The organism is Paenibacillus haidiansis (assembly GCF_036553665.1).
In the GTDB taxonomy this organism is placed as follows: domain Bacteria; phylum Bacillota; class Bacilli; order Paenibacillales; family Paenibacillaceae; genus Fontibacillus; species Fontibacillus haidiansis.
This window is the reverse complement of the sequence record NZ_JAZHPZ010000008.1, coordinates 115343-207931: the sequence shown is the minus strand read 5'-3', so window position 1 is coordinate 207931 and position 92589 is coordinate 115343. Positions and strand designations below refer to the sequence as shown.

Here is a 92589-nt window from a genome sequence, read left to right as displayed (position 1 = left end):
AAAGTCCAGCGGTATGATGTCAAGTCCCTGATTCGTGTAAATTGGAAAAAGTTTTGAGGGTAACCTCCTACGAGTCAGGAAAAAAGGCATCACGAAACTAACCCAGTTGAAAATGGCGAGTATTTACCAAAAAATAACTGGGAATTACCGTAGGGATTCAGCTAAAGGAGGCGGTCAATCCTTAGCCGCATTCACCTTCCTTCGAGGCGTGTAAATTTGGTCGTTGCGTAGCAGCACATCGACCAGCCGCACAAGTTTTCTTGCCGTTAAGACGAGGGCGCGTTTGTGTTGGTGCTTAGGTACTTCCTTGTATTTCTTCCGGTAGTAATCGCCGAATTCCGGATCGCGGTTCTTCACCGAGTTGGCAGCTTCAACAAGGTAATAGCGAAGGAATCGGTTGCCGGATTTAATGCGTTTCGTATCCTCTGCGTCGAACGCACCGGATTGATGCTTACGCCAGACGAGACCGGCGTATTTGGCAAGAGCGGCCTGGTCGTCAAATCGTGTAATGTCGCCGATCTCCGAGAGAATGCCGGCGGCGTACACGGGACCGATGCCCGGGATCGTCTGCAATGTATTTGGGATTCCGCTCAGGATGCGCTCAATGGCCTGATCGAGTTCCTTGATCTGCGCCTGGATGCTGCGGATCGACTGGATCGATGTACCGAGAATGAGATCGATAGAATCCTCAACCACCTTAGAGAGGCGGTAAGACGCTCTGGCAGCCTTCTGGATGCATTTGGCGACTCGCTCTGGATCAGGGAAGCGATTCTTCCCGTGGTCCTTGAGGTAATCTGCAAGATCCGCCACGTCCATAGCGACGATCTCGTCAAGGCTATACTTTTCGAGCAGGAGTTCCGTTATTGCATGACCGAAGACAGAGCTGTCGACTTCGGAGGTAAAGGCGCTGCACTTGTAAAACAGGTTCGTCAAGAAGTACTGCTTCTCTCGCGTCAGATTATGAACGAGGTGGAACCTCATTCGGGTTAGACGCTGGAGAGCGATGTACTGCTCCTGCATCACCATGGTCATCGGCAGACGGCCGAAACGAAGACGATCTGCAATGAGCCAAGCGTCAATGTGATCGTTCTTATCGAGGTCGACATACGCTTCTTTAAACTTCGTGATGAGCTTTGGGTTGATCGTAAACACTTTGGCTTTCCGCTTCTGAAGCGCTTCATCTTCGTGAAGAAACATGGCAAGATGCCAACTGTACACGGAAGTCGCTTCAAGGCCGATATGAATCTCTTTGGAGGGCAGCTTGTCCGCAACAGCGACGATTTGATCGCGTAGGTGCGAAGCGCCTTCCAGGTTATTGTCCACGGTGAACGACTGAAGCGTGTCGCCTTCGCCGTTCATCATGCAGACCTTTAAATCTTTGGAGCTCACGTCAATACCGACAAATAGCTTCAATGGAATTCCTCCTTTCGTGTGGGATTCAGGGACTGGACTTTTCGGCATGCCCCTAGCGCGCTCGCAGCTCAATCACCCTCGCATATGAGAACATCCTTCGATCCACGAGCTGCCTCGAAGCTGCTATCTTCGAGCGTGGGTTGCCGAAGGGAACAGCCAGCGGGTAAGAAGTTCAAACGAGACGCCAGGGAAACAGACTTTTTATGTAGACGGTGCTACAGGAGTGAAAAGAGTTTCCCCGAATGATCCCTAAGGAATATTTTCTAGGGGCATCCCGAAAAGTCCAGTCCCAATATTCATTTTTCAAAGAACAACAAGCTGGAAATTTTAAAGGCTCGCTCCAGTCCCCTAAGGGACTGGAAATCCTTTAGAAGTTGGCTACAAAACATATGATACGAGGAGCGATGGATTATGAATAAAGCGGAAACGGAACATCCGGTGCAAAGCGGCGGCACGTTTACGAAAGGGCTGGTGATTGGAGCGCTGCTCGGCGCCGCGGCCGCGCTGCTGTATGCCCCTAAACCGGGCCGGGAGCTGCGCAGCGATCTATCCGATAAACTCAGCGTCGCCACGGACAAATCCAAGGAACTTGCCGCGACCACCTATGAAAAGGGGGCCGAGCTGGCCAAGAATGTGGTGTCCAAAACCACGGATTTGGCCAAAACCGTCGGCGAAAGCGCCGGAAGCATCGTATCCAGCGTAAAGGAGGCTTCGGCCGACGTATCCGGTGAGATCAAGCAAGGAGCCGGGGAGATCGCCAAGGAAACAAGCAAGAAGGCGGATGACGTGAAGGATGAGCTGAAAAAGACATCGGACGAAACAAAGCGGGAAATCGGATCGATGTAACAAATCGAGGAGGAAGCGCTTATGGCTCGCTTGAATCCTTACGATACAAAGGAACATCCTTTTGAATTGAGGCATGAAGTGAAGCGGCTGAACGGCAGACTCGACAGCATTGCCGACATGCTGGAGAAGGCGGATTTCAAAGATATTTTGGAAAACTATACGAATCCGAAAAAACGCGTGGTCACCAACTTCATGGCCGGTCTTTCCCGCGGGCTCGGATTGAGCGTCGGCACCTTCGTGATTCTGGGCTTGCTCGGCTGGGTCCTCAGCCTGTTCGTCGATTTGCCGATGGTGGGCGACTATATTAAAAGTCTGCAGGATTACATTCAATCCCAGCCTTGATGGAAAACTAAGATCACAGCCAACATGAAGGGTGTGGTATAGGATGATTCACAAAGATCCGGAAGAGGAGCAGCAGAAATACGTGGAGAAGCAAATCCGCGAAGCCCGTGAGGGCGAGTATCCGGAACATAAGGAAATCTCCGCCGCGGAGAACGGTTCCATGGTCAATGACATGGAGGACTTGCGTCAGCTCGGTGAGGATATGGAGGACATGGCGACCGGCAGCGAAGACCGCAAGCGCGGACTCCAATCGGACCCGGAGCAATAAACAAGACAAACCCAAAAAACCTGAACGGTTAAATCAAACCGTTCAGGTTTTTTGCTGGAACCCGGCTACAGATTGGAATCCTCCTCATCCACCTCCAGCAGATCTCCAGTCCAGCCCTTCGCTTTAATCCAGAAATAAAACCCGGCTGTCACGAACAAAATCAGCGCGGTGATAAACAGGAAGCCGACGAACCCCTCGTTTACCCAAGGCAGGAAATCGAAATTCATTCCCCATACCGCGCCGATGACGGTCGCGGGGGTAAACACCGCGGTAAGGATCGTCAGGGTCTTCATGATATCATTGCCGCGGAATGCCGAAACGGCGTCGTCGATCGATATTAAGGTGTCGATTTCTTTTTCATAGTGGTCGAAGAGCCCGCTCATCCGTTCCGCCCGGTGCAGAAAGCGCTTGAAGGGCACGCTCTCGTCCATCCCCTCCAGGTAAGCCTCCCTGGCCGCCGTGACCAGCTCCAGAAACGGAATAAACAGATTGGACCAATACAAAAGCTCAAAGCGGGCGTTCAGGATTTGATCCATGAGGTTTTTCCGGTTGCGCTTCTTCATGATCTCTTCCACTCGTCTAAGCTTGCGCTCAAACCGGTCCATACCGGTATGAAAATAATGAAGGATGGCCCGCATAATCACAAACATGCCGTCGATGGGCCGCGGGTAGGATAGCAGCATCTCTTTATGCTCGGGTTGCTCCAGTACTTTAAAGGTGTCGTCGTCCAGATTGATCGTGACCAAAATCTCCTTGCCGACAAAGAAATGCATCAGCACGCAGTCTCCGGCCCCGTTCTTGATCTCTTCCCGGGCAGAATAAAGCAGGGAGCCGAAAAGGATCGGCTCCCTGCCATCCGGAAATCTGACGGATAAATAATTGGTTTCTGCCTCAGGAAGCATGTCCAGCCATTCCTTTACGCAGGGATGATCGCTGTATAAGCGCCGGACTTCGGGACTGTCCCATCGGTCGACTGTAAGATCGATCCAGGACCAGCCTTGGCGGCTTTGCCTGACCGCCGTTGTTCTCCTGTCATCCATGGAACCATGCTCCTTCGAACGAATTAGTTGTGGTTTAGTCTTGTTACATTGAATTGGAATTGGACATGATCTGCTTCAGCTTCTCGGTCGCCCGCTTTTGAATCCGGGATACGCTCATTTGGGACACGCCCAGCTTTTGCGCAATCGCGCGCTGGGATTGGCCCTCCTGGAAGGCGAGCAGAAGCACCTGCTGCTCCTGATCCTTAAGCTGGCTGAGCGCCTTTTGCAAATCCATCCGCTTCTCAACGGTGTCATAATCGTCCGCATCCGAGCTGATCAGCTCGCCCAGCGTTGCGGCACTTTCCTCTTGGGATAAAGGGGAGTCGAGGGAAACATAGTGGTAGCATTCTCTCCCGGCCAGCACTTCGACCGTTTCTTCCACGGACAGCTCGAGGTAATCGGCGATTTCCTTGACATCGGGCGAGCGCTCGAGCTTTACGGTCAAATCGTCGATCGCATGCTGCACCAGGGCCCCCTTCTCCTTGATCCGTCGCGGAACCTGGATATACCAGGACTTGTCCCGCAGGAAGTTTTTCATATGGCCGATCATGCTCTTCATCGCATAGGGCTCGAAGGGGATCCCCATTTCGATATCGTACTGCTGGAGCAAGCGGATCAGAGCCATTTGTCCGACCTGGTACAAATCCTCGTACAGATCGGGCCGGTTGCGGGCGATTTTGCCCGCCGCCATTTTAACCATCGGCTCGTATTTCTGAATCAGGACGGTGGCGATCTCGTTGTCCTTGGTTTGCTGGTATTCCCAGATTAATCTGGTGGATTCATTTAAAGACTCGGGGGGAGTCAATTTATCCGTCATACTTTCTCCTCGCTCTTCACCAAGCGACGTAACATGACCACCTTCGTCCCTTTTCCGGCTTCATTCTCGACGCGAACCTCATCCATCAGCGCCTCCATGAGATAGAAGCCAAGCCCGCCGATCGGGGCATCATTCAAATCCTTATCGTGCAATCCGGCGCGTTCACCGGCCATTCCCCACGCGTCAAAGCTCTCCCCTTCATCTCTGACCGAAATGGACAAGGCGTCGCCGATGATTTCAAAGGTAACCTCCATCGTTCCATCGCTGTCTTTGTACGCATACAAGACCGAATTGTTGCATGCCTCGGAGACGGCCACCTTCATGTCTTCGATCTCTTCATAGGAGAAACCCATCATGGAAGCTATCCCGTATAAATTCAACCTGACTATATCGACGTACTCCGCAGTTGCCGGCAAACTGACTACGACTTTCTGTACTTCCTCAATCATTGTTACTCTATCCTTTCCTATTGGGAGTTCTCCTGTGTGGCAAAAAACTTCGCAATTCCGGTCATGTCGAACAGCTTTTGAATTTGCTCCGGCACTTCCTGCACCAGGAAATCGGCCTTCATGCCGTGCCTTGTTTTCAGGATCGACAGCAAAATGCCGATGCCGGTGCTATCGATATATTTCAGATCTTTCAGATTGATCACCAGGTCCTGCTTGTCGTTGAGAGCCAAAGGCTCCATCACCTGGCGAAAATCAGGAGCGACGGACAAGTCCAACTCACCGCGTAAAAATACTGTGCATGTACCGTCCTCCACTTGCGACGTAGCGGTAAACTTTTCGTTCTTATTTGTATTCATAGACACTCTCTCCTGAAATAATGTTTTCTTTATAAGAAAAACGTCTATCGACGTATTTCTTGCGGCTATAGAATGGTTCAGCTCCGCTGAAAACTAAGAATTCTATAGTCTTAAATAACCCGCCACAGCTGCGTCTGAATCAGCGGATCGAAGTTTTTGCGATAATATGATTGGTATATTTGGATATTAATGACTTGACTGAACTCAATTTCAACGGTTTGCTGATATAACCGTCCATCCCCGCTTCCAGGCATTTCGCCTTGATCCCGTCCATTACATTGGCCGTCATCGCGATAATCTTCGGTCCGCCTTCGTTCTTCCGCTGGAATTCCCGAATTTGCCTCGTCGCCTCCAAACCGTCCATTACAGGCATCTGCAAATCCATGAAAATAAAGTCATAGAACCGCTGGGAGGCAAGCTTCACCGCCTGCATCCCGTCCTCGGCGATTTCGGGCTCGTATCCCAGCTTTCTAAGCATGCTGACCATCAGCCGTTGGTTGACGGGATGATCATCGACGACCAGCATCCGCTCCTTGCTTCCGATCCGCCCGGGAAAGTCCTGTTCCTCCGGACATAAGACCGGCTCTTTGGCCGCGGCCTCTTCACAGGATCTCGCCTTAATCGTAAAGACAAACGTAGCGCCTTTCTCTTCCAGAGGCTCAACGCGGATCGTCCCGCCCATCATATGGACGAGGGTCTGACAGATCGCCAGTCCCAGCCCGGTGCCGCCGTATTTCCGCGTCATAGACGAATCCAGCTGCGAGAACGGCTTGAATAGGCGGTTTACTTTGTCCGGGGCGATCCCGATGCCCGTATCCTTCACCGTAAATTCAAGCATATCCTCTCCGTCTTCCGCTTCCTTTCGGGTCACGATCAGATAGATTCCGCCCTGATCGGTAAATTTCATGGCGTTGGCGATCAGGTTAATAAGCACTTGCCGGAGCCGGGCCATATCCCCGTACAGCACCGCCGGAACCCGTTCATCGATGAACTGGACAAGCTCAAGGCCCTTTCTGCCGGCATCGAGCGAGAACAGATTGATCACATCCTGGATCGCATCTCTCAGCTCGAACGGGCTTTCTTCCAGCTCCATTTTGCCGGATTCCATTTTGGTAAAATCGAGAATGTCGTTGATGATCGCAACTAGGGTATCGGCGCTGCCCCGGATAATTTCGGCATAATCCTTCTGTTCTTCCTTCAGTTCCGTCTCCAACAGCAAATCGATCATCCCGATAACGCCGTTCATCGGCGTGCGAATTTCATGGCTCATCATGGCCAGAAATTCCGTCTTGGCTTTCGCCGCGATTTCGGCAGCCTCTTTGGCTTTAACCAGCTCTTCATTGATGCGTTCGAGTTCCAGCGTTTTTTGCTGGAGCAAAGCGCTCTGAGTCTTAAGCCGCTGATTGGTTAAGTACATGTCCACAAAGCCTTCGATCTTTGATTTCAAAATTTGCGGAATAAACGGTTTTACCATGTAATCGATCGCCCCGGCGGAATATCCCGCGAACAGATGCTCCGCCTCCTTGCTGTTGGCGGATATAAAAATGATCGGAATATCCTTCGTCTTATCCCGGGCCTTGATCAGTTTCGCGGTTTCGATCCCGTCAAGGCCGGGCATTTGAACGTCAAGCACGATCACGGCAAACTCGTCCTTCAGCAAATACCTCAGGGCTTCTTCTCCAGAAGTCGCTTTGACCAGTATATATTGTTCGCTTTCCAGAACCGCTTCCAAGGCCATCAGGTTCTCGGGGCGGTCATCGACCAGCAAGATATGAATCGGTTCCTGGGCCTCCATGGTTTCCTCCCGCTATCCTTCATTTGATCTTACGATAAATCTTTTCCACCCGATCCAGAGGCTCATAACAATCGGAATAATCGGTAAAATGAATGGATTCCTTCGCCCCCAGCACCAGTACGCCGAAATGGCTCAGACTTTCATGGAACAGGGAATGTACCCGGTTCCTTAAAGTCTCGTCGAAATAAATCATGACATTCCGGCAAAAGATCACATTGAATTCGTTAAACGATTGGTCGGTAGCCAGATTATGTTCGGCAAAGATCATGTTTTTGCGCAAAAAGGGCTGAAAAATGACCGAATTATATTTCGCCGTGTAATACTCAGAGAACGAGCGGGTTCCACCCGCCTCCTGATAATTTTTGGTGTACTGCTTCATTTTTTGAATCCCGAAGACCCCTTCCTTGGCTACTTGCAGGGATCTTCCGTTCATATCCGTAGCGTAAATCCTCGCTTTATCGTAAAGCCCTTCCTCATGGAGCAGAATCGCCATCGAATAGACTTCCTCCCCGGTGGAACAACCCGCATGCCAAATACGGATATACGGGTACGTTCTGAGCATCGGGACCACCTTTTCGCGAAATGCCCGGAATAAAGGAGGGTCCCGGAACATCTCCGTTACCGGGATCGACAGGCTGAACACCAGACGCTCGAAGCAGGCGCGGTCATGCAGCACCTTCTCCTGCAGGCCGGAAATCGTTGTCACCTGTTCGGCATGCACCTGATGCCATATTCGTCTCCGTAACGAAGGAAGGGCATAATTGCGGAAATCATATCCGTAGAGCCGGTGAACCCCTTCGAGCAGCAGCTCGATTTCCAGCAGCTCCCGCTCGCTTTCGGGCGGCTGGACAGGGGATTCCTGATCCGCGAAATCCGTTAATTCCGAAAAATCACTGGTTGTCATAGGTTCAACTCCGATTATTTAAACTGGGGCGCTTTATTACTTTTTACCCTTTCCGTCTGTTTACGAATACAGCCATACTCGCATTAACGATAATAATTGATCCGTTTGAATCGGTTTTTTGATATAGTCGGACGCCCCCGCTTCGATGCATTTCGAGCGGTCGTCTTTCATCGCTTTCGCGGTCAGGGCGATAATCGGCAGCTTGGCGTACTGCGGCATTTGCCGGATTTGACGCATCGCCTCGTAACCGTCCATCTCCGGCATCATCATATCCATCAGCACCATGTCGAAGTCGTTTTGCTCTTTCAGATAATCGATCGCCTCTCTGCCGTTTTCGGCGTACACCACGCTCATCCGGTAGCCCTCAAGGACGCTGGATAAGGCGAATACGTTTCTGACATCGTCATCCACCAGCAATATTTTCTTGCCTTCAAATAGCTCTTCTTTATTGTGCAGCTTTTGCAGTATCCGCCGCTTGTCCTCGGGCAGGTCGGCTTCGACCCGATGGAGGAACAGCGTCGTTTCGTCCAACAGCCGTTCGGGGGATTTGACATCCTTAATGATGATCGACTCGGCATATTTTCTCAGCCGCATCTCTTCCTGCTTATCGAGATCCTTGCCCGTATAAATAATGATCGGCAAATCGTTCAAATTCTCGTCGTCGCGGATTTGGTCGAGCAAATCGAAACCGCTGATATCGCTCAAGATCAAATCCAGCACCATGCAATCGTAATGCTTTTCGCTCAAGGCCTCGAGAGCTTCGCGGCCGGTGGAAGCCGCAGTAATCACGACGTCGTCATGGCCGATCAATTCGATGATGGAGTTCCGTTGAACATCGTCGTCCTCCACCACCAGCAGATGCTTAAGGCTCTTCTCGGTAAACGATTCGATATGGGAGAACGCCCGCTCCAGATGCTCTCTTGTCGAAGGCTTGCGCAGATAGGCGATCGCCCCCATCATGAGCCCCTGCTTGGCCTCGTCGACCACCGAAATGACATGCACCGGAATATGTCTCGTCTCGGCGCTGCTCTTCAGTTCGTTCAGGATGGACCAGCCGTCCATCACCGGCAGTTGAATGTCGAGAATAATCGCGTCCGGAAGATATTCCCTCGCCAGTCTGAGGCCGATATCCCCTTGCAGGGCAACCAATGTCTTGAATCCGTGACTCCGTGACATATCCAGCAGTACTTTCGCGAAATGAACGTCATCCTCGATAATCAGCATGACCTTGTCCCCCGATTCAAGCTCGTTGCGGTCGTCTTCGATCGGGCTTTCCTTGGCGGCCGTCTCTTCCGCCGGAAGAGTATAAGCCGCGTTCTTGCCGAAATAAGGGGCGCTTGCCGTGCCTGCGGCAGCGGAAGCAGCGGCCTCCTTATCGGCGAGGAACAACCCGGACGGAGCTTCCTTCGGCAGATACAGGGTAAAGAGGCTGCCTTCGCCAACGATGGACCGGGCGGCAATCGTACCTCCGAGCAACCCGGCCAGCCCCTGGCTGATCGACAGGCCCAACCCTGTACCGCCGTATTTGCGGCTCGTCGTACCGTCGACCTGCTGGAACGCTTCGAAGATGATATCCATCTTGTCTTCGGGAATGCCGATCCCGGTATCCTGCACGTCCAGCTTCAAATATTCGCGGGATTTGTCGAGCGCTTCGGGAAGTTCCTCCTGTGCGGCCGTACCGATGCGAAGCGAAACCTCGCCCCGGCTTGTAAACTTGAACGCATTGGACATCAGGTTGCGCAGGATCTGCTTCACCCGGTAGCCGTCCGTCTGGATCTGCTTCGGCAAATTCTCGTCCAGCTCGATGCGCAGCTTGATATTTCCGCTCTGCGCAACCGGGCCGAAATTTTGCTCGGCAAATCTTTGCAGATCCTTAAGCTCGACCGTTTCCTTGTTGATTTCCATCTTGCCTGCATCGACCTTGGACAAGTCGAGGATTTCGTCGATCATCTTCAACAGATCGGCGCCGGACATATGAATCGTGTGCGCGTATTCGATTTGTTTTTCCGTGAGATTGCTTTCTTTGTTCTCATATAATAACTGGGAAAGTATCAGCAGGCTGTTCAGCGGCGTCCGCAGTTCATGCGACATATTGGCCAAAAACTCCGATTTGTACTTGCTGGTAACCGCCAGTTGCGCCGCATGCCGCTCCAGTTCGGCCTTCGTCTTTTCGATTTCGTTGTTCTTCTCCTCGACCTCCTGGACCTGTTCTTCCAAAGCCCGGGTCTTGGCGATCAGCTCAGTGTTGAAATGCTCCAGCTCCTCCTGCTGCCGCTGCAGCAGCTCTTCGGAGCGCTTCAGCGCCACCGTCTGTTTCTCCATGCTTTCGTTGGATCTGCGCAATTCTTCCTGCTGAGTTTGCAGTTCTTCCGATTGGACCTGGAGTTCCTCGGTCAAAGCCTGCGATTCCCGGAGCAGCTCCTCCACGCGCAGACGGCGGGCTATATTGTTCAGAATGATCCCCAAATTAAGCGATAATTCCGACAGCAGCTTTTCTTCCAGTCCAGTGAAGGGGTCAAAGCCGGCAAACTCCACGACCCCAAGCAGTTCCTCTTCAAAGGTCACCGGGTAAATCAGAATATGGGCCGGTTTCGATTCTCCGAGCGCGGAGCGGACCGTCAAGTAATCTTTAGGCGCTTCCCGCAAGGAGATCGGTTTCTTGTCCAATGCGGATTGTCCGATCAGCCCTTCGCCGAGGCGGAACGACTCCGCCGACTTCATATCGCCGTTGCCGGCGTATGTTCCCGCCAGATAGAGCCGGTCCGGATTCCTGTCCTCATACCGGATATACATTGCCCCATAGTGCGCTCCAAGCACGGGCGTAAACTCGCTGATAAACATTTGCGAGACCTGCTCCAGCGAATTGATTCCGTGCAGCAGCTCTGTAATCCGGGCCAGGTTGGAGGAGACCCAATTCTGGTCGTTCTGCAGTTGCATATATTTTTGTTCGGCCTCCTGCTTCTCCCGCAGATCTTCCGACATCTCCCGGAATACCCTGGCCGCTTCCCCGATTTCATCCTTGGTCGGAACGGGCACTTCTTGAATGGCGGCCAGCTCGTCCTTTCCGAAGTGGCGCATCATCGTATTGACCGCATTCAGCCCGCGGGCGATGCTCGGCAGCACCCACAGCACGACTCCGAGGCCGAGCAGTAATCCGATCGTCATGGTAAGCACCATCAGGCGAATCGATCTTTCGTAAGCTCCCCCCGCTATGGCCACGGCCTCATCGATCTGGGCGTTATAGAACTCGCGCATATCGTTGAGCTTGTCCAGAAGCGCATCCTGCACATTCTGTCCGGTCGATAACCGGTATTCGTTGGCGGTATCGTAATCCCCTTCGTTCAGCAGATTCAGGACCCGATTCTTGTAATCGGCGAAATCGCCGATAGCATTGTCCGTCTCGCTGATAATCCGTTGTTCCTCCGCAGTGGACATTCTGCTCTTGATTAATTCATAGTATTCCAGAGCCGACTCGTTCATCGTTTCCAGCGAGGCTAAATGCGAAGAAGTATAATCGCCGTCTCTGGCTTGCAGCATGTTCGTCAAAGTCCGGGCGAGATCGTTATATTCACCGCGCATCGCGGTCGCATTTTTGATAATTTCGTATTTATTGACGTATATATTGTCCAATTCTTCTTTCATATATTTAAGGCGATCGTAACTCGTAAAAGTCAGCGCCAGCAGGATAACCATCAGCGAGCCGAATCCGATCACCAGTTTGCTTCGGAGCTTCATTCCTTGCTTTCTCCCCCTTTTAATGAGATCCATACGAGGCATTTATCATCCTCCCGTTCCGCGGATAACGCTTCGTCGAGCAGCAGACGCTCCATCTCTTCCTTCTGAAAAAGATGGCCCCCGTGCAGCTTCCGCTTCAGCCAATCCAATTGCTCTTCCTGTGTTCCTTCCACCGCTTCGGTCAAACCGTCGGTATAAAGCACAAGATGGCCCTCCTGTTCGTAGGATATTGTCTGGGTCTGAGCCTCGATTTTGTCGAATAACCCGACAGGCGGGCAAACCGCGTTGAGCTGGGCTACCGGAGCGTCCCCATGGTAAAAGAGCGCCGGAGGATGGCCTGCGTTGACGTAGTCGATCTTTTTGTATTTGGTGTCCACGACCAGATAAATGGCCGTAAAATAATACTGAACCAGTTGGCTGTCGATATACAGCATATTGAATCTCCGGTTTAGCTCCTGGATGACTTTCTCCGGTTCAACATACGTACTCACGGTGTCTTTCAAAACGGAGGCGATAAACATGCAGAATAAAGACGAGGAGATGCCGTGACCCATCATATCCAGCAAAATAATGCCGTATCTTCCGTCGCCGAGCGGATACCAGGAATACAAATCACCCGCAAGTTCGGAAGACGGTCTATACAATGCGTCAATTTCAAAAAGCGCGTCATGAATCGGCGGACTTAACACGGCGTTTTGGATGAGCGCGGCCAGCTTTAATTCTTCCTGGATCCGCTGATCCCGCTCCTTATGCCAATCCTTCTCCTGCTTCAGGCGCAAGGCCAGGCGAATTCTCGCCATCAGTTCCACTTTGTTGATCGGCTTGGTGACGTAATCGACCGCCCCCGCGTCCAGCGCTTCGGCCAGCTTCTTGGAATCGCCCACCGCGGTGACCATAATGATAGGAATATCCTTCAAATTATCGTATTGCTGCAGCAGACGACAGGCTTCAATCCCGTCCATCTCCGGCATCATCATATCCAGCAAGATAAGATCGATATCCGAGGCGGGCGGATCGGCCGGTTCGCCGGGACTTGAGACTCCCAGTCGTTCGAACATTCCCCGGGCTGAGGACGCTTCTACCGTATCGCTATAATCTTCTTTCTTTAAAATTTCCCGGATTATAATGATGTTTGTCGGATTGTCGTCAACGATTAGTATTTTCATAGAACTCTCCTTAAAACCATCTTAAAATTATGGCGAAATCCATAATTCATCCTTGCTAACTAGGATAACATGTTTTCACCCTTCTCGATAAAATTTGGCAATATTCCGCTGCTTTAGGCAGGTTTTCACAACCATCCAAAAACATAGATAAGGAATGGGAGCATATCCCTCCCATTCCTTATCTATAATTTGAATTTACCCGGCTCTTTTGCAACGATCAATCCGGCTTTCTGGCGATGACCAGCACTTTACCGAGATCCAGCTCTTTTTCATAGAAGGCGGCTTCGCTTTCCGTGAAGCCCAGGGAAGCGATTTTGGCCCGCAGCTCATCGCCGCGGGAGCGGAACAAATTGGCGATGGCCGTAAAGACGCCCTCTTCCTGCAGCCCAATCTCATTCGCGTCGGCCGCGTCGGCAATCCGGTCGCTTCGCTCCTGGTCATGGGCAAGCACATAAATATCTTCAGCCGCATATCCGGCGGCATGCAGCTCCTTCACCGTTTCCACGGCATGTACACCGTTTTGAACTACCTTGGCATAAGATTTGCTGTCAATCGTACTCATGACGTCACTCTCCTATCCTAGAATAGTTATTCAACGCGTAATACTAGTGTTTATTACCCGCCCGACCGGCGGGTGAAACACTTTGATATTTTTATTTAATGGGCTTAGGATGCCGCTTCATCAAAGAGATCTGCACCGGTGATTTTACCCGACAACGGGTCCCTGTATATTTTCAAAGCCGCATTACCGCGCATGTAAACATCCCCGTCTTCCGCCACATAATCGGGCTCGCCGAGAAAATGACGCAGCCAGAACTTGTCCAGCGGAATTGAAATGCCGTTAAGGATGATCTTATCGGGAGATGAACCGGTATGCACATAATAAACGACCCCTTCATACAACCCGACCGTCAGCTTGCCGTAACGGCATTCCGTAAAGCCGGTATAAGGGTCCTTCTCGACGGCATCCGGCTTCCCTTTTTTGTTCAGCACACTTTCGAGATTATCGCTCAAGGAGATATCCCCCATGGAGTCGAAGGACCGCAAAGGCGGAGCCTTTTGTTCCTCCGGCGTTTGGGCGGGAGCCGGAATCCGCCACAGGGCCGGCTGCGCCGCCGGTTCCGTCGGCAGGTCGATAGCGGCCTGCATCTCTCCGGCCAAAGGAGAAAGAAGTCCCAACAGCAACAGCAATGCTTTCATCATTAGTCCCACCCTTTCAGATGATTGCGAATGCCCGGCGGCTTATTATCCATTAAGTCCTTATCTCTTCCGTGCTCTATGTACCATTCCGGTTAAGAACGGTATTTCTGCCATACGCTGGCGGCGATGTCCACCCATTTGACCCATCCCGCCGGCTTGTCAGCCGCGTCGGTCTTATATCCCGAAGCGGTCGATTCGGCCTCGTTCGCCGCTTGAACCGCGGCGTTTTGCGGCTGGACACTCGCCGTGCTATGACGCTTTGGCTGGCTTTTGATCCGGTCGATAAAAGCCGTGGACACCTGTTTGGCCGCCAGGGTTACCTCGTTTAGGACATCGCCCACATTTTTTACCGATTCAAGGACCGGGTCGATTTGTTCCATTTTATGCTGCAAGTCCCCGGTGATATCGTTGGCTTGCCGGACTACATTCTTTACCTCGTAACTGAGTTCGTCGATCGTTTTCTGGACTTCCTGCAAAGTTTGCGTCGTTTTGTCCAGTGATTTTTCGGCCGCCTTCAACGTTTTGATCAGGAAGATAACGAGTACGGCAAATGCTACGGCGATTAGTGCAACGCTTAGTTCCCAGATCATATACGCGTCCCTCTCTTTCTGTACGAATCATTCGATATTTCATAGTTACCCTAAGCCATAGGGCCCGAAACAAGGCTCCGCTTACGTGAAGATCGCTGCTGTTTCAAGCCGAAAAGCCCGGGTTAATGAAAGCTACGAGCGAAGGTGGTTCACTCTTGGCTTCCTAGTTACACTATACAATAATTTATTATGAAGGGAAGATGATTCTCATGTTGAAATGGTCGTTGATCTTTCTGGTCATCGCTCTGATCGCCGGGATATTCGGATTCTTCAATATTGTGGCTGCCGCCGCCTCGATCGCCAAAGTGCTGTTCTTCATATTCCTCGTCTTGTTCATCATTTCTCTCTTCACAGGTAGAAGCCGATCATTATAATCCACCTGGGAATGTTGGACTAAACCAAGCCCTGAAGGTACAAAAAAGAGGCCGGTCCCGGTTGTTGCCGGGGCTGGCCTCATTGCCTGTTAAGAACCCCGGTCTTTCACAAAGACCGGGGTTTACTTTCGAACCGGATAAACTGTATTTTGCAGGAATTATAATAGATCCAAATATCTCGCCACTTCCAGCCAATCAAGCGCAAATTCCATCTTGACCGATTTCCCCGGGAAGCTCATATCTTTCACTTCAACGATATCCGGAAGATATGTTCCAAAGTCAATCACAATCGGCTCCAAGCCGAACGCGTCCGGCGTCAGCGACAAGTTGCGCACCGCCAAAGACTCCGGGGTCAGCGTAAGTCCTCCTCCGGTGTATTCCATACGGTAATCCGCCGCCACTCCCGCATCAAGCGCCCCCCAAGCCAGGTTGAGATCCGCCGTGAGATGCTCTCCGTTAAGATGAAACTCGGCCCCCGTGATTTGAACCGGCAATGTGTGCTCGGCGATATATTCGTTCAATTCCCGCTTTGCAAGTTGATTGAGCTCCTGCTCCGAAAGCGTGAGTTCCGCTTTGCGGGTCTCCGCCATATGACGCAGCTTGTCCTTCCAGGAAATATCGGAATATTGCAGATCCAGGTTCTCGGCAGGACGGATATACAGTAAAGCCGCAGCAAGAAACAAAACGACCGCCAGAAGCAAGAAACCGATAACCAGCCTGCGTTTCCCCATAACCGTAACCCTCCTTTCCGGGACTTCATTAAAATTTTTTACTGGAAAATGATTCTTAAGTTGCTTGACTGTTTATTACATGTATACGAACACATTCCAAATCGTTATTAAGGAGGAAACAAATCATGAAAAAGCTTGCAACTCTTTCCGCAGCCGTTATTCTTTCCGCCGCTTTCGCTACGGGAGCATCGGCGGCTCCTGTCGAAGATGTGGTCGCTCCCGAAGTGGAAGAACCGATTGTGGAAGCCGAAGACGTCGTCATTGCCCCGAACCCGATCGAGCTGTTGGAAATCACCTATATTTACGGGGCTCCGCAAGGCGATGCAATCAGTGCGCTGGCGCCTCAAATGGTTCATCCTACCGGCTCCATAGTCGGCGACTGGGTGGAAATTTATACTTGGCTCGGAACGACATGGATCTACCTGCCGGGTTATGTTCCATCTTACCTCTAATTTATAAGAGGATGCCCTAAAAATCATCTTTCACTTATATTAAACAAGATCGCCCCGCAGGAAAAGGAAGACATCCTTATCTCGCGGAGCGATCTTTGTTACATAATAGGGTGAAGCCATTGCCGGGATTAAATTATTTCAGTACGCTGCCTCCATAGAGGAAGCGATATTTCCAAGCGCCGTCAAAATCGTCAACCCGTACTCCTCCCGATTTGACGGAGTAGGTTTGCAGAATCTTGCCATCCCCCATATAAATAGCAACATGGGTAATGCGCTCCGTGTTCGGATTCATCCCTGCATAAGCCGAAGCCGAGGAACCTTTATAGCTGCTGAAAAAGACCAGATCGCCGGCCTTCAGACTGCCGATATCGTAAACGGCCGTACCATTGTTCCGAATCCAGGTGCCTTGCTTGCGCGAGTCGGCCGGCAGAACGATCCCGAGCGCATCTTTGTAAGCCTGACGGACGAAGTCGGAGCAATCGAAGGTGGTGGTCGTATTGCGGTTAGAACCGAATTCGTACGGAGTGCCAAGATATTTCAGCCCCGCTTGGATTACCTTTTGTACCTGCTCGCTGATCGAAGCCGACTGTTCAGGCGCCGGATTCGACGGCGCAGGGCTGGACACGGTACCGCCGATCTGCAAATATTTACTGGACGTACTTACATAACCCGTTTGACCGTCTTCGGTGCGAACTTTATAGAAATAGCTGTTGCTTTGTTCCAGGATCGTAAGCTTTGTTCCCTTGCCGAGCATCTTCACCACTTTACCCGAAGAGACGGAAGGCTGAGTGCGCAAGTTTACGCCGTAAATGACAACGGCGGATGTACCTTGTCCTCCTTGGTTTTGCGAAACTCCGCCGCTCACGGATATATATTTCTCCGAAGCGCTGACATATCCCGTCTTGCCATCCGAAGTTTGGATTTTGTACCAATAATCATTGGTCTTCTCCAGAACGGCTACGGTCGTTCCTTTCTTAACCAAGCCGACCACACCGCCGGATAGCGACGGCTTGCTCCGCAAATTCACGCTATTCTCGATATGTCCTGTAAGTGCGGACTGGGCCGATGCGGCCGCGGCGGACACTTCCCCTTGCACAGTTGTATAAGAAGTAAGCAACATAGCGCTCATAATCATAACAGCCATACTTCGTTTCATTAATGTACCTCCTTGAGTAGCTCTAGATGTCAATTTAGGCGATTCCTGTGCCGTTCCCCCTTTCTCTGGACTAGATCCCATTATACCCCATGTCGAACTTTGTCTAAATCCGTCGATTTTCGTGTTAAGGTTACAAAGTTGTTACAATTTACCCAGTTACCTAAAAATAAAAATAGGGCCCTATTTCCTAAATGGAAATAGGGCCAAAGGGCTTGTACCGCAAAAATTATTTCGTCAAACCGGCGATCCGACTTCGTCCGCTTTCGGCTCCACATGAACATGGACATGCATGACATTCCGGTTCTTTCTCATCCGTTCCTCCACCCGGTCGCTAATCTCATGCGCTTCGATTACGGATAGCTCGGGGTCGACTTCGATGACGACATCGACCAGCACATGATTGCCATGGACGCGGGCCTTCAAATCCCGGATGCCCTCCACGCCCTGGATGCGGGCGATCGTACTCCGCAGGCCGGTAAGCTCTTTCTCGTCGAATCCGTCCGTAAGATTGTGCGTGGAATCCCGGAAAATATCCCAGGCCGTCTTGCAGATCAACAAGCCTACGGCAATCGCTGCGGCGCCGTCGAGCCAGGGCAGCCCGAACTGCGCTCCGATAATTCCGACCGCCGCCCCGATACTGACCATGGCGTCCGATAGATTGTCTTTTGCTGCCGCCATCAGCGCCTGGTTGTTAATCTGCTTGGCCAAATTCCGGTTATACCAGTAAACGCCGGCCATCGCTACCGCACAGATCAGGGCCACTACGGCGGATAAAATATCTGGCTCCGCATGTTTGCCTTCAATCAATCCGCGCACCGCGGCGATAATAACCTGGATGCCGACCATCGCCATAATAAACGAAGCGATCAGCGCAGCGATCGTCTCGGCCCGGAAATGGCCGTAAGCATGATCCGAATCCGGCGGTTTCTGCGAAATCCGGAGCCCGACCAGCACCGCCACCGAGGCAACAATATCCGTAAGATTATTGAATCCGTCCGCAAGCAGCGCGCTGGACGCAAATATGTAACCGCTAATCAGCTTAAAGGCGGACAGCAGCAAATAGGCCGTGATGCTAACCCATGCTCCCCGTTCTCCCTTTCTTATATCTTCGTAAATATCCAAACAAGGCACCTCCGGACCTCTCCCGGCAAAGAGGTTATTTCAAAGTCGTTACATCATCGTAGCAAATGAAATCCGTGTAAGTCTAGAGAAACAGTGTTGCCCCGGGCAAAAGCAAAACTCAAGGCTCATTATTCCCGTTGTACGCTTATTTAAAAACGTTTAAAATAAGGCTAGCCCCCTTCAATTTTGAGGAGATGATCTTGATGACGGAAAACCATGAACCCCGCAAAATCGACCTGGCCGAAGCGATGCGCCAGAAGCTTGCGCAAAAGAAGCAGCAGCAGCAAAACGCCAACAAGCCGGGTGCGGCCGGAGTCCAACAAACCAAAATGCTGAAAAGCCAAAACAACAAAAAGCCGAACAACCAACGTCGGCGGACCGGGGGATCGTAAGAAAGCCCCTTTCAAGCATAAAACAAGCCGTGACTGTCCGAGGGACGGTCACGGCTTGTTTCATTAAATGAACAATTTATGCTTGCCGAAGCGAAATGCAAACATTAAGCTTCTTCGGGATACATACTCTTGCGCAGGTTTTGAATTTCTTCGCTCTCCAGGTATTCATCGTACGACATGACGCGGTCGATGACCCCGTTTGGCGTAATTTCGATAATCCGGTTCGCGATCGTTTGGATAAACTGATGGTCATGCGACGTAAACAGAATCGTCCCGTCAAAATCAATCAGCCCGTTGTTCAGGGCCGTGATGGATTCGAGGTCGAGGTGGTTCGTCGGCTCGTCGAACAGCAGCACGTTCGCGCCGTTGAGCATCATTTTCGCCAGCATGCAGCGGACCTTCTCGCCCCCGGACAGCACGCTCGCCTTCTTGAGCGCTTCTTCGCCGGAGAACAGCATCCGGCCGAGGAAGCCGCGCAGGAACGTCTCGTCCTGATCGTTCGAATACTGGCGGAGCCAATCGACCAGACTGAGTTCCACACCGTCAAAATAGCTTGAGTTATCCTTCGGGAAATAAGCCTGCGACGTCGTCACGCCCCAGCTGTACTCGCCGGCTTCCGCCTCAAGCTCGCCCATGAGCACCTGGAACAGCGTCGTCTTCGGCAGAGAGTTCGGGCCGACGAACGCAATTTTGTCCCCTTTGTTCACGACAAAGCTCAAGTTGTCCAGCACCTTCTCGCCTTCGACACTCTTGGTCAAGCCGTCCAAGGTAAGCAACTGCTTGCCCGCCTCGCGCTCCGCTTTGAAGTGCAGGAATGGGTATTTACGGTTGGAAGGACGGATATCCTCCAGCGTAATTTTATCCAATTGTTTCTTACGGGACGTCGCCTGCTTCGATTTGGAGGCGTTCGCCGAGAAGCGTTGGATAAAGGCTTGCAGCTCCTTGATCTTCTCTTCCTTCTTCTTGTTGGCGTCCCGCTGCATTTGCAGCGCCAGTTGGCTGGACTCGTACCAGAAGTCGTAGTTGCCTACATACATCTGGATTTTGCCGAAATCGATATCGGCGATATGCGTACACACCTTGTTCAGGAAGTGCCGGTCATGGGATACCACGATGACGGTGCCTTCATAATCCATGAGGAAGTTTTCGAGCCATTGGATCGATTCGAGGTCCAAGTGGTTCGTAGGTTCGTCAAGCAGCAGATTGTTCGGACGGCCGAACAGCGCCTGCGCCAGGAGCACGCGAACCTTCTCGTTGCCGCTGAGCTCCGCCATCTTCTTGTCATGCAGATCGCGCGGAATCCCGAGGCCGATCAGAAGCGCCGCAGCATCCGGTTCGGCATCCCAGCCGTTCAGCTCGGCGAATTCGCCCTCCAGCTCACCGGCGCGCATGCCGTCCTCTTCCGAGAAATCGGCCTTGGCATAAAGCGCGTCCTTCTCCTTCATGATCGAATACAGACGGCCGTGGCCCATGATGACGGTTTCCAGCACCGGATACTCGTCATACTCGTAATGGTTCTGCTTCAGCACGGCGAGCCGTTCGCCCGGCGTCATGCTGACTTCGCCCTGGTTCGGCTCGATGTCCCCGGCCAAAATTTTAAGAAACGTCGATTTTCCCGCTCCGTTGGCCCCGATCAGGCCGTAGCAGTTGCCCGGCGTAAATTTTATATTTACATCTTCGAAAAGTGCCCGTTTTCCGTAGCGGAGCGTTACACCGTTTGTGCTGATCATTTAAATAATCCCATCCTTTATGAGTTGTCACTACTGGCTCAATATTATAGCATAAATCGCCCCGTAATGCGCCGGAAACCGCCATATTCGCCTCAAAATAAACGCAAAAGGCCGTCCTACCGGCCCCGAATTTGTCTCGGGGCGCAGGCGGACGGCTTATTTATACAAAATAATTGCGGTATTGAGCACGTAAAAATTAACTGTATTTCCTGCAGTTAATTTTTCTAAACTAAGCCAGCTTGTCAATTTAACTGGAAAACATGCAGCTATTTTCTCCGGTTTGCGCCAAACTGCGTTCAAAGGGAAGAAATAACGGCAGGTTTTCCAGTTATTTAAGGAGATCGGCGGATAATCGCGAAAATAACTGGAGGTTATACAGTTAAATTGGCGGAGGGGGTGTTTTCGGCGGTGCGGGCGGGAGCAGACAGCGGTGCGCAGCGCAGACCGCCGGCACTTGCAGGCGCAGGCCGCGCCCGGCGGCCGCCAAAGCCCGCTGATCCGCTCACCGGGTGCTGCGGCGCAGCGCTCTCTTACGCCTGCTGCGGGAACCGCAGCGTCTCCCCGTGCATCAGCACCCGGATCGCGTCCTCCGCGATCCCGCGCTTCCGCCGGTCCGCCTCCAGGCGGTCCAGCGCTTCGCGCGCCGTGTCGTCGGCGAGCCGGAAGGTGCCGTAATGCATCGGCACCATCAGCTTCGCCTTGACGTCGACGAACGCTTGCAGCGCTTCCTCCGGCGTCGTGTGCTGGCTCGTCATGAACCATTCGGGTTCATACGCCCCGATGGGCAGCAGCGCCACGTCGATGTCGAAGCGGTTCCCGATCTCGGCGAAGCCGCGGAAATACCCGCTGTCTCCGGCAAAATAAATGACCGGCTGCTGCGGCAGCTTCTCGTCGTCCCGCCGAGCCGCCGGTCCCGCTGCCGGCTCCAGCACATAGCCGCCCCAATGGGACGTGTTCGTGTCGAACGGCGTCCGCCGCGTCCAGTGCTGCGTCGGCACGAACGAGATTTTGGCGTTACCGATCTCCGCATGCTCCCACCAGCTAAGCTCGATCGTACGCCGGAAGCCTTTGCGGAGCATTTTACGCCCGAGGCCGGAAGGAGCTATGATCTGCGTCCCGCTTCCGTAAAGCCGGCGAATCGAAGAGACATGCATATGGTCGTAGTGCGAATGCGAGATGAGAATGACGTCGATGTCCGGTACTTTTGCGATGGGCAGTCCCGGTGAACCGAGCCGCCGCTGAAAGCCCATGCGCTTAGCCCATACCGGGTCGGTCACGATATTAAGCCCTTCATACTGTATGAAAAAAGTGGAGTGCCCGATCCAGGTGACCGATGCTTCCTCCCGGTTGGCGAGCAAATAATCCAATTGGGGCGGCGAATTCGGAATAATATAGGAATAATCCTTCTTTTTGGTGCGGCGTTCTTCCCTCCACTGCCTAAACTGCTTCAATGTTTTGTCCGTGCTCACATTATCCAAGTTGTTGTAGCGCGTTCTCGGCATACCGAGGATTTTCCTCCCTTCATTCTTTCATCCATCTTCCATCTTTTCATCTTCCATCCTTCTTAGCGTTCTTCCTTCTGCCGTCGGATGGTCTTGCATTTGCCCTTTATTGTAGTCGATCCGGGAGGCCATGCCAAATTTTCCGGCTAATCGGCAGGGTCTTTATACCGGGCCCCATAGACGAACAGAAATATGACCGCGCCCACGATCACCAGCTCCGGCGCAATCATCGTCATAAAAAACTCCATGCTTCCTCGCATCCTTTCTTAAATTATTCGCCACGCACGTATTTGGCGTCAAACAGAAACAGCCGCATGATCAAAACCAGCGAAGGAATCAGGATCACCAGCCCGGCCACAAACGCCGTGATCAACGCGATCGCCATCGTCTCGTTCGTGAAGCCTTCGTAAATGCTGACCTGCTTGTACAAAATATAAGGCAGATGCGAGCGCCCATAACCGTACCAGGCAAAACCGAACTGCAGCATGACGAGGATGAACGACCAGCCGAGATATCGCTTTCTCCACATCAAATAAACCGCCAGCAGAAAACAAATCAGCGAACAGAGAAACATCCAGGCGATGTTCAGCATATTTCCGAAATGTTCCGGGTTCTGCCGGTTAATCTGAAAAAAGGCGAACACGCAAGCCAGAATGGTGGGTCCGCTCCACATCAGCGCATACCCGCGCAGCACGCCGAATGCGCCTTGATCTCCGGCCTTGTTGGCGTAATATGCAAGAAACATCGCAGAGATGTACAACACGGATACGAGCGCCAGCAAAATGACGGACCAGGTGTACGGATTGGCGAAAAAGCCGGCCCAATCCAGAATTACCCTGCCATTCTCCTCCCGGATGATCCCGCCCTCGGAAATGGCCAGAATCGTCGACAATGCCGCCGGAATCAGCAGCCCGGTCGCTCCGTAAATCGCCATATACGCCTTGTTGTTTACCTCGCTGCTGCCATAGGTGTTATAAGCGTAGTAAGCCCCCCGCAGCGCCAGCAGCACGGTCACGAGGCTGCCGGGAACGAGCAGCGCCGTGCCGTAATAATATGCGGAATCCGGGAAGAAACCCACCAGCCCGACGACGAAAAAGATCAGAAACACATTCGTTACTTCCCACACCGGAGACAAGTAACGCTGGATAATGTTGTGGACTTTGTTTTCATGCCCCGTGATTACGCTGTAATAACTGAAAAACCCCGCCCCGAAGTCCACCGAGGCCACGATCAGGTAACCGTACAAAAAGGTCCACAACACGGTAATGCCGACGACTTCATAGCTCATTTCCGTTCACCTTCCATAATCCCCCGCTCCCGCATCTCTTCAGCAACATCCTTGCCTCGAAACAGCCTGGCCAATACGAAGATGCAGGAGATGCAAAGCACAAGGTACAAGATCACGAACAATATCAGCATGGAACCAACATGCGGCGATGTTGTCGCCGCCTCCGACACCTTCATGTAACCGCGAACGATCCACGGCTGGCGGCCGAATTCCGCGAACAGCCAACCGAGCTCGATCGCGACCCATGCGAGGGGGCCAAGCGCGAGAATGCCAAGCAGCAGCGATTTGGAGTAGCCTTTGAACTTCCCCGGCAGCCAGCGGCGCACCAAATACAAAAAAGAAATCAGCAAAAGCAGCACTCCGATCGTTACCTTCAGGTCGAACATATAATGGATCAGAAGCGGCGGCCGTTCATCCTTCGGAAATTCCTCCAGGCCCACCACTCTCGTATTCGGGGAGTTCCCCGCCAGAATACTGAGCGCATAAGGAATCCTTATCGCATATTTGATCTCGCCGTCCTCCTTAAGGACTCCGCCGTAGATCAGCGGCGCCCGCTCCATCGTCTCGAAATGCCATTCCGCGGCGGCCAGCTTCTCCGGCTGATACTGCGCGAGAAATTTGCCCGAGAAATCGCCGATGACCGCCGTAGAGAGCGCAAACACGAATGCCGCCGTCACGGTCAGCTTCAGCGCCTTCTTGAAATAGACATCCCGTCGTCCTTTAAGCATGCTGTACGCGGCGATTCCCGCCAGAACTCCTGCGCTAAACGTATAGGACGAAGCCAGCACATGGGACACCTTCGTCGGAGTCGCCGGGTTGAACATCGCCACCAGCGGTTGGACATCTGTGAACACGCCGTTTTTTAACGTGAAGCCCTGCGGAGTATTCATGAAGGCGTTTAGGGTCGTGATAAAGAAGGCGGAGGCCGAAGAGCCGATCGCCACCGGAATCAACAGCAGCAAATGCAGCATCGGTTTGCGGAATCGTTCCCAGGTATACAAATAGATGCCGAGAAATATAGCCTCGATGAAAAAAGCGAACGTCTCCATAAACAGCGGCAGGGCGATCGCCCGCCCCGCGACGCGCATAAACGTCGGCCATAACAGGCTGAGCTGAAGACCGATCGCCGTTCCGGTCACGACGCCGACCGCGACGGAGATGACGAAGCCCCGGGCCCAGCGGCGGGCAAGCAGGGAGTAATGCGGATCATTTCTCCGCACCCCTCTCCATTCGGCCAGCGCGATGATAAGCGGCATACCGACGCCTACCGAGGCAAATCCAATATGTACGAATAGAGTAAGGCCGGTCAATATCCGGCTCAGTGTAACGGGGTCCATCGACAGCATGTGCCTTTCACTCCTCCAGAAAAGTTTCGCGCGAGTCAAAAAAGGGAGACTAAAGCCGCCCTTAATAGTAATGCATCAGGCGAATCAGACCCTTTACAACCGCGTAGAGCATAATCACGGCTACCACCCCGCAAACGATAATCAGCGTTCGCTCCTGCTTTTTGAACATGTTCCCCGCTCGCCCCTTTGCAGTGTTCCTCGATTTTCCATTCTCTTATTTTGTCGTTCCGGTTCCTTTTTATTCCTGCCGGTTCTTGTCTTATTCGCGCGGAATTCGGCATACTCTTGGGAAAGTGTCAATGATAAGGTAAAATAAAAGTGGAAGGAGATGTGAACATCCTATGAAAATTGTATTTATCGAACCGACGCCAAGCCCCAATTCCATGAAGCTGCATTTGGACGAAACCTTGGAGCCGGGGATTCGCAGAACATACACGCAAGAAAATGCGCGGTCCGCTCCCGCCTGGATCCGTCAAATGCTCAACATTCCCGGGGTGAAAAGCGTTTTTCACACCGCCGACTTTATCGCGCTGGACCGTAAGGGAAGCGCCGATTGGGCCGCGATCCTGTCCGAGGTGCAGGAGCAATTCGGTCAGGAGCATGTGGAATCGGCCTGGGACCCGGAAGCGGGCGAAGCGGCCGGCTTCGGGGAGGCCCAGGTATTCGTGCAGTTTTTCCGCGGCATCCCGATGCAAATCCGCGTGAAGTCCGGCGCCCGCGAAGAGCGGATCTCGCTCTCCCAGCGGTTCGTGTCCGCCGTAACCGAGGTAGCGAGCGCTACGCTCATCAAAGAGCGCAAGCTGACCGATTACGGCGTTCGCTACGGCGAGCTCGCGGATATCGCCCGCGAGGTCGAGCAGGAGCTGGAAGCCGCGTTCCCGCCGGAGCGGCTGGAAGCGATCAAGACGCAGGCGATCGCTCACGGGCGCAGCGAGGCCGAATTCGTCGAGCAGCGCCGGGCGCTCAGCCTGGACGAAGTCCGGGAGCGGATGAAGGACACGGACTGGCACGGGCGCTACGCGGGCCTGGAGGCGCTGCAGCAGCCCGGCCCCGAGGCGATGCCGCTGCTCGCGGAGGCGGTGCGCGATCCGCAGATGCAGATCCGCCGGCTCGCGGTCGTGTATCTCGGCGATCTCCGCACACCGGAAGCGATGACGCTGCTCTACGAGGCGCTGCGCGACAAGTCCGCGGCCGTCCGCCGCACCGCCGGCGACACGCTGTCCGACATCGGCGATCCCGCCGCGACTCAGCCGATGATCGACGCGCTCCGCGACCCGAGCAAGCTCGTCCGCTGGCGCGCCGCCCGCTTCCTCTATGAGATCGGTACCGACGACGCGCTGGAGCCGCTGCGCGCGGCCGTGGACGACCCCGAGTTCGAGGTCGGGCTCCAGGCCCGCATGGCCGTGGAGCGGATCGAATCCGGCGAGGAAGCCGCCGGAACGGTATGGCAGCAGATGGCCAAGCGAGATCGCGGCGGGGACAAGGAATAACGGAAAATGCTAGACTCCGTGCGGAAGCAATGTCAATAATTTGTCATTGCTTCCGCACGTTTGCTTCGATATACTAAGGAACTGTTGCGGAGCTTTATTCTTATTCCGGGACAACTCAATAATTTAATAGGAACCTCATCATTCTTTGGGTGAGGTAGAGGTCGCGACTGTGATGAATACACGGGAGGAGGCGTAGGAAGCCGCCGAAGAGTCCCGTGGAAAGGCACCGTCGCCGAAGCTTGCCGCCCCGCTTCAACCGGCGGCAGGCTGGGGCTGTTCCCGAAAGGGGCAGAACTGTCACGGTTTCCTTCGCCGGGAAGCCGTGTTGAGCTATCGCAGTAGGAATGGTGGGGATCACGGCATAAGCATAAGTATAGGCCGCGGATTCTTTCCGCGGCCTTTTTGCTGTTCCTCCGACCTTTTTGTGTTCAGGCTTGCCTCACATGAGAATACTAATGAAGTTCCTGTTTCCTATCATTTTAAGGAGTGTTTATTTATGAGCAAAAAAAACACGGCCGTGTCGTTGAAACCGGGCCTGAAAGCCCGGCATATGACGATGATCGCGCTCGGCGGTTCCATCGGGACGGGCCTGTTTCTCGCCAGCGGCGGGGCGATCGCTTCCGCCGGCCCGGGCGGCGCGCTGCTCGCTTACGCCGCGGTCGGCATCATGGTCTATTTTCTCATGACCAGCCTGGGCGAACTCGCTACCTACATGCCGGATTCCGGTTCCTTTGAAACCTATGCCTCGCGGTTCGTCGATCCTTCCCTGGGCTTTGCCATGGGCTGGAACTTCTGGTACAACTGGGCGATCACGATCGCGGCCGAGCTGTCCGCGGCGACGCTGATCATCAAATACTGGTTCCCGGAGAGCCCTTCCCTGCTGTGGAGCTTTCTGTTCCTGGCGCTGATCTTCGGGCTGAATGTACTGTCCGTCAAGGGATACGGGGAATCGGAATACTGGTTCGCCATGATCAAAATCGCGGTCGTCATTATTTTCCTGATCGTCGGGGTGCTGATGATCCTAGGCATCATGGGAGGCGAAGCGATCGGTTTCAAAAACTTCACGGTCGGCGACGCGCCGTTTCATGGAGGATTCTTTGCTTTCCTCGGCGTATTCATGGCCGCCGGGTTCTCTTTCCAGGGGACCGAGATGGTCGGCGTCGCCGCCGGGGAGAGCCACAATCCGCGGGAGCATGTGCCGCGCGCGATCCGTCAGGTGTTCTGGCGCATCCTGATTTTTTACATTCTGGCGATTCTCGTCATCGGTCTGATCATCCCATACACCAATCCGAATCTGCTGAAAAGCGGCCTGGAGAGCATCGGGGTCAGTCCGTTCACGCTGGTATTCGAAAAAGCCGGCTTGGCCTTTGCCGCCTCCGTCATGAACGCCGTCATCCTGTCTTCCGTGTTGTCGGCCGGAAATTCCGGCATGTACGCGGCATCGCGGGTGCTTTACTCGCTGGCGAAACGGGGCAAAGCGCCGAAATTCCTTGCCAAGCTGAGCCGCCGCGGGCTGCCGGTCAACGCCCTGCTGCTGACGACCTTGATCGGGATGTTCGCCTTCTTCGCCTCCCTGTTCGGGGACGGAGTCGTATACAACTGGCTGCTTAACGCTTCGGGCATGTGCGGATTTATTACCTGGCTCGGCATCGCGATCAGCCACTACCGGTTCCGCCGGGCCTATGTCGCCCAAGGCCGGGACGTCAACGATCTTCCTTACAAAGCGAAATGGTTTCCGTTCGGACCGCTGTTCGCTTTCGTGCTCTGTTTTATCGTAATTTTGGGACAAAATATGGCCGCCTTCACAGGCGACCACATCGATTGGTATGGCATTGTCGTGTCCTATATCAGCATTCCGCTGTTCCTGATCGTCTGGCTGGGCTATAAATGGGTGAAGCGGACGAAGGTGATCCCGCTCAAAGAATGCAATCTGGATTCGCCCGCCCAGCCGCTCGAATAGCCTGTGCAACATCGGCCTTCATTTTTTCGGAGGGCCAAGATCTTAGGCCTAAGGCCTAAGGCATAAGCGGCAGGTTACCGGTTTTCCCAATGAATCTCGACCCGAAGATCGTCCGTGCCCTCAAGGGGCTCCGAAAGGTACCGGACATTGGCCAAGGACAAATCGTACAGGCTGCCCAAATCCTGGACCAGCCTGCGCTCCGTCCCCGCGTACCGGACCGTGACGGTAAGTCCGCCGGATTCGAGCTCCCGCTTGACTTGATTCTGGAGCTCGGACGCGGTACCGACAGCAGCGTCTTGATCATACAACTGGAAGCCGAGCTGCCGCTTCAATGTTTCGTATTCCGCGGCTTCCGCACCTCCCCCGCTCGCCAGCACATTCAAGCTTTCACGATAAAGCGTGCTCGCGGCGGGGTATTTATTTTTCCAGTTGTGATCCCGGCGGATCTGGCTGTCCGTAAGTAGGTAATATTTATAACTCGGCTGCTGTCCCGAAGGCGACAACGGATCGTCCCAGGTCGTATCGAGATGGTACCAGCGGTTGTCCAGCTTTACGAGGTTCCAGGCATGAAGCCGGCTGCCGGCGGTACCCTCGACGATCAGATTGGCGATGCCGGCCTTTTCCAGCAGCTTGTATGCCAAAAGAGTATACCCCTGGCACACGGCTTCTCCGGACCGCAGCCCCTCATAGGCCGTGTATTTCTCCAGTTCTTTGTCATATTGCAGATGCTGCACCACATAATCATGAATGGCCTTTACCTTTTGGTGATCGTTCATTTCCGGCCGGACAATGTCTTGCAGAATCGCCACGGCCCGTTGATCCACATAGGCGGATTGACCGGCGGTTTCGCGGTAGCCGACGCTCAGGATAATTTTGGCCGCGCCGCTTGTGCCGCGCCAGGAATACGTATACCGATCCACAATATATTTGGTGTAAGGATCGCTGTCCAGCGCTCCTTCAATCGCCTTTTTCAATAGGCTTTGCAAATTTCTCGTCGGTCCCTTGTATTTTATAGTCATCGAAGTGTTGCGCGCTTTCAGGCCTTCGGCCACTTCCTGCTGCAGTTCGAGAACCGTGGTCGCATAGGCTTGCTCCGAAGCGGCGGACGCCCGGATGAGATTCCAATCGGCCGGGATGTTTCCCAGCAGCAAAGCTCCCGCCAGACTCGCCGTGATCCATCGTTTCGGCATGCTCTGTCCCATGTCCCTCCAACTCCTCCTCTATAAAATTCGTTACCGACGTCCTTGCCTTCAGGCGTTCGTAAATTGCCGCACGAAAACCAGACGGCTCGTTCTATGCACATTGTAGCACAGCCCGTCCCGCAAAGGTCTTCTAGTTTTGTCGAGCGGACGCGAATCTCCTTCGGGATAAAATTTGAGCTTATCCAGGAAAATGACGTGAAATCTTCTTATTTGACACGTTCCCATTTCAGCAAAATAAATCCGGCTCTGATATAATATTAAAATAAATGCTGTGACATTAATCATTGCATATTTAAATCTGAAAAGATCGGAGAGCGACCAAACGCTATGACAATCGTCAATCTTTCGGATATTTCCATTGAATTGTTCGTTGCCGTCATGTTCTTTCTCCTCATCATTGCTCCGTTGGTAAGTCTCGGGGTTTTGCGCTTGTTCCAAGGCAGGAAGAAAGCGGGTCTGACCCTGATCGGCGGCGGAATTATCGGTTACTTTGCTCTGCAGCTTGTTGCCGACCTGCTGGCCTAGCTCATCGTTTTATCTCATCATTGCGATACGTCGAATATAGAGCACAATACAGCAAAAAGACCCCGTTTCCGGGGCCTTTTGTCTTTTTCTGAACAAATGCTTCAAGTATGATTATCTCTGCTCGGCCAACGCTTGTTCGAACCGGGCCTTATTCATGCCGGGAATACGGTGCTCTCCGATCAGGGTGACCGGTAACACGCGTATGCCCATATCCCAGACCTGCTGGGCATATTCATCATTTTGCCTAATATTGCGCTCTTCGTAAGGGACGCCTTTTTCACTGAAATAACTTTTGACTTGATGGCAGTGAGAACAGTTCGTGCTGGTATAAACGATAACAGGCGCCATATTTCCGCTTCCCGAATCCGGTTAGTTGACCGCGGCGACCGCGGCTTGGTGCTCCAGGTTCTCGATGTATTTCTCGCAATCGAGCGCCGCCATGCAGCCGCTGCCCGCCGCGGTAATGGCCTGGCGGTAACGCGTATCCTGAACGTCCCCGCATGCGAACACGCCCGGTACATTCGTTTCGCTCGTTCCCGGTTTCACCAGGATATATCCGTTCTCGTCCGTGTCGATTTGGCCGCCGAGGAAGCCGGTGTTCGGATGATGGCCGATGGCGACGAATACGCCGGACGCCGTAATGATTTCTTCTTCGCCCGTCGCGTTATTGCGCACCTTCAGGCCCGTCACGCCTTTCTCGTCCGTCAAGACTTCGAGCGGCGTACGGTTCAGCGCCCATTCCACCTTTTCGTTGCTCCGCACCCGGTCCTGCATGATCTTGGAACCGCGCAGCTCGTCGCGGCGGTGCACCAGCGTTACTTTGGAAGCAAAGCGCGTCAGGAAGCCCGCTTCTTCAAGAGCGGAATCGCCGCCGCCCACCACGATAATTTCCTTGCCGCGGAAGAAAAAGCCGTCGCAAGTCGCGCAGGTACTCACGCCGCGGCCGACGTTGTCGGTTTCGCCGGGAATGCCCAAATATTTCGCCGTAGCGCCGGTCGACAGGACGATCGTCTCCGTAACCAGCTCGCCGAGTCCTTCCACCTGCAGCTTGAACGGACGGGAGCTCATATCCACACTGTTTACCCAGCCCATTTTGAATTCGGCGCCGAACCGTTCGGCTTGCTTGCGCATGTTATCCATCAATTCCGGACCCATGATGCCGTCCGGAAAACCGGGGAAATTCTCCACTTCGGTCGTCGTCGTCAATTGGCCCCCGGGCTGCGGGCCTTCGATCACGAGCGGGTTCAAATTGGCCCGTGCCAAGTAGATTGCGGCGGTCAATCCCGCCGGACCCGTACCGATAATAATCGATTTATACATATATAAATTCCTCCTTCAAGGGCGTAATGCTAGGAACTAAACTAGGAAACTAAATAAATAGATTGTAAGGTTAATTATCGGGAATACGCCGTAAACTGTCAACGACCGCACGGAAAGGGTTCCGTGAAGTTTACATGAAAGAATGATGAAGGGAAATCTAGCGAAGCAGACGCAGGCCGTTCAGAATAACGAGAATGGTACTCCCTTCATGGCCGACCACGCCGAGCGGAAGCGGAATCCCCTGAATAAAATTGCCCGCGATCAGCAGCAGGATGACTGCTCCGGCAAACGCCAGGTTCTGCTTCACGATCCTTCTGGCGCGAACCGCCAGGGCGATCGTATCCGCCACCCGTTCCAGATCGTCGTTCATCAGCACGACATCGGCCACCTCCAGCGCCGCTCCGCTGCCGGTCCCCCCCATCGCCACGCCGACGGTCGCGGCGGCCAAAGCCGGAGCGTCATTGACTCCGTCCCCCACCATGACCGCCTGGCCATAGCGGGCCCGCAGATCGGCGACGAGCCGCAGCTTATCCTCCGGCAGCAGATCGCCGTATACGTGATCGATGCCCGCTTCCCCGGCGACCGCCGCGGCGGTTTCCATCCGGTCGCCCGTCAGCATCGCGGTGGCGACGCCGAGGCGGTGAAGCCGCTCGATCGCCCGCTTGGCCTCCGGTCTGACCACGTCGCGCAGCGCGATAATTCCGGCATAGCGGCCGTCGCATTCGATGGCGGAGACGGTATTTCCTTCGCGCATCAGGCGCAGCAGGCTTTCCCGCAGCGAATCCGGCAGCCGCGGATCGCCGGCGTCGGCCTTGCCGACCCGCCATACCGCTCCGCTGACGACGGCTTCGATGCCCCAGCCGGCCAATGCCCGCATATCCTCCGCCGGCTGCAGCTCCAGCCCCGCTTCCTCCGCCCGGCGCACGACGGCGCGGGCGAGCGGGTGCTCCGACAGCCGCTCCGCCGAGGCTGCGGCCGCAAGCACTTGATCGCGCTCGCAGCCCTCCGCGACGACCAGCTCCGTGACGGCGGGGACGCCGGAAGTCAACGTCCCCGTCTTGTCGAACGCCACGACTTTGGCGCCCGCCAGCAGGTCCATATAAGCGGCTCCCTTGAAGAGCACGCCCTTCCTCGCGCTTCTCGACATCGCCGACAGCATCGCCGGCATGACGGACGAGACCAGCGCGCAAGGAGAAGCGACGACGAGGAAGACGCACGCTTTATAGAACGTCTGCGGCCAGGACCAGCCCAGCACGGGCGGCGCCAGCAGCAGAAGTCCGGCCGTCGCCGCCACCACGCCTTTGGCGTAGCGGCTTTCCAGCCGCTTGATGAAGCGCTGCGTCTGCGGCGGCTCGTTCTCGGCCTGCTCCACCAAGGCGATGATCTTGGCGAACAGCGTCCCTTCGGCCGGACGGCTGACTTCCACATACAGCGCGCCTTCCCCGTTCAAAGTGCCGGCGAACACCTCATCGCCGGCCCCCTTGTCGACCGGAATGGCTTCGCCGGTGATCGCCGCCTGGTTGACGGCCGAGCCGCCGCCGGTGACGACACCGTCCGCCGGGATGACTTCCCCCGGCTTCACCAGCACCAAGTCTCCGGGCGCCAGCTCTTCCACGGCAACCGTCCTCATCCCACTGCCGTCAACCTTCACCGCCGTTTGCGGCCTCAGGGCGATCAGCGCGGAGATATCCTTCCGGCTGCGTTCGCTGGCGAAGGATTCCAATGCGCCGCTGAGGGCAAATATGAAGATCAGCATGGCTCCTTCGTTCCAGTATCCGATCGCCGCCGCGCCAAGAGAGGCCGCGATCATAAGCAAATTGACGTCGAGGTCCTTGTCCCGGACCAAGGTTAGCAATCCTTCCCGCGCTTTTATAAAGCCGCCGAGACTATAGGCGGCGATATACAGAATCACCGATAGCTCCGGGGACCATCCGTCCGTCCCCCAGCCGGCCAGCATGAGCATGCCGCTGCCGAGGGCGAGCATCATTTCACGGTGGCGGAGCAGCCGGAGCAGGGAAGCGCCCCGCTTCTTCCCGGGGTTCGGCCGCCGTGCTCCTCGTTGACCTTGAGATACCGTTGCTGGTTTATGCATCGCTTTGGCTTGCATCGTAATTCCTCCTTTATTTGCGTACAAGCTATTGAGTGAGAACGGATAATGGATCATCCAAGTCTCTTTAATGAGAATGAATACTATTGTTAATCCCCTGAAAATGGCACATGCTGCCCCGGGATTCCTCCCGAGGCAGCATGCAATTGAGAACGATAATCATTTTTTGTACTTGTGCAATAATATTTCCCATTGGAAACTTTTCTTTTATAATAACCCGAATATACGATACTGTAAACCGTCTTTTTGCCTAAAATAAAAAACAGCCCCTATCCGGCTCCATTCGCATTCTCCGATGCATCTCCGAATAAAGGCTGCTTTTCAATTATAAATAAGTAAATTAGGCTTGGCTGGCGGCGATCGCCTGCTCCAGATCGTAAATGATGTCGTCAATCGCTTCGGTACCTACGGATAACCGGATCAATTCGGGATTGACGCCCGCGGCCAACTGCTCTTCTTCGCTAAGCTGCTGGTGCGTCGTGCTGGCCGGGTGGATAATCAGCGACTTGGAGTCGCCGACATTGGCCAGATGCGAGAACAGCTTCACATTCTCAATCAGCTTGCGGCCGGCTTCGACGCCGCCCTTGATCCCGAAGGTGAGGATGGCCCCTTGGCCCTTCGGCAAATATTTCTTCGCCAGCTCGTAGGATTCGTGGCTTGGAAGCCCCGCATAGCTGACCCATTCCACTTTGTCGTGGGCCTCCAGGTACTGAGCTACCTTCAGCGCGTTCTGGCTGTGGCGCTCCACCCGCAGATGCAGCGTCTCCAGGCCTTGCAGCAGCAGCCAGGCGTTAAACGGCGACAGCGAAGCGCCCAAATCGCGCTGGAGCTGTACGCGGGCTTTGATGATGAAGGCCTGCGGCCCGACCGCATCGGTATACACGACGCCGTGATAGCTCGGGTCCGGCTGCGTCAGTCCCGGGAATTTGTCGTTCGCCGTCCAGTCGAATTTGCCGCTGTCAACGATGACCCCGCCGATCGAAGTGCCGTGCCCGCCGATGAATTTGGTCGCCGAGTGCACGACGATGTCCGCGCCGAAGTCGATCGGACGGAGCAAATACGGGCTCGGGAACGTATTGTCGACGATCAGCGGAATACCGTTCTCGTGCGCGATCGCGGCGACCGCTTCGATATCGAGCACATCGCCCTTCGGGTTGCCGATCGTCTCGGCGTAAAGCGCCTTGGTCTTGTCGGTGATCGCCGCCCGGAAGTTCTCCGGATTCGACGCGTCGACGAATTTGACGTTGATGCCAAGCTTCGCCAAAGTATGGGCGAACAAGTTATAAGTTCCGCCGTACAGCGTGGATGACGAGACGATTTCATCCCCCGCCCCGGCGATGTTCAGAATCGAGAAGGTAATCGCCGCCTGCCCGGAAGCCGTCGACAAGGCCCCGACGCCGCCTTCCAGCGCCGCGACGCGCTTTTCGAACACATCGTTGGTCGGATTCATAATGCGGGAATAAATATTGCCGAATTCCTTCAGGCCGAACAGATTGGCCGCGTGTTCGGTGTCGCGGAAGCCGTAGGAAGTCGTTTGATACAGCGGGACCGCCCGGGAAAAGGTGGTCGGGTCGATTTCCTGGCCGGCGTGAACCGCGAGGGTTTCAGGCGCAAATTGACGTTCTTCGGACATGGGTGATTCCTCCTCATGAATTGGTATCTGCAAAATAAGTTCTTATTTTTTCATATTCTCTCACATAAATCGCCGTTTGAAAATATAAATCCGATAATTTTTATGTGAATTGTATAAATTATTTTCGGAACTTATTTCTGTAGCGCGTTGGCCGCCGCATGTTCGCCGCCAAGACGACCCGAGGTGAACGAGTAGCCGATGCCGACTCCGTTGCCCACGTAGGTGTCATTAAACAGCACGCCCTCGGATTCAAGGCCTACCGCATACAGTCCCTTTACCGGAACGCGGGCGTCATTCAGCACCTGGAACTTGGTATTGACGAGCAGACCGCCGACCGAGCCCAGATTATTGATTTCCGCTATCACGGCATAGTAAGGTCCTTCCGTGCCCATGGGCTGCAGATAATCCTTCGATTTGCCGAATTCGCTGTCCACGCCTGTCTTTGTCGCTTCAACGTAATTATGGAATGTTTCGGTAAATACGTCCGCATCCATGCCTGCGTTTTTCGCCAGTTCTTCGATCGTATTGCCTTTGTAGCCGTCCCCGTTCTTCACCATTGATTCAAACACCCGCTCGATATTGGTCCAAGGCTGGTCCAACGTAAACCGGTCTTGGAAATCGGCATAAAACTCCGGCGGCATCCCCGGGAGCTTCGGTGCTTTTACCCCGCTCATCCCTTGAGCGGCCAAAGCCTCCAGTTGGGATTTCGAGACGATGACCAGATGGTAAGGACCGTTAAACGCGCTAGTATTGGCCGCCGCCACCGACGTCAAAGTCGCCGCCTCGTCGCGGAACCGCGCTCCCGACGGGCCGACGTTCATGAAGTTCGGCAAATAAGTCAGCATAAGCGGATAGCTTGCTTCAAATGAAGAGTATTCCTTCTTCAATTTGTCCGTCGCTCTGGCCAAGGTCTGATGTAACATCTGGCCGCCGAAATTGTCCGGAACCTTGGCCCCGGCCGCCCAGGCCATTTTCAGCCCTTCGCCCACGTTTTGACCCAAGCCGCCGTTGACACCTTCAAAGCCGAAGTTCTCTTTCACCATTTCCTTGTTGCCCGCATACCCCCCGGTTGCCATCACGACGCTTTTGGCGGTGATCTCCAGGGTGGTACCGTCCGCCTTCTCGGCAATTACGCCGGTTACTTCTCCGGCGGAACCCGTCATCAGTTCTTTGGCGGTCGTTTCGGTGATGACTTGTCCGCCGTTTCTTTCTACCGATTCGGCCAGCATGTTCCGCAGCAATTGCTCCCGCGTCTCATAGGCGGGCAGCACGTGAAGCTGTTCCCCGCCAAAATTCAGGAAGGTGGTTTCATACCCTTTATTTTTCAGCCAGTCGTAAGTTTCTCCGGATTGGGTAACGTATTGTCTGATCGCCGCCGAATCGACACGCCAGTGATTGTTGACGATCCAGTCGGCGATTTCCTTCTCGACTTCAACCTTCACTCCGTTGTCGACCGCGACGGAGGAATTATAGAATTTCCCCGCCCAGGACAGATTGCTCGCTCCACCGATGACGCCGGTTTTCTCGATAATGATCACCTTTGCGCCCTGATCCGCCGCCGTCACCGCCGCCGATACCCCGGACGCTCCGGCACCGACCACGACAACGTCAGCCGTAAGCCGCTCCGTCTTGCCCTCGCCGGCTTTTTTGACCGTGCCGGATTTCAGGGCTTCCAGATCGCCGCCCGCTTGCTTCACCGCGTCTTCCACCGCGGCGATTATCGCCTGGCTGGACAAGCTGGCCCCGCTGACCGTATCAATATTCAGCGTCTGATTCTCAATAATCTGCAGTCTGATTTGTTCCAAAGCCGAATCGCCCAGACCCGCTGTCTCCGACTGACTTACAATCTCAATATTTTTGATCCGGTCAGCCTGTTCCATAGTAACCTCGACTTGGACGGTTCCTTCTTTCCCTTCGGCTTCGCCGGCGTACTTGCCCGGCTTGAACGTCGGTACCGTCCCGTTTCCGCCCCCCGCAACATTTCCTCCTTGGCATCCTCCCAACATCACGGCAAACATCACGATGCATACGATGACCGTGAGGGTTTGGATAAATCTTCCGTTTCTGCGCATATTCTCTCTCCTCCAGGTGTAATAATAAGCAGCCTGCCTGTTGTGATTATTTTCACTTGTGGGAAAGCTCCAATCTCCGCCAGAACGGCAAGCTGCTGCCTGAAGTTTAAACCTTGGTCCGGCACCAAGGTCAATAAGGAATCCCAAAAACTATACCGAAATATTTACTTCAAGGTAAGAACGGGACTCCGTTTCCGCCTTCTCGGTCAAAATGATTCGTCCGACGATATCGCCCGTAACGCGGTAACCGGCGGCTTCGAGATAATCGAACATGAACTGAAGCGTCCGCTTCGTAATATTTTCCTGATGCGGAACGCGGATGACGGAAGAAATGCACGCGGCGGGGGGGATGTACTCCACCAGATCGTTCAGCTCGACATCCAGTCTTTTGGCGTCGACATCGGTTAGGGTCAGTCCCCAGCTATAATCCCATGCGTTTTTGTTCCCTGAGCTTAACTCGCTCTGTTCGACACGGAAGCAAAAAAACGAGAACGGCAGCAGTTCCATCCATGTGTTCACCATGCCTTTCAGACCCTCGTTTTTCAACAGCCGGTTGTTCTCGGTCTGCTTCAGCCGGTAAAGTCCGGGCCGATGTTTGAGAACACATTGATACATGGAGGTTTCCAGGTTGTCAAGCTCGGATTTGATTTCCACCATTTTGTTTAATGTCACCAGTCCCCGCTTGATCTCCTCCTCCAGATTGTTACGGCTTGCGTCGATCTTCTCCGTAATCTTGTCCAGAGAGGAATGCTTCATCAGATCGGCCACTTCTTGGAGCGGGATTTGCAAGCTCCGGTACCAGCGGCTCATCAGCAGGTCCCTGGCATCGAGATCGTTAAAGTACCTGTAGCTATTGAAGTCGTCTTTGACCGGTGTGACAATATCATGCTTCTCGTATAGCCGCAGCGTATCCCGCGTAATTCCCAGAATCGCCGAAAATTCACCTATGCAATACTTCATTCCGGAATTCCCCTTTCTTCGCGCATCGGCACCTAACCCTGATGATACAGGAGCTTCATTGCGAACTCCTATAAACATGTTCACATTTTCACAACCGCGGCAATACAAAAAGAAACCGGTCCTTAGGAAATGGAAGCGCTCGGCAGGCAACCATACAGAAAGGAGAGGTTTCTTTTGCAGAATCAACTTTAATACGCTCGGTTTATACGCTCCGTTTGTCCTACCGGAACTCTCCGGCCGCTTCCTTATTAGAACGGCTTCGCCGGCGGACGAAATAAGCATCCTCCATACTCGGCTCGGCCGCCGTCAGGCCGGGGAAAGGCCGGTTTTTGCCAACGAGGCGCACATACATCCCCTCCGGCTTCTCCCGGAAAAAAATCAGATTCTGTTCCGGACAACGGGCCAAATCATCCGTTGAAATCATCCCTTCCCAGACATTCAGCGGCAAATTCGAAGTCCACTGTGCCCTTTCCCCTTCAAAACGGATCCCTCCCCGATCGAGCCAAAGCACGTGATCGGCCGCCGCCTCCCATTCATTCAGCTCATGAACCGCGGCGACGACGGTTTTCCCTGCGGCGTACCGGGACAGGTAAGAAATCGCCATTTTTCGCTCGGCGGAATCCATCGCATTCATCGGCTCGTCGAGGAACAGGAAATACGGAGCGGCAAGCAGCGACTGTGCGATCGCGATTCGCCGGCGAATCCCCAGTGAAAGACGTCTGATTTTCACATTGCGGTATTCGTCCAGCCGGAAGTCCCGCAGCAGTCCGTCGATTCTTTCCGCCCGGTATACGCCCTTCAATTCGGCCAAATAAGCGAGCAGCCGGTAAACGGTCATCTCTTCGTACAACTCGATCTCCGCCGGTACATATCCGATCTGGCTGCGCAACAGCGGCAGATCGTCGCCGGCGGACCGCTGGCGGTATAATATAGTCCCCCGGCGGGGCATCTGGAGCGTGGCCAGCAGCTCGAGCAGCGTCGTTTTCCCCGCTCCGTTCGCGCCGACGAGCAGCGTCAAGCCCGGATTAATCCGCAGCCGTCCGATATGCAGGGCAAATCCGTCCAAAGGCTGATGTACATTCTCCAGCGTGATCATCGGGCCGTTCCCCCGCCTATGCCGTCGCCGGACTGGAGACTGCGGCTGCGGTAATAAGAACGGAGCAACAGAAAGGCTCCGGCGACAAGCATCAGGAAATCGGCCAAGGTTCTGGTACCCAGCGCCAATCCGTGGGCAATGCTCCGATTTTCAAAGAAGAACCAAAGCGCGTAAACCACGGAAGCCGTAACGCAAGCCAGGGACATCCCTTTGCGGAACAACACGTACATCGCCGCCCCCGACGTAATCATGGAGATGCCGAGCCACTGCAGAAGAAACGGGATCAAAGGCAGCGATACCGCCCCCGCCGCCGCCACCCGGATCCCGACGATCACGGTGCTGACCAGCGCCCAGCACACCACGAGGCCGATGACCATCAGCATCCGGCAGTAAATCACCAGCGCCGGGGGATACGGCGTAATGCTCTCGACCGCGCGCATGCCGCGGTCCCAGGACCGGTAGCTGAACAGCATCGCGGCGATCAGCATGATCGGCGTAATGACCGGAAATAACCCGCTCGGAATCGCTTCGCCCAGCAGCACCATACGATAGGGTCTTTCCGGATCGACCAGCAGGATCAGCATCAGGAACACCGCCGATCCGGCCAGAATCAGCGATTTCCGGTTGAGGCGAAACTGGCTCCAGAGCAGCCTCCGCAAGGACGGAGCCTCGACCTGCGGATTGAAATCCAGCTCGGGCGCGGAAGCTTCCGCTTTAAGCTCGTCGAATTCCGGCTGGAGCGCCGCGATCAGCGCCGCGGTTTCCGACGGCGGCGGCGGCGGCAGCACCGCTTGGCGCAGCGGTTCGCGCAGCTCCCGTTCCAACTGCTCCAATTCTTTATCAATGGAGTGGTTCATGAGGGGACACCTCGCTTTTCTGTTTATGGGTCAATCTTTTTCCCAGCCTGGCGGAGGAAGACTCCGACGGATTGGTTAATATGCGCTTCAGCTTCCTCAGCGCTCCGTATAAATGCGACTTCACCATGCTTAGCGGCAGGTCCGTCAGCTCCGCGATTTCCTGCAGCTTCAGCTCATGGAAGAAGCGCATGCGCACCACATTTTGCTGCATTTCGGGCAGCCAATGAAGCGATTCGGCAATCCGTTCCACTGCCTCCTGCCGCTCCATCATCTCTTCGGCGCCGGGAGAGGGGTCGGCATCCTCCGGCAGTTCGTCCGCCGCCGCATATTCGGAACGGTATGCGGCGCTCCTCCAGTAATCCCGGCAAAGGTTCAATGCCACCTTGTACAACCAGGGGCGAAGCTGCTCGAGTCCGCCGTGCCTTTTCAGATGCCGGATGAGCCGGATAAACGTTTCCTGCACGATGTCCTCCGCCTTCGCCCGGTCGCCAAGCTGCTGTGTCGCATAGCTGAGCAGCGGCCCGTGATAACGGGTGACCAGCAGTTCGAAAGCCTCCTGCTCGCCCCGGGCCATCCGCTCGGCCAATTGTTGATCGGAAATCATGGTCGGTTCCTCCCCTCCCCCTTCTAATATTGAAATCCCGCTTTATTCTTCATCCTCCATGATCCAGCGATCCCTTCTGCCGATCAGCCACACCGCAAAACCAAGCAAGACGGCGGATGCGGCCAGCAGGACAAGCCGGTTCACGGCGAACGAAGCGCCTTCGGGAAGAAACGAGGCGTATAAAGTCCAGCCCGACAACCAATCCCCGCCGCTGATCGTATCCAGTACCCAAAGGGCGAAGCCCAGCGCCAGTCCGCCATAAGTTTTGCGGAACAAGACTATGCCGGCCAATGTAAGGGAAGCCAGCAGCATAAAGGCGGGCATGGTTTGCAGCATGAGCTGGAAGACGCCGACGCTTCTTTTCACCGCTTCGCCGCCGTCCCACGGATGCATGACAGTAGCGATATCCCCGAACTTCAGCAGATAAACGGCCATCCACAGCAGATTCAACACCGAAGCATACAGCAGAGCGAGCACCCATTTCCGCACGGCGATCAGCCGGAGCGAAGCCGGATACGTGGAAACCAGTTCCATGCTGCCGCCTCCGATTTCGCGCTGGAACAGCAGCAAAGTAAACATAATGACTACCGGGAACATGCCCATTTCCGAATAATAATACACGGTTCTCGGCTTATCTCCCGTTACAATGCTGATTAAATATAGAATAAAAATCGTCACGACCAAAGCCGTCACCGGCTGCTTATGCAGCTTCAAATCGAAGGACGCTCCGCGCCGGAGTTGTTCAATGGCCGTCTTCATCGCCCATCACCTTCTTCCACTCTGTTTCCCATTCGGAATACGGAATTTTGTCTACACGCAAAGATTCGGTCTCCGTGTCCGGAACCTCGATCCCTTTGTCGTAAAAATAATTCAGCACATCCTTGACCTGTTGAGCCTTGCCGTCATCCAAAGCGCTCCCCACCTGATTAATCATACGAGATGCGAGGCGGTCCGGATCGGCTTCACTATTCTCGGAATAAAGCTCCTGAAGCAAATAATAATAATCGTCTGCCCCCGTTCTACCCGTTTTCAACTCTTCGTCCGTAAATCCTTCCTTCTCGCGCAAATACAAGTACCACATTAATCCCCGGATTTTCAGCCGGACATCCTCCTTCGTATTATCGATCCGATAATCGCCCCGGCGGCTTCCGAGCAGCATTTGGTTCATTAACATGTTGGCCGCATACTCCGTGTCGAAAACGTAAGTCATCACATACGTCTCATTCTCAACGCTGTAGCGGAGGTAATTGTCGTTAGGAAGGAACAGCCATTGTTCCAAGTGAGGCTCAAAATGATCGACCCAGCCGGTAAAATAATCATAGAGCTCCGACCACCGTGCCATAATCTCCTCACCCTGCTTGGCGGAGTATGGCGTGACCGCCGCGCGCACCGGAATATCCGGAGCCTCCAGCTCTTTGAATTCCCCTCCGAACAAGGTAAGTCCCTCCGTCGCCTCGCCTTCGAACGTCTGACTGCCCGGCTTCCGGCCGGTTTCCGCCAGGCTCGTATACAAAGGCCGCTCAAAGCCCTCAAAACTCAGCCTGAAATGAGCCGAATACAGGACTGGCGAGGCAAAAACATGGCCGAGCTGAATGCCGGAAGTTTCCGTCTCTTTCACGTAAATCGGCTGGTATCCGGCCAGCGGGTACCAGGCTATATAACCGGGCAGAAAGACGCTGTCTCCCTTAACGAAGGCATACATGGATCCTTGCCCGTAAAACCCGGGGGCGTAATCCGTTACCGTCCCCGAATACGACAATTCGACTTGAAGCGGGCTTTGCACCGCGGCCGGAAGCTCGATGCGGAGCCGGTCGCCTTCGCGCGTAAATGCCGCGGCATCACCTCCAACCCGGACTTCACGGATTTGAAAGCTGCGGTTAAGGGTCAGCTTCAATTCTTTTTCCTGCGAAAGAGCTTCACCCGAAACACTCAGCTTGGCCTCGACCTTCAATATGTCTTTCCGCTCCCTTTGTACCCGGAGATCGTAATCCGTAATCCGGATATCGCCGGATTGTTGCGGATTCGACATCACCTCATCGACGGTCGGCACGGACGGATCGGCCAGCTTCGCTTCGTAAGCCGCATAACGCTGCTGCCAGATTTGCGCATAGGGCAGAAAAGCCAGGACGGACAGCAGAAGCGCGATGCCGCTCGCCGCCCAAACCGCCGGTCGGTGCTTGGTGGGGCGAATCCTGTTCAATACGGCAACGCCCGCAACGAGAAGCAGCAAGGCAAAGGACAGCACAAACAAACGGGAGTACAGGAGTTCATCCGCGATCATACTCAGGCCCCATGTATCGCTAGGCGGAGCGTCCATCAGAAAAAGACGGCTTAAATGAAACGTCCGCAGTACATTCAATCCGGCTTTGTCAATCAGGAAAATATCCATAAAGAACGTGCCGAACATCCAGGCGCAAAAGCCGATCAAATAAACGACCCGGTTCGGGATGGCGATCGCCAGCAGCATCGCCAAGGCCAGCGTTACGAGATAAGACACTTCGTAAGTGACGGCGAAGTAAGCCGTGAACTCCCGAGTAATCCCCGGGTCCACCCCCCGCTGGGCCGAATACCAGGCGAATACCGCCGCTGCCGCCAGCGTAAAGAGCGAAAGATAGAGCATGCCGGCCGCATATTTGGCCGATACCTTCGTAGCGTAAGATACCGGCAGAGCCGAGCTCCACTCATAGGAGAGGCGGCGTAAGTCCCTGCGCACGGCCAAAATGCCGAGCAGCATAACGACTCCCAATGTCATCGTGTGCACGAAGGCATGGAAAGAGTAGGCTTCACTGAACAAATTTTGCCCGGACCCGATTCCGCCTATGTTCCAAACATTCAGCGCCGCGAACAATAGAGGCAAGGCAAGCAGCCACGGGTTGCGAAAGAGCATGCCCAGTTCGAAGCGGAACTGGCGGTGCCATTTATTCATCGCCGGATACACCCGCTTTCTGACCGGAGCGCAGCAGCGCCAGGTAGCCGTCCTCCAAGGTCGGGCGGACCTGCACCGCGCCCGAACCGGACGGCGGTGCCTCGCCAATGACGCGGCACTGCAGCCCCTGCTCCGTCCGCCGCGTGGATACGACCGACATCGGATCCAGGCCGGCGAACTGCTCCTCGCTAACGAGGCCTTCCCATACTTTGCCTCGTCCAAATTCCTGCAGTTCAACCAAATCGCCGGACATCCTTACTTTTCCTCTGTCCAATACGGCAATTTGCCGGCAGTTGCTCTCGATATCCGCCACGATATGGGTCGACAGCAGCACGACCCGCCCCAGGCTGAACCGGGTCAGCAGGTTGCGGAAGCGGACGCGTTCTTCGGGATCGAGTCCGGCGGTCGGCTCGTCGACGATCAGCACCTTCGGAGAGCCGAGCAGCGCCTGGGCGATGCCGAGGCGGCGCTTCATGCCGCCGGAATAGGTTCTGATTTTCTTCCCGGCCTTATCCTGCAGGTTGACTTCCTCCAGCAAGCGGCCGATTTCGGCTTGCCGCGTTTTTCGGTCGTTCATGCCTTTCATTGCCCCGACATAATCCAGGAATTCGGATCCCGTAAGTCCCGGATAAACCTGAAACTGCTGCGGCAAATAGCCGATCATCTTGCGTATTTCCTCGGCCCGGCTTAACGGAATTCCGTTGATCGTCGCCCCGCCTGACGTCGGGCCGGTCAAGGTTGCCAAGATGCGCATCAGCGACGACTTGCCGGCTCCGTTCGGTCCGAGCAGGCCGACCATCCCTTCGTTCAATGTCAGGGTGACATCGTTCAGCGCCCAGCCCCCACGCCGGTATTTTTTGGATAAATGATTGATTTGTATCATAAACATCCTCATTCCCAGTTCATATTCGATAACTCCGCGCGGTTGGTATCTGTACCTGTAACGGGAAGGATGCCCAAAAAGTTGACGTTGCCAAAAATAAACAAATAAATTTTTCCCTCGTTCCTGATCATACAGAAAAAAACCGGAGGCAGAGCCCCCGGCTTATGCAGCGAATAATTTGTTGTGTTTAATAATCGGAACGGCTGCTGAGCCCCTGCGCGATCGCCACGCCGGCGCTCGTTCCGAGCCGGGATGCTCCCGCCTGGATCATGGCTTCCGCATCGGCGAGGCTGCGCACCCCGCCGGACGCCTTGACGCCGATGTCCGGGCCGACCGTCTCCCTCATCAGCGCGACATCTTCGGCCGTCGCGCCGCCCGTGGAAAAACCGGTCGAAGTTTTCACGAAATCGACCCCGGCTTCCACCGCCAATCGGCAGGCGCGGACAATTTCATCCTTGGTGAGCAGGCAGGTCTCTAGAATGACTTTCACCAGCGCTTTGCCTTTTGCCGCGTTCACGACACCGGCCATGTCCGAGACAACCGCCTTGTCGTCTCCGCCCTTGAGCGCGCCGATATTGAGAACCATATCGACTTCGGTCGCTCCGTCCCGAATCGCCTGCTCCGTCTCGAATACTTTGGCTTCGGGAGCGGAAGCCCCGAGCGGAAAGCCGATCACGGTGCAAACCTTGACCTCGGGCGCATCCTTCAGCGCCTCCGCCGCCGTCTTAACCCAGTAAGGATTGACGCAGACGGAAGCGAAGCCGTATTCCTTGGCCTCGGCGGCCAGTTTGAGAATGCCTTCTTTGCCGGCATCCGCCTTGAGCAGCGTATGATCGATCATTCTTACAACAGACTTGGTGTCCATCTTTGATTCCTCCGTTTAATATAAGCTGGAAATTTGTACGCCCTCGGGCAATTTGAACGGATGTTCTTTGTTGATCCGGTCATAGAACATGATTCCGTTCAAATGATCAAGCTCATGCTGCATCACGATGGCATCGTAGCCTTTGAACCGCAGCTTCAGCTCATTTCCCTCTCCGTCGTAGGCTTTGATCTGTACTTTTTCGTAGCGGGGTACGAACCCCTGCACAACCCGGTCCACCGACAGGCAGCCTTCGCTCTCCGGCAAATAGGTCATCGCCGCGGAATGGCTGACGATCTTGGGATTGAACAAGCAGACTTCCCGGTCGTTCCCCTTATCGTCCGTCAACAGGGCGGCAAACATACGCTTGTTTAAGCCGATCTGGTTGGCGGAAAGGCCCACCCCGGCGCGCAGCTTGTATTTTTTCGACAATTCGGGGTCCTGGCTATTTTTTAAAAAGAGCAGCATCGACGCCATTTCCTCCCGGTCCTCCTCGGTTGGGGGGATACTGACCGGCTCCGTGACGACCCGCAGAATCGGGGCGCCTTCCCGAACGATATCATCCATCGTAATAATATAATCGCTTGTGAATTTGCTCATGAGTAACTTTTCATCCACCTTACTCTGCAATATTTTGCGCAAACAAAGACCAGCCCCAGCGTAGCACTCCCCCGGCGCATTGTCAAAATCAGCGTCTCATTTTCATTCCCCAAACGGCGTCCTTGCGGAACGCGGCGGCTTCCCTTAATTTTCCCAGCCGCTCATCCCCGGGATAATGTTTCTCCAAATAAAGCAAGAGCGCTTCGCGGAGGCCGATTTCTTCATCGAGCCTGTTAAATTCATTGGGGTGCCGCTCCAGCTCGCGCAGGCGGGATTCCCAAACCGGAAGATCATGGGGGCTGGAGTTCCCCTGCCGGACTCGTTCGGCCAGCTCCTTAAGCTCCCGGTATACCGTTCTCAGTTTCCCGGAATATCTATGCTTTTGATTAAGCCATCCCAGCAGGACGATAACCATGAAAAACAGAATCCATGCACCCATACGATCCAATTCGTCACCTCAATACATCGATATGCTGTAAGCATTCCCAAAGCAACCGCCAGCGGTCATATGGGTAACCCTTACAATATCCATGCCTAACGTAACATAGCGGCAAAAATAATGTCAACGCAAAACCGCCGGCCGCCGAGACGGCTGCCCTACCTCCGTTGCCCCACCATCAGGGCGGTCCATACCGTCCAACATCCGGAGATGAGAATCAGAATCAGGACAACCTTCTTGAAACGTGACTCCTTTAGCCTGCTTCCGACCCCGATGCCGAGCGGCACCCCGAGGATCATGGCGGGAATCATCCATAGTAGGGCGCCGGAAACCGCCTTATCCAATAAACCGTGATATAATACGAGGCTATAGTTACCGCATTCAAAACGAGTGCATAGAGCGTAAGATTTGCCCGAAACGTCTGCTTGTCCATCCCTTGGTTGGACAAAAACAGCGCAACCGGCGGCCCGCTCATCGAAATGCTTCCGTTCAATAAACCGCTGGCGAGGCCGACCGCCACAAAGCCCAGCCTTTCGTTCCGTACGGGCGCCGTCCAACCTGTTAGCATCACCGCCGCAAACAGGGCGATCAGGATGCCCGCGGCAATCTTCAGTGCGGTGTCGTCGACGTACAGCAACAGACCGGAGCCGAATGGAGCCGCGGTAATGCCTGCCAGGATGAGCAGCGAAATTTTCCGGAACACAATATGTTTATAGCAATTTAGAAGGATGGCTATGTTCGTCATGAAACTAAGGATAACGATCAGCGGGACCACTTGACGCAAGGGAAGAAATTGGGTTAAAAGCGGCAGCGAAACCAAGGCGAAGCCGAAGCCGGTTACCCCTTGAACAAAACTGGCCGACAAAATAATCAGCGTGCAGAAAACAAGCCAGGGTTGGATATCCAAAAGCATATGTATTATCAGCCTCCTACTTATACAGAAAGCCGGCATGCGAAATGCCGGCTTATCACCTCGATATATACTATTATGCCTTGCGTTTCATCACGAGCGAGCTGTGAACCGGAAGCTTCAGCACCCCGTATAACGGTTCACCGGTTTCAAGGTTATGATATTCCCCGGCATCGAGCTCTACGCCGGCCTCTTTGCCGGAGAAGTTAAGCAGAAACACGTAATCCTGCTCTCCGTCGGAACGAAGCTGGGCGGTGACACCCTCCGGGAGGACGGTATCCAGCGCGCGGCGTACGCCGGCCTCGTTGACAAGTTTGCCGTATAATTCGTCATAAAAGGCATCCTTGCTCACGCGGGCCGCCAAATAATAAGCCCGGCCGCCGCCCGGGTGCGGGCGGTTTACGGTCAGCGCCGGCATGCCGGCATAGAAATCGTCCCCGTACGCCGCCAGCACCTCCGCTGCTTCGGCATGGATGACCTCGCACAGCTCGCGGATTTCAAAGCTCCCCTCCATGCCCAGCGAATTGCCTCCGGACATGACGAGCGAGTTGCGGTCATGATCGTGCAGCCCGTCGATCTCCTCCGCCCAAATGCCGAGCGTCCGCCGCAGCGGTCCGGGAAAACCGTTCAGATGGCATAAATCATACTCGTTGACGATGCCGGACCAGTAGGTGACCAGCAGAGTGCCGCCCTCCCTCACGAATCTGTCCAGCTTGCGGCCGGTTTCCTCGCGGAGCAAATAAGCCATCGGCAGAACCATCAGTTTATACGGCGCAAAATCGTCGTCGGAGCCGATCACATCCGTCGGCACCCCCAGCTTCCAGAGCGCCCGGTAATGCTGCACGACCGTCTCTTCATAATGCAGCCCGCCGTTGCGCGGCCCCTGGGCGTCGTTGATCGCCCATCGGTTGTCCCAGTCGAACAGGATCGCGGCCTCCGCCGGGACACGGGTTCCGATCAGTTCGGACATTTGCGACAGCGTCTGGCCGAGCCCGGCTACATCCCGGAACACCCGGGTATGCTCATGACCGGCATGGTCGACGACCGCCCCGTGAAACTTCTCGCTGGAGCCCCGGCTCTTGCGCCATTGGAAATACTGGACCGTATCGGCCCCGTGCGCCACCGCCTGCAGCGAGGACAGGCGGTGCATACCCGGGCGCTTCAGCTTGCTGACCGGCTGCCAGTTCGTTTGGCTCGGCGTGCTTTCCATGAGCATGAACGGCTTTCGCTTGAGCGAGCGGAACAAGTCGTGGTTGAAGGCGAACCAGGAGGCGACGGCGATCTCCGATTCGGCCTCGTGCCAGGTCGGATAGGCGTCCCAGGAAATTACGTCGACCGCTTTGGCAAACTCCCGGTAATCCAAGCCGTAAAACAAATCCATCATATTGGCCGTACACGGCAGGTCCGGGTTTGCCGATTTCAGCGGCGCGATCTCGTGCCGGTAGAAATCGATCGTTTGGTCGGACACGAACCGCCGCCAGTCGAGATTATGTCCGTGGACCATCGTCTCCCCGTGCGGAGCGGGGGACTCGAGCTGTGACCAGGAGGTATATGTATGGCTCCAGAAGGCCGTCCACCACGCCTGATTCAACGCCTCCAGAGTTCCGTACTTGCGCTTCAGCCAAGCCCGGAAGGCCTCCTGGCAGTAATCGCAGTGGCATTCCCCGCCGTACTCATTGGAGACATGCCAGCCGATGACGGCGGGATGGGCAAAGTACCGCTCCGCGAGCTTGCCGTTGATGATCCTCACCTTTTCCCGGTAAACGGGCGAGGTGAGGCAATGATTGTGGCGCATCCCGTGCAGGTTGCGCCGCCGGCCCGGGTCCACGCGCAGCACTTCCGGATACCGCTCCGACATCCAGGCCGGGCGGGCGCCGCTCGGCGTGGCCAGCCAGGCGTAAATCCCGTTGGCGGCCAGCCGGTCCAGTACGCGGTCCAGCCAGTCGAACTTAAACACGCCCTCTTGCGGCTCCAGCATCGCCCAGGAGAAGATTCCGACGGACATGACGTTGCAATTCGCCAGCTTCATCAGGCGGATGTCCTCCTCCAGCACGTCCGGATAGTGCAGCCACTGTTCGGGATTGTAATCCGCCCCGTGCATGAACGCGGGCAATTTGGGGGAAATCGGCGGAAATTTATTCATTAAGTCATTATCCTCCGTTCAGTTTGTTAAAACCGCTGGAGCCAAGGCTCCAGCGGCCGGGAGATTATTGGCCGGCGGCCAGGAACGCGTCGATCTGGCCCTGAAGCTCCTGCTGGATCTTGTCGATGCCGGCGGATTTCAGTTGTTCGATCAATTCCGCCTGGCCTTTATCCAGGTCGGGAATGAGGCCGTATTCCAGCGGAATCGCATAGCGGAGCATTACATTGCCGACGTTGGCCACTTCGTTCTTCACCTTCGAATCGTCAAAGACGAAGGTTTCCAGCGGGAAATGGTACACCTTGGACTGCCATTGCTTCAGCATTTCGTCCGCTTCCACCGGATAGGACGCGTCGGTCCGGTTCAACTGCGAATTCCAGCCCCAGTTGGAGAATCCGGTGTAGTTGGCCGCATTTGGCCCCGCGGTATACTTGTCGTCGCCGACCGGCTCGTAATGTTTGCCGGCGATGCCGTACATCGTCAGATCATGAATCTCTTTATCGTTTTGCAGCAGATCGATTAGCATCAGGGAACGCTCCACATTTTTGGAGGTGGCGTGGATCGCCATCCCGTTTTGGGTGGAAATCGCGGCGATTTTCTTTTGGTCCGGCGTCAAATCGACGATCGCCGCTTCGTATTCCGGTTTGTCGCGGCGCATTTCGGCCATGTTCATGGCGACCGTCCCGAGATTCTGCGCGTAGGAACCGGTTTTTCCGGCTTTGATATCCTGCCAGACGTCATTTTTGTTGCTGACGATATTTTTGGACCAGCCTTTGTTGTCGGCAAGGTCTTTATAGTAAACCAGTAGCTGTTTAAACTCCGGCGTATCGTAAACGTTGAACAGCTGCCCTTTCTCGTCGTCGAGCTTGTAAGCGAGCGGCATGCTGTAATCGACCAGGTTCCATTCGTTTTGCTGCTCCAGCAAAATCTGGTCCAGCTCATGCCATTTCCAGCCGTCCGCCGGCTTGGCGCCGAAGGCGCTGATGCCCTTCTCGTTCGCGGCGACGGTCTTCACATAAGCGGCGTAGGTTTCCGGGCTGTTGATCGGCTCCAGATTGTACTTTTTACGCAGGTCTTCCCGAATCAGCACCGCTTTGTCGGTCACTTCCGCATTGTTGTTCGGCACCATGTACAATTTGCCGTCTACCTTGGCCTGCTCCCAGGACACTTCGGGCATCGCTTCCCATGTCTTCGGCATATATGTTTGGAGCATGTCCTCGGTCAGTTCCAGGAAGCCGCCCTTGCGTGACTGGTCCGTATAGAAAGCCCAGTTTGCCGTATAAGCGATGTCAAAATCCTCACCGGCGGCGAACTTCAGCGGATATTTCTGCGTCCAGTCCGCCCAGTCCAAAAATTCGGTCTCCACGGTGGCGTTGATCTTCTCCTTCAGCAGCTTGTTCAGCTCGCCGAAAACTTCATCGTAATCGGCCGGTTTGCCCCCGACCATCAGCATTTTCAGCTTCACTTCCTGAGAGATATCCGGGCCGCCGGAGCTCTCGCCCGCATCCGCCGAATTTACGGCCACGTTATTCCCCGTATTCGCCGGCTCCGCTTTCGGGGCGTTCCCGGCTCCCCCGTTTCCTCCGCAGGCGCTCAACAAGGCGGATAATGCCATAACCATCGCCAGCAGAAACGTAAATGTCCTGTTCTTTTGTTTCATGACTAAAATTCCCCCTCATTCATTTGGAATGAATCTATCGATAACCAGGCGATTCCCTTGGATCCCTGAGGTCATCCCTATCCTTTGACGGCGCCGATCGTCAGTCCCTGGACAAAATAGCGCTGGATGAACGGATAAGCCAGCAAAATCGGCCCCGTCGCCACAATCGTCATCGCCATTTTCAGACTCTCGCTCGGCAGGTTGAAATTCACCACGACCCCGGATGACATAATCGCTCTGCGCATGCCGTCCATATTGCCGAGCATCCGGTACAAATAATACTGGAGCGGCATCAGGTCCTCGTTGGAGATGAACAGCAGCGCATTGTACCAGTCGTTCCAGTAAGCGAGGGCGATGAACAAACCGATGGTCGCCAGCGCGGGTTTGGACAGCGGCAGCACAAAGCGCAAATAAATCTGGAAGTCTCCCGCTCCGTCGATCTTTGCCGATTCGATGATCGCCTCGGGAATGCCGCTCATAAACGATTTCATCACGATGATATAGAACACGTTCATCAGCATCGGCAGAATGAGCACAATCAGCGTGTCCTTCAGTTGCAGATAGTTTACGATGAGCAGATACCACGGAACGAGCCCGCCGCTGAACAGCGTCGTAAAAAAGAAGAAGAAAGCGAATTTGTTGCGCCATTTAAAATCTTTTCGCGAAAGCACATAAGAGGTCATGGAGGTCAAGGACAGACCTAGGAATGTGCCCAGCACGGTGACCGTAATGGTTACGCCATACGATTTAAGCATCTCCGCCGGATATTTGAACAGAATCCGATACGCCTCGAACGAAAATTCGGCGGGAATCAGTTGAAATCCGTTCTCAATGATTTTGCTCTCCTCGGTCAGTGAAGAAGAAATGACGAGCAGAAACGGAATGATGCAAAATAGTGCCAGAATCGTAAGCGATATGTAGCCGATCACGGCCAGAATCGCCCGGTCTTTATATTTCGGCTTCCGTCCCGGAAGCCGGACTTCGGCGCCGGGTATGCCGGCGGATGTTGCCGCTTTACTCATCGAAAGTTCCCCCCGTGATCAGAACAAAGCATGGTCTTTGTCGTATTTGCGTACCGCATAGTTGGCGAGCATGATCGTCGCAAATCCCAAGATTGACTGGTAGAAGCCCGCGGCGGCGGACATGCCGATTTCGTTGGACGAAATCAGCGACCGGAACACAAACGTATCGATGACGTCGGTGGAGGAGAACAGCAGCCCGTTGTTGCCGACCATGTTATAGAACATGCCGAAGTCGCCGCGGAAAATGTTGCCGATCGCCAGCAGCATAAGAATAATCGCCGTAGGCATCAGATTCGGAATCGTAATTTTGCGGATCCGCTGAAAAATGTTGGCCCCATCGATTTCGGCCGCTTCATACATCTCCGTGTCGATGCTGGTGATGGCCGCAAGATACATGATCGTGCCGTAGCCGAGCGCCTTCCAGGCGGAGATGAGGATCAGAATGACCGGCCAATAGGCGGCCGTATTGTAAATATCGATCGATTCGAGGCCGATTTTGTTCAGGAGTACATTGATTGTCCCCACATCGTAATTGAACAGGTTGTACGCAATCGCGCCGACGACGACCCAGGAAATAAAGTAAGGCAGGAACATCACGGTCTGGGTAATTTTCCGAAACCATTTGCCCGTGGCCTCGAACAGCAAAATCGCCGCGAAAATTTGCAGCACATTGTTGACGAGAATAAACGCGATATTATAGAGCGCCGTATTTCTCGTCACGCGCCAGGCGTCGCCCGATTCAAAGAAGAAGCGGAAGTTGTCCAGCCCGTTCCACGGGCTGCCGAAAATTCCCCCGCTGTAATTGAATTGCTTGAAGGCCAGCACGATTCCCGCCATCGGGATATAAGCGAACAGCAGGAAAAACAATACCCCTGGAACCAGCATGAGCAGCAGTGTTTTATATTTCTTTACATCGCTCCAAAAGCCGTGCCCACTCATCCTTCACCTCTCCCCCCTCTAATTGTCTCTGTCCTCATTGTAAGTTGAGAACGCTTACGTTTTGGATTCAGCGAAGCAACTAAATATAGTACATTTTCCACGATTGTTTTTTGAGGCGTCACGTTCATTGGATTATTTCCAAGTGAAGGCCGGGCGGCATGCTGTAAGACTGAAGCTTCCCCCGAACAAACAAAAGACCGGGCCTGCCGCTGAAGCGGCAAATCCCGGCCCTTTTCACCTCCGGGTCAAGAATGAAGCGACCCGGAGGCTCATATTTTGTTTTTCTTCCGATACTCGCCAGGTGTCATGGCCATGGTTTGTTTGAACTGTCGATTAAAGTAAACGATGTTTTTATAGCCCATCCGCTCGGCAATTTCGTAAATTTTCAGCGTGGGATCGGACAACAGCTCGCATACCCGCTTCGTTCTTCGCTCGTTCAGATAATCGCTGAAATGCTGCCCCGTCTCCTCCTTGAACAAAAACCCGAGGTAATTCGGTGTAAAATCAAAATGCGTCGCGACTTCCTTCAGCGTAATCTTCCGCTCCAGATGCGAATCCACATACTGCATGATCTCCTCGATCAGCTTGCGTTTGTGCCGCTGTTTCTTGACGTACAGCAGTTCGGACAATTCGAAGAACCGCTTTCTCAGCCAGGATTTGATATCGTGTACGGTTTCGAATTGAAACAGAATCACCGGCTGATTAGCGTCCCATTTCAACAGCTCGTACAGGCTCTCCCCCATTTGCCGCAGATCGGCATGCAGCTTGGTGGTGATCCGGAGAATGAGATCGTAGACTTCATTCTTTCGGAAGAGCGGCTGCCGGCGGTCGAAGATCTCGGCGAGGCAATCGTCGACGGCGACCAAATCGTACTCCAGGATGGCACGCAGCATCCGATTCAGCACTTCGTCCACGCTCGGCACGGGCACATGCCCGCCGGGGGCCCACTCGACCACATCCCAGCTGATGAGCCGGTCTTTGCCGAGCAGCCATTTAACGCTTAAGGCTGCCTGCGCCTGCCGGTAGGATTCCCGCAGCGACTCTTCGTCCCGCGCGAATTTGCCGATTCCGGCCGTAACGGTAAAAGGCGAACTATCCCTTACGGCTGCGATCAGCCCTTCCAGCAAGACGGGAAATTCATGCTCGGACACGGACGACAGAATGAGATAGCGCGTCTCTTCATTCCGGAAAAAGGTGCCGAGCATATTCTCTTCCACATAGCTCCTTATAAACATAAGGAGCCGCTGAATCTGCTCCCGTTTTTCCCGCCCGGTCCACTCGCCCGTTTTCCATTCCAGGTCGTCGATTTCGACCAATGCCGCCGCCGTCCCGAACCGCAGCAGCGGGTGAAGCACATCCTGAATATGCTTGCCCGCTTTGGCCGCAGCAAAGTCCTTCAACCAGCGGATCAGCAACTCCTCGCCTACGAGCGACCAAGCCGCCGAGGCCGTGCGTTTCTGCTCCCGCTCTCTCTCCACCGACTCGCAAAGCGACAGCAGCATCTCCTTGAGCTCATTGTCCTCCACCGGCTTAAGCAAATAACCGGAGGCGTTCAGCTCGATCGCTTTTTTGGCGTACCCGAAATCCTCATGCCCGCTGATAAACACGATTTTCACCTGCGGATGAATCTCCCTCGCCCGGCGGGCAAACTCCGTGCCGGACATGATCGGCATGCGGATATCCGATAGAATAAGATCGGCCCGTTCCTGCTCCAATATTTTGAGCGCGCCGAAGCCGCTGTTCGCCGTTCCGACAACGCGAAGGGGATAAGGAATCCCGCTTCCGGCCACGCGCCGCCGCAGCCATTCCAGGTCCACCGCTTCGTCGTCGACAAGCAAAATATTGATATCCATCTCCATAACCCTCCGACCAACGCTTGTTATTAGGAGAATAACTTACCGAATCCGGTTTTGAACATAGCGCTTTTCAATGAAAACCTATACTTTTTCACCGATTTCTGCCTGACTCATCCGGCCGGCTCTTGAATCAGCGCCGCTTCTTCCGCAGGCAGAAATATGCTCACCGTGGTGCCCGCCCCGTAAAAGCTGAAGATCGAAATGCCATAGCCTTCCCCGTATCTGAGCTTGATCCGCTCATCGACATTTTTGATCCCGTACCCTCCGGTTTTGCTGGGCGCCGCGAGCAGCTCCTTGACGGTCTCCGGCGTCATGCCGATCCCGTTGTCGATCACCTTCAGCTCTATCCCGCCCTTGGACCGCCTGCCGGTAATCCGGATCGCGATCGACTCGCCGAACCAGGCGTGCTTGAACACATTCTCTACAAACGGTTGAAGTATCAGCTTCATAACCGGAACATGCCGGATATCCTCCGCGATATCCACGTATACTTTAAATCCGTCCGCATACTTGACCCGCTGAATGTCCAGATAAGTCTCAACCTGCATAACTTCATGCTCCAGCGTAGTAAACACCTTGCCCTGATTCAGCGTTAGCCTGTAAAAACGCGACAATCCCTGCACCATGTCCGTCACCTTGCGCGTCTCCCCCAGGTTCGCCAAACTGCTGATCGTGGACAGCGTGTTAAACAGGAAATGCGGGTTGATCTGGGCCTGCAGCGCCTCAAGCTCGGCATGCTTCCGCTGCAGCCCTTGCACGTACACGCTGTTGATCAGCTCCTGGATATTTCCGGCCATGACGTTGAACGCCTCGGCGATATGTACGAATTCGTCGTTGCCCGGGAAAGAGATGCGCTTCTGGAAGTTGCCCTCCTGAAAGGAGCGCACCAACCGGACGATCCGGGCCATTCTTCGGCCGGAAAGCCGCGCCACCATCGAGCCGATCAGCGACATCCCCGCGAAGCTGAGCGCGCATACGGCAAGGATCGACCTTTGCAGCCGCGCGGTATCTTTGGTCAAATAGGCGCGGGGGACCAGTGTCTCGATGACAAAGTCCGTTCCGGGAATTTGTTCGCGCAGCGTAAGATAGGTGCCGCTTTCCCGCCTCTCCTCCCGGGGGCCGGAACCGGCGTCTCCCCTTTGATAAAGCGCCGCCCCGCCCGCGGCGTTGTCGATCAGGCGCAGGGTGACGCCTTCCTCGACCGGAAACGCGGCGAAGTTGCCGAACAAGTCGTCCAGGGAAGCGGTAATCCGCACATAACCGATCACCGTCTTGTAGTCGCTATAGGATACCAATTTACGGATATGCGATATATTGCCGAGCTCCCGGTCGGTGTCGATCTGCAGCCAGATGTTGTCCAGCTCGGAATCCTTGTAGCGGCGGTACCATTCCTGGTTTGCTATTTCGGCAAGCGGCAAAATATAATAATCGCTGCCGTCGATCGGTTCGGCAAGATCGTCTCCGGGCACGAGGTTCAGATCCTCGTTCATCGTGTAAAGCATGAGCCGGATATCGTTTCCGAACAGCTTGAGCGGGGCCGTAATTTGCGGGACGATTTCGTCCAACATGACCAGATAGATTTGATAAGGCTCCCCTTTGGCCTGAAGCGCCCGCTGAAAAGACAAGCTGCCGAACAGCGTGTCCGACATCCGCTGGATTTCGTCCATTTGATAGCGGATATTATCCCGCGCCTGCTCCATGCCCGTGCGGATATTCGTCTCGGCCATTTCCGTCCGCGATTGGATCAGCATCGAATACGAAATATAGCCGATAATAATATCCGTAATCAGGACGAGCAGCAGATAGGGAACGAGCATTTTGTAGGTGTAGGGAATATATTTTTTCATGGATTGGCGACCCTTCCCGCAGCAAAAGTTAGCGCTTTCAATTTGAGCGAGTAAAAAACCGGGAGACCGAGCCCTGAATATCCGGCTGCCTCCCGGTTAAATCTTATTTGAATTTATGCCAATCGAGCTTGCTCGTATTCAGCAGATGCTCGAAATCGTTGTCCAGTCGCTTCCGCTCCGCCTTGCGTTCCTCCTCGGCCTTGACCCGGGCCTCCTCCCGGCGCTGCTCCTCCTCCTGCTTGAGCTGCGCGGCCTGCTCCTTCAGCTTCGCAATCGTCCCCTCGCCGAGCAGGTCCTTCAGAGTCGCCGGTTTATCCGCGGTCTTCGCTGCCGTGGCGGGTGCGTATTTCTTCTTTGCCATGTGCGTAATCACCTCGATTTCAAGCCTAAGGTATCACAGAGGCAAAAATATTGTCAACTCGCGGGGAAAGCAAACATCGGATCGACGCAAACGCAGGAAAGATTATTTTTAAATCATCGGCATTTCCTGGTTTATCGCTAGGCAATTACGTGTAATTCAAAGGTATATATGTTTACACCTGCCAGTCTGGAGGAAAGATCATGCATAAGAATCATCGTGAACAACCCGAAACGGTACGGGAAAATCCGGCGAAAAAGCGCAAACGGAACGAGCGGATCGAATATTTGAAGCAGCAAAAAACGCGGCAAATCGAAACCTGGATGCCGCTCAAAATCGAGATGGCGCATCAATGGATCGAACATGAGGAAACGCAAATGAAGCGGCACTTGACCCGGGGAGCGGTGCATTTTTGCCATTTCGGCGAAAATATCGGCTGCGAGCAGAACGAGGAACGGCCGGTCGTCATCGTCTCGAATAATACGGTAAATTCCACATCCGGCAATGTGCTGGTCGTACCGCTGACCAAAAATTTGAAGATCCGTACGGCGGCCAGTACGGGACAGCCGATCCTGACGAAGGAAGGGAAGCCGATCCCCCGGTTTCAAAGCCACTATTTTCTCTTTAAGAGCAAATACGATTTTCTAGCTTTCGATTCCGCCGCCAAAACGGAGGAGACCACCTCGGTGAGCAAAATCCGGCTCAAGGAGCATTTGGGGAATCTGGATGAAGAGGACGTGCGCCGCCTCGAAAACCGGCTGAAGTGGTCTTTCGGCATTTAGGCTGAAGGTTGACATCGCCTCGCCGAAAAGGTAGTATAAGATCAGAGAATTGAATCGTTAGAGATTACGTCTTCCGCCTTGTCGCGGATAATCTCACACGTGCCAGCGTGTTATTGAGTCTAAGAGGAGCCTTTCGGCTCCTTTTTCCTGTATTCCGATGGTCTAGTCTATGTCGCCCGCCCCGTCGCGGGCAAATTCACCCCGCCGCGCAAGGCTTCCGGCGGGGTTTATATTATCCCCCGAAATGACCTCTTTGTTACCAATTACCCGCTATGTAAAATCTTAACCAGTTCTCCGGCGCAATCCGTCAAGAATCAGCTTCAAGTTAAAATTCAGGCTGTCCTGTACATCGAGCGGAAGGCCGAAGCCTTTCTGCCGCTCCAGGGAAGCGAAGCCGTGAATGAGGCTGCGCAAGCCCCGTACCGTGTGCAGAGCCTCCTCCTTCGTCAGGTTATAATCATCAAGTAACCCTACGACAAAGTCCACGAGTCTGTCGCCGGCTTCGCCGATCTCACGGTCCTCGGGGCCCGGAGCAAGCTGGATCATCTCATATAGGCCCGGATGCTCCCGGACAAAACCAATATAGGCATCGGCGAAGGAAAGAATCGCCGCCTCCCCCTTCTTGTTCCCGGCCGCGGCCACGATAGCGTCTTGAAGCTGACGGAGCGCATGAACGGCCACCCAGCTCCGCAGTTCATTAAGCCCGCTCACATGATTGTACAGCGAGGGGGGACGAATCCCCAAGCGCTGAGCTACGGACGAGATCGTAATCGCCTCGGCCCCCTCGCTGTCGGCGATTTCCAGCGCGGCCCGCAATACGGCCCCGGGATCAATGCCCGCCCTTGGCGACATGGCCCGATTCCCCCTCTCCGCCGCCCGGCAGCGCCCCGAGCTTGCGCTCGGCTTGGGCGATCGCCGCCCGCATTATGTCGGCGGGGCGCTCGATCATCCGGCCGTGACCGGCGGCGAGCAGGCCTGCGTCCAGCGCGGCCAGCTTCCACGCGCTGGCGAGCGCCGCTTCGGCGTTCCAGGTCGCGAGCGCCGGGAACGGGAACAGCGGCCGGAGTTGGCCGCTGACCGCGACGCCGCCGCGCGTCTGCAGGGCGTCGCCCACGATGAGCGCGCCGCTGCGGGTATCCAGCAGCGAGATGGAGCCCGGCGTGTGCCCGGGAGTGGCGATCACCCGCAGCGAGCCGACCCGGTCGCCTTCCTTCAGCAGCACGTCCGGGCGGGTCGCCACTTTCCGCGGCTGCGGAACGCCGCCGCGGATCGGGGTCTGCGGTTCACCCGGGTCCAACGTCGTATCGCCGGCGAGCAGCCGGGCGTCCCTGACCGAAATGTGGACGGGGAGCTCCGGAAATTTCGTCTTGAGTGCGTCAAGCGCCCCGATATGATCGCTATGGGCATGGGTTAGTACGATCCGGGCCAGCGGCTTGCCGACCGCCTCGGCCGCCTTGATAATGCCGGCGGCGCTGTAAGGCAGCGCGGCATCGATCAATGTCAGGCCATCCTCCTCTTCCACCAAGTAACAATTCACCGGAAAAATTCGCGGCATAAATGACAATTGAAGCAATTGGCCTTTTCGGGTAACCCGCATCCCGCTTCATCCTCTCTCAAAACTAATATCATTAGTTAAAATATAAACTAATACGATTAGTTTATCAAGTCCCTATTTTTTGTCGTACAAGCGGCCCTAGATGAATACAATGTACAAGTTCCCGATTCATTCGCTGCCATGATTCCAATTTTCCGGAGGTATCCGCATTGAACGGTTTACTTGGTTATGTGTTTCTTGGTTTATCCCTATCCGCCCCCATCGGTCCGGTGAATGCCGCGCAATTGGACCGGGGCATCCGTGGGGGATTTCTCCCCGCCTGGCTTGTCGGCCTCGGGGCGATCACCGCCGATATCATCTACATGGCGCTCGTGTACTTCGGAGTAGTGCATTTTCTCAATACTCCCTTCATGAAGTCGTTTCTTTGGCTGTTCGGTTTCTTTATTCTGATCTATACCGGAATCGACAGCCTGAACCAGGCGCGCAAGCTCAGCCTGAGCGAAATGAGGGGCGGCGAGCCCCTTTTTAAATCCTACTTCTCCGGGTTTATGATGTCGCTGTCCAACCCGCTCTCCATTTTGTTCTGGCTCGGTATCTACGGCTCGGTGCTGGCCCAAGCGCATCCTCTTCAGGCGCCGGCGATCTGATCGCCAATAGCTGCGCCATTATAGCCGGGGTGCTGCTTTGGGATATATCCATGGCGGCGTTTGCCGGCGGCTTCAGAAAGGTGCTGAACGATCGGCTGTTGCGGATGATTTCGGCCCTCTCCGGCCTTTCGCTGATCGGGTTCGGCCTGTATTTCGGTTATGAGGCCGTCTTGTTGCTGCTGGATCGGCTTTAATCCAATCTCGGCCGACGCACTAGCGTTGCCTTGCGCCGCCGCCGCAGAGCGGGCTTCCGTCTTTTCCATACGGCGAACTGCATGATTAAAGTAACCGTACCGATGACGGCGATGAAGATCAGGCTGCCCCAAAATCCCGGGCGGCTTGTTTTATGCGCGAGCGTTCCGGACACGGCAAGGACAATCAGCGCGAGCCCGGCGAAGCGCTTAACCTGCCCGAACACGGACAATTCGAGCAGCTTGCCGGAAGTGAGCAAAATGAACAGCCAGTTGTATAATAATAACAGTCCGGCGGCGGTCGTAATATATTCGTAAATGCGTCCCGGCATCGCCAGGGACAGCAGGATCGAGCCGGCCAGGCCCACCGCCGTAAGACCTATGGCGTACAGCGGCCGCTCCTTCAGCGCCGTCTTGGCAAAGAGCGGCGGCGCGTCCTTATCCTCGGCCAGCGTGACCAGCATCGTCGTCACGGCGTAGAGCGAGGCGACCATGGTCGAGAACCCGGCGACGATAAGCACGGCGTTGAAGACATGGGGAATGAAAGGCAGATGAACCCCGCCGAGCGCCGTAATAAACGGGCTCTTGTGGGGCACGGTTTTGTTCCACGGAAGCAGCGTCACGACCAGACCGATCGACAGGACGTAAACCGCCGCCAGCAGCAGGAGCATGATCTTCCCGGCCTTCGGCGCGTCCTGCGGGTCCTTCAGCCGGTAGGCCATCATCCCCATTACTTCAATCCCGCCGAACGCGTAGAAAGCAAAGATCAGCCCCGACCATAACCCCATGGCCCCGCTAGGGAAGAATTGGCCGAAGGTACGCGGGAAGGCCGATTTCCCCGCTCCGGGAATCCAGCCCAGCAGCGCGGTGGCCGCGATGGCGAGAAACATCAGGATCGCCGCGATTTTGACGACCGATAAAACATGCTCGATGGAATCGAACCCTTTATTGCCGAGCAAAATAACGGCCAGTCCGAGGATGGCATATCCGGCGGCGAACAGCCACATCGGCACACCGGGAAACCAAAACCGCGTAAAGAGCGATAGCGCCGTAAGCTGGCTGCCCATAATAAGCAGCTCGGAAGACCAGTATACCCAGCCGCTGCCGAATCCGGCCCACCGTCCGAACGCCCGCTTGGCGTAAGAGCGGAAGGAGCCCTTCTCCGGCTGTTTGGCCGTCATGCGCGCCAGCGCGTCAAACACCGTATACGCTCCAAGCGCCGCCAACAGAAAGGCGACCAGAATCGCGGGCCCCGCCATGCGGATCCCGATTCCGGAGCCAAGAAAATAACCCGTGCCGATGATCGAAGCGATCCCGAGCAGCGAGAGCTGCCACCAGCGTAAATTCCCGCCGCCCGCCGCGGCGCCGTCGCTTCCTTTTCCGCCATGATCGTTTCCCCCGGTCTTTCTCCAACCGACGGTGCCATTTGTTTTTCTGTAGCTGCTGTTCCCGTTTCCGCTCACCTGAATCCCCTCCTGTCGCCCATTTTGATACGCAAACCGGTTTGTTTAGCTTTTGAAAGAGCGCCGATTATATGCAAAGGAACATAAATTGGCACGGGTTGATTATTTCAAATAAAAAACGCCCAATTTCCGAGCAGCGTCGTGATCGCCGGAACCAATAGCGGACGGACGATAAAAGTATCGAGCAGCACCCCGATGGCCGTGATGATCCCGAATTGCACCAGCGCCTGAATCGGCAGCGTCGCCAGCACGGCGAATGTTCCGGCGAGAATCAGGCCGGCCGAGGTGATCACACTCCCGGTTTCCGCCACGCCTTCCCGAATCGCCTGCTTGAGCGGCATCGTTTTGCGCTTTTTCCAGATGCTTGAGATCAGAAAGATATTATAGTCTTCCCCGAGCGCCACCAGAAACACGAACGAGTACAACGGGATCAGCCCTTGAATCGCCGCGGTCCCCATGAGATCATGAACCGCCACCCAACCGAGCCCGAGCGCGGCGAAATAAGACAGCACCACGGTCAAAATCAGATAAATCATCGCTACCAGGGAGCGCAAATAGACCAGCAGCAATATGGCGATCAGCCCGATGACGATCGGAATGACGACCCTATCGTCGCGGTTGTTCGTCATTTCGGTATCATATTGGGTCGCGGTTTGTCCGCTGATCCATACTTTGGATTCCGGCGAAGAGATCCCGGCTTGCCGTAACGCCGTCTCCGCCGTTTCCCGCAGCTCCGGAATCAGGTTCACCGCTTCCGCCGAGTACGGGTTCATGGTAAACTCGGCGTCAAACGCCGTGATGTCCGGGTCGCCTTCACCCGAAACCGGATCGGATACTTTGCTTAAATACGGAAGCTTCACAAGCGCTTCTTTCAGCGCGACATCCTGCCCCTCCGTATCTATCATGATTTTCATCGGAGCCAATTCGCCGGGGGTGAATTTCTCGCCGATTACCGCAAATCCTTCGCGCGACGGCGAATCCTCAGGGAAGGAAGACAGCAAATCGACGGTGTATTGAATCCGGAATGTATTCAAGGCCGCCGCCCCGAGCAGGATCAAAGCCACGATCACGACCAGCCAAGGACGCTTCGTAACGAGATTGCCGATGAAAACGCCGAACTTGCTTGTGTCCGTTTTGGATCGGACCTGCGAAGCCCCGCCTCTTTTCCGGCTTCGCTCTTCTTCCATTTCCGCCGTACGGGGGACAAACGGATAGAAGGAGGCGCGGCCGAATATGGCCAGCAGCGCGGGCACCAAAGTCAGGCTGGCGAGAGCCATAACCAGAATCGATAGGCTGAATGGAACCGCAAAACGATGTACTGCCCCATACTTGGCCAGCAGCAGTACCAACAGCGCAATGACTACGGTAAATCCGCTCATGGCGATCGCGCCGGAGGCATCCTTAAGCGCGCCCAGAAGCGCTTTGGACTTGCTCTTTTCCTGTTTAAGCCGGTCGCGGAAATGCGAGATCAGGAACAGGCAATAATCCGTTCCCGCACCGAACAGCAGCACGGTCATGATCGAGATCGCCTGGGAGTCGACCGTGATCCACCCCAGTTCCGCCAGCTTGCCCAGGATCGGGCTGGCCGCCATATAGGCGAACCCGACGGCGATCAACGGGATGATCGCCAGAGTCGGCGAGCGGTAAATGAGCAGAAGCAGCACGAGCACGAGCAGCACCGTCGCGATCATCAGCGAAACATCGGCACTCGAAAACAGGCTGGACGCGTCGATTGAAATACCGGCCGGCCCGGAAATTCGCGCGAAAAGCTCGCCGCTCTTTACCCCTGCGGCAAACGGGTCGGCCCCAAACGCCGCTTCGGCCTGGTTGCGGATTTCCTGGCCCCCTTCTTTTAACAGGGCCGAATCCGCCGACTTGGCGAAGAATACCGGCATCACGAACGCCGTCCCGTCCTCGGAAGCCTGCTGCTTAAGCGCCGCCGGCGGTATCTGATCGAACGGAGGCAGCGATTGCTGCCCGGGAACCGGCTGGTCCGCAAGACTGGCGGAAAGCCGCCGGATCCCTTCATAGTCGGTATCGGAAAGCCCGCCCTCCCGACTCCAGACGATTAATGCGGGAATCCCGCTTTCGTCCGGGAATTGCTCTTCGGCGACGGCTGCCGCCCGGACGGAAGGATTGTCGGCCTCCAGATTCGCCGCATTGTTCTTTTCCATTTGGTTCACGCCGGGCCACATCGCGCTCAGCACGCCGACGATCACGACCCAAACAATCAGTGTGATCCACTTCGTCCGTTCACCCGAGACAAAGCGGGCTATTTTCAATAACATGTTTTTTCCCTCCACCTTATTTTTAAAACTCCCATATGAGTGATATTTATCATACCACAATAATTATATATACCGGAAGGTTAATTAATAAACAAAATGGAGCAAGGAGAGAATTGTTTACCTCTTGTGGTATAATAATTCGTCAGAAGAAGGTGTTGAGGTGATAATATGAGCACCCCCAGCAAGCGTCCTTTGGGACGGCCGGTTCAACAGCAGGACGGCTTGCCGACGTCCCGGCACATTTTGCAGACCGCTTCCCGGCTGTTTATGGCGAAAGGCTTCGAGGCCGTATCCATGAACGAAGTTGCCGATCAGTGCGGGGTTACCAAGGCGACGATCTATTACTATTATCCGAACAAAACCGAGCTGTTTGTCGCTTCCATCGCAGCTACACTGTCCGAGGTCAACGGGCGGATCGCGGAAGTGCTCGCCCAGTCAGGATCGTTCCAAGACCGGTTAATCCGCATTACGGAAAATTATTTAAAAATACCGCAGGTCCACGTAAACGGCATGTTTGCCCAAGTGAAGCGGCATTTGACGGATGAACAACTGCAAACCTTGATCCGGCACGAGAATGACCTATATGAAACGCTGAAGGAAGGCTTTGCAGCCGCGATGCGGGAAGGGGAAATTACCGCCGGCGACCCGCTGCTGGCCGCCCATTTCTATGTGTCGATGCTGCGGGCGGGCGAACGGCAGTATGACCAAGCCAACAAGCTGTTCCCGTCGGAACGGGAAGCCGCCGCGGCGATCGTGGCTTTTCTTTGGAGGGGCATTCACGTATAGAGTTTAACGTCTACGACTACAAGAAGGAGATACGGACACCATGGCATTCGGAATCAACAGGGAAGAACTGACCGCCTGGAAACAGGCGGTATCCCGGGGCGAGATCGCCTTTCTGACCCATTATTGGCTCGATCCCCGGTTTCCGGGCGCGAAAACCGTGACCAAGGTCGGCTGCAGCGATTTGGAACGTCTGGCGGCATGGTGCAGGGAGCATGATTTGAATCCCGAATATATTCACCACCGTCCCCCGTTCCCCCATTTCGATCTCCTCGGCCCGAAGCAGCGCGAGATTCTGATGCAGGAGCAGCTATGGGACCAGTTGGAACGGTTTCGCCTGCTGTAAAACAAAAATCCTCCTTAAACGGTCCGAATGAGACCCTTAAGGAGGATTTTCTTCTATTGGGACAATAATCCGCTTCGTTCAACCAGCGCCGTGCTTTCTTCGTTCAGCCCGATGATCGAAACTTCTTTGCCCATTTGCACATATTTGTTTACGATTTTTGAAATGGCGTTTACAGCGGAATGATCCCATACATGGGATTTGGAAAAATCGATCGCAATCCGCTCCGGATCGTCCGCCGGATGAAAGCCGTTTACGAAATGAGCGACGGTTCCAAAGAACATTTGGCCATAGACGGTATATGTTTTTACCTCGGGACCCCGCTCTTCCGCGATCCGGATACGCGCCATCTTCCAGGCGAACGCCAGTGCGCTGAGCAGCACGCCAACCGCTACCCCGATGGACAAATTATCCGTCGCCACCACGGTGACCACCGTGATGATCATGACGAAGGCATCGGTCTTCGGAACTTTGTGCAATGTCCGGAGCGATTTCCACTCGAAGGTTCCGATCGAGACCATAAACATGACGCCAACCAGGGCGGCCATCGGAATCTGCTTGACTACATCGCCGAGGACCAGAATCAAGAAGAGCAGCCCTACCCCCGAGACCAATGTGGAAAGCCGGGTCCGCCCGCCGGATTTCATGTTGACCATCGACTGGCCGATCATGGCGCAGCCCGCCATTCCGCCGAAGAAGCCGGTGACGATATTCGCCAGTCCCTGTCCCTTCATCTCCCGATTTTTATCGCTGGGCGTGTCCGTGATCTCGTCGATCAGCGTCGCCGTCATTAACGATTCCAATAGGCCGACAACGGCCAGCGACAAAGATACCGGGAAAATCGTCTTCAGCAAGTCCCACGACAAACCGACATCAGGCACATGGAAAACCGGTAATGCGCTTGTGATCTCTCCCATGTCCCCCACGGTTTTCACATCCAGACCCAGCGTGATCACCAGCACCGAAACGGCGATGATCGCTACGAGCGCGGATGGCACCGCCTTTGTTAAACGCGGAACTAAATATATGATGGCTAGCGTAAGCGCCACAAGGGCGTACATGAGCCAACCCTGCCCCGAGAAATGGGTGAGCTGGGCCATGAAAATCAGGATCGCCAAGGCGTTGACGAACCCGGTCATCACCGATTGGGGCAGGAAGCTGATCCATTTCCCCAGCTTCAGCAGGCCAAACACGATTTGCAGGATTCCCGCCAGCACCGTCGCGGCGAACAAGTATTCAATGCCATGATCCCGGACCAAGCCGCCCATCAGCAAAGCCATCGCCCCCGTAGCCGCGGAGATCATTCCCGGCCGACCGCCGGCAAAGGAAATGACGACGGCGATACAAAAAGAGGCGTAAAGTCCGACCATCGGACTGACCCCGGCCAGGATCGAAAAGGCAATCGCTTCCGGAATGAGGGCAAAAGCTACCGTAAGTCCGGACAGGATGTCATTTTTGACATTCGAAAACCAGCTGGCAGATATATTTTTTGTTTTAGACAATGAAGTGGGTCCTCCTTATGATGTAAATGAAAATGGGTCCGGTGCAACGCTCACGATCTCGATTATATGAAAAAAGGCCGGATAACCTCAAGATGGGTTACTGGCCCATGAAAGCGTTTATTTCGGGAGGATGCTTTCATTTCCTGACTTATTCTTTCATTTCATTTAAATTAAAAATATTTGTTGATAATCTCCGCTACGACCGAGCTTTTGATCGGTTTGCTGATATAATCGTCCATCCCTGATTTGAGCAGATTTTCTCTAACACCCTTCAAAGCGTTGGCCGTCACGGCGACAATCACCGGGCATTTCTCCGGCGGAATCGTGCTGCGGATAATTCGGGTGGCTTCCAGACCGCTCATTTCCGGCATATGAATATCCATAAAGATCATATCGAACGATTCGTACGCGACGCTTTGAAGGACTTCTTGACCGCTGGCTACAATCCGGGTGGAGTGCCCCAGTCCTTCCAGCATTTTTTGCAGCACGATCTGATTGATCTCATTGTCTTCCGCAATCAGAATATTCAGTCTCCGCCCTTTTGCCGGCGCGTTCTTCCAAGCTTTCGACCCTCCGGCAAGCTCCTCTTTTTCATTTTCCTTGAGACGTATGTCAAACATGAAGGTCGCTCCCGGTCCGTCCTGCGGCTGGACCCAAATCTCCCCGCCCATCAGGCCGACCAGCTTCTTCGTGATGGCCAGTCCGAGTCCGGTTCCTTCATACCTGCGGGTCATAAGATGGTCCAGTTGGGAAAACGGCTCGAACAGTAAAGGAATCTTCTCCGCGGGAATCCCGATCCCGGTATCGCGGACCGCGAAGCGGAGGCCGATATCCGGACCATCGTCCGCGATCCGGTTGACCGTCACCGTGACTCCGCCGGAATAAGTAAATTTTACGGCGTTGCCGACCAGGTTCAGCAGCACTTGCTTCAAACGCTCCGGATCGCCGTACAGGATGCCGGGAATATCGCCTTCCACGGAATAGGACAGTTCAAGCCGCTTCTCGCCCGCCCGGACCTTGAGAATATCCAGCGTTTCCGAAATGACCCGCCGCACATCGACGGCATCCATGTGAAGCTCCGCTTTGCCCGATTCGATCTTGGCAAAATCCAGTATATCGTTGATGATCGCAAGCAGCGTATCTCCGCTCTTGCGGATAATGTCCAGATACTCTCTCTGCGTGTCCGACAATTCCGTCGTTTCCATCATCAAATCCGTCATCCCGATGACTCCGTTCATCGGGGTGCGGATTTCGTGACTCATCATGGCCAGGAATTCGCTCTTGGCCTGGTTCGTCCGTTCCGCCGCCTCCTTCGCGATCAGCAGCTGCTTCTGCTCGCTAATGTCCTTGGCGATAATATAAAAGCCGACATTCTCCTGATTGATAATAATCGGCGCGATGGTGGTCAACACCTCCACCATTCTTCCGTCCTTCGTTTTGATTCTGTCGATTCCTTTCTCAATCGAGACATCGGCGGCCGCGGCGGATAAAATGCTCTGCAGCTGGCACTCCTCGATAAACATGGTGAAGCACTGTCCCGCCATCTGTTGAACCCGATAGCCAGTCAATTTCTCGGCCATCGTGTTGGTGTTTATGATATGGCCGTTCAAATCGAGGGAGAAAACGGCGTCGTGATTGTATTTCTTGAGCGAATTGTATCTTTCGACGGTTTCCTGGAGCTTGCGCTCCACCTGCTTCCGGTCCGTAATATTCTGCACCGTGCCGGTCATTTTCACCGGTTTGCCTTCCTCATCGTAGGTAACTATCCCGCGCAAATGCAAGTACTGGGCTTCCTCCCCGTCGATTTCGTGCTGAAATTCAAAATCGAAATGCCCCTGCCGCAGGGCTTCACCGATCGCTTCGACCAGCCGCTCCCGCTCGGACGGATGCACGATATGCAGAATATCGGCCGTGGTCAAGTTCTCCTCTTTTTTCTCGATGCCGAATAAATGATAGAGCTGATCAAACAGGGCAACCCTATCTTCCGTGACATACCATTCCCAGCTTCCGATCCGGGCGATGCGCATCGTTTCTTCCAGCACGGACTCCTCATACTTCCGCTTGGAAATCTCCCGTCCGACAGCCAGTATTCTCGGTTTATCCTCCCCGTCCTCCGCCAAATGGAGCGCAAATTCAAACCATATATAATCGCCGGCTTTATCCCTGATCCGCAGCTCCGTGACCGTTCTGCCGGTCCGAAGCAGCTCTTTGCCGATCGGGAGTTCGCCATGCTCCGGGTGGCACCATGCCGTGTAACGGACACCGACGACCTCCTCGGGGGTATACCCCAGCCAGCTTGTAACCGACGGCGAGCAATACAGACCGATCCCGTCCAGATCGCAGCAGTAAACCAGCTCGTCCATCGTCGCAAGAATAAAGCGCGCCCAATCCTCCGGCTGACCGGCCGACTTCGCCGGGACCGTGCCAAAACCGCCTTCATTAAGAGACTTTTCCCCTCTGCGTCCGTTGCCCATAACCAGCCTCCGTCCCATGATAGTTAGTGTTTGCTGCACGTCAGTTTCATTCTCTCATAAAATCGGATTCATCTCTCATAAAAGCGGAAAAACCAAAAATAAATATACTTAAAATTTCCCTTTTAAACTTTTATCCTATCCCTTATTGTTATAGTGGGAAAAATCCGCAATTTCAATCTTATTTTAGAAAGAAAACCATACTGAGGTGATATTTATGACCCATCAAGCTCACGCTTCACCGGCAAATGCCAGCCTGTTCAGCAACCGGTTTTACCAGACGATCCTGATTTCAAACATTTTTTTGCAAATCGGGATCTGGGTCCGGAATTTTGCCATTCTGATGTTCGTCACCGAGAAAACGTCCAGCGACCCACTGGCGATCTCACTGATTTCCGTGGTCGAATTTGCTCCGATCTTTGTATTTTCCTTTATAGGCGGCGCCTTTGCCGACCGCTGGAAGCCTAAAAGGACGATGATCTGGTGCGATTTCCTGTCGGCCGTATCGGTATTTGCCGTACTGGTGACACTGCTGTTCGAATCGTGGTATGCGATCTATTTCGCTACCTTTATTTCGGCGATCCTGTCGCAATTCTCGCAGCCGTCCGTCATGAAGCTGTTCAAACAGCATATTCATCCGGATAAAATGCAGCAAGGCATGGCCCTGTTCCAATCCCTGATGGCGATTTTTATGGTGCTCGGCCCGACGCTCGGCATTTTTGCCTACCATCAGTTCGGAATCCATATCTCGATCGGGGTCATGGGCGTCGCTTTCCTGCTCTCCGCGCTCGTCCTGTTCCGGCTGCCCGCCGATGAAGAGGAGGAAGTCCAAACGGAACGCACTTCCAAATTGCGTCAGGAACTGGCCGACGGCTTCCGCTACGTATGGCGCAGTCCGGTGCTGCGAGTGCTCGGCGCGGCCTTTGCCATCGCCGGCTTCGCCGTAGGCACCATCCAGACGCTGGGCTTGTTCGTCGTGACTGAAAATTTGGGTAAGCCGAAGGAGTTTCTTCAGTTTCTGCTCATGGTAAACGGGGTGGCGATGCTCATCGGCGGCGCGGTCATCATGTCGCAAGCCAAAAAAGTGCCCCCGCAAATTCTGCTGGCCTTCGGCATGGCCGTGAGCGCAATATGTATTGTGGGCATGGGCGTGTCCACCAGTATACCATTAACCTTGTTTTTGCAATTCCTAAACGGGCTGACCTTCCCTTGCATCCAAGTCGGCATCAATACGCTGATTCTCCAGTCTACGGAGCAGTCCTATGTCGGCCGGGTAAACGGGGTGCTGAGCCCGATGTTCATCGGCATGACGGTCGTCATGATGTCGCTGGCGGGCGTGCTCAAGAAGCTGTTCCCGCTGGTCGGCATCTACACCGCTTCCGGCCTGGTGATGCTGCTTGGGGCGATCATCCTTATCCCGATCTTTAAGCTGAAACCGGCGCCCATTCCGGTTCCCGGGACGATAGAGGCAAGTATCAGCTCGGCAGGATCCAACGAATCGAGATAATTCCAAACAAAAAGAGTCCTGCAGCAAGGCCGTTCAACGGCTTAACCTGCAGGACTCTTTTGTAATAATCGGGAAAAACTATTAACGTTTGTTGAAAATATCGGTCAGTACCGGAACGATTTGCGATTTGCGGGATACGACGCCTTTCAGCAGCGCCTTGTTGTTTTCCAGCTTCACGTTATAGGCCGCTTCCACGGCGTCCGCCGCTTTACCCAAAGCAAGGCCTACGGAATCGTTGTTCAAAATATCGGTTACGACGAACAGGAACAGGTCGAGACCCTTCTTGTCCACGATCTCGTTCAAAGCGGCTTCGAGCTCCGCCTGGCGAGACAGTACATCGTTCACGTCAACCGCGTTCACTTGGGCGATTTCCACTTTCGCGCTGCCCATGGAGAATTCCTTGGCATCCAGCGAGATCAGCTGCTCGATCGTTTTGTCGCTGAGATCGGCGCCCGCTTTCAGCATGTCCAGCCCGTATTCTTCGGGATTAACGCCGGCGATGGCGGCCAGTTCGCGGGCCGCGGCCACATCCTGCTCGGTGCAGGTCGGAGATTTAAACAAAAGGGAGTCGGAAATGATGGCGGACAGCATCAATCCGGCGATGTTGGCCGGTACGTCGATGCCGTTCTCTTTGTACAATTTGTTCAGGATCGTTGCCGTGCAGCCGACAGGCTCCGCGCGGTAATAAAGCGGTCCGCTCGTTTCGAAATTGGCGATCCGGTGATGGTCGATCACTTCGGCCACCCGCACCTGCTCGATGTCGGCAACGCTTTGCTGGCGCTCGTTGTGGTCGACCAGAATGACGTCCTTCACTTCGCCCGCGGCGGCTTCAATCACGCGCGGCGCTTGGAAGCCGAAGCGCTCGAGCGCGAATTTCGTTTCGCCGTTGGGTTCGCCCAAGGCGACAGCCTCAACGTTCCAGCCCAGCTTCGTTTTCAGGTCGGCATAGGCGATCGCGGAGCAAATCGTATCCGTGTCCGGATTTTTATGTCCGAAAATCAATACTTTTTCCATTCGTTTACTCTCCTTTTCGTCATTTCGCTTACAAAAGTATATCTCAGAACCGGATTCACAATCAAGGGCCAAGCATGCTAGGATCAAAGAAAAGACACGTTTCCGGCGGCAAATTTCAGGTCCTCCTCAGGCGGCGTTCAGCGAACGCTCAGGGTGGGCGCACATAATAGTAGAAGACATTCGTGCAAGACACTGGAGGCATTTTTCATGAAAAACGCAAAAGGCGTCAAAATCTTGCTTGTTGACGATGAACCGCATATTACGCAATTTTTGGAGCTCGGGCTAATGAACGAAGGGTTCGAGATTCGCACCGCGGCCGACGGAATGGGCGCTATCAACCTCGCCCTCGAATTCCAGCCGCATGTCGTCGTGCTCGATGTGATGATGCCGGGCATGGACGGCTGGGAGGTCTGCCGGCTGCTGAAGAAAAATCTCGGCAATGTCGCGATTATTATGCTGACGGCCAAGGACGAGGTGGAAGACCGGGTCAAGGGACTGACGACGGGGGCGGACGATTATGTCATTAAGCCGTTCAGCTTCGAGGAACTGCTCGCCCGGATCGGCGCCCGTCTGCGCAACCAGTTCCCCGCCCTGTTCGGCGAGGTGACTTACGGCCCGTTCCGGCTGGACGACCGCAGAAAGGAAATCCAGTACCAGGACCGGGTGCTTGAGCTGTCGCCGACCGAATATGAGCTGCTGAAATATCTCGTGATCAACCACGGAATCGTATTGAGCAAAAGTACGATTCTCGACCAGGTTTGGGGCTACGATTTCGGCGGCGAGGAAAATATCGTCGAGGTCTACATCCGCTCCTTGCGCGAAAAGCTGAACGATAAGGATCACCGGCTGATCCGCACGCTCCGGGGCGCGGGCTACCGCGTCGACCTGCCATGAAGCGCCGGAGCCCGTCCCGCCTGCTGCCGGGACGGTTCCGCTCGCGCTCCCTCCGCTCCCAGCTGCTGTCTCGCTCGCTTCTCATCCTTGCGCTGCTCCTGCTGCTGATCGGCGGGGTACAATATTTCGTGATGAAAAATTTTCTGTACAGCAACCAGGCGGAAACGCTGCTGTCACAAATCCGCAGCCTGCCCAAGGAGCTGATCATGAACGACAGTTTCACCCCCAAGCGCTGGGAGAGAAACGCTTCCGGCGAATCGGAAGCGCCGGCGGCGGGGACGGGAGCCGCCGCCGCTCCCGGAGTGCCGGGTGACGGCATACGCCAGCCGTTTCTGTTCCTTCCCGATACGTCGCTTGCGATCGTAGGCAGGGAAGAAGGATTTATGAGCCGGTCCAACGAATCCGGCCTTCCGGCTCCGCAGCTGTCCGACGAAGAATACGAGGCGATCCGGGAGGGATGGGTCGGCAAAAGGAACGGCGCCTACAAAATCGCACATGACAAAAACGGCACCGAACAGCTGCTGGTGTTCAGCCCTGCCGATGGCCCGCGGGGATGGGACCGGCTGATCCAGATGGGCATCGCCACCGCCCCGCTGCGGGCGATCGCCTTGCGTCAACTTTTCATCTTTATCACCTTGTCGCTGCTCGCGCTGGCCGGCGGGCTCATGCTCTATCTGCCGATTCTGCGCAAAACGCTGAATCCGCTAAATCGGATGGTCCGCACGGTCGAGGAGCTTGACGCCGGCAATTTGGACCGGCGCTTCCAAGCTTCGCTCGGGCAGGCGGAGATCGACCGGCTGGCCGAGTCGTTCAACGGGATGCTGGAGCGGCTGCAGATCTCTTTCGCGTCCGAGCGGGAGGCCAAAGAACAGATGCGCCGGTTCATCGCCGACGCTTCGCACGAGCTGCGCACGCCGCTGACCTCGATTCACGGCTTCCTGGAGGTGCTGCTGCGCGGGGCCGCCAACAACCCGGAGCAGCTTGGCGCGGCGCTGAACAGCATGCTCGGCGAAGCCAAGCGGATGAAGAAGCTGGTCGAGGACCTGCTCACCCTAGCCAAGCTGGACCGGACTCCGGTCGCCAACCGCACCGAAACCCGTCTCGACACACTGGTTGCGGAAATGGAGCCGCATCTTAGAATGCTCGCGGGCGAACGCACCGTCACTTTCGATCTGGCTCCGGAAATCAGAGGCATGGTCGACAGCGACAAAATTAAGCAGGTTATTCTGAATTTGTTCCATAATGCCGTACAGCATACGGACCCGATCAAGGGGAAGATCGCAGTCTCCCTGACCGCCCTGTCCTCTCCGGCCAATAATACAGCGCTGCTTAGCGTCCGGGATAACGGCCCGGGAATCGCGCCGGAGCATCTGCCGCATGTGTTTGAGCGTTTCTACCGCAGCGACGCGGCGCGGACCCGCAAGCAAGGCGGCGCCGGGCTCGGGCTCGCCATCTCGCAATCGATCATCGAGGCCCATGCGGGCCGGATCGAAGTCCGCAGCAAACCGGGAGAAGGCGCAATCTTCGAGGTGACGCTGCCCGCTTTGTGACAGGCTCTGTTTGCTCTGTTTGCCCAGGACTAATTTTTCTCTTTGCCTCCATTGGCTTTTCCTGCAAAAGTGCAGGTTTTGCCATATAGGGCATATCCAATTCAAAAAAACCTGCAAATATGCAGGTTTTTTCGTATTCCTTCGTCTTTCCGGCGGATTAGCCCCGAAAAGGATGTACTTTTGCAGTTTTCTCCAAAACTATTCCACCGATGCGTTTTCCGCCGCGGAGCCATCCACAACGTACTGCTTATACTTTCCGTAATCGCTGAGCTTGCATTCCATTATGAGCTTGGTACCCTCAGGCTCGTAGTCGGTCGCGAATATATGGGCGCGCTCATTAAAGTAGGATACGACCGCTCCTTGATCGTAGGGGATCAGCATCTCGCAGCGGATATAGTCTTTGAACACCCGCTCGCGAATTTGCTGCACCAGCTCCCGGATGCCGATTCTCGGCTTGGCCGCGAGATAGACGGTATCTCCCTGGATTTCAGGTATCGGCTGCCCGGTGAGATCGGATTTGTTATAAGCGTACACGACGGGGATATCCGTAATTCCGATCTCCTGCAGCGTCCGGTTCGTAATATCGATCAGCCGCTTATATTCCGGGTTGGAGTAATCCACCACATGAATGAGCAGATCGGCCTCGGCCACCTCTTCCAGCGTCGAACGGAACGCCTTGACCAGATGATGCGGCAGCTTGCTGACGAAGCCGACCGTATCGGTCAACAGGAACGTCTTGTTATCCTCGAGCGGAATGCTGCGGACCGACGTTTCCAGCGTCGCAAACAGCATATCCTTCTCGAACACCTGCTTCTCCTGCTCCGGATGGAACAGCTCCATCATCGCGTTCATGATGGTGGATTTGCCGGCGTTGGTGTAGCCGACAAGCGAAACGACCGGCACGTCGTTCTTCTTGCGCTGCTTGCGCTGGGTTTGCCGGTGGGCCACCAGCGTCTCCAGCTCCTTGCTGAGCGCCGTGATCTTCTCCTCGATCCGCCGGCGGTCGAGCTCCAGCTTGGTTTCGCCCGTGCCGCGGTTTTTGGTGCCGACCCCGCCGCTTTGGCGGCCAAGCGATTCGCGCAGCCCCACCAACCTGGGCAGCATGTATTTAAGCTGCGCAACCTCTACCTGAAGCTGCGCTTCCCGCGTCTTGGCCCGCCGGTCAAAGATGTCCAGGATCAGCACCGTCCGGTCGATGACCTTGCATTTCAGGTCGGCTTCCAGATTGCGGATCTGCGAAGGGGACAGCTCGTCGTTAAAAATGACGAGATTCCCGTCGTTCGCTTCCAGGAGCGCAAGCACCTCCTGTATTTTTCCAGTGCCGATATAATGGGACGTGTTGATCTTGACCAGATTTTGCGTCATCATCGCTACGACCTCCACGTCGCAGGCCTCCGCCAAATTCGCGAGCTCTTCCATCGAGTATTCGAAATCGTCCTGGTGGTTCAGATTGACGCCGACCAGGATCGCTTTTTGCTGCAATTGTTCCATATATAGTTCCTCCCTCGGAATAAAAATAAAAAGACACAGGCTGCATCCTGTGTCGGGTCAAACGAAAAAAGACCAAACCATCGCTTGAATACGGCAAACAAACGTCTCCCGTAAAGCGGTGGTCGCTAGTGTCGGCATATTCTATTCAAAAGATCGGTTCCCTTTGTCATAGCATACCTATCCCGTTTGCCCTGCACAGGCGCAGAGCCTTTGAGCACTATTCAATTAGCCGCGCAAAGTGGTAAAACGGAATTTGATATTAATCACAGGGAACCCTCCGTTCATTAAAGATTATCTATATTTTAACATCTTTTTATTCTTAATACAACGAACATACCCAATAACGTTATCTTACAAGCAAAGTTAAATAAAAAAGGCGGAGCCTGCACGGCAATTGCAGACCCGCCTAATGATTACATCTTATCCATTTTCATATCATGCCTTGGAAATTTGTTTGGCCTTCATTGATTCTCTTGATGATGTCCAGCGGCACCTTCGGTTCCCGGTTCCAGGTCAGCAGGCCGCAGATTTCCGTTTCCGTGTCGGTCAACTGCGTATAGCAATACCCTTGAACCAGCTTGGATACGAGGAACGGATTGATGACGTCAACCAGTTGCTGCACAAACTCATTTTCATTCTCCGCCTTCGGCTCTACAACGGGAGCATCCGGTTCAGAGTGATAATTCACGCCTCCAAATTCGGTACAAAGCACCGGCTCTCCCCCATAGGAAAATCCGGGATTGTATATAAACTTCCGGCCTTCCAGCCCCGGCATATCCGCCAGAATATGTTCAATGTCGGAGTAGCGCTTATGCAGAACTTCCGGGTCCTTGGCGTAGTCATGCACGGTGCACAAATCAGACTTGCAGTGCTCCCAGCCGTCGTTGGAAATCACCAGTCTGGTCGAGTCCACCGACTTGGTAAAATGATACAGGGACTGGGCATGATGCTGCTGCTGTTCGTTATAATAAATATCGGCGACGCCCCAACTCTCATTTAAAGGCACCCAGACGACGATGGACGGATGATTATAATCCCGCTCGATGACTTCCTTCCATTCATCCATCATCCGATGGGCATACTGCTCGCTGTATACGTAAGCGGCGGCCATTTCCCCCCATACCAAAGCCCCCAGCTTGTCGCACCAGTACAGATAACGAGGGTCGGCCACCATCATATGCTTCCGCATCCCGTTAAAGCCCATCGCTTTGCACAGTTCCACATCCCGGCGAATAGCATCATCGGTCGGCCCGGTCAGCAAACTCTGCGGGAAATACCCCTGATCCAGCACCAGCTTCATCTGATAAGGACGATTATTCAAACAAAGTTTTCCGTTATCGACAGAAATTTTCCGCATTCCGAAATAACTTTCGATCCGGTCGACGACAACTCCATCCGCCTTGAGTTCAAAGGTTACGTCATACAGATTGGGCTTCTCGGGCGACCACCATCGGCCCATTCCATGGTCGTTAAAATCCCGCAGGTTTACGCGCCAGGCTTCCACGCCCGCGAATATTGTCCTGCACTCTTCCGCAATCTTTTCACCGTTGAATTCGATCCGAGTCGCCAATTCAAGCCGAGACCGTTCATTCCATCCTTCCACGAAAGACTGGATCTCGATTTCGTTCGTATCCAGGTGCGGGGTGAAACGGACCTTCTCCAGACGGACCTCTTCAACAAACTCCATCCAGACGGATTGCCATATGCCGGTCATGTTCGTGAACCACATCACCTCGCCTTTTTCCTTCCAATATTGCTTGCCTCTAGGGATCGTCAAATCCGTCAAGTAATCTTTCGCCATCACGGTAATTACATTTTGATTGCTTTCGATCAATTCGGTGATATCCAACGAAAAGGAGGAAAATCCGCCGCGATGGTTCCCGGCCCGCTGCCCGTTTACCCACACCCGGCATTCGTAATCGACCGCTCCGAAATGCAGAATCACCCGTTTCCCGGCGTATTCGGCGGGAATGTCAAATGTTCTTTGATACCATACCCGTTCATGGTTGCGCTTGTCTTCGACCCCGCTTAATTCACTCTGATAACTGAAGGGGATCGTGATTTCGAGCGGGAGTTTTCCGGTGTCCTGATACCATTTTTCTTTCAGCCCAAGGTCATCGTCATCGAATGCAAAAGACCACACTCCGTTCAGGCTCTGCCACGAATCTCTTATAAATTGGGGGCGGGGATATTCCGGTCTTATGGTTGTCATAGGTCCTCCTCCAATTCAAATTTGCCTTCGTTAATTGCCCGAATCGTTTCCAGCGGAATCTTAGGTTCCCGGTTAAAGTCCAGCAGCCCGTTAATCTCCTGCTCTACATCGGTTAATTGAGTGTAGCAGTAACCCTGAATCAAGGGCGAATCCTGCATGGCTTTGATTACGGCATGTACCCGCTTTTTGAAGTCCGCCCCATCGCTGGCCCCCGAGTAGCCCCAGCCGCTCGTTTCGCCCTTCTGGAAGGAGATCCCCCCAAACTCCGTCATCAGGATCGGCTGACCCTCATATTGATAGCCTTTTACATAGACATCCCGGTTTTGGGGAGCATCCAGCGCCGAGTCAATTTGACTGTATTTCGCCACCAGCTTATTGTAGTCCCATTGATAATCGTGAATGGTGCATAAATCCGATTGAACATGCTCCCATCCGTCGTTGGAAATGACCAGCCGGGTCGTATCCAGCGATTTCGTCAAGTGGTACATGGCCATCGCGTGCTGGCGCTGCTGATCATCCACCTTGATGTTCGGAATGCCCCAGCTTTCATTCAAAGGAACCCATACGATAATCGAAGGACTGTTAAAATCGCGGTTCACCGCTTCGATCCATTCCGAAGTAAATTTCTGCACGTACGCCTCACTAAAAGCAAACGCATTTGCAGCCTCGCCCCAGACCACGAGTCCCAGTTTGTCGCACCAGTATAAAAAGCGCGGGTCTTCAATCTTCTGATGCTTTCTTACGCCGTTAAACCCCATCGACTTGGTTAGCTCTACATCCTTTTTCAATGCGTCATCCGAAGGCGCGGTAAGAATGCCTCCCGGAAAATAGCCCTGGTCAAGCACCGCCTTCAGGTAGAACGGCCGATTGTTCAGGCACAGCTTACCGCTGTCAACCGATACTTTACGCATTCCAAAATAACTGCGTACGGTATCTTTCTCGATTCCGTTTACATAAACCCGGTATTCTACGTCGTACAAATTCGGATGTTCCGGGCTCCACCAACGTCCCATGCCGTGATCGTTAAAGTCATGCAGTTCAATGCGGCGTTTTTGTTTGGCGGCGGTTATCTTGCACTCTTCATAAGCGACGACTTCGCCTTCAAACGATATACGGGTTCTCACCTTGATGTCCGCCTCGTCCGACCAGCCGTCGACGACATATTGAATGCCGATCTCATTGCGGTCAATGTCCGGGTAATAAAACACGCGGCTCAAATGAACCGGTTCGACCGCTTCAATCCATACCGGCTGCCAGATCCCCGTCGTTGAGGTGTAAAAGATCAATTCAGATTTTTCTTTCCAGAATTGCTTGCCGCGCGGTAAAGTGACATCTTTGCTGTAATCTCTCGCCTGCACCGTAATTTCGTCGGGACCTTCCCGACGCAGCAGGCTCGTAATATCCGCCGAGAAAGGAGTATGCCCTCCTTCATGGACAGCCGCCAGTTGTCCGTTTACCCATACCCGGGCCGAGTAATCAACGGCTCCGAAATGCAAAATGATGCGTTTTCCGGACATTTCCCGGGGAATTTCGACTTTCCTTTTATACCAGACTGTATCGTGAAATTCTTGTGTTCCTATTCCGCTTAGCTCGCTTTGGTAACAGAACGGAACTTGAATCCGCTGCGCGAAAGTCGTTTCCCCATACCATTGTTCGTCGAGTCCGATCCGCTCGTCGTCGAATTGAAATTGCCATTCCCCATTGAGGCTCATCCATGCGGATCGCTCAAATTGCGGACGGGGATAATCCCCCCGTGAAAACATGCTGCTCATGATGTTCTCTCTCCCTCGTTCACTCATTCAAAGACTCAAACCGACGGCTTTGATTTCTTTAATAAAGCTCTGTTCCATTTCATCGAGCGCTGCTTGCGGATCCAGCTCTCCCCTTAATACGCCCTGGATGGCGTTTTCCATAATATCGTTCAGCTTGGCGGAAACGAACGGAACATCCGGATCGACCAGGATCTGGGCTGCCGACAACGAATCAAGCAGTGCCGGATACATCGGATTCGATGCCAGCACCTCAGGACGGTTGTAGTTGGATGTCCGGGTCGGGTCCATCGTATTGTTGATTTTTAATAATTCTCCATCCTTGGATGTTACGTACTCAAGGAATTTGTAGGTCGCTTCCGGGTTCTTCGCCGTGTTCGTCATCGCAATGGCCCAGCCGCCCATCGTAGGGGCACCGCCCGGCGTCACGCCAAACCCAACCTTGCCTTTGACTTTAGACTGGTCGCTTTCAATGGAGCTATACAATCCCGGCCATTGCTCCATCATGGCAACCTCTCCGCTTGCGAACAAGGCGTTGGCTTCATCCCATCCCAATTGCAGCCACTCGTCGGGCGCGAACTTCTTCAGATCAAGCATGGTTTGCATCGCCTTCAGTCCGGCTTCGTTGTTGAATGCGGGTTTGAAGTTCTCATCGACATCCTTCCCGCCGTAAGCTGCCAAACGATTCTGCCAAACTAAGCGGCTGTTTGTTTTGGATGCCATGGAGCTATAACCGTATTTGGTCGGAGAATCGGGATTATACTTTTGCGTAAAGAACTCGGCGACCGAGAGGAAGTCCTCGACAGAAGTCGGAACGACCAGATCCTTGCCCGTCTTTTCCTTATACTGCTTTTGAATTTCCGGATCTTCGAACAGGTCCTTGCGGTAGAAAAACAATTGCGAGTCCGGCTTGTAAGGGAATGCCACCATTCTTCCTTTGTAGAGACCGTAGCTCTTCAATAAGCTTGGAATGAAATCCTCAAGATCGAGGTTCGGGCTGGCAACCGAATTAATGTACGGCTGCAAGTCCTGAATAAGACCGCCCTCCGCATAGCCGTGAACATTGGCGACCGGCATGAGCACCGCATCGAAATGATGGCCGGTATTCAAATCCAATTGAATTTTCTCGATGTCGTTTCCGGCCGGAAAGCTCTGAATTTCAACCGTGGCACCGGAGGCCTGTTCAAAATATTTCGCGGCATTCTTCAATGCATCCGCAAAATCGCCCGTCCGCGTGGCAACCACGATCTTTTGGCCTTTATATTGGCCGCCGAGCGTTCCGCCGCCGTTCAAGTCGGTCAATTTAATCCCGAGCACATCCGGAGCCTCCACATTTACTTCCTTGAATTCGCCTTCCGGTTTAGCAGTGTTGCCGGATTCGGCGCTTTTGGAACCACATGCACTTAACACGAAAGTTAATGTCAAAACGCATAAGAGCACGATATGGAATTTTTTCTTCATGATATATAACCTCCCGAAATCTTGAAATGGAACAGGCCGTCTGACCCGTAATTTTTAACCCTTTACCGCGCCGGCCGTAATTCCCGCCTGCACGTATTTCTGTGTCGTCAACGCGAGAATAAGCGCCGGGATGAAGGCGATCGTTCCGGCCGCGGCCAGAGTACCGAATGGTGTATCCTTTTGCAATTGGATCATGCCGCTGATCCCGAGCGGAAGCGTTTTGTTCCGATCCGTAAAGATCAGGACGAGCGACAGGCTGAATTCATTGTACGCGGCCAGGAACACGAGGATCGCAGCCACCACAATCCCCGGAACGATAAGCGGAAGCGCGATTCTCCAGTAAGTGCCGAACTCGCTGCAGCCGTCGATCTTGGCCGCCTCGAACATCTCGGTCGGCAATTCGTCAAAGAATCCCATAAACAACCAGATCGCCAGCGGAAGCGCAGCGGTGGTATACACGATAATGAGCCCGAACAAGGTATCCAGTATCCCGATTTTTTGAAAAATAATATAGTACGGAATAATAAACACCAGCCCGGGAACCATCCGCATCACAATAATGGCGTACTGCCAAAAGGTCCGGCCCATGAACTTAAAACGCGAAAATCCATAACCGGCAAAGGTGCCTACGATAATACCGCATAATGTAGTGGTGACAGCAACGACCAGGCTGTTGATAAAATACGTACCGATCTGATGCTTCGTAAATACCTCGACATAATTCTGCAAGGTCCAGCTGGAAGGAAAGAATTCCGGCGGAACCTTCATGATTTGACCGGCTGTTTTGAATGATGTCGTAACCGCCCAATAAATGGGGAACAAGAATGCGATGACGAACAGAACAAGCAGCAAGTAGAGTGCGAATTTTTCGGCATTATGTTTTTTCATATTTTCTCCCCCCTTGCTACTGCCGATCATTTCGGATTAATTTCAGGAATATTAGTGAAACCACAATAATAATGACAAAGAAAATCATCGCTCCGGCCGAACCGGCGCCCACATTCATATACCGGAAAGCGGTCTTGTATATCATCGTTCCCATCGTTTCGGTCGAGTCTCCGGGTCCGCCATCGGTCAAAATCATGATGGAATCGAATATTTTCAATGCATCCATGACCCGTAAGGAAACGACAAGCGCAATGAAATTCCGGATCAGGGGAAGGGTGATCTTAAAAAAGACTTTAACGCGATTGGCCCCGTCTATGAATGCACTTTCATAAATATCCTTCGGGACGGTCTGCAGGGCGGCGATCAGGATTAACATACAGAACGGCGTTGCCCCCCAGACATCGATAATGATGACCGCGATTTTCGCCGGCAGTGTTTCCCCCGTCCAGGCAACCGCTTGCAACCCTAGCGTTTCCATAAGATAATTGATAGGGCCGTAAATGGCGCCAAACATGATTTTCCACATGGTGGTTGAAACGACGGGAGCCAGCATCATAGGCAGAATGAACAGGCTCTTGAAAATCTTTGTTCTTTTGCTTACCTTCTCATTGTTAAGAATTAGCGCAAGGATCATCCCCAGCACCACATTCAGCACGACTGTAAAGAAGGTCAAGACCAGCGTCCAACCGATCGATTTCAAAAAAGGACCGTTGGTCAACATATATTTGTAATTGTCCAGCCCGGTCATCTTGATCATCGTATTGGGCAAAGATAGGTTATAATTCAACAGACTTATATAAAGGGAGTAAAACAACGGCACAATGGCCAATAACGTGATGAGTATGACGGCAGGTCCTATAAATATATAGGGTAATGCTCTGTCAGATAGTCTTTTGACAACCACCGTGTCTCGCTTCATGAAAAATCCACCTTCATTCCTCTTTGGATAACGCTTTCACTTTCTGCAACCGTATTATTTCGTTCAGCTTTTTTAACGGCGAATCTTCTCCTCCCCTTTCATCACAACGTGTGAAGAACAAGAACATCTCTTGGATTCAGTTGAATTACATAAGATATACTAATATACTTTTGTCGAAATATATATACTAAATAAAGTATAAAGTTTTAGATATCCTCAATCTTTTATTAATTACGGTGCCTATATCTTTGCAAATCATTATACTAACATCTACAAATTAGCATGTAGACTTTATATGATTCAATCTATATAATTCAGTTAGTATAAAAATATATTATAGGTGTGATCATTCCATATGAAAGAGCAACCTTTGTATAAGCAAATCCAAGAAAAGATCAAAGAACAAATCAAGCTGGGCATACTTCGTCCGGGAGACCGGGTCGGGTCGGAGAAGGAACTGTCGAAAATATATTGCGTCAGCCAAATTACAACCAAAAACGCGCTTATCGGTCTTGCGGAAGAAGGATGGATCGAGCGTATTCAGGGGAAGGGATCCTTCGTATCAGACCGTTCCTCTCAATTGCGCCCTGCGATGGCTAAGCCCGTTTTGATCGGAGTTATTTTTCCCAGCATGAAAACCCGGATCGATCAGCAATTGCTAAACTATATTGAACAATATGCCTATGAGGAAGGCTTTCAAATTCTGCTGCGCATTACACGGGAATCCGCGGCAAGAGAAACGCAGTCCATCAGAGAGTTAATGGAACTGGGCATCCAGGGTTTAATCGTTTTTCCGACAGAAGCGGAGAACTATAATGAATCCATCATCCAACTGTCCTTTGACAAGTTTCCGGTTGTGCTTATCGACCGCTTCTTCAAAAATATTCGGGTCGCCCATGTAGTCTCCGACAATGTAACAGGAACGTTTGAGGCCATCGAATATTTATTAAAAAAGGGGCATCGGCATATCGCTTATATCTCCCCCGAAATCACGAATTCGGTTACAGAGGATCGGGCCATCGGTTATGAGAAGGCTTTTATGGAACATCAATTGCCCATTGATAAAAATCTGTGGTGCCTGGTGAGTTTGAATACGCTCCAGCAGAACGGGGCCGATGAAGAGATTGCGGCTTTTCTTAAAGACAAGGACACGATAACTGCGATTTTCACGGTCAATGTGAAACTTGCCCATATCGTCCACGCTTACTTAAGGACGAATAATCTATTGGACGAGATTGAACTCGTAACGTTTGACCCTCCCGATTTGCCCGGGGTTCCCTATGTCGCGCAGAACATTGAAGCCATTAGCAGAAAAAGCATTGAAATCTTGAAGGAACAATTCGCCGGGGAGTATGTGTCTCATTCCCACCTGGAGCCTGTAACCCTTTGTTTGTAAGCTATTTAACGGACATACCGGGCATATCCTCATAGAAAAACCGCGAGAAGGTTCCAAGACCTTCTCGCGGTTTTTTGAATCGATATCGTATATCCCCGCCTGTACCAGCGTCTCGGGCAAGAAATCGCTCCGGGCTTACAGGCGCGTCATGAATGCCTGCCCGGAAACGTACACGAACCGCTCTCCCCGGGCCATGACATGGCATTTCTGCTCGGGATAATGCTCATAAAGATAGTCTACGAAATAACCGGGCTTCTCCGTATTGCCCATGAATACGTCATAATGGAGCGGAACAACGGTATCCGCGCCGATTCTCACCGCCAGTTCAGCGGCCTCGCGATAATTCATGTTCCCGATTAATCCGCTCTCTCCGCGGAAATAATCCCGGCCATTAATCGGAAGCAGGGCGATATCGGGCTTGACGGCGCTTAAGCTCTCAACCAGCCCGGGATAAACGACCGTATCGCCCGCATGATACAGCTTGACTCCGTTCAATTCGATGAGGTACCCGGTATAACGATATTTTCCTTCGTTATCTTTATCCAGTTGCTCATGTGCCGCGGGCACCGGCGTAATCGATACTTTGGAGAAGAATCCGTGTTTCCCTTCCTCCGCTTCGACAATTTGACGCTCGGCGATCCCCAGTCCGGTCAGGAGCGGTATGCAGCAGGCCGGTCCCATAATGAGGGCGTCCGGGTTTTGCCGGTGAAAGACAGGCAGCGTCCCCCGGTCCAAATGATCTCCATGATCGTGCGTAATCAGGCACAGGTCCGCCCCCGTAATGTCCTCCGGTACAATCGGTGCGGGATAAGTACGTACCGCCCCTTCATTTTTCTCCAAATAATCCGAAACATACGGATCGATATAAATCGTGACTCCATCGCCTTTAATGATAACGCTTTCCTGTCCGAGGAACCAAATAGCCAAGGTACCGAAAGGAACGTCGGTATCCACTACCTCCCGGATCAATGCGGGGCCTTTCTTCGCTTGTTTGATCATCCTGTTCTCCTCATCTATTTTCTCATTTAAAAAAGTACATTTGTTATTAATATAATCCCGGAACAAAGTATCGGCAATTGTTATCTATGATATCATTGAAACAAAAACAACGCCGCTTGCGTAGAATTCATTACAGGACCCGGAAGCGGTGCTCGTACTGTTTGAAGGCAATACATAATAAGGAGGAGAAAAATGGACGGATTCAGCGCTTCCCCGTTCGGTGGAGGTTTCGATTTTATGTTTACCCTTGTGCCGATTTTAATCGTTATTGTATTCGTGATCGTCATTATATCGGTCATCGGCAGAGGTGTCCGCTATGCGAAAAATGCCGGTTCACCACGAACTTCCCACTATGCCCGGGTGGTCGCCAAACGCATGGACCTGCGGCACCGCACGAATCACGGCCCCAACAACTCCGTCGGCAGTTCCTCGCACACTTACTATTACATCACGCTGGAGTTCGAGAATGGAGAACGGAAAGAATATTTGGACGTCAAAAATCTGTACGGTCTGGTCGTTGAAGGCGATACCGGATACGCTGCTGTGCAGGGTGACTGGATCGTGGCCTTTGAAAGGAATATCGCACAAGAACAAAATACGCGGTTCTAGCTAAAAAAAGGCAGGCGCTCTCCGTAGTGAGAGGCGCCTGCCTTACTTTTGAGGACGGCCGCTTCAGGTAATCGGCAATCCGTGCTTTTTCGCATAGTTGCCCCAATGCGGGCGCCGGCCGTCGATGTCGCTGAAGCCGTATTCGTCGGACAAATCCCAGCTCGTGAACGCACGTCCCGATTTTTCGTGCACGTTCGGATCGGCCACAAGCGCCGCGACCGCCTGGCCGACAAAATAAGGCGTCTCCGACTCGATATAATGAGGCTCCTGGGCCACGGCATCCCGCCAATTTTCTTCACGGACGCCGAAATGCTCCAGCATCTGCTCGGAACGCAGAAATCCCGGGGTTACCGCCAAAGCGGTGACATTAAAGGGCCGGAGTTCCTTAGCCATAGCCGCCGCCAGGTGAATCGGCGAAATTTTGGCGAGGCTATAGTAGAGATTGCCGCGGTAATTGTAAGTGGAACCGTCGGTGATCTCAATGACAAGCCCCTGTCTCCGTTTCAACATTAAGGGAACCCCATAGTAGCTTGTAATCAGATGGGTCTTCACCGCCCGTTCCTGCATCAGCAGGCCGTCGCCAAGCGGCTGCTCCCAGAACGGCGTGCCCCAATGCGTCAGTGCCTCGCCGCCCCATATGTCGTTGATCAAAATATCGAGCTGTCCCTTCTGCTCTTCCGCTATCCGTTCGAACAGCGCCTTTACCTCTTCCTCCCGGGTATGGTCCGTGCGGACCGGGATGCCGACGCCGCCGCGGGCGGTGACCATCTCCGCGGTTTCATCGATCGTCTCGGTCCGGTCCAGGTCCGAAGCATGGCCGCGGACGCTGCGCCCCGTGCAATAGACGGTCGCTCCGGCGGCTCCCAGCATGACGGCGATGCCTCGCCCCGCTCCCCGTGTGGCCCCTGCCACTACGGCAATTTTCCCGCTCAATGGCTTCGAATGGTTCGTTTCCATCTTTCATCATCCTCCCTGGATTCACTTCCAAAATATATCCCCAGTTTATCAGCCAAATATGACATCTATTGTCTTATATAAATGATAAAATGAAGCTAAGATTTGCAACTTACGGGGAGTGATCCATCATGCGGGCGGACCGGCTGTTGTCTATTTTGCTGCTGCTGCAAAACGAAGGAAAATTAAGCTCCCGCAGCCTGGCGGAGAAGCTGGAAGTGTCGGAGCGGACCATCGTGCGGGATATGGACGCGCTGAGCGCGGCGGGCATCCCGGTCTATGCGGAGCGGGGGCCGTCGGGCGGGTGGATGCTGGCGGAGAATTACCGGACGAGTCTGACCGGAATGAATCAGGAAGAAATCTTATCGCTGCTGCTAACCCGGCATAGCGCTATGCTTGGGGAGCTGGGCATCAAACCGGGGCACTTCGAGACGGCCTACCAGAAATTACTGGCCTCTTCTCCCGCATCGGTCCGGCAAGATGCCGAATTGATCAGGGAGCGCCTGCATATCGACGGAGCCGGCTGGCATGCTTCGAATGAAACCTTCCCTTGGCTGGCTACCGTACAGGAAGCGGTGTGGAGCGGGCGGAAGCTGGAGATGCGCTACAAAAAATCGGAGGAGAAAGAGAAAGATCCGGGCAGCAGCCCGAGGCGGACGGTTCATCCGCTCGGCCTGGTCGCCAAGCGAAATGTCTGGTACCTGGTAGCGGAAGAAGGCGGAGAACTAAAAACCTTCCGCATCTCCCGGCTGACCGAAGCCAGGGTGCTGGACGAGGTCTTTCGGCGCCCGCCCGGCTTCTGCCTGGGCGAGTACTGGGAGCGGTCGACCGCGGAGTTCAAATCGCGGCTGCCCCGCTATCCCGCGCAGGTGCGCATCGCCGAACGGCGGCTCTCCCGCTTGCAGCGGGAGCGCTACGCCAAGGTGCTGCACGCGGAGCCGTGCGATGACGGCCCGGCCGGATGGGTCCGGGCCGTCATCGAATTTCACACGCTGGAATCGGCGTGTGAAATCCTGCTCGCCTGCGGCGGCGAAGCCGAGGCGCTCGGCCCGCCGGAGCTGCGGGAACGGCTCCGGGACGAGGCGGCCGCGATCGCGGCGCTGTACCGGCGCTAAAATCCCGGCGGTACGGCCGGTCTACTCGGCCGGCTCGGCCACGGTGCCGGCCGATGTGAAATAGCTCTGCAGCTTCCGGTTCAGCCACAGGGACGCGGAGATAAACAAGGCGACGCCGAGCAGCTTGAGCGGCTGCTCCACGAAATCGGACAGGTGCGTCCCGATATAAGAGACGCAAAACACCATGACCGCCTTGCCCAACGTTACGGCCGCCGCGAACGACGCTATCGGCATTCGCGTCAGGCCCGCGGCCATATTGATGACGACGAACGGTCCGACCGGCAGCATACTGAGCAGGAAGACGAAGCTGAAACCGTTCTTGCGGGCCCAGACCATCGCCTTTTGCACCTTGGGTTTAAGCGCCCAGCGCTGCATGAACGGCGCTCCCGCCACTTTCCGGATAATGAGGAATGTCAGCAGGCTCCCGGATACGAGGCCAAGCCACGAATATATAAATCCCGGCCACATCCCGTAGATGGCGGCATTGGCGCCGACGATCACGATGGTGGGCAGCGGCGGGATGAATGATTTCAGAAAGGTGAGCAGAATCCCGGGCAGAGGACCAAGAGATCTGAAACGTTCCAGAAACAACTCGATATTTTGTTCCGCAAAATAATCCATAATGCCAAGCTCCGCTACGAACATAGATTCACCTCTTCGAATTGGTGATCTAATTATACTATAGCCCGGCGGAATTTCCCGGCGAATAATTCGACAATATCAAAAAAGAAAGAAGACGTTCGCTTCGAACGTCTTCAACATCCTCCTTGGCTGCTTGCTGTCGTCCTTATTGAATTGGCCCGTTGGAACCTATTTGTTTAATCCGGCTTTCCAGAATCTCCTGCCGCTCAAGTACGTCCGACAGCATTTCATAAAGTGTTTCCAAAGTCACTCCCGAGTCTTCCAAGCCCTTTTCGGATTGAGGGAATTGTGCTTTCCTGCTATTATACTTCGCGCGAATCTCCTCGGATCTGACTCTCAACGGGTCCGCCGGAATATGAAAATGCGTTGTTTTCGGGAGCGGTTTCTTAGTTGCCATCCGTAACCACCACCTTTAAGACAGCATTTTTATCCATGCCAACCGATCTGACCAAAAATTCGCCCGGCTCCTCGCTGCTGAGTGTCAACTCTGCGGTTCCCTTTGTCACTTGCACGTATTGTTCAATCCCGTTTACGTCGACGAGAACCTGATCATTAAATGATTGTTGGAGCCGGCCTTCCCAATCGAGCACATTTAATTTAAGCGTCATGATGTCGTTGCCGTTGGACAATATTGAGGCTTTATCCGCCGAAAATTCGGCGATGAATCCGACAAATGTCCCGTCAACGTACCTCATATTTAATAAGTTCATATTATTGAATAGCTTCTCGTCGATTGGGATCAGCCCTTCGGACTCCACTTCGCCGGCGAGATCGCTCACCCCGATGACCCGCTGCTCCCGGTTTAGTTGCGCATAATATCTAGACATATTCGATCACCTCCCAGGATGCCCGTTGATCGAAGACGTAGGTAAACATCGTCACGATTTCAATTTGCGTCGAATTCAGAATTTGACCGCGTATCCCCGCATTATACTTGGGAGAACCATTGGTGTATCCTGTTTGGGTCACGTTTATGAACGACTTCTCAACGTTAACGGCATTTATTGTAACAACGTATCTTTCTCCATCCGGCCATGTTCCATCATTAAACAACTGGACATACCCACGTTGCACCCTTTTCACTGCCGACACGGCCGTCCACCCCTTCTCTGCATCATTGAACTCCAAATACCCGTTGTTCGTGCGAAAGTCTATGCCGTCCACTTTATCCGCATCCGGGAATGTTCCCGCGATCTTGGCCTTAATGGTGCTGTTCATAAAAATGTCTTCGCTTCCGCTTCGCTGGGCGATTACGATGCGGTCCTTATTATCGTAGCCTCGATCTCCGTCAACCCATGTTCCTATTTTGGGATCGAGCCATTGCGCGTGACGATACGGCACATCGACGTATAGATATCCCCATTCCGGCAGTTGGTAGGTTCCCGGGTTTACGCGGAAATAAGTTCCGGCTGCCGGATTCATCACAATAAGACTTCTGTAGATGCCGAGCTTGCCTCCGCCGAAGTCCTTGATTTCGCCTTCGGGAATAATCATCAGCCCTTGCACCCGGGCATTCAGCCCCCAGGAACGAACGTCTTCCAGGGGATCCAGATCGGTATTGCCATGGAATCTGCTGTAAACGGCCAAACAAGAAATAGCCGTTCTTCCGGAAGAGCCGTGCTCCGTGACCGTCAATCGAACGTAGGTTCCGTTCGTTTCGGAGGCAAAAGCGACAAAAGTGAAGGGCGCATAAGCCGCTCCCGTATGTTCGTATACCTTCGTCCATATCGTACCGTCATTGCTGACCTCCACGTAAAACCCTTTGGGTACGGTGGTGAGGTCGGATCCTACCCAGGAACCGAATGAGAAGCCTTCCAGTCTTTGATAATCTTTTCCGAGGTTTATGGTGATCGCTTTGGGAAGAACTGCTTCCTTCGCCAACTCCCACATATGATTGTCCCCGGGGCTCCCCCATTGAAACGTATACGGGGTAGTCGGATTACCGGTCAGTAATCCGCCGGTTACCGTGACCTTTTTATATTTGGCAATATTGGAGCTAAGATCGCCTTGCCGCAAATGCTGGCGGTCGATGCTGCCCTTGGCCACCTTGGCGGCATTTACGGCTCCGTCCGCAATTTTCTCGGAGACGACCGCTCCCGTCCCAAGCTTATCGGCGATGACCGCCCCGTTGGCAAGTCCCTCCTTGCCGATTTGCGGAGCGTCGCCGGCCTTCCCGGTATGTCGATGACCTGTTGACGCATGAAACAGCGCGTCGGTCGCTTCAATATTTTCATTCTGAGCGGCTCGCATCACTGTATCCGAGGCTTCGAATGTTTTCAGCCCGCTCGGCAGTGGCTTCGGCATTTCCGTTCTCTCCTTCCTAAGATTTAGTCGGTTTCCAGACCTCAAGCCGTTCCCATGTCATACTCAGCGCCTCGAACGCCCCCCATGTCAAATTCGCGGCATCAAGCTCTTCCCATGTCAAATAAGTATATTTGAACACCAGCTCAAGGTGAGCGGGGATGATTTCGCGCAGTACATTCCGCATGTCCGGCTCGTTCGGCGGCCTGCCCCGCTTGCCGATAAACGTAATCACCACTTGATAATCGGCGAAATTTTCTTCCACCTTGATCTCTCCGTTCTCGAACGAGTCCGCCACGTTCTTGATCACTTCAAGCGTGACCGTGCCCGCCCCCCGGAGCTTGGATTTAATAACCGAGCGCCGCTGCTCCTCCGGTTTGGCCGGATCGACAGTAATCCCGCAGATCGCCTCCCATTTCGCCAGTCCCCAGGTAGCGTACTCGATAAAGAATTGCTTGAGCACATCTGTAATTTGCTCGTTAAGCCCGATCAATTCTTTGGTTTCTTGGAATATTAAATTACCGGCGATTCCCGGACGTCCTTCGATATCCTGAAGAACATAGTATCCCGGTAAATAATCCGGCATATCCTTTCCGATATCGCGTTCCAGTTCAAAGCTTTTGCTTGACAACGAAATCCACCGTCCCCGCTATCGCTACTTCCTCATCTTCCATTTCCAGATTGCCGCCGACCCCGTTAATCTGAAGATCGCTAAAATCGGCTACCTGCTCGATATCCAGCAGTAGACCAAAGATTCGGATAAAGGAGACAATCTTCGTTTTAAAAGCGATGCCTGCGAGAAATTCTTTCAAATTGGTTCGAAACAATGTTTTTATCTCTTCCAGATCGGCTCCCGGTACCAGGGTAAGGCTGGCGGATACGTTGATTTCTACTCCCTTGGCCTTACTCACGGTGACCTCCGCGCCGAGCGGGCGGCGCTCCCCCACAGCCTTGGCAACCTCTTCAATAATCTCGTCATCGGGCTCTTGTTTATCCTCCGACAAGATCGACAGCTTCACGGTCCCTCCCCCCTTCCAGGTGGGGAATACTTTTACGTCGCCCACGCCTGGCACTTCCAATGCCCACTGGCGGTAGTGCCAGGCGTTTCCGCTTGTCGCGGGCCTTCGAACACGGTCGAAATACCTGCCCAGGAGCGATTCGTCGGACTCGGTTTCCGCTCCGTTCGCAAATTCCTGCGGGTTGGTCACCGAAATGACTCCCGATAAATTGCCCATCATGAGCTTGATCCGTCCGGCATCCACATTCCCCCGGATTCCGCCCGTAACCGCTTCAGCCTTGAGCTTTGCCGTCCTCTGATTGATGATTCCGGCTTCGGTCGTCACAAAAACGATAGGTTCTTCCTCGTCCGTGCAGACGGAGGTTCCCACGGGAATTACCGTGCCGTCGTCCCCGGTAAACACCACCTCCCCGGACGCTTTCACGCTGGGCCGCCGGGTAACGCCGAACTCGGCCGCCCGCAAATCCAGGAATTCCGACGGTTGCTCGGGGCCGGCAAAGCCAAACTTCAGAACTTGATCCAGGGCGATATAAGCATGCGCCA

83 protein-coding genes, 1 pseudogene and 1 riboswitch (1 of these 85 running past the window's edge) are annotated in these 92589 nt (G+C 54.1%); of the genes and pseudogenes, 19 read left to right on the top strand and 65 right to left on the bottom strand.

Translation table 11 applies throughout. The features are described 5' to 3' along the window. Window positions 1-174: 174 nt before the first annotated feature. Entirely contained in the window at window positions 175-1413 is a 1239-nt protein-coding gene (locus V3851_RS17130; RefSeq protein WP_331845814.1) for an IS110 family RNA-guided transposase, read from the bottom strand. 411 nt (window positions 1414-1824) lie between these two features. Between V3851_RS17130 and V3851_RS17125 the strand changes: the two genes are divergently transcribed. Genes V3851_RS17125 through V3851_RS17115 form a run of 3 tightly spaced genes read left to right on the top strand, consistent with a single transcriptional unit; the run spans window position 1825 to window position 2869 of the window. Beyond that, entirely contained in the window at window positions 1825-2259 is a 435-nt protein-coding gene (locus V3851_RS17125; RefSeq protein WP_331847772.1) for a YtxH domain-containing protein, read from the top strand. Window positions 2260-2280: 21 nt separating this feature from the next. Continuing rightward, on the top strand, window positions 2281-2601 hold the full coding sequence (locus V3851_RS17120) for a DUF5665 domain-containing protein (RefSeq protein WP_331847771.1): 321 nt from the start codon (window positions 2281-2283) through the stop codon (window positions 2599-2601). Window positions 2602-2644: 43 nt separating this feature from the next. Next, window positions 2645-2869, top strand: coding sequence for a hypothetical protein (locus V3851_RS17115; RefSeq protein WP_331847770.1), 225 nt, complete (start codon window positions 2645-2647; stop codon window positions 2867-2869). 65 nt (window positions 2870-2934) lie between these two features. Here V3851_RS17115 and V3851_RS17110 read toward each other — a convergent pair whose 3' ends face one another. The 11 genes from V3851_RS17110 to V3851_RS17060 form a co-directional block, all read right to left on the bottom strand. Next, window positions 2935-3909 carry a magnesium transporter CorA family protein gene (locus V3851_RS17110; protein WP_331847769.1) on the bottom strand — a complete coding sequence of 325 codons (975 nt, stop codon included), beginning with the start codon at window positions 3907-3909 and terminating at the stop codon, window positions 2935-2937. A gap of 43 nt (window positions 3910-3952) precedes the next feature. After that, the gene (locus tag V3851_RS17105) at window positions 3953-4726 is read right to left on the bottom strand and encodes a sigma-70 family RNA polymerase sigma factor (protein ID WP_331847768.1); all 774 of its coding nucleotides are present in this window, start codon (window positions 4724-4726) and stop codon (window positions 3953-3955) included. Continuing rightward, on the bottom strand, window positions 4723-5175 hold the full coding sequence (gene rsbW / locus V3851_RS17100) for an anti-sigma B factor RsbW (RefSeq protein ID WP_331847767.1): 453 nt from the start codon (window positions 5173-5175) through the stop codon (window positions 4723-4725). The genes V3851_RS17105 and rsbW overlap by 4 nt, the downstream gene beginning before the upstream one ends. 17 nt (window positions 5176-5192) lie before the next feature. Then, on the bottom strand, window positions 5193-5531 hold the full coding sequence (locus tag V3851_RS17095; RefSeq protein WP_331847766.1) for an STAS domain-containing protein: 339 nt from the start codon (window positions 5529-5531) through the stop codon (window positions 5193-5195). A gap of 139 nt (window positions 5532-5670) precedes the next feature. Continuing rightward, window positions 5671-7326, bottom strand: coding sequence for a response regulator (locus V3851_RS17090; protein ID WP_331847765.1), 1656 nt, complete (start codon window positions 7324-7326; stop codon window positions 5671-5673). A gap of 19 nt (window positions 7327-7345) precedes the next feature. Beyond that, window positions 7346-8230, bottom strand: a complete 885-nt coding sequence (locus V3851_RS17085; protein ID WP_331847764.1) for a CheR family methyltransferase — start codon at window positions 8228-8230, stop codon at window positions 7346-7348. A gap of 60 nt (window positions 8231-8290) precedes the next feature. Continuing rightward, entirely contained in the window at window positions 8291-11965 is a 3675-nt protein-coding gene (locus V3851_RS17080; protein ID WP_331847763.1) for a response regulator, read from the bottom strand. Beyond that, window positions 11962-13131, bottom strand: a complete 1170-nt coding sequence (locus V3851_RS17075) for a PP2C family protein-serine/threonine phosphatase (RefSeq protein ID WP_331847762.1) — start codon at window positions 13129-13131, stop codon at window positions 11962-11964. The genes V3851_RS17080 and V3851_RS17075 overlap by 4 nt, the downstream gene beginning before the upstream one ends. A gap of 217 nt (window positions 13132-13348) precedes the next feature. Next, the gene (locus V3851_RS17070) at window positions 13349-13693 is read right to left on the bottom strand and encodes a YflT domain-containing protein (RefSeq protein WP_331847761.1); all 345 of its coding nucleotides are present in this window, start codon (window positions 13691-13693) and stop codon (window positions 13349-13351) included. A gap of 104 nt (window positions 13694-13797) precedes the next feature. Continuing rightward, window positions 13798-14331 (bottom strand): hypothetical protein, encoded by a 534-nt coding sequence (locus V3851_RS17065; RefSeq protein WP_331847760.1) that lies wholly within the window; start codon window positions 14329-14331, stop codon window positions 13798-13800. A gap of 92 nt (window positions 14332-14423) precedes the next feature. After that, on the bottom strand, window positions 14424-14921 hold the full coding sequence (locus V3851_RS17060; RefSeq protein WP_331847759.1) for a DUF948 domain-containing protein: 498 nt from the start codon (window positions 14919-14921) through the stop codon (window positions 14424-14426). A gap of 209 nt (window positions 14922-15130) precedes the next feature. On the opposite strand from V3851_RS17060, the gene V3851_RS17055 reads away from it, so the two are divergent. Then, a complete protein-coding gene (locus V3851_RS17055; protein ID WP_331847758.1) occupies window positions 15131-15295 on the top strand; it encodes a DUF1328 domain-containing protein in 165 nt (54 codons plus the stop codon). Window positions 15296-15453: 158 nt separating this feature from the next. Here the strand turns inward: V3851_RS17055 and V3851_RS17050 are convergent, their stop codons facing one another. Next, entirely contained in the window at window positions 15454-16026 is a 573-nt protein-coding gene (locus V3851_RS17050; protein ID WP_331847757.1) for a hypothetical protein, read from the bottom strand. A 125-nt stretch (window positions 16027-16151) separates the two neighbouring features. On the opposite strand from V3851_RS17050, the gene V3851_RS17045 reads away from it, so the two are divergent. Then, a complete protein-coding gene (locus V3851_RS17045; protein ID WP_331847756.1) occupies window positions 16152-16478 on the top strand; it encodes a hypothetical protein in 327 nt (108 codons plus the stop codon). Window positions 16479-16611: 133 nt separating this feature from the next. Here V3851_RS17045 and V3851_RS17040 read toward each other — a convergent pair whose 3' ends face one another. Then, entirely contained in the window at window positions 16612-17634 is a 1023-nt protein-coding gene (locus V3851_RS17040) for a C40 family peptidase (RefSeq protein ID WP_331847755.1), read from the bottom strand. A 234-nt stretch (window positions 17635-17868) separates the two neighbouring features. Further along, window positions 17869-18756, bottom strand: coding sequence for a cation diffusion facilitator family transporter (locus tag V3851_RS17035; RefSeq protein WP_331847754.1), 888 nt, complete (start codon window positions 18754-18756; stop codon window positions 17869-17871). 203 nt (window positions 18757-18959) lie between these two features. On the opposite strand from V3851_RS17035, the gene V3851_RS17030 reads away from it, so the two are divergent. Then, on the top strand, window positions 18960-19148 hold the full coding sequence (locus V3851_RS17030; protein WP_331847753.1) for a hypothetical protein: 189 nt from the start codon (window positions 18960-18962) through the stop codon (window positions 19146-19148). A 104-nt stretch (window positions 19149-19252) separates the two neighbouring features. Here V3851_RS17030 and V3851_RS17025 read toward each other — a convergent pair whose 3' ends face one another. The 5 genes from V3851_RS17025 to V3851_RS17010 form a co-directional block, all read right to left on the bottom strand. Next, the gene (locus V3851_RS17025; protein ID WP_331847752.1) at window positions 19253-20878 is read right to left on the bottom strand and encodes an ABC-F family ATP-binding cassette domain-containing protein; all 1626 of its coding nucleotides are present in this window, start codon (window positions 20876-20878) and stop codon (window positions 19253-19255) included. 530 nt (window positions 20879-21408) lie between these two features. Continuing rightward, window positions 21409-22380 carry an MBL fold metallo-hydrolase gene (locus tag V3851_RS17020; RefSeq protein ID WP_331847751.1) on the bottom strand — a complete coding sequence of 324 codons (972 nt, stop codon included), beginning with the start codon at window positions 22378-22380 and terminating at the stop codon, window positions 21409-21411. Window positions 22381-22526: 146 nt separating this feature from the next. After that, a complete protein-coding gene (gene cydS / locus V3851_RS27000) occupies window positions 22527-22628 on the bottom strand; it encodes a cytochrome bd oxidase small subunit CydS family protein (RefSeq protein WP_414859331.1) in 102 nt (33 codons plus the stop codon). A 23-nt stretch (window positions 22629-22651) separates the two neighbouring features. After that, the gene (locus V3851_RS17015) at window positions 22652-23668 is read right to left on the bottom strand and encodes a cytochrome d ubiquinol oxidase subunit II (protein ID WP_331847750.1); all 1017 of its coding nucleotides are present in this window, start codon (window positions 23666-23668) and stop codon (window positions 22652-22654) included. Beyond that, window positions 23665-25014 carry a cytochrome ubiquinol oxidase subunit I gene (locus tag V3851_RS17010; RefSeq protein WP_331847749.1) on the bottom strand — a complete coding sequence of 450 codons (1350 nt, stop codon included), beginning with the start codon at window positions 25012-25014 and terminating at the stop codon, window positions 23665-23667. The genes V3851_RS17015 and V3851_RS17010 overlap by 4 nt, the downstream gene beginning before the upstream one ends. Before the next feature lie 341 nt (window positions 25015-25355). On the opposite strand from V3851_RS17010, the gene V3851_RS17005 reads away from it, so the two are divergent. Together V3851_RS17005 and V3851_RS17000 are read left to right on the top strand one after the other, a co-directional pair. Beyond that, window positions 25356-26504, top strand: coding sequence for a virulence factor (locus V3851_RS17005; protein ID WP_331847748.1), 1149 nt, complete (start codon window positions 25356-25358; stop codon window positions 26502-26504). A gap of 147 nt (window positions 26505-26651) precedes the next feature. Then, window positions 26652-26845: riboswitch (Lysine riboswitch) on the top strand. A 155-nt stretch (window positions 26846-27000) separates the two neighbouring features. Beyond that, complete coding sequence (locus V3851_RS17000) at window positions 27001-28464, top strand: amino acid permease (protein WP_331847747.1); 1464 nt, start codon at window positions 27001-27003, stop codon at window positions 28462-28464. A 74-nt stretch (window positions 28465-28538) separates the two neighbouring features. On the opposite strand, the gene V3851_RS16995 is transcribed toward V3851_RS17000, so the two are convergent. After that, a complete protein-coding gene (locus tag V3851_RS16995; RefSeq protein WP_331847746.1) occupies window positions 28539-29666 on the bottom strand; it encodes a transglutaminase domain-containing protein in 1128 nt (375 codons plus the stop codon). Window positions 29667-29993: 327 nt separating this feature from the next. Between V3851_RS16995 and V3851_RS16990 the strand changes: the two genes are divergently transcribed. Beyond that, window positions 29994-30191 carry a hypothetical protein gene (locus V3851_RS16990; RefSeq protein WP_331847745.1) on the top strand — a complete coding sequence of 66 codons (198 nt, stop codon included), beginning with the start codon at window positions 29994-29996 and terminating at the stop codon, window positions 30189-30191. Between the two features lie 111 nt (window positions 30192-30302). On the opposite strand, the gene V3851_RS16985 is transcribed toward V3851_RS16990, so the two are convergent. The 23 genes from V3851_RS16985 to V3851_RS16875 form a co-directional block, all read right to left on the bottom strand. Continuing rightward, entirely contained in the window at window positions 30303-30539 is a 237-nt protein-coding gene (locus V3851_RS16985; protein WP_331847744.1) for a glutaredoxin family protein, read from the bottom strand. A 21-nt stretch (window positions 30540-30560) separates the two neighbouring features. Then, the gene (gene trxB / locus V3851_RS16980; RefSeq protein WP_331847743.1) at window positions 30561-31511 is read right to left on the bottom strand and encodes a thioredoxin-disulfide reductase; all 951 of its coding nucleotides are present in this window, start codon (window positions 31509-31511) and stop codon (window positions 30561-30563) included. A 157-nt stretch (window positions 31512-31668) separates the two neighbouring features. After that, window positions 31669-33618: a heavy metal translocating P-type ATPase gene (locus V3851_RS16975; protein ID WP_331847742.1), complete on the bottom strand. Its 1950-nt coding sequence runs from the start codon at window positions 33616-33618 to the stop codon at window positions 31669-31671. A gap of 340 nt (window positions 33619-33958) precedes the next feature. After that, window positions 33959-35251, bottom strand: coding sequence for a homocysteine synthase (locus V3851_RS16970; protein ID WP_331847741.1), 1293 nt, complete (start codon window positions 35249-35251; stop codon window positions 33959-33961). 131 nt (window positions 35252-35382) lie between these two features. Further along, the gene (locus V3851_RS16965; RefSeq protein ID WP_331847740.1) at window positions 35383-37323 is read right to left on the bottom strand and encodes an FAD-binding protein; all 1941 of its coding nucleotides are present in this window, start codon (window positions 37321-37323) and stop codon (window positions 35383-35385) included. A gap of 150 nt (window positions 37324-37473) precedes the next feature. Further along, window positions 37474-38283: a MerR family transcriptional regulator gene (locus V3851_RS16960; protein ID WP_331847739.1), complete on the bottom strand. Its 810-nt coding sequence runs from the start codon at window positions 38281-38283 to the stop codon at window positions 37474-37476. Window positions 38284-38503: 220 nt separating this feature from the next. After that, window positions 38504-39379 (bottom strand): ABC transporter ATP-binding protein, encoded by an 876-nt coding sequence (locus tag V3851_RS16955; RefSeq protein WP_331847738.1) that lies wholly within the window; start codon window positions 39377-39379, stop codon window positions 38504-38506. Beyond that, window positions 39376-40236: a hypothetical protein gene (locus V3851_RS16950; protein ID WP_331847737.1), complete on the bottom strand. Its 861-nt coding sequence runs from the start codon at window positions 40234-40236 to the stop codon at window positions 39376-39378. The genes V3851_RS16955 and V3851_RS16950 overlap by 4 nt, the downstream gene beginning before the upstream one ends. Next, window positions 40220-40840, bottom strand: a complete 621-nt coding sequence (locus tag V3851_RS16945) for an RNA polymerase sigma factor (protein WP_331847736.1) — start codon at window positions 40838-40840, stop codon at window positions 40220-40222. Before V3851_RS16945 ends, V3851_RS16950 begins: the two co-directional genes overlap by 17 nt. Before the next feature lie 42 nt (window positions 40841-40882). Further along, window positions 40883-41599: a hypothetical protein gene (locus tag V3851_RS16940; RefSeq protein WP_331847735.1), complete on the bottom strand. Its 717-nt coding sequence runs from the start codon at window positions 41597-41599 to the stop codon at window positions 40883-40885. After that, a complete protein-coding gene (locus V3851_RS16935; protein WP_331847734.1) occupies window positions 41583-43766 on the bottom strand; it encodes a hypothetical protein in 2184 nt (727 codons plus the stop codon). Before V3851_RS16935 ends, V3851_RS16940 begins: the two co-directional genes overlap by 17 nt. Continuing rightward, a complete protein-coding gene (locus V3851_RS16930) occupies window positions 43759-44649 on the bottom strand; it encodes an ABC transporter ATP-binding protein (protein WP_331847733.1) in 891 nt (296 codons plus the stop codon). The genes V3851_RS16935 and V3851_RS16930 overlap by 8 nt, the downstream gene beginning before the upstream one ends. Window positions 44650-44836: 187 nt before the next feature. Then, the gene (gene deoC, locus V3851_RS16925; RefSeq protein WP_331847732.1) at window positions 44837-45514 is read right to left on the bottom strand and encodes a deoxyribose-phosphate aldolase; all 678 of its coding nucleotides are present in this window, start codon (window positions 45512-45514) and stop codon (window positions 44837-44839) included. Window positions 45515-45529: 15 nt separating this feature from the next. Then, window positions 45530-46111, bottom strand: coding sequence for a peptide deformylase (gene def, locus V3851_RS16920; protein WP_331847731.1), 582 nt, complete (start codon window positions 46109-46111; stop codon window positions 45530-45532). 88 nt (window positions 46112-46199) lie between these two features. After that, the gene (locus V3851_RS16915; protein WP_331847730.1) at window positions 46200-46550 is read right to left on the bottom strand and encodes a hypothetical protein; all 351 of its coding nucleotides are present in this window, start codon (window positions 46548-46550) and stop codon (window positions 46200-46202) included. A gap of 307 nt (window positions 46551-46857) precedes the next feature. Then, entirely contained in the window at window positions 46858-47463 is a 606-nt protein-coding gene (locus V3851_RS16910; protein WP_331847729.1) for a sulfite exporter TauE/SafE family protein, read from the bottom strand. 73 nt (window positions 47464-47536) lie between these two features. Beyond that, window positions 47537-49603 carry a beta-galactosidase gene (locus V3851_RS16905; RefSeq protein ID WP_331847728.1) on the bottom strand — a complete coding sequence of 689 codons (2067 nt, stop codon included), beginning with the start codon at window positions 49601-49603 and terminating at the stop codon, window positions 47537-47539. A gap of 64 nt (window positions 49604-49667) precedes the next feature. Next, complete coding sequence (locus V3851_RS16900) at window positions 49668-51260, bottom strand: ABC transporter substrate-binding protein (RefSeq protein WP_331847727.1); 1593 nt, start codon at window positions 51258-51260, stop codon at window positions 49668-49670. 77 nt (window positions 51261-51337) lie between these two features. Next, window positions 51338-52282 (bottom strand): carbohydrate ABC transporter permease, encoded by a 945-nt coding sequence (locus V3851_RS16895; RefSeq protein WP_331847726.1) that lies wholly within the window; start codon window positions 52280-52282, stop codon window positions 51338-51340. Window positions 52283-52300: 18 nt separating this feature from the next. Beyond that, window positions 52301-53221: an ABC transporter permease gene (locus V3851_RS16890; RefSeq protein WP_331847725.1), complete on the bottom strand. Its 921-nt coding sequence runs from the start codon at window positions 53219-53221 to the stop codon at window positions 52301-52303. 269 nt (window positions 53222-53490) lie between these two features. Continuing rightward, window positions 53491-55074 carry a response regulator gene (locus tag V3851_RS16885; protein ID WP_331847724.1) on the bottom strand — a complete coding sequence of 528 codons (1584 nt, stop codon included), beginning with the start codon at window positions 55072-55074 and terminating at the stop codon, window positions 53491-53493. 113 nt (window positions 55075-55187) lie between these two features. Further along, window positions 55188-56924, bottom strand: a complete 1737-nt coding sequence (locus V3851_RS16880; RefSeq protein ID WP_331847723.1) for a sensor histidine kinase — start codon at window positions 56922-56924, stop codon at window positions 55188-55190. Between the two features lie 103 nt (window positions 56925-57027). Beyond that, window positions 57028-57285: a YqkE family protein gene (locus V3851_RS16875; protein WP_331847722.1), complete on the bottom strand. Its 258-nt coding sequence runs from the start codon at window positions 57283-57285 to the stop codon at window positions 57028-57030. A gap of 200 nt (window positions 57286-57485) precedes the next feature. On the opposite strand from V3851_RS16875, the gene V3851_RS16870 reads away from it, so the two are divergent. After that, window positions 57486-58064 carry a type II toxin-antitoxin system PemK/MazF family toxin gene (locus tag V3851_RS16870; RefSeq protein ID WP_331847721.1) on the top strand — a complete coding sequence of 193 codons (579 nt, stop codon included), beginning with the start codon at window positions 57486-57488 and terminating at the stop codon, window positions 58062-58064. A 282-nt stretch (window positions 58065-58346) separates the two neighbouring features. On the opposite strand, the gene V3851_RS16865 is transcribed toward V3851_RS16870, so the two are convergent. Then, window positions 58347-58916, bottom strand: coding sequence for a TetR/AcrR family transcriptional regulator (locus tag V3851_RS16865; protein ID WP_331847720.1), 570 nt, complete (start codon window positions 58914-58916; stop codon window positions 58347-58349). Then, window positions 58894-59661, bottom strand: coding sequence for an MBL fold metallo-hydrolase (locus V3851_RS16860; protein WP_331847719.1), 768 nt, complete (start codon window positions 59659-59661; stop codon window positions 58894-58896). Before V3851_RS16860 ends, V3851_RS16865 begins: the two co-directional genes overlap by 23 nt. A 167-nt stretch (window positions 59662-59828) precedes the next feature. On the opposite strand from V3851_RS16860, the pseudogene V3851_RS16855 reads away from it, so the two are divergent. Continuing rightward, window positions 59829-60460, top strand: a pseudogene (locus V3851_RS16855) (LysE family transporter). On the opposite strand, the gene V3851_RS16850 reads toward V3851_RS16855, so the two are convergent. Together V3851_RS16850 and V3851_RS16845 are read right to left on the bottom strand one after the other, a co-directional pair. Next, entirely contained in the window at window positions 60457-61920 is a 1464-nt protein-coding gene (locus V3851_RS16850; protein WP_331847718.1) for an amino acid permease, read from the bottom strand. The pseudogene V3851_RS16855 and the gene V3851_RS16850 overlap by 4 nt on opposite strands. Before the next feature lie 107 nt (window positions 61921-62027). Further along, complete coding sequence (locus V3851_RS16845; protein WP_331847717.1) at window positions 62028-64208, bottom strand: MMPL family transporter; 2181 nt, start codon at window positions 64206-64208, stop codon at window positions 62028-62030. Between the two features lie 168 nt (window positions 64209-64376). Here V3851_RS16845 and V3851_RS16840 point away from each other — a divergent pair, with 168 nt between their 5' ends. Both V3851_RS16840 and V3851_RS16835 read left to right on the top strand, forming a co-directional pair. Next, the gene (locus tag V3851_RS16840) at window positions 64377-64994 is read left to right on the top strand and encodes a TetR/AcrR family transcriptional regulator (protein ID WP_331847716.1); all 618 of its coding nucleotides are present in this window, start codon (window positions 64377-64379) and stop codon (window positions 64992-64994) included. A 40-nt stretch (window positions 64995-65034) separates the two neighbouring features. Next, on the top strand, window positions 65035-65337 hold the full coding sequence (locus tag V3851_RS16835; protein ID WP_331847715.1) for a hypothetical protein: 303 nt from the start codon (window positions 65035-65037) through the stop codon (window positions 65335-65337). 53 nt (window positions 65338-65390) lie between these two features. Here the strand turns inward: V3851_RS16835 and V3851_RS16830 are convergent, their stop codons facing one another. Then, window positions 65391-66836: a SulP family inorganic anion transporter gene (locus V3851_RS16830; RefSeq protein ID WP_331847714.1), complete on the bottom strand. Its 1446-nt coding sequence runs from the start codon at window positions 66834-66836 to the stop codon at window positions 65391-65393. A gap of 170 nt (window positions 66837-67006) precedes the next feature. After that, entirely contained in the window at window positions 67007-69310 is a 2304-nt protein-coding gene (locus V3851_RS16825; protein ID WP_331847713.1) for a PAS domain S-box protein, read from the bottom strand. A 214-nt stretch (window positions 69311-69524) separates the two neighbouring features. On the opposite strand from V3851_RS16825, the gene V3851_RS16820 reads away from it, so the two are divergent. Beyond that, entirely contained in the window at window positions 69525-70814 is a 1290-nt protein-coding gene (locus V3851_RS16820) for an MFS transporter (RefSeq protein WP_331847712.1), read from the top strand. Window positions 70815-70895: 81 nt separating this feature from the next. On the opposite strand, the gene V3851_RS16815 is transcribed toward V3851_RS16820, so the two are convergent. Continuing rightward, a complete protein-coding gene (locus tag V3851_RS16815; protein WP_331847711.1) occupies window positions 70896-71828 on the bottom strand; it encodes a manganese-dependent inorganic pyrophosphatase in 933 nt (310 codons plus the stop codon). 207 nt (window positions 71829-72035) lie between these two features. On the opposite strand from V3851_RS16815, the gene V3851_RS16810 reads away from it, so the two are divergent. Together V3851_RS16810 and V3851_RS16805 are read left to right on the top strand one after the other, a co-directional pair. After that, a complete protein-coding gene (locus V3851_RS16810) occupies window positions 72036-72722 on the top strand; it encodes a response regulator transcription factor (RefSeq protein WP_331847710.1) in 687 nt (228 codons plus the stop codon). Beyond that, window positions 72719-74272, top strand: a complete 1554-nt coding sequence (locus tag V3851_RS16805) for a sensor histidine kinase (protein WP_331847709.1) — start codon at window positions 72719-72721, stop codon at window positions 74270-74272. The genes V3851_RS16810 and V3851_RS16805 overlap by 4 nt, the downstream gene beginning before the upstream one ends. Window positions 74273-74470: 198 nt before the next feature. Here the strand turns inward: V3851_RS16805 and hflX are convergent, their stop codons facing one another. The 6 genes from hflX to V3851_RS16775 all read right to left on the bottom strand — a co-directional run bounded on the left by hflX (window position 74471) and on the right by V3851_RS16775 (window position 83012). Then, window positions 74471-75763 (bottom strand): GTPase HflX, encoded by a 1293-nt coding sequence (gene hflX / locus V3851_RS16800; RefSeq protein WP_331847708.1) that lies wholly within the window; start codon window positions 75761-75763, stop codon window positions 74471-74473. Between the two features lie 430 nt (window positions 75764-76193). Continuing rightward, on the bottom strand, window positions 76194-77975 hold the full coding sequence (locus V3851_RS16795) for a glycoside hydrolase family 2 protein (RefSeq protein WP_331847707.1): 1782 nt from the start codon (window positions 77973-77975) through the stop codon (window positions 76194-76196). After that, window positions 77972-79747, bottom strand: a complete 1776-nt coding sequence (locus V3851_RS16790) for a glycoside hydrolase family 2 protein (RefSeq protein WP_331847706.1) — start codon at window positions 79745-79747, stop codon at window positions 77972-77974. The genes V3851_RS16795 and V3851_RS16790 overlap by 4 nt, the downstream gene beginning before the upstream one ends. Before the next feature lie 27 nt (window positions 79748-79774). After that, a complete protein-coding gene (locus V3851_RS16785) occupies window positions 79775-81205 on the bottom strand; it encodes an ABC transporter substrate-binding protein (protein ID WP_331847705.1) in 1431 nt (476 codons plus the stop codon). A 54-nt stretch (window positions 81206-81259) separates the two neighbouring features. Next, entirely contained in the window at window positions 81260-82093 is an 834-nt protein-coding gene (locus V3851_RS16780; protein ID WP_331847704.1) for a carbohydrate ABC transporter permease, read from the bottom strand. A 16-nt stretch (window positions 82094-82109) separates the two neighbouring features. Further along, window positions 82110-83012, bottom strand: coding sequence for a carbohydrate ABC transporter permease (locus V3851_RS16775; RefSeq protein WP_331847703.1), 903 nt, complete (start codon window positions 83010-83012; stop codon window positions 82110-82112). A 355-nt stretch (window positions 83013-83367) separates the two neighbouring features. On the opposite strand from V3851_RS16775, the gene V3851_RS16770 reads away from it, so the two are divergent. Beyond that, window positions 83368-84408 carry a GntR family transcriptional regulator gene (locus V3851_RS16770; RefSeq protein ID WP_331847702.1) on the top strand — a complete coding sequence of 347 codons (1041 nt, stop codon included), beginning with the start codon at window positions 83368-83370 and terminating at the stop codon, window positions 84406-84408. A gap of 135 nt (window positions 84409-84543) precedes the next feature. On the opposite strand, the gene V3851_RS16765 is transcribed toward V3851_RS16770, so the two are convergent. Then, window positions 84544-85407, bottom strand: coding sequence for an MBL fold metallo-hydrolase (locus V3851_RS16765; RefSeq protein ID WP_331847701.1), 864 nt, complete (start codon window positions 85405-85407; stop codon window positions 84544-84546). Between the two features lie 192 nt (window positions 85408-85599). Between V3851_RS16765 and V3851_RS16760 the strand changes: the two genes are divergently transcribed. Continuing rightward, window positions 85600-86016 carry a DUF2500 domain-containing protein gene (locus V3851_RS16760; RefSeq protein ID WP_331847700.1) on the top strand — a complete coding sequence of 139 codons (417 nt, stop codon included), beginning with the start codon at window positions 85600-85602 and terminating at the stop codon, window positions 86014-86016. A gap of 63 nt (window positions 86017-86079) precedes the next feature. Here the strand turns inward: V3851_RS16760 and V3851_RS16755 are convergent, their stop codons facing one another. Continuing rightward, window positions 86080-86973, bottom strand: coding sequence for an SDR family oxidoreductase (locus V3851_RS16755; RefSeq protein ID WP_331847699.1), 894 nt, complete (start codon window positions 86971-86973; stop codon window positions 86080-86082). Between the two features lie 128 nt (window positions 86974-87101). Here V3851_RS16755 and V3851_RS16750 point away from each other — a divergent pair, with 128 nt between their 5' ends. Next, on the top strand, window positions 87102-88085 hold the full coding sequence (locus tag V3851_RS16750; protein WP_331847698.1) for a helix-turn-helix transcriptional regulator: 984 nt from the start codon (window positions 87102-87104) through the stop codon (window positions 88083-88085). Window positions 88086-88106: 21 nt separating this feature from the next. Here the strand turns inward: V3851_RS16750 and V3851_RS16745 are convergent, their stop codons facing one another. The 6 genes from V3851_RS16745 to V3851_RS16720 form a co-directional block, all read right to left on the bottom strand. Continuing rightward, entirely contained in the window at window positions 88107-88730 is a 624-nt protein-coding gene (locus V3851_RS16745) for a TVP38/TMEM64 family protein (protein ID WP_331847697.1), read from the bottom strand. A 142-nt stretch (window positions 88731-88872) separates the two neighbouring features. Continuing rightward, window positions 88873-89124, bottom strand: coding sequence for a hypothetical protein (locus V3851_RS16740; protein WP_331847696.1), 252 nt, complete (start codon window positions 89122-89124; stop codon window positions 88873-88875). Then, window positions 89114-89554 (bottom strand): Ig-like domain-containing protein, encoded by a 441-nt coding sequence (locus tag V3851_RS16735; protein WP_331847695.1) that lies wholly within the window; start codon window positions 89552-89554, stop codon window positions 89114-89116. The genes V3851_RS16740 and V3851_RS16735 overlap by 11 nt, the downstream gene beginning before the upstream one ends. After that, entirely contained in the window at window positions 89547-91031 is a 1485-nt protein-coding gene (locus V3851_RS16730) for a discoidin domain-containing protein (RefSeq protein ID WP_331847694.1), read from the bottom strand. Before V3851_RS16730 ends, V3851_RS16735 begins: the two co-directional genes overlap by 8 nt. A gap of 16 nt (window positions 91032-91047) precedes the next feature. Then, window positions 91048-91659: a putative phage tail protein gene (locus V3851_RS16725; protein ID WP_331847693.1), complete on the bottom strand. Its 612-nt coding sequence runs from the start codon at window positions 91657-91659 to the stop codon at window positions 91048-91050. Continuing rightward, window positions 91640-92589 carry the 3' portion of a baseplate J/gp47 family protein gene (locus V3851_RS16720; protein WP_331847692.1) on the bottom strand. 121 nt of this gene lie beyond the right edge of the window, so 950 of the gene's 1071 nt are visible here — the last part of the coding sequence; its start codon lies off the right edge, out of view; it ends in the stop codon at window positions 91640-91642. Before V3851_RS16720 ends, V3851_RS16725 begins: the two co-directional genes overlap by 20 nt.

Bases quoted from the DNA above. Each gene is read 5' to 3' on its own strand.
- V3851_RS16950 (WP_331847737.1), bottom strand. From the start codon at position 40,236: ATGAACCACTCCATTGATAAAGAATTGGAGCAGTTGGAACGGGAGCTG.
- V3851_RS16825 (WP_331847713.1), bottom strand. From the start codon at position 69,310: ATGGGCAACGGACGCAGAGGGGAAAAGTCTCTTAATGAAGGCGGTTTT.
- V3851_RS16815 (WP_331847711.1), bottom strand. From the start codon at position 71,828: ATGGAAAAAGTATTGATTTTCGGACATAAAAATCCGGACACGGATACG.
- V3851_RS16835 (WP_331847715.1), top strand. From the start codon at position 65,035: ATGGCATTCGGAATCAACAGGGAAGAACTGACCGCCTGGAAACAGGCG.
- V3851_RS16970 (WP_331847741.1), bottom strand. From the start codon at position 35,251: ATGTCCGAAGAACGTCAATTTGCGCCTGAAACCCTCGCGGTTCACGCC.
- V3851_RS17080 (WP_331847763.1), bottom strand. From the start codon at position 11,965: ATGAAGCTCCGAAGCAAACTGGTGATCGGATTCGGCTCGCTGATGGTT.
- V3851_RS16915 (WP_331847730.1), bottom strand. From the start codon at position 46,550: ATGGGTGCATGGATTCTGTTTTTCATGGTTATCGTCCTGCTGGGATGG.
- V3851_RS17005 (WP_331847748.1), top strand. From the start codon at position 25,356: ATGAAAATTGTATTTATCGAACCGACGCCAAGCCCCAATTCCATGAAG.
- V3851_RS16875 (WP_331847722.1), bottom strand. From the start codon at position 57,285: ATGGCAAAGAAGAAATACGCACCCGCCACGGCAGCGAAGACCGCGGAT.
- V3851_RS17090 (WP_331847765.1), bottom strand. From the start codon at position 7,326: ATGGAGGCCCAGGAACCGATTCATATCTTGCTGGTCGATGACCGCCCC.
- V3851_RS16780 (WP_331847704.1), bottom strand. From the start codon at position 82,093: ATGAAAAAACATAATGCCGAAAAATTCGCACTCTACTTGCTGCTTGTT.
- V3851_RS16840 (WP_331847716.1), top strand. From the start codon at position 64,377: ATGAGCACCCCCAGCAAGCGTCCTTTGGGACGGCCGGTTCAACAGCAG.
- V3851_RS16785 (WP_331847705.1), bottom strand. From the start codon at position 81,205: ATGAAGAAAAAATTCCATATCGTGCTCTTATGCGTTTTGACATTAACT.
- V3851_RS16860 (WP_331847719.1), bottom strand. From the start codon at position 59,661: ATGCGGGTTACCCGAAAAGGCCAATTGCTTCAATTGTCATTTATGCCG.
- deoC (WP_331847732.1), bottom strand. From the start codon at position 45,514: ATGGACACCAAGTCTGTTGTAAGAATGATCGATCATACGCTGCTCAAG.
- V3851_RS16755 (WP_331847699.1), bottom strand. From the start codon at position 86,973: ATGGAAACGAACCATTCGAAGCCATTGAGCGGGAAAATTGCCGTAGTG.
- V3851_RS17045 (WP_331847756.1), top strand. From the start codon at position 16,152: ATGAAAAAGCTTGCAACTCTTTCCGCAGCCGTTATTCTTTCCGCCGCT.
- V3851_RS16870 (WP_331847721.1), top strand. From the start codon at position 57,486: ATGCATAAGAATCATCGTGAACAACCCGAAACGGTACGGGAAAATCCG.
- V3851_RS16885 (WP_331847724.1), bottom strand. From the start codon at position 55,074: ATGGATATCAATATTTTGCTTGTCGACGACGAAGCGGTGGACCTGGAA.
- V3851_RS17085 (WP_331847764.1), bottom strand. From the start codon at position 8,230: ATGACAACCAGTGATTTTTCGGAATTAACGGATTTCGCGGATCAGGAA.
- V3851_RS17040 (WP_331847755.1), bottom strand. From the start codon at position 17,634: ATGAAACGAAGTATGGCTGTTATGATTATGAGCGCTATGTTGCTTACT.
- V3851_RS17010 (WP_331847749.1), bottom strand. From the start codon at position 25,014: ATGCTGTCGATGGACCCCGTTACACTGAGCCGGATATTGACCGGCCTT.
- V3851_RS16935 (WP_331847734.1), bottom strand. From the start codon at position 43,766: ATGAATAAATGGCACCGCCAGTTCCGCTTCGAACTGGGCATGCTCTTT.
- V3851_RS17065 (WP_331847760.1), bottom strand. From the start codon at position 14,331: ATGAAAGCATTGCTGTTGCTGTTGGGACTTCTTTCTCCTTTGGCCGGA.
- V3851_RS16955 (WP_331847738.1), bottom strand. From the start codon at position 39,379: ATGATCACGCTGGAGAATGTACATCAGCCTTTGGACGGATTTGCCCTG.
- V3851_RS16805 (WP_331847709.1), top strand. From the start codon at position 72,719: ATGAAGCGCCGGAGCCCGTCCCGCCTGCTGCCGGGACGGTTCCGCTCG.
- V3851_RS16965 (WP_331847740.1), bottom strand. From the start codon at position 37,323: ATGCGCAGAAACGGAAGATTTATCCAAACCCTCACGGTCATCGTATGC.
- V3851_RS17095 (WP_331847766.1), bottom strand. From the start codon at position 5,531: ATGAATACAAATAAGAACGAAAAGTTTACCGCTACGTCGCAAGTGGAG.
- V3851_RS17000 (WP_331847747.1), top strand. From the start codon at position 27,001: ATGAGCAAAAAAAACACGGCCGTGTCGTTGAAACCGGGCCTGAAAGCC.
- V3851_RS17105 (WP_331847768.1), bottom strand. From the start codon at position 4,726: ATGACGGATAAATTGACTCCCCCCGAGTCTTTAAATGAATCCACCAGA.
- V3851_RS17115 (WP_331847770.1), top strand. From the start codon at position 2,645: ATGATTCACAAAGATCCGGAAGAGGAGCAGCAGAAATACGTGGAGAAG.
- V3851_RS17025 (WP_331847752.1), bottom strand. From the start codon at position 20,878: ATGATCAGCACAAACGGTGTAACGCTCCGCTACGGAAAACGGGCACTT.
- V3851_RS17030 (WP_331847753.1), top strand. From the start codon at position 18,960: ATGACGGAAAACCATGAACCCCGCAAAATCGACCTGGCCGAAGCGATG.
- hflX (WP_331847708.1), bottom strand. From the start codon at position 75,763: ATGGAACAATTGCAGCAAAAAGCGATCCTGGTCGGCGTCAATCTGAAC.
- V3851_RS16745 (WP_331847697.1), bottom strand. From the start codon at position 88,730: ATGTTCGTAGCGGAGCTTGGCATTATGGATTATTTTGCGGAACAAAAT.
- V3851_RS16985 (WP_331847744.1), bottom strand. From the start codon at position 30,539: ATGGCGCCTGTTATCGTTTATACCAGCACGAACTGTTCTCACTGCCAT.
- V3851_RS17015 (WP_331847750.1), bottom strand. From the start codon at position 23,668: ATGAGCTATGAAGTCGTCGGCATTACCGTGTTGTGGACCTTTTTGTAC.
- V3851_RS16975 (WP_331847742.1), bottom strand. From the start codon at position 33,618: ATGCAAGCCAAAGCGATGCATAAACCAGCAACGGTATCTCAAGGTCAA.
- V3851_RS17120 (WP_331847771.1), top strand. From the start codon at position 2,281: ATGGCTCGCTTGAATCCTTACGATACAAAGGAACATCCTTTTGAATTG.
- trxB (WP_331847743.1), bottom strand. From the start codon at position 31,511: ATGTATAAATCGATTATTATCGGTACGGGTCCGGCGGGATTGACCGCC.
- V3851_RS17075 (WP_331847762.1), bottom strand. From the start codon at position 13,131: ATGAAAATACTAATCGTTGACGACAATCCGACAAACATCATTATAATC.
- def (WP_331847731.1), bottom strand. From the start codon at position 46,111: ATGAGCAAATTCACAAGCGATTATATTATTACGATGGATGATATCGTT.
- V3851_RS16940 (WP_331847735.1), bottom strand. From the start codon at position 41,599: ATGAAGACGGCCATTGAACAACTCCGGCGCGGAGCGTCCTTCGATTTG.
- V3851_RS16760 (WP_331847700.1), top strand. From the start codon at position 85,600: ATGGACGGATTCAGCGCTTCCCCGTTCGGTGGAGGTTTCGATTTTATG.
- V3851_RS16770 (WP_331847702.1), top strand. From the start codon at position 83,368: ATGAAAGAGCAACCTTTGTATAAGCAAATCCAAGAAAAGATCAAAGAA.
- V3851_RS16735 (WP_331847695.1), bottom strand. From the start codon at position 89,554: ATGTCTAGATATTATGCGCAACTAAACCGGGAGCAGCGGGTCATCGGG.
- V3851_RS16820 (WP_331847712.1), top strand. From the start codon at position 69,525: ATGACCCATCAAGCTCACGCTTCACCGGCAAATGCCAGCCTGTTCAGC.
- V3851_RS16960 (WP_331847739.1), bottom strand. From the start codon at position 38,283: ATGAAGTATTGCATAGGTGAATTTTCGGCGATTCTGGGAATTACGCGG.
- V3851_RS16995 (WP_331847746.1), bottom strand. From the start codon at position 29,666: ATGGGACAGAGCATGCCGAAACGATGGATCACGGCGAGTCTGGCGGGA.
- V3851_RS16775 (WP_331847703.1), bottom strand. From the start codon at position 83,012: ATGAAGCGAGACACGGTGGTTGTCAAAAGACTATCTGACAGAGCATTA.
- V3851_RS16990 (WP_331847745.1), top strand. From the start codon at position 29,994: ATGACAATCGTCAATCTTTCGGATATTTCCATTGAATTGTTCGTTGCC.
- V3851_RS16910 (WP_331847729.1), bottom strand. From the start codon at position 47,463: ATGCTTTTGGATATCCAACCCTGGCTTGTTTTCTGCACGCTGATTATT.
- V3851_RS16790 (WP_331847706.1), bottom strand. From the start codon at position 79,747: ATGAGCAGCATGTTTTCACGGGGGGATTATCCCCGTCCGCAATTTGAG.
- V3851_RS16740 (WP_331847696.1), bottom strand. From the start codon at position 89,124: ATGGCAACTAAGAAACCGCTCCCGAAAACAACGCATTTTCATATTCCG.
- V3851_RS16795 (WP_331847707.1), bottom strand. From the start codon at position 77,975: ATGACAACCATAAGACCGGAATATCCCCGCCCCCAATTTATAAGAGAT.
- cydS (WP_414859331.1), bottom strand. From the start codon at position 22,628: ATGGAGTTTTTTATGACGATGATTGCGCCGGAGCTGGTGATCGTGGGC.
- rsbW (WP_331847767.1), bottom strand. From the start codon at position 5,175: ATGATTGAGGAAGTACAGAAAGTCGTAGTCAGTTTGCCGGCAACTGCG.
- V3851_RS17020 (WP_331847751.1), bottom strand. From the start codon at position 22,380: ATGCCGAGAACGCGCTACAACAACTTGGATAATGTGAGCACGGACAAA.
- V3851_RS16750 (WP_331847698.1), top strand. From the start codon at position 87,102: ATGCGGGCGGACCGGCTGTTGTCTATTTTGCTGCTGCTGCAAAACGAA.
- V3851_RS16810 (WP_331847710.1), top strand. From the start codon at position 72,036: ATGAAAAACGCAAAAGGCGTCAAAATCTTGCTTGTTGACGATGAACCG.
- V3851_RS17070 (WP_331847761.1), bottom strand. From the start codon at position 13,693: ATGAGTACGATTGACAGCAAATCTTATGCCAAGGTAGTTCAAAACGGT.
- V3851_RS16945 (WP_331847736.1), bottom strand. From the start codon at position 40,840: ATGATTTCCGATCAACAATTGGCCGAGCGGATGGCCCGGGGCGAGCAG.
- V3851_RS16765 (WP_331847701.1), bottom strand. From the start codon at position 85,407: ATGATCAAACAAGCGAAGAAAGGCCCCGCATTGATCCGGGAGGTAGTG.
- V3851_RS17125 (WP_331847772.1), top strand. From the start codon at position 1,825: ATGAATAAAGCGGAAACGGAACATCCGGTGCAAAGCGGCGGCACGTTT.
- V3851_RS16890 (WP_331847725.1), bottom strand. From the start codon at position 53,221: ATGAGTGGGCACGGCTTTTGGAGCGATGTAAAGAAATATAAAACACTG.
- V3851_RS16730 (WP_331847694.1), bottom strand. From the start codon at position 91,031: ATGCCGAAGCCACTGCCGAGCGGGCTGAAAACATTCGAAGCCTCGGAT.
- V3851_RS17050 (WP_331847757.1), bottom strand. From the start codon at position 16,026: ATGGGGAAACGCAGGCTGGTTATCGGTTTCTTGCTTCTGGCGGTCGTT.
- V3851_RS17060 (WP_331847759.1), bottom strand. From the start codon at position 14,921: ATGATCTGGGAACTAAGCGTTGCACTAATCGCCGTAGCATTTGCCGTA.
- V3851_RS16895 (WP_331847726.1), bottom strand. From the start codon at position 52,282: ATGAGTAAAGCGGCAACATCCGCCGGCATACCCGGCGCCGAAGTCCGG.
- V3851_RS16880 (WP_331847723.1), bottom strand. From the start codon at position 56,924: ATGAAAAAATATATTCCCTACACCTACAAAATGCTCGTTCCCTATCTG.
- V3851_RS17110 (WP_331847769.1), bottom strand. From the start codon at position 3,909: ATGGATGACAGGAGAACAACGGCGGTCAGGCAAAGCCGCCAAGGCTGG.
- V3851_RS16930 (WP_331847733.1), bottom strand. From the start codon at position 44,649: ATGATACAAATCAATCATTTATCCAAAAAATACCGGCGTGGGGGCTGG.
- V3851_RS16905 (WP_331847728.1), bottom strand. From the start codon at position 49,603: ATGAATAAATTTCCGCCGATTTCCCCCAAATTGCCCGCGTTCATGCAC.
- V3851_RS17055 (WP_331847758.1), top strand. From the start codon at position 15,131: ATGTTGAAATGGTCGTTGATCTTTCTGGTCATCGCTCTGATCGCCGGG.
- V3851_RS16845 (WP_331847717.1), bottom strand. From the start codon at position 64,208: ATGTTATTGAAAATAGCCCGCTTTGTCTCGGGTGAACGGACGAAGTGG.
- V3851_RS16900 (WP_331847727.1), bottom strand. From the start codon at position 51,260: ATGAAACAAAAGAACAGGACATTTACGTTTCTGCTGGCGATGGTTATG.
- V3851_RS16865 (WP_331847720.1), bottom strand. From the start codon at position 58,916: ATGTCGCCAAGGGCGGGCATTGATCCCGGGGCCGTATTGCGGGCCGCG.